We start from the raw sequence: 83244 nt of genomic DNA on the forward strand, positions 1-83244 counted from the left end.
GCCTCCAACACCACCTTAACTACCTAACTCATTGAATCTCAAGGAGTTTGTCGTTCCGATGTCGCTGGAAGTGGGGCGCATTATAAGGGGATTCGAAAGCGCGTCAACCCTTAATTTCAAGAAACTTTAAAATCGCTGAAAAACAAAGCGGGGAGGCCTGTCGGCCTCCCCGCTTCATTTCACCCCTTACAAGCTAGGGAACGCAAACTGCGACGCCTCATGGCTGGCGCGCTGCGGCCAACGCTGGGTGATTGCCTTGCGACGGGTATAGAAGCGCACACCGTCCGGGCCATAGGCATGCAGGTCACCGAACAGCGAACGCTTCCAGCCACCGAAGCTGTGGTAGGCAACCGGCACCGGCAACGGAACGTTGACACCGACCATGCCCACTTCGATCTCGTCGCAGAACAGGCGCGCCGCTTCACCGTCACGGGTGAAGATGCAGGTACCGTTGCCATATTCGTGATCGTTGATCAGTTGCATGGCCTGCTCCAGGCTGTTCACGCGCACCACGCACAGCACCGGGCCGAAGATCTCTTCTTTATAGATGCGCATCTCCGGGGTCACGTTGTCGAACAGCGTGCCGCCAACGAAGTAGCCATCTTCATTACCTGCCACACGGAAGCCACGGCCATCGACCACCAGCTTGGCGCCAACGGCAACGCCATCGTCGATGTAACCGACAACTTTGTCACGGGCTGCAGCAGTCACCAGCGGACCCATATCCAGGCCACACGACGTGCCGGCGCCAATCTTCAGTGCCTTGATCTGCGGCTGCAGCTTGGCGATCAGAGCATCGGCAACCTGGTCACCCACGCACACCGCCACCGAGATAGCCATGCAACGCTCGCCGCACGAACCGTAGGCGGCGCCCATCAGCGCGCTGACCGCGTTGTCCAGGTCGGCATCGGGCATCAGCACCGCGTGGTTCTTCGCACCGCCCAGGGCCTGCACGCGCTTGCCGCGTTTGGTGCCTTCGGCATAGATGTACTCGGCAATCGGGGTCGAACCGACGAAGCTCAGTGCTTTCACTTCCGGTGCTTCGATCAGTGCATCGACCGCTTCCTTGTCACCATGCACCACGTTGAGGATGCCCTTCGGCAGGCCTGCCTCCAGCAGCAGCTGGGCGATGAACAGGGTCGAGCTCGGATCACGCTCGGAGGGCTTGAGAATGAAGGCGTTACCGCAGGCGATGGCTAGCGGGTACATCCACAGCGGCACCATGGCCGGGAAGTTGAACGGGGTGATGCCGGCGACCACACCCAGCGGCTGGAAGTCGGACCAGGCGTCGATGTTCGGGCCGACGTTGCGGCTGTACTCGCCTTTCAGCACTTCCGGCGCCGCGCAGGCAAACTCGACGTTCTCGATGCCACGCTTCAGTTCACCGGCCGCATCTTCCAGGGTCTTGCCGTGCTCTTCGCTGATCATCTGCGAGATACGGGCTTCGTTCTGCTCCAGCAGTTGCTTGAAGCGGAACATCACCTGGGCGCGCTTGGCGGGTGGAGTATTGCGCCAGGCCGGGAAGGCAGCCTTGGCCGAATCGATGGCTTCCTGCACGGTCGCGCGGCTGGCCAGTTCGACCTTGCGTACCGCCTGGCCGGTGGAGGGGTTGAAGACATCGGCGGTGCGCTCACCTTTGGTAACCAGTTCGCCGTGGATCAGGTGCTGAACAATGCTCATGCAAGACTCCGAATAAAGAAGGTTGAGGCAGGCGCGTGATGGGTTCACGCGCCCTACGTCAAAAGCGGAAAGATCAGTCGATCTGGTTCAGGGCTTCGCCGACCGCGTCGAACAGGCGGTCCAGTTCCTGCGGCTGGGTATTGAAGGTTGGGCCGAACTGCAGGGTGTCGCCACCGAAGCGCACATAGAAGCCGGCTTGCCACAGTTTCATGGCCGCCTCGTAAGGACGGACGATGGCATCACCATCGCGGGCAGCGATCTGGATCGCGCCAGCCAGGCCGTAGTTACGGATGTCGACGATGTTCTTGGTGCCCTTCACGCCATGCAGCAGCTTCTCGAAGTGCGGCGCCAGTTCAGCAGCCGACTGCACCAGGCTTTCCTTCTGCAGCAGGTCGAGCGCGGCGAGACCGGCGGCGCAGGCTACCGGGTGAGCCGAGTAGGTGTAGCCGTGGGGGAATTCCACCGCGTATTCCGGAGTCGGCTGGTTCATGAAGGTCTGGTAGATCTCGCGGGTGGCGATGACCGCACCCATCGGAATGGCACCGTTGGTGACCTGCTTGGCGATGCACATCAGGTCAGGGGTGACGCCAAAGGCCTCGGAGCCGGTCATGGCACCCATGCGGCCGAAGCCGGTGATCACTTCGTCGAAGATCAGCAGGATGTTGTGCTGGGTGCAGATCTCACGCAGGCGCTTCAGGTAACCCTTCGGCGGCGGCAGCACACCGGCGGAACCTGCCAGAGGCTCGACGATCACCGCTGCGATGTTCGAGGCATCGTGCAGCTCGATCAGCTTGAGCATTTCATCTGCCAGGGCGATACCGCCCTCTTCCGGCATGCCCTTGGAGAAGGCGTTCGCCGGCAGCACGGTGTGAGGCAGGTGGTCGACGTCCAGCAGCTGGCCGAACATCTTGCGGTTGCCATTGACGCCACCCAGGCTGGTACCGGCAATGTTCACCCCGTGGTAACCACGGGCACGGCCAATGATCTTGGTCTTGGTGGCCTGGCCTTTCAGGCGCCAGTAGGCACGCACCATCTTCAGCGCGGTGTCGCAGCACTCGGAGCCGGAGTTGGTATAGAAGACGTGATTCAGGTCGCCCGGGGTCAGCTCGGCGATCTTCTCGGCCAGCTGGAACGACAGCGGGTGGCCGAACTGGAACGCCGGGGAGTAATCGAGGGTACCGACCTGGCGCGCGACCGCTTCGGTGATTTCCTTGCGAGTATGCCCGGCGCCACAGGTCCACAGGCCAGAGAGGGCGTCGAAGATCTTGCGCCCCTTGTCATCGACCAGGTAGTTGCCTTCGGCCGCCACGATCAGGCGCGGGTCGCGCTGGAAGTTACGGTTGGCGGTGTAGGGCATCCAGTGGGCGTCCAGCTTCAGCTGGCTGGCGATACCGGTGTTTGCGGTTTCGGGCATGTTCATCGGCGGTTCCTCGGAAGACGATTAGGCAACGATGGATGTTGTTGCAGCTAAATTCGCACGGGGATAAAGTCTGAAAAAGCCTACATTTCTAATCTTCAAGTAGCGCAAGACTAAACTTATGAGCCGACGCCCCGACCCCCTCGCGCAAGTCAGCGATTTCGACATCCGCCTGCTGAAAATCTACCGAAGCGTGGTTGAATGCGGCGGCTTCTCGGCTGCGGAGAACGTGCTGGGGATCGGCCGCTCGGCGATCAGCCAGCAGATGAACGACCTCGAACAGCGCCTGGGCTTGCGTCTGTGCCAGCGCGGCCGTGCCGGTTTCTCGCTGACCGAGGAAGGCCGCGAGGTCTATCACTCGGCACTGCAGTTGCTCAGTGCGCTGGAAACCTTCCGTACCGAGGTCAACGGGCTGCACCAGCATTTGCGCGGCGAGCTCAACATCGGCCTGACCGACAACCTGGTCACCCTGCCGCACATGCGCATCACCCATGCCCTGGCAGAGCTGAAGGACCGCGGCCCGGATGTGCGCATCCAGATCCGCATGATCGCCCCGAGCCAGGTCGAGCAAGGGGTACTGGACGGCAGCCTGCACGTCGGCGTGGTACCGCAGACCAGCCCGCTGTCCGGCCTGGAATACCAACCGCTGTACAGCGAACGGTCACAACTCTACTGCGCGGTTGGCCATCCGCTGTTCTACGCCGACAACCAGCAGATCGACGATGATCGCCTCAACAGCCAGGAAGCGATCGCGCCGACCTTCCGCCTGCCTGCGGAAATCCAGGCGCACTACCAGGCACTCAACTGCACCGCCAGTGCCTCGGACCGTGAAGGCATGGCGTTCCTGATCCTCACCGGCCGCTACATCGGCTACCTCCCCGACCACTACGCCACCTTCTGGGTCCAGCAAGGTCGCCTGCGTGCACTCAAGCCTGCACAACGCTTCTATGACCTGAGCCTGAGCTGGGTCACGCGCAAAGGGCGGCGACCGAACCTGGTGCTGGAAAGCTTCCTGGAAAGCCTGGCTGCGACACGTTGATGCCAGCTTCTGACGCTAAGGCTTGTCACGCCAGCACAGGCAGGTAATCTTGTCCGACATTCGTTGCCACAGACCTGTCCGGAATCGTCCATGACCTTAGAAGTCCCTGCGCATCGCCTCGCCGCCTCGGGCAAGCCCGCCGGCCGCATCCGCCAGAAGAACGAACAGGCCATCATCCAGGCCGCCGAAGACGAATTCGCCCGCCATGGGTTCAAAGGCACCAGCATGAATACCATCGCGCTGAAAGCCGGCTTGCCCAAGGCCAACCTGCATTACTACTTCACCAACAAGCTCGGCTTGTACATCGCCGTGCTGAGCAACATCATCGAGCTGTGGGACAGCACCTTCAACGCCCTGAGCGTCGAGGACGACCCAGGCGAAGCGCTGAGCCAGTACATCCGCACCAAGATGGAGTTCTCCCGGCGCAACCCGCAGGCTTCGCGCATCTTCGCGATGGAAGTGATCAGCGGTGGCACCTGCCTGACCGAATACTTCAGCGCCGACTACCGCGAATGGTTCCGCGGCCGGGCCGCGGTGTTCCAGGCCTGGATGGAAGCCGGCAAGATGGACCAGGTCGACCCCGTGCACCTGATCTTCCTGCTCTGGGGCAGCACCCAACACTATGCCGACTTCGCCACCCAGATCTGTCAGGTCACCGGCCGCAGCCGCCTGACCAAGCAAGACATGGAAGATGCCAGCAACAACCTTATCCACATCATTCTCAAGGGGTGCGGCATAACGCCGAGTGCCTGACGTTCATCTATGCCTTCTACCCTGCTCGACCTCTGCGAATTTCGCGAGGAAATCCGCAAGAGCCGCTTCATCACCCTCGCCGGCCCGATCAACAGTGCCGCCGAGGCGATGAGCTTCATCGAACGCCACAGCGACCTGGCCGCCACCCACAATTGCTGGGCGTGGAAGATCGGCGGGCAATACCGCAGCAATGACGATGGCGAGCCGGGCGGTACCGCCGGGCGGCCGATCCTTGCGGCCATCGAAGCTCAGGACTGCGACCAGGTGGTGGTGCTGGTGATCCGCTGGTACGGCGGTATCCAGCTGGGCACCGGCGGGCTGGCCCGCGCTTACGGCGGCGGCGCCAACAAGTGCCTGCAGCAAGCCCCCAAGCGGCTGCTGGTGCAGCGCAGCGAGTATGCCTGCAGTTGCACCTTCAGTGAGCTGGCCTTGGTAAAACTGCGCCTGGCAGACGTGGATGGCCTGGTACTGGACGAACAGTTCACCGCCAATGGCGTCGACCTGCAGATTGCCGTGGGCGAAGCTCACCTGCCCGCATTGCAGCAGCAACTGGCAGACTTGAGTCGCGGCCGGATCATCCTCGAAGCACGCTGAGGTTTGCCCACAGCAACTGTGGGCTGGCCTGTGGATAAGCTTGGGGCACTCCGTTACAACCCAAGCGCAGCAAGGCCTGCAGAGCATTGAGCATATTTTGATCACTGTTTGATGACAGCCGTAAGCAACTGAACCTTCGAGACTTATCCCCAGTGTGCCAGGCGTATTGCACAGCCCCTGGTGTTGCGCTTGCTCACATTTACTGTGGACCATGCTGTGGATAACCCGTTAGCCAACGGGCCAAGCGCCCGCTCGCCCAAGGCCCCAAGCCACTGATCATTTTTTGTTCAGATGCAGAAACAGCAGATGCAGGCGGTCTGCATTATGCTCAAAGCCTTTCACTTCAACCGAACAAGGAGCGCTCACATGGCTACCTCTAGAACCGCCCTCATCATCGGTGCCTCCCGCGGTCTCGGCCTGGGCTTGGTACAACGCCTGCACGAGGACGGCTGGAACATCACAGCAACCGTACGCAACCCACAACAACCAGGCGCCCTTGCCGATGTACCCGGCGTGCGCGTCGAACAACTGGAAATGAACGACACCGCCCAGCTCGACGGCCTCAAGCAACGCCTGCAAGGCCAGGTGTTCGACCTGGTCTTCGTCAACGCCGGGGTCATGGGGCCCCTGCCGCAAGACCTGGAAACCGTACAGCCCCAGGCCATCGGCGACCTGTTCATGACCAATGCCGTGGCCCCGATTCGCGTCGCCCGCCGCCTGGCCGGCCAAGTGCGAGAAGGCAGCGGCGTGCTTGCGTTCATGAGTTCGATCCTCGGCAGCGTGACCATCCCCGACGGTGGCGAGATCTGCCTGTACAAGGCCAGCAAGGCCGCGCTCAATTCGATGATCAACAGTTTCGTGGTTGAACTGCAGCGCCCCGACCTGTGCGTGCTGGCCATGCACCCGGGCTGGGTGAAGACCGACATGGGCGGCGAAAACGCCGAAATCGACGTGCTCACCAGCACCCGCGGCATGCTCGAACAGATCAAGGCGCAAAGCGGCCACGGCGGCCTGCGCTTCATCAACTACAAAGGCGAGCCGCTCACCTGGTGAGGTGAATACCGACCGGCCGGGCGCAATGCCCGGCCAGGCCCTGTAGAATGGCGGCAACCGTACCTGATTCGAGACATCCCCCTATGTATGACTGGCTGAATGCCCTACCCAAGGCCGAGCTGCACCTGCACCTTGAAGGTTCGCTGGAGCCCGAGCTGCTGTTCGCCCTGGCCGAGCGCAACAAGATTGCCCTGCCGTGGAACGACGTGGAAACCCTGCGCAGCGCCTATGCCTTCAACAACCTGCAGGAATTCCTCGACCTGTATTACCAGGGTGCGGACGTGCTGCGCACCGAGCAGGACTTCTACGACCTGACCTGGGCCTACCTGCAGCGCTGCAAGGCGCAAAATGTCATCCACACCGAACCGTTCTTCGACCCGCAGACCCACACCGACCGCGGTATCCCGTTCGAAGTCGTGCTCAATGGCATCAACCAGGCACTGAAGGACGGTCGCGAGCAATTGGGCATCAGCAGCGGCCTGATCCTGAGCTTCCTGCGCCACCTCAGCGAAGACGAAGCGCAAAAGACCCTCGACCAGGCCCTGCCCTTCCGCGACGCGTTCATCGCCGTCGGCCTGGACAGCTCGGAAATGGGTCACCCGCCAAGCAAGTTCCAGCGCGTATTCGACCGCGCCCGCAGCGAAGGCTTCGTGGCCGTGGCCCACGCCGGTGAGGAAGGCCCACCCGAGTACATCTGGGAAGCCCTCGATCTGCTGCAGATCAAGCGCATCGACCACGGCGTGCGCGCCATCGAAGACGAACGCCTGATGCAGCGCATCATCGACGAGCAGATCCCGCTCACCGTCTGCCCGTTGTCGAACACCAAACTTTGTGTGTTCGACCACATGAGCCAGCACAACATCCTCGACATGCTCGAACGTGGCGTGAAAGTGACCGTGAACTCGGACGACCCGGCCTACTTCGGCGGCTACGTCACCGAGAACTTCCACGCCTTGCACACCCACCTGGGCATGACCGAGGACCAGGCCCGCCGCCTCGCACAGAACAGCCTGGATGCTCGCCTGGTCTGAGTCCGTCAGCCGACCTGCAGTGTCGTCACGCGAGCGATGCGGTTGATCTGCTGCACGCCCTCGGCGGAGATCTGCAGCACCCGCGTGCCTTCGGGCTCGCGTATCCAGCCAGACTGCAGAAACAGTTTGAGCAATGCCTGGCCAAGGCTGCCGCCCAAATGCGGCCCTTGGTCGCTCCACTCGTTGCAATGGCAGATCACACAGCCACGCTGCCGCCGCGATGCCAGCGCGTCGATATAGACGCCAATGGCCGCCAGCTGCGTGCGCCCCTCTTCGCTGACCATCAGCTCTCGTTCGCTGCCCTCCAGCCAGCCCGCCACCACCAGCCGGTGATACAACTCGCCCGCCAGCTCGCCCCCCAGGTGTTCGCCACAGCGGCGCGCCCTGCGCATCGACATCGGCAATTGCAGTGCCTCTGTGCGCGGCCCTTTTTCCGACGCCAACTGGACGCTGGCCAACGCTTCGACGGCGACGCCCACTTGTGGTGTCGCTAGCCTGAAGTAGCGTTTGCGTCCGCGCGCCTCAAGCCTGAGCAGGCCGGCCGAAGACAGCAACGACAGGTGGGCACAGGCCGAAGACGAGGTCAGCCCGGCCATCATCGCCAGCTCATCGGTCGGCCGCGGTGTGCCATCGATCAGCGCCCACAACATCGCGCTACGCTTGGGGTCGGCCATCAGGCCGGCAATCTGACTGATACTGCTGACTGCATTCATGTCCCTGTATCTCCCCGCATGATCACGTCTGGTTTCCAGAGGCCAGCCTTGGCTACGCTGATCGCCCCCTAGCAAACTGCCCAGGCGCCAGTATAAGCCGCAGTCGCGCCCATACCGGCAGCCACGCGCATGCCTCGACAGGCGCATGCGGCTCTGGGTAGGGCAACCCTCAGGCGAGACAACAATCTGTTGCAAGTCATCACGATGTGACGCAGGAAGGAAAATACAGGGCATGAGGAACAATGGCCCGGGGAGGGTTGCGACTCTGCTGACAGCGCGCTTCCTCAAATAGCGCAAATCAAAGCGAAGCTTCTACAACCACCCAGGCATTACCCCCAGAATCGTCGGACTAGCCATTGGCAACCGTGCCCTGACCGCCAGTCAGGGCACTGACGCAAGTCATGGCACGGGGGGGGAGCAGCGCTACACTTCACCCGCTCTCCCACCCATTCGGAGGTATGCCGCGATGAAGATTGTCGTCAGTGCGTCGAACCGCAACCCCAACTGCCCGTGGCAGGTAAGGCTCGACCAGCATGTGGTGAGTTTCCGCAGCGAGGCAGAAGCACGTGCCTTCGTAGCCACCCTGGAAACTCGCCTGCAGGCCCCTCACCCACTCATGCTGGACGCGTGGCCTGCAAACGCCGGGTCAACAGCGCGACACTAACCACCAGCGTCCCGCACAGGCTGATCACCAAGGTCATGGGCACTGCACTGCCGTCATGCAGCACGCCGACCAGCGACGCCGCGCCAGCCGCGACGCTGAACTGCAGGCAACCCATCAATGCAGACGCGCTGCCTGCCCGCGCACCCTGGCCGCTCATGGCGCAGGCCGAAGCGTTGGGGATGATGCAACCCAGACTGGCGATGCAGACGAACAGCGGCACCAGCAATGGCCATAACTGCGCCGGGCGCAAGGCTGCCACGCCCAGCAGTACCAAGCCCGCAGCCAGGTAGAGCCAGACTGCCCGTACCAGCAGAAATGCCGGGCCTCGCTTGGCCAGCAGGCGCGCGTTGACCTGGGCTACCAGAATGAAACCGGCCGCGTTGGTACCAAACAGCCAGCCATAGTGTTCCGCAGGTACGCCATAGAGCTTGATGAATACGAAAGGCGAACCGGCGATGTAGGCAAACATCCCGGCAATGGCGATACCGCCAGTCAAGGCGTGGCCAATGAACACACGATCAGCCAGCAACCGCAGGTACTGGCGCAAAGCACCTGACAACGGCTGCCGTGGCATATGCGCCGGCAGGCTCTCCGGCAGGCCCAGGCTGACCGCCAGCAGGCTGGCAGCACTGAACAGGCTCAGCGCCAGGAAGATCGACTGCCAACCCGCCACGTTCACCAGGACTCCACCCAGCATCGGCGCCAGGATCGGTGCCAGGCCCATCACCAGCATCAACTGCGAGAACACCTTGGCCGATGCCACCGGGTCGCACTTGTCACTGACAATGGCCCGCGACAGCACCATGCCGGCGCAACCGCCCAGAGCCTGGACAAAGCGCGCCACGATCAAGGTGTCGAGATTAGGGGCGTAGGCACAAGCCAGCGAGGCCAAGGTGAACAGCGCCACACCGAACAGCAGCGGCTTGCGTCGGCCGAAGCGGTCAGCCACCGGCCCGTAGGCCAGCTGGCCGATCGACAGGCCGAGGAAATAGGCCGCCAGGGTGGCCTGTACATGTTTTTCATCGGTGGCGAACGCCTGCGCCATCGCCGGGAAGGCGGGCAGGTAGAAATCGATCGCCAAGGGCCCGAACGCACTCAGTGCGCCCAGAATCAGCACCATTCGCAGGTTCATCAGGAATCCATAGCAGGCTAAGCAAGCCGCTAAGTCTACCTGCAGTGGCCACCCTCAGCATGAAAACATTTGCAACAAAACAGGGCCGCATTGCGGCCCCTTCGGCTCAGGCCACTTCAGCCTGGTAGCCTTCCTCACGAATAGCCGCCAACACCTGCTCAGCAGCCAGCGAGCTTTGCACACGCACTTTCTGGCCAGGCAGATCGACTTCCACCGTGGCCTGCGCATCCTGCTCCTGTACCGCGCGAGTCACTGCTTTCACACAATGGCCACAGGTCATGCCTTGAACATTGAACACTTGCATGGGTACTGCCTCCTTCAGGGTTTCATGCAGTTTCAAGCTTGCCATCGGGGCAAGGTCAAGTTCTGGGTGAAACGGCCGGGCTGGAAATCTGCGCGGACCTCGGCCAAGCTGCGCCTTTGACGATTTTTGCAAGCAGGAGATTCTTCATGTTCAGGACAGCAGTGGGCGTTGTCGGGCTGTTGGCCGCACTGGCCGCAGTGCCACCGGCCAGCGCCGAGGGCAATTCGGACTACAGCGTGCTGATCATTTCCCGGGAGCGCCTGGAAGTGGCCACCAGCTGCGAAATCGGCGTGTACCTCAACGATCAGCTCTCCGGCCGCGTCTTCCAGGAACAGTCCACGTCCTTCAACCTGCCACCCGGCCCGATCGACGTACGCCTGCGCCTGCTGCCTGGGCAGATGCCTGGCTGTGCTCCCGGTATCGAAGACCAACGCAGCACGCGCCTCAACCTGCAGGCGGGCCAGATCACCAAGTACCGCATCGCCATGGGCCACAATGGCCTTGAATTGAAGCGAGCCGGCCTGGGCTATTGACCTTCCCCGCGTGGCAAGGTTGATGCTGATGCTGAAGCCCTGCCAAGGAGGAGCGTCATGCCCGCATCTACCACTTTCGACCTGCCGATTTCCGGCATGACCTGCGCCAGCTGCGCAGGCCGTGTCGAGCGCGCCCTGCTTAAAGTCAGCGGCGCTGATCAGGTCAGTGTCAACCTCGCCACCGAACAGGCCAGGGTCCAGGCCCCGGCCGACAGCCTGCCAGCCCTGGTCGAAGCCGTGCGCGGCGCCGGTTATGGCGTGCCGACTCGGACCGTGGAGCTGCAAATCGGCGGCATGACCTGCGCCAGCTGCATCGGCCGCGTCGAACGCGCCCTCGGCAAACTGCCGGGGGTTGAACAGGTCAGCGTCAACCTGGCCAGTGAGCGTGCCCACCTTGAAGTGCTGCAAGCGCTCGATGATTCGCTGCTGATTGCCGCTGTCGAAAAAGCCGGTTACAGCGCCAGCCTGCCGCAAGCGGCCAAGGATGAGCAGCAGGATGCCCAACGACGCCTGCGCAATGAACGCCTGGCTGTCGCTGCCGCGCTGTTGCTGGCCCTGCCACTGGTGCTACCCATGTTGGTGCAGCCATTCGGCCTGCACTGGATGCTGCCCGCCTGGGCGCAGTTCGCGCTGGCCACCCCGGTGCAGTTCATTCTCGGTGCACGCTTCTACAAAGCTGCCTACAAAGCCGTACGTGCCGGTGCCGGCAACATGGACCTGCTGGTTGCCCTGGGCACCAGTGCGGGTTATGGCCTGAGCCTGTACCAATGGGCCAACGCCCCAGCCGGCATGGCCCCGCACCTTTACTTCGAAGCTTCGGCGGTGGTCATTGCCCTGGTGCTGCTGGGCAAATACCTCGAAAGCCGCGCCAAGCGCCAGACTGCCAGCGCCATCCGTGCCCTCGAAGCCCTGCGCCCGGAGCGTGCCGTGCGCGTCATCGACGGCCGCGAAGAGGACGTGGCGATTGCCCAGCTGCGCCTGGGCGATCTGGTACTGGTCAAGCCCGGCGAACGCTTCCCGGTCGACGGCGCGGTGGAAGAAGGCAGCAGCCACGCCGATGAAGCCCTGATCAGCGGCGAGAGCCTGCCGGTACCGAAACAGCCCGGCGACAGCGTCACCGGCGGTGCCATCAATGGCGAAGGCCGGCTGCTGATACGGACCCAGGCGCTGGGCACGGAAACCGTGCTGGCCCGGATCATCCGCCTGGTCGAAGACGCACAAGCCGCCAAGGCGCCGATCCAGAAGCTGGTCGACCGGGTCAGCCAGGTGTTCGTGCCTGCCGTGCTGGTGCTGGCACTGCTCACCTTGATTGGCTGGTGGCTGGCCGGTGCACCGCTGGAGACCGCGCTGATCAATGCGGTCGCCGTACTGGTAATCGCCTGCCCCTGCGCCCTGGGCCTGGCCACACCGGCAGCGATCATGGCCGGCACCGGTGTCGCCGCCCGCCATGGCATCCTGATCAAGGACGCCGAAGCACTGGAGCGTGCCCATGCGGTCAATCGCGTGGTGTTCGACAAGACCGGCACCCTCACCTCCGGCAGCCCGCGCGTAGTCCACAGCCAGGCGCTGGTCGGTGACGGCGCCGACCTGCATCGCCTCGCCGGTGCCCTGCAGCGCGGTAGCGAGCACCCACTGGCCAAGGCCGTGCTGGATGCCTGCGCCGAGCAAGGCCTGGAGGTACCCGCCGTGACTGACAGCCAGTCACTCACCGGCCGCGGCATCGCTGGCCGCGTGGAAGGCCGCGAACTGGCGCTGGGCAACCGTCGCCTGCTCGACGAAAGCAACCTGCAACCCGGCGAGCTGGCCGCCAAGGCTCAAGCCTGGGAAGCCGAAGGCCGCACCCTGTCGTGGCTTATCGAGCGGGGTGCAGCACCTCGCGTGCTCGGCCTGTTCGCCTTTGGCGACAGCCTCAAGCCCGGCGCCGAGCAAGCCATCGCCGCCCTGCACGCCCGCCACATCAGCAGCCACCTGCTGACCGGCGACAACCGCGGCAGCGCCAAGGTGGTGGCCGATGCCCTCGGCATCGACGACGTGCATGCCGAAGTGCTGCCAGCCGACAAGGCCGCCACCGTGGCCACCCTCAAAAAGGACGGCGTGGTGGCGATGGTTGGCGACGGCATCAACGACGCCCCGGCCCTGGCCGCTGCCGATATCGGCATCGCCATGGGCGGTGGCACCGACGTGGCCATGCAGGCTGCCGGTATCACCCTGATGCGCGGTGACCCTCGGCTGGTGCCCGCCGCGCTGGAAATCAGCCGCAAGACCTATGCAAAAATCCGTCAGAACCTGTTCTGGGCCTTCATCTACAACCTGATCGGCATTCCCCTGGCTGCACTGGGCTATCTCAACCCGGTACTGGCCGGCGCCGCCATGGCGCTGTCCAGCGTCAGCGTGGTCAGCAATGCCCTGTGGTTGAAGACCTGGAAACCCACCAACACCTCGCAGGAGGCCCGATGAACATTGGCCAGGCCGCCCGCCGCAGCGGGCTCAGCACCAAGATGATCCGCTATTACGAATCCATCGGCCTGCTCAAGCCGGCCACCCGCAGCGACAGCGGCTACCGCTTGTACCAGGCCGAAGACTTGCACAGCCTGGCCTTCATCAAGCGCTCCCGTGACCTCGGGTTTTCCCTGGAAGAAGTAGGCAAGCTGCTGACCCTGTGGCAAGACCGCGGACGTGCCAGCGCCGACGTGAAGGCCCTGGCCATGCAGCATATCGATGAGCTGAACCGGCGTATCGAAGAACTGGTGAGCCTGCGTGACACCCTGGGTGACCTGGTTGCCCACTGCCAGGGGGATGACCGCCCGGATTGCCCGATCCTGAAAGACCTGGCCAATGGCGCAGGGTGCTGCCATTGAGGGCTTGTGGCGTGCTGTCATCAGCACGCCTCAGCACTTTGGTATGCCATATTAGCCAAAAGCCGACCGAATAGTCGCCAAATGCGACTTCACCCAATAAATACGGGCACTTTCGCTAAAAAATCCCCGGACGCTGCCGATGCAGTTGCTACCTGCCTCGCGTGCAAAAAAATAAACTCCGGGAGCGTCGATGAACATCAAACAGAAACTGACCTGGGCGTTCGCGATCATCGCGGGCTTGCCCATCGTCCTCGTGGCCACCTTGGTGGTGATCAACCTGCGCGGTGAAGCCCGCGACGGCTTCCTCGACAGCAGCAGCCGGGAAATCCGCCAGGTCAGCAACGCGATGAACATCTTCTTCCAGGGCATCGACCAGAACGTCGCCTACCTGGCTTCGCAACCGATGGTGGCGGCCACCGGTAACAACCTGAACAAGTTCATGAGCGCCACCCCGTCCTACGAGTTGGGCGATCAGGACAAGCAACTGCTGGAATTCTTCACCCGCCTGGCAGAATCCCACCCAGGCTATGCCTACGTTTCCTACGGCGTGAGTGATGGCGGCTACGTTGGCTGGCCGGCCGGGCAGAAGTTCGTCAACTATGACCCGCGCCCACGCCCGTGGTACCAGCTGGCCATGGCCAACCCTGGCAAGACCGTGCGCACCGGCGCCTATTACTGGGCCGCCGACGATGCCGTGCTGATCAGCACCGTGCGCGCCGTGGCCAACCAGCTCGGCAACCCCGGGGGCGTAGTCAACATCGACGTGTCGCTCAAGGGCCTGACCGAGATCGTCAAGCAGATCAAGCTGGGCGAAAGCGGCTACCTGATGCTGGTGGAAAACAACGGCAACGTGATGGTCGACCCACGCGACGCCAGCCACAACTTCAAGCAACTGGCCAGCTTCGGTGATGGCTATGCCGAACTGGCCAAGGCCGGCAAGGGCCTGGTCGAGGTCGAGATCAACGGCGAACGTTACATGGCCAACGTCTACCCCGACGAGAAGCTGGGCTGGACCTTCATCGGCCTGATCCAGCAAGGCGAAGTGATGCAGACCACCACCCGCCTGACCTGGCTGATCGGTGTGATCGCGCTGGTGCTGGCGGCCCTGTTTGCCGTGGTCGGTACCGCCTTCGCCAAACTCATCGTGCGCCCGATCAACAGCGTCACCAGCGGCCTGGAAGACATTGCCCAGGGCGAAGGCGACCTGACCCGCAACCTTGACGTGCGCGGGCGCGACGAAACCGCGCAACTGGCCAACTGGTTCAACCAGTTCCTGGGCGCCATCCGCAGCCTGATCCAACATATCGGTTCGGCTGCCAGCAAGATCCTCAGCACCTCCAGCAGCTCCACCCGGGTCTCCAGCGACATGGCCGAGGCTGCCGGGCGCCAGCGTGAAGCCGTGGACATGGTCTCCACCGCGTTCCACGAAATGGTCGCCACCGCCAACGAAGTCGCCCGTTCCTGCAGCCAGGCCGCGCAATCGGCGGACAGTGGCCAGCAGCAGGCCCGTGAAGGCCAGCAACAGATCGACGCGGCAGTCAGCAGCGTCGACCGCCTGAGCCAGGAGATCGAGCAGTCTGCCCAGTCGATCCAGCAGCTGGAGCGCGACAGCAACGCCATCCAGTCGATCCTCGGCACCATTCGCTCGATTGCCGAGCAGACCAACCTGCTGGCACTCAACGCAGCGATCGAAGCGGCCCGGGCCGGGGAGCAAGGCCGTGGCTTTGCCGTGGTGGCCGACGAGGTGCGGGCACTGGCCAAGCGCACGGCCGACTCCACGGCCGAAATCGATGGACTGCTGGGCAACCTGGCCAGCCGCACCGCCGAAGTGGCCGAGCAGATGCATGCCAGCCTGGAAGTGTCGCAGCAGTCGGTCAGCCGCATTGGCCTGGCCCGTGACAGTTTCGGGCAGATTCGCGAGTCGGTGGACATCATTCGCGACATGAACACACAGATCGCCACGGCGGCGGAAGAACAGCACCAGGTGGCCGAGGACATCAACCGCCATATCAGCCAGATTCACGGCGATGCACAGCTGGTGGCGGAACTGGCCCAGGCCGCGCGTCAGGACTCCGAGAGCCTGGCCGGGCTGTCCAATGAACTGGACTCGCTGGTGCGCCGCTTCCGCACCTGAGTCTTCCTGTACTGGCCTCTTCGCGGGCACGCCCGCTCCCACAGGGATATCACATAGCCTGAAGGCAGTGACACTCCTGTGGGAGCGGGCGTGCCCGCGAAGAGGCCAGTACAGGCAACATCAAAGCTTCAGTTCCCCGGGGGTCGCCCCGAACAACTGCTTGAAGGCCGCGATGTAAGCCGAAGTCGAATCATACCCACAGCCCAACGCCGCCTCGGTCACACTCTCCCCCGCCTCCAGCAACGCCAGCGACGACAGCAACCGCATCCGTTGGCGCCAGTTGCGAAAACTCAACCCGGTCTCGCGCTGGAACAGCCGCATCAGGGTCTTTTCCGAGCATCCCAGCTGCACCGCCCACTGCTGCAACGTCTGCACCTGGTCCGGCGCGGCAATCAGCCCATTGCACAACGCCAACAACCCTGGATGCCGCGGCAGCGGCAGCGAGAACCCCACCTCGGGCAAGGTACGCAGCTGATCGAGCAGAACAGCCACCAGCCGGCCTTCGACACTGTCACCCTCGGCGTATTCAGCCGGGAACAGGCAGAACTGCTTGATCAGCTCCCGCGCCAGCGCTGTCACCTCCAGTACCCGGCATTTTGCCGGCGCCCACGGGCAGGCATCACGGCGGATGTACAGGCTGCGCATTTCCGCTTGCCCCGAGGTGACCACTTCATGTTCGGCATCAGCCGGTATCCACACGCCCCACTGCGGTGGGGCGAAGTAGCTGCCATCGTCGGTATACACCCCCAATACGCCACTGATGGCGTAGGAAAACTGCACCCAGTCGTGGCTATGGCGAGTCGTCCAGGAGCCGGCGCCGAGACTTTCGGCGCGGGCATACAGGGGCCTGGGCAACTGGTCCAGGGCAGGAATGGCACGGGGATGTCCGATCGTCTGCATAGTGAATTCTTGTAGTTCTGAGCAGACAAGCCTAACAGAGATCCATACCCCTCTTCGTTCAGCGCTCGACGATCACCGTGACCCCTTGCCCACCCGCTGCGCAAATGGATATCAGGCCACGCCCTTTTCCGGCCTTGGCCAGCAATTTCGCCATATTGGCCAAGATCCGTCCGCCGGTAGCCGCGAACGGGTGGCCCGCCGCCAGCGAACTGCCCTTGACGTTGAGCTTGCTGCGGTCGATGGCCCCAAGCGGTGCATCCAGCCCCAGCCGCTCACGGCAATACTCGGCATCCTCCCAGGCCTTGAGGGTGCACAACACCTGCGCGGCAAAGGCTTCGTGGATTTCGTAGTAATCGAAGTCCTGCAAGGTCAGGCCATTGCGCGCCAACAGGCGTGGCACTGCGTACACGGGCGCCATCAGCAGCCCCTCGCGCCCGGTGACGAAATCCACCGCAGCGGTTTCGCCATCGACCAGGTAGGCCAGCACTGGCAGCCCCTGCTGCTGTGCCCATTGCTCGCTGCCGAGCAGCACCATGGAGGCGCCATCGGTGAGCGGCGTAGAGTTGCCCGGCGTCAGCGTGCCCAGGCCGCTGCGGTCGAATGACGGCTTGAGCCCGGCCAGTTGCTCCAGGGTCAGGTCCGTGCGCAGGTTGTTGTCACGGGTGAGGCCCAGGAAGGGCGTCAGCAGGTCGTTCTGCCAGCCCTCGCTGTACGAGGCCGCCAGTTGCTGATGGCTGTGCAGCGCCAGCGCGTCCTGCTCGGCGCGGCCAATCGCCCAGGTTTGCGCCATGCGCTCGCAATGCTCGCCCATCGACAGCCCGGTGCGGGGCTCGCCATTGCGCGGCAGTTCGGGTTTCAGGTGGCCTGGGCGCAACTGCAGGAACGGCTTGAGCCGCTCAGCCAAGCTCTTGCCGCGATGGGCCTGCAAGAGGATGCGTCGCAGCCCCTCGTTGACGCCGATGGGGGCATCGGACGTGGTGTCCACGCCACCGGCGATGCCACATTCGATCTGCCCGAGGGCAATCTTGTTGGCCACCAGAAGCGCCGCTTCCAGGCCCGTGCCGCAGGCTTGCTGGATGTCGTAGGCCGGCGTCTGCGGCGACAGGCGCGAGCCGAGCACGCATTCGCGGGTCAGGCTCATGTCCCGCGAGTGCTTGAGCACCGCCCCAGCCACCACTTCGCCCAGGCACAGCCCGTGCAGACGATAGCGCTCGATCAAGCCTTCCAGGGCTGCGGTCAGCATCGCCTGGTTGCTGGCGCTGGCGTAGGCACCGTTTGAGCGTGCGAAGGGAATTCGGTTGCCGCCCAGGATCGCGACCCGGCGAGTTGAACCCATGCGTTTGTTCCTCCTGAAACAATTTGATCCGTACAGCCTAGGTGTTTTTGCCGCATTCGAACGACCTTGCCACAAAGTTGGTCCACACTTGCAAGCTTGCCTTCAGGGAGACCCGCACATGAGCGATCGCTATCTCGGCTTTGCCAACTCCAACCTCGGGCGCCGCCTCGTCGATGCCGTGGGCCTGCCGCGCCCAGCGCCGCTGGAGCGCTGGCAGGCAGGCCGCCTGCGGCCGGTGGAGGGCGCGCTGGTGCTGGGTGGCGGGCCACTGGCGAACCAGGTCGAGGCCATCGCCCCGCGCCTGACCGAAGCGCTGTTCAGCTTCAATGGCGACGGCCTGCAGGCGCCCGCCTGGGTCGCCGGCCTGGGGCCGAAGCTCAAGGCCGTGGTGTTCGACGCCAGCCATCTGTCCGACAGCGACCAATTGAAGCAGCTGCGCGAGTTCTTCCAGCCCTTGCTGCGCAGCCTCGCCCCCTGTGCCCACGTGGTGATCCTGGGGCGTGCGCCGGAATCCCTCGACGACCCGCTGGCCAGCGTCGCCCAGCGCGCCCTGGAGGGTTTCAGCCGTTCGCTGGCCAAAGAGCTGCGCAACGGTGCCACCGCGCAGTTGTTGTATGTGGCAGCGGGCGCAGACGCTCAGCTCGAAGGCGCCTTGCGCTTCTTCCTGTCACCCAAGAGTGCCTTTGTTTCCGGCCAGGTCCTGCGCCTGCAGGCCTGCGCCACCCAGGTCGAAGACTGGACCCGCCCACTCGGTGGCCGTCGCGCCCTGGTCACAGGCGCCGCGCGCGGCATCGGCGCCGCCATCGCCGAAACGCTGGCGCGTGATGGCGCCGAAGTGATGCTGCTCGACGTGCCCCAGGCCCAGCAGGAGCTCGATGCCCTCGCCGCACGCCTCGGGGGCAAGGCCCTGGGCCTGGACATCTGCGCCAGCGATGCCGCCGCGAAACTGCTCGAAGCCCTGCCCGACGGCATCGACATCGTCGTGCACAACGCCGGCATCACCCGCGACAAGACCTTGGCCAACATGACCCCGGAATACTGGGATGCGGTACTGGCCGTCAACCTCAAGGCCCCGCAGGTGCTGACCCAGGCCCTGTATGAAGGCGGCGCTCTGGGCGACAACGCACGCATTACCCTGCTGGCGTCGGTCAGCGGCATTGCCGGCAACCGCGGCCAGGCCAACTATGCCGCGAGCAAGGCCGGCCTGATCGGCTTCGCCCAAGCCTGGGCGGCGAAGCTCGCCGAGCGCGGCGGCAGCATCAATGCCGTGGCGCCCGGTTTTATCGAAACGCACATGACCGCCGCCATGCCCATCGGTCTGCGCGAGGCCGGGCGGCGCCTGAGCTCGCTGGGCCAGGGCGGGCGCCCACAGGATGTCGCCGAAGCCATCGCCTGGCTCAGCCAGCCGGGCTCCGGGGCGGTCAACGGCCAGGTGCTGCGCGTCTGCGGCCAGGCCCTGATGGGGGCCTGACCATGAGCCGCCAATGGCAAGACCTGCACAGCCCGGACTCACGCGCCAGCCTGTACCTGCGCGCCGCCAGCAAACGCAAGATCAGCGGCGCCAGCCTGCCCAAAGCCGGTCTGCGCAGTTTCATCCGCGTGGAGCCCGGCAATCTCGCCGCTTACCGTCGACTCTGCCACTTCACCGACGATGGCCGCTTGCCCGGCACCTACCCACACGTAATGGCCTTCACCCTGCAGTTGCAACTGCTGACCGCCCACGACTTCCCCTTCCCGTTGCTCGGGCTGGTGCACCTGCACAACCGCATCGACGTGCTCCGCCCGCTGGGTGGCATCGACGGGCTGCGCTTTGCGGTCTACGCCGACAATCTGCAGGCGCATGCCAAGGGCGGCTCCTTCGACCTGGTCACCGAAGCCGAGGACGGCCTTGGCCTGCTCTGGCGTGAAACCAGCCGCATGCTGGTGCGAGGCCTGAAGCTGGAGGGTCCGTCGGAGGATGGCGAGGAGACCGGGCCAGGCCCCCTGCCAGAGGTCACCCGCTGGTACGCCGACGGCGATATCGGCCGGCGCTACGCCAAGGTCTGCGGCGACTACAATCCGATTCACCTGAGTGCCATCAGCGCACGTCTGTTCGGCTTCCCCAAGGCCATTGCCCATGGCATGTGGAGCAATGCCATGGCGTTGGCGGCCTTGCGTACGCACATGCCAAACAGTGGCTATCGCTTCGAGGTGGACTTCCGCAAGCCGGTGCGCTTGCCATCGGAGGTTGTCCTGAGTGCCAGCGAAGCAGGGCCGGCAGGTGAACTGCGGCTGGACGGGCATGCCGGGTTGCGGCACATGGTCGGGCGCTGGGCCGTGCTCTAGCGCCCTGATTGCTCTTGCTTTGCATCGGGCCTGCGCAGAAGCTATGCAGCATTAGGAGAGCCAGACCCCGATGAACCTGCAAGAACTCACCCAACGCCTGCACCAGATCCGCGACAACAACGATTGGCGCGGCTTCCACAGCCCGAAGAACCTGGCCATGGCCGCCAGCGTCGAAATGGCCGAGCTGGTGGAAATTTTCCAGTGGCTGAGCGAAGACCAATCGCGCCAGCTGCCCGCCGATCAGCTGGCCCACGCCGGCCAGGAAGTCGGCGACGTGGTCCTTTACCTGTTGCTGCTGTGCAGCGAGCTGGGCCTGGACATGGAACAGGTGGTACGAGCCAAGCTGGCCGACAGCGAGAGGCGTTTCGCGCCATGAACGACCGTCACTTCGATGAGCTGGCCACACGCTTTGCCGAGAAAATCTACGGCGGCGCCAAGGGCGCGATCCGCCTGGCGGTGCTCCAGGCCGACCTGGCCGATGCCCTGCCCGATCGACCGCTGCGGGTGCTCGACATCGGTGCCGGCCTGGGTCATATGGCCTTGTGGCTGGCCCAGCGCGGGCACAATGTAACGCTGGCCGAACCCGCCGCACCGATGCTCGAGGGTGCCCGGGCGCGCTTCGCAGAAGCAGGGCAATCGGCAACCTTCATCCAGGCGCCCTGGCAAGAGCTGCTTGGCCAACTCACCGAGCCCTATGACCTGGTGCTGTGCCACGCCGTGCTGGAATGGCTGGCCGAACCGCAGAGCATCCTGCCGGTTCTGCATCAGCTGGCGGCCCCGGGTGGCTGGCTGTCGCTGGCGTTCTACAACCGCGACGCGCTGGTCTACCGCAACTTGCTCAAAGGCCATTTCCGCAAGCTGCGCAGCAACCGCCTGGAAGGCGAAAAGCAGAGCCTGACCCCGCAAAAACCGCTTGATCCACGGGAACTCAAGGCGCAACTTGAAGTGATGTGGCAAGTCGAAAGCGAGAGTGGCGTGCGCGTCTTCCACGATTACATGCCCAAGGAATTCCAGGACAAGGCCGAGCTGCTCGACCTGCTGGAAATGGAACTGGCCCACCGCCGTCACCCAAGCTTCGCCGGGCTCGGCCGCTACCTGCACTGGATGTGCCGCCCCCGCTGACTGCGCCCCTCCGGGAGGGATACATGCCGTACCGTCTGTTGTGCCTGGCCCTGCTGCCGCTCACCCTGGCCGCCTGCCAGGCCAGCAACCCCTATGTGGCCAGCAGCCGCCCGCTGCCGCCAGCCCCCCCGCAAGCGGCCAGCACCTTCGACGCCAGCGCCTACCCGGCGGCGCCGCGCGACTACGGGCACTACCGCAGCTGGAGCTGGCGTGACGGCCAGCTGCCAAGCGGGAATGCCGACGCCGACCCTGCACAGATTGCCGACGCGGTCAGCGGCGCCCTCGACCAACACGGCCTGCGCCCTGCCCGGGGCAGCACCGGCGACCTGCTGGTGAGTGCCGACATGCGCCTGGAGCGGCGCCTGCGCCAGGTGCGTGACTATGACACTTACGACCCCTATTACGGCCCGTACCCCTACGGCGGTGTCGGCTTCGGCGGCTACCGCAACGGTTACGGCGCCTACGGCAGCGTGCCGATCGTACGCACCTACGAAGTGGAGGTGATGGTGGTGCGCATCGACCTGTTCGATGCCCGCAATGGCCAGCCGGTGTGGAGCGCCAGCGCTGAAAGCGGCAGCGACAAAGGCTCGCCGCGCGATCGCGAGACCGCCCTGCGTGAATCGGTTCACAAGGCGCTCAGCGGCTATCCTCCCAGTTAATGCCTAACGGAGATCCATCATGTTGCGCCGCCTCGTTCTACTGTCATTCGCGCTGCTGCTCGCCGCCTGCTCGAGCAACAACGTTCAGCAGGATTTCGACGCCAGCCGCGATTTTGCCGCCTATCGCAGCTGGGCATGGCAGGAACCGGGCCTGCAATACCGCCCGGATGATCCACGCATCAAGAGCGACCTGACCGAGCAACGCATCCGCGCGGCAGTTGCCGACCAGCTCGACCAACGCGGCCTGCGCCCCGTCCAGGGCAATGCCAGGCCTGACGTCACCGTCCGCGCCTACCTGATCGTCGAACAACGCCAGCAACAGATCACCACCAACTATGGCGGCGCCTGGGGCGGCTACTGGAACGGTTACTGGGGCGGGCCGATGTACAACGAAACCCGCAGCGTCGACTACAAGGTGGCAACCATCCAGATCGACATGTTCGATGGCCATGACGGCAAGCTGGTCTGGCGCGGCAGTGCCGAACAGATCATGAACAACTACCCGCCTAGCCCCGACGAGCGCAACAGCGCAATCCAGAAGACCGTTACCCAGGTGCTCGGCAACTACCCGCCGGGCCGGGTGAAATAGACCAATCGCAGGGGGCCGCTCTGCGGCCCATCGCCGGCAAGCGCGGCTCCCACAACGACCTTTTTGCCACCCTGCCATGCCCGTTCGTCAGATCGCGTCTACCCTGTTTAGGAAACCTGACTGACCGGGTAGCAGTGTTCAACGAATGGGAAAGGCGGCCTGCCGATGCAAAGCATTGTTCTCCTGATGTGGCTTGCCTTGTGCACTGAACAAGATATTCGCGAGCGCCAGATCGCCAACATGCTGACCCTGGGTTTCGCCGCTGGCGCCCTGGTCTGGCTGTTCGCCACTGGCCACACCTGGATCGGCGCCGATGCCAGTGACGCTGGCTGGGCCCTGGCCATCGTCATGCTGTTGACCCTGCCAGGCTACATGCTGGGCCGCTTCGGCGCCGACGACGTCAAGCTGATGGGCGCACTGGCCCTGGCGACCAGCCCGCAATACGTGCTCGGCACCTTCATCGGTGCGGGGGTCAGCGTGGTGCTGTGGCTGCTCAGCCGCAGGCGCCTGTGGACGCTGCTCAACCCCAAGGTGAAGAAGCGCCTGGCTACCCTGACAGAAGAAATGGGCGACAAACAAGCCTTCGTCCCCTACGTACTGGCGGGCTTTCTGCTCACGGCTGTATGGATCCAATGAACATCCCTGTGGTCCGATCAGTTGTACATAACTTGTACAGAATCGCGAGGAGCGTCTATTTTTAAGCTGCCAGAGCGTCTGGCCCGGGAGCAGGGCCGCTTACGAACAGGGAGTTGATCGTGAACAAGTCATTCAGTGACGTGAAGGTTCTGGTCGTAGATGACCAGCCACTGATCGTCGAACAATTGTGTGAATTCCTCGAAATCCAAGGCCACCACTGTGTGGCGGCTCACTCCACCGAAGAAGCCATCAAACGTTTCGTAGCCGACGAAGCCATCGGTCTGGTGCTGTGCGACTTGCACATGCCCGAAGGCGATGGCATCGAGCTGGTCCGGGCGCTGAAAGACATTGCCGGGCGCCAGCGCATGTTCGAAGCGATCATGCTCACCGGGCGTGCCGACAAGCAGGACGTGATCCGCGCCCTGCGCGAAGGTTTCGCCGATTATTACCAGAAGCCCATGGACCTCGACGAACTGCTCGAAGGTGTGCGCCGTCAGGAGCAGGTGTTGCTGGAGCGCAAGGCCAACCTTCAGGACCTGGGCAACCTCAATCAGCGCCTGCAAGACCTGGCCGGCTCCATCGATGAACTCTATCAGGACCTGGAGAAAGCCCGCGGCCAGGGCGTCCACCGCCGCGCCACCGATGTCGTTGAAGAAGTGGTTGAAGGTGAGCTGCCTGCGGCGTTCGAGAAACTGTCTCCGCGGCAACTGGAGGTCGCCCGGCTGGTGAGCAAGGGCAAGACCAACTACCAGATTGCCTGTGAACTGGGGATCACCGAGAACACAGTGAAACTGTATGTGTCGCAGGTATTGCGCCTGACCCACATGCACAACCGCACCCAGTTGGCGTTGGCGTTGACGCCGAGTTCTTCACCGGTGCATCAGCGGTTCACCACCCATTAAGTATCGCGCATTGGCCGCTCAGATCAGCAACGAGTAGTCACGCAGGGCGTTTGCCGTCATGGGTAAGCCCTGCCTGAGAATACATTCGACGAATTCGTCAGCAGTGAACCGTGATCGCTTGAGGCTACGTCGCATATCCGCGGCTGCCTCAAGGACGCCAGCCTGATCCTGACTCCAAAGCTCCATAATGAATTCGTCCGGATGCAGGGCTATTACTGAGTAACCCTGAAGTACCGATGCAGGGAAGTCTCTCAGGTTGAATGTGACGATGACCTGCGCACTGCACGCGATCGCGGCTGCAAGTACATGAACATCATCAGGGTCCGGCAGCACCAACGATGCTCCAAGATGTTCATAACCCGATATCAAAGCGTCCGGAATCGCGGCCTCCATCAGCCCAGAGAGTCGGTCCAGTTGATCACGCGTCAGGTCCTTGCGATTGGTGAGCAGGTTGCGTTTCCACTCCTCATCAATTTCGCGTGTCCACCGGGCACGGTAGATGCCCTTTCCTCCAAGCCTCAGCAACAAGTCGCGCAGCGGAGCCGGGTACAGCACGCAAGCATCACAGATGGCAGTGAATGCTGCTTCGCGCATCAGTAGCTCTGCCCCAACTCCTCCGAAAACGCGGAGAGTTCATCCAGCGCCTTGTGGCTGGCCGCATCACGCCGTTGCTTGTAATCCATCAAATCGGAAAACAGAACCCGGCGATGTCGCCCTGCCTTGTGAAAAGGCAGAGCCCCCTCCTCCAGTAACTTGACCAGGTGTGGTCGCGAAACATTGATGATGTCAGCTGCTTCCTGGGTCGTCAGCTCTGCATGTACCGGCACTACACGTACTGAGTTGCCCTGTGCCAGCTCACCCAGGATATCGACCAGCAGGCGCAATGCACTGGTTGGCAGTTCGACCGTATGCGCCTGGCTGGAGGCGTCATAGATCTGTATCCGCTGCATGTCTGCCTGGGTGCACAGATAAGCTGCCAGGTCTCTCTGCCCCTGCAGCGCCGCAGCGATCTCGCGGGCCTCTGGAAAGTCGGTTTTTGAAGATATGCTCATGATCACGCTCTCATGCGTCATGCGGGTCACCCTCGATGCTAATCGAAATAAACGAAAACTCAAGCATGTGCTTCACGCAAAGAGCTCTTTCACCTTTGCCAAAAAGATTAGGGTGGTAGCCGTTCCAGAGACAATCAGACGCCAACCGCTGTAGTTCGTAGGACTTTTCCCAAAACCTGCGCCGCACTCGCAAGAAGGGGTCTACAACCGAAAACTGAAGTTGATTACCAGGCGAGCTTCGCGGCTCATGCTATCCAACGCCACATCCGCCAATGGCTTGGCCACCTCCAGTGCCACATTGCCGTACTGACCATCCCCAAGCCGCACACCCAATGCCGCCGAACGCATCCTGGTATCTTCGAATGGCCCGCCGTTGTACCAGGCCTGCGCAGCATCCAGCAGCGCATACGGCTGCACCAGCCGCACCCAGCCAGCATCAGGCTGGAGGCTGTAGTTCAGCTCATAGGCTACGCCCCAGCCCTTGTCCCCCGCAGCCTGGTCCTGGGGGTAGCCATGGCCGAAGTTCTGCCCGCCAAACACGGCACGCTCGCTGTCGGGCAGCCGGTCATCGGTCCAGTACAAGGCGCCTGACACCACGCCCTGCCAGCGCTGAAACAGCGGGTCGCTCTGCAACCCCGCCACGCGAAAGCGCAGGAAGTCCATGTCGTAGTCGGCATCGCTGCGTGCGCCCAGGTAATCCAGTCCCTGATACACCCCGGCGCTGACCATGCGTAGGCGCCCGGCCTCGACCTTGCGCCAATCGCCCTCGAACGACAGCGCGCGCACATAGGTGTCGTTGCGCCCCAGGCCGCCGCTGAGAGCTTCGTCATGCTCACTGACCGAGTAGACATGCCCGGTCACCGCCAGCCATTCATCCGCCGTGACGATCACTGGCTGGCCAAGCCCGATTGCATAGCGCTCGCTTTCAATCCGCTGGGAAAACTGCAAACCATGTTCCAGCGGCACAGGTGTGCGCGGCTCGCTGCGGTAGCGAGCGGCCGAAAGCAGCAGCTGGCTACCCTGTGCATCCAGATGCTGGCTGTAATCGAGGCGCTGGTAATGGCTGTGGTCATCACCCGGTGGCAGCAGCACGCTGGCCGTCAACTGCTCGGCAAAACGGGTCTGGGCATTGCTGGTTACCTTGAACAGCCCCTGCGGGCCATCACGGCTGCCATCGCTGAAGGTCGCTGCCGCATCGAAGGGCTTGCGCAAGGCATGCACGGTAAGCTGCGCGGCGCCCTCGCTGTGCTCAGCCTGGGTCAAGGCAGCCTGCAGCGTCACTCCGGGGATGCGCTGGGCCAGGCCGATGAAGCGGTCGAGCGTCGCCTGGGTCAACGGGCGCTCCGCCCGCAAGCGCTCCAGCAGTTGGTCGAGGTAAGCGCCAGCGGGCCCGATATCCCCTTCACGCCGCACGTCGTGGACATACCCCTCGACCAACACGACATGCACGCGCCCCTCGGCAAAGTCCTGGTCAGGCAGGTAGGCCAGCGACAGCAGGTAGCCGTCGCGCTGGTAGCGCCGGGTCAGGCGTTCGGTGAACTGCTGCAGCTCGCCAACGCTGACTTCGCGACCAATCAAGGGCTGGTAATGCTCGCGCAATTCGCTCAACGGGTAGACCGTACCGCCTTCGAAGCGCACCTTGTGCAGCACGAAACGCGTCGTCACGGGCAACGTGTCGGACACCGAGCTGGGCGGCGCCAGCTGCAGGCTTGGGGCAAGTGGGCGGTAGGCCTCGATCGGCAGGTTCGCGCTGGGCAGGCGACGCTCGTATTCATGGCCATCGAGGAACACTGGCAAGGGCTCGGCGATCACCAGACTGGCCCAGGGCGAAAGCAACAGGGGCATCAGCACAAGACGCATAGGACGCTCCACAATCCCTTGGGTACCGGGGCGTCGGCCGGCCTCACCCGTCACTTGCAAGCGTAGGTGCTGCCCCGGTAAACGTCGAACGTCTACTCGTTGACCTGGAACGTTACCCGCGCTGTTTCTCCGCTTTCGTCCAGGGCACTGAGCTCGAACTGCCCGACCTGGTCAAAACGCACCAGCACGCTCTCCTGCCCTTCGCTTTCACCCAGCGGCTGGCCGTTGAGGAACCACCAGCGCCGCCCGCCGCCACCCAGGGCAGAAACGCGCAACTGCAAGGGTTCGCTACTGGTGGCCGGGCGCCGCAGGTTGTCGCCGGGGCGTACACCGACGATGGTCAGCGGCGGCGCGCTGGCCGGGACCTGTGGCGGGCAGCCTGGGTCCACCGCAGGGAGCCGCGCCGCACGCCGCTCGACGCGTGGCAACCAAGGTTCCAGCGGTGCCGGCCACAAGGCGATGTCGAGCGCCTTGGCGCCTGGGCAACTGCCGTCCACACGCAGGCCCTGGGCATTGACCCAGAGGCTCTCGCGCAGGCCCAGGCCAAGGGGCTGGTCGGCGGCCTGCAACGTGGGAGGTGTCGTGCCATCGAGGGTCCAGGCAAAACGCTGGCGCCGGCAGTTCGGGTCCTGTCGGTTCATGGGCTGGCCGAGCGGCCAGCAGATGGCCGCCACGCCAACACTTTCCGGCACACGCTCCACCGGTATCCGGATGCCCCGCTGGCTGTCGCGGTTGCTCAGCAAGTCGTGCACCTGCAGCATCAAGGGTGCCGCCGAGGCCAGGCCGAACTGCCCGGGCACCGGCGTGCCATCCGGGCGACCGATCCATACCCCGATCAGGTAGCGCGGCCCCACGCCGATCGACCAGGCATCGCGAAAGCCATAGCTGGTACCGGTCTTCCAGGCCAGTTGCGGGCGCTGTACCAGTTCGGCATGCGGGTCGCGGTCGGGCCGCGCCTGGCCACTGAGAATGCGCCGGATGATCCAGGCCGCGCCTGGCGACATCAGCCGGCGCTCCAGCAACGGATCCTGTGGTTGCAGGCGAACCTGCGCACTGTTGCCGCCCCGGGCCAGTGCCGCGTAGCCGCCGACCAGGTCCTCCAGGCGGCTACCGGCGCCGCCCAGAATCAATGCCAGGTTGGGCTCGGCCAGAGGTGGCAGCGCCAGCGGCATGCCGGCCATGCGCAACTGCGCGGCGAAGCGCTTGGGCCCATAGGCTTCGAGCAATTGCACGGCCGGAAGGTTGAGCGACAGCGCCAGTGCCGAGCTGGCCGATACCGGGCCGCTGAAGCCCATCGAGAAGTTACCGGGGCGATAGTCACCGTAGCGACGTGGTACATCCTGCAGCAGCGATTCGGAGTGGATCAGGCCATCATCCATGGCCAGACCGTAGAGAAACGGCTTGAGCGTCGAGCCCGGCGAGCGCAACGAGCGGACCATGTCGACATGGCCAAAACGGCGCTCGTCACTCAGGTCGATCGAGCCCAGGTAAGCGCGTACCGCCATGGTCTGCGCCTCGACCACCAGGATCGCCGCCGAGGTGCGCTCCGGCAGGCGTGCGCGCCAACCCAGCAGCAGGTCCTCGAGGCGCCGCTGCAGCGAGGCGTCGAGGGTGGTGCGAATCAACGTCGGGCTGTCAGGGGTATTCAGCCGCCGTGCCAGCAGGGGCGCCAGCGCGGGCTCCTGACGCGGGGCCAGCAGCAAGGGTTCCTCGGCAGCCTCCTTGATCTGTTGCGCCGGCCACACCTGATACTCGTCCAGGCGCTGCAGCACCTTGTCGCGGGCACGCTGGGCTCGGGCCGGATGGCGGTCCGGGCGCAAGCGGCTCGGTGCCTGCGGCAGCACCGCCAGCAGTGCTGCCTCGGCGGGCGTGAGATGTTGCGGTGACTTGCCCAGATAAGCCCAGCTGGCAGCAGCCACGCCCTGCAAGGTACCGCCGAACGGGGCACGGTTCAGGTAGATCTGCAGGATCTCGCGCTTGGACAGGTGCCACTCCAGCTGCGCGGTGCGCCACAGCTGCCGCAGCTTGCCGGCCAGGGTGCGATCATGCGGGTCGAGCAGGCGTGCAACCTGCATCGACAAGGTGCTGCCGCCAGACACCACCCGCCCACCCCGCAGGTTGAGCCAGGCCGCCCGTGCCAGGGCCAGCGGATTGACCCCCGGGTGGCGGTAGAACCAGCGGTCCTCGTAGGTCAGCAGGGCCTGCAGGTACAGCGGCGAAACGTCTTCCGGGCTGACCGGATAGCGCCACACACCATCGGCATCGGCAAAGCGCCACAACGGCGTGCCGTCTTCGGCCAGCACCACCCGCGCCAGGTCATTGCCCGGCATCGGCAGCGGCCAGATGCGGTCGGCCAGCCACAACAGGCCGAGCAGCATCAACAGGCTGATCACGGCAGCACGCACAAGCCTTCCCGCTCGGGTACGTGGCCGCGCTAAGCTTGGCATCGGGAACCGACCTGGCCAGGTGATGGCCAAAGGCTTGGGAACGGCAAACGGGCCGATTCGTTCATCAGGAAGCAACTATGCATGTAGAAGGTTTTTTCGAGTGGCTTGGCCAGGCACTGGGTTCGTTGATCCGCTTCATCGTCGACATCATGAGCGGCCTGTTCAACCTGCTGGCCAACGCCGGGGGCAATTTCATCGATGGCCTGGCACGCACGTTGGGCATGGACACCTCGCTGCTCAGCATCCTCGCCCTGATCATCGGCCTGATGCTGCTGTACTCGGCAATCCGCGCCTTCATGCGTGCCTCGATCATCCTCGGGATCATCTGGCTGGTGTTGGGGTTGTGGGTGATGAGCTGGGTCATTCACTGATTGTAGGAGCGGCCTTGTATCGCGAACGGGCTGCGCAGCAGCCCCTCGGTTCCAGCTGCGTCGCACCTAACGCCGGGGCCGCTTTGCGGCCCGCTCGCGACACAAGGCCGCTCCTACAGGGTCCGCGAAGCCTTAGCGCGCCTTTACCGTCATCTCTCCTTGCCCATCCCCCACCGCCTGCAGGTTCGGCCGGTACATCGATTCCACCTGCGGCGGCGGCACCCGGTAGGTGCCCGGGGTCACCGCACGCGCCAGGTACAACAGGTGCGTGGTGCCATAGCCGTCGAGCTTGAGGGCTGCAACGTAGCGGTCATCACGGTACTCCTGGTGCACCACGCTGGCGTTCTGCATCGACTCGCGCCACTGCTTCACCGCACTGCTGGCGTTGTCCAGGCTGGCAGCGCTCTGCGCCAGGTTCTGGTTCTCCAGTTCCAGGCCTGCTGGTAGCAAATCGACCACCAGGGCATCCGGCACGCGATCGCTGGCCTTGAGCGCCAGGTGCACCAGCACCAGGTCGCCGCTGCGCAGGTTATGCAGGTCCAGCGCCTGGCCATTCATGCCCAGGTACTCACGGCGGATCTCCATGCCGTTGCCACCCGCGACAGGCGCCTGGCGTGGATAGCCCGACAGGGTCAGTTGCTGATAGAGCGTTTCGCTGCCCTCGTTCTGCACGCTCAGTGGCGAGGCCAGCAATGGCCCTTCGAGCTTCATGCCCGCTTCGACGTTGTTGAACTCACGCACTTCACCGGCACTGTCCAGGCGTGCCTTCCACGGTGTTTCCGGCTTGCCCAGCAGGCCACGGCCGGCCAGGTACAAGGCGTTGCGCTCCTGGGTCGACAACCAACGGTTGGCCGCAAGTTCGTCCGACAGGGCGAACAGGCGCTGGTCGACCTGGTTGCTGGCCAGCTTGCTCTCCTGCAGCAGCGCCAGGATCAGTGCCTGGTCGCGCAGACTGCTGCCATAGTCGGCCATCCAGCCCTTGCTGCGGCTGATGCCCAGGCCCGCCTGCAGCGCCTGCTCGGCGCGCGGCTTGTCGCCCATGGCGTCCAGCGCTACCGCCAGCTGCACCAGCGGCAGGCCGGAGCGGGCATCGGCACGGCGCTCGAACAGGCTGCGCAAGGCGCCCAGCGGCGCCTGCTGGCTGCGCGACAGCACCAGCGCGGCGTAGGCTTGCACGGCAAAGCGGGTGTGCTCGGCGTTCTCGCTGTAGTCGACTTCGATCAGGTTGCGTTCCTGCAAGTAGCGCAGCAGGCGCTCGTTGGCCTTCTTCAAAGCCTCGGCCGGCACGCCGTAGCCCTGATCGCGGGCACGCAGCAGGAAGTCGGTGACATAGGCGGTCAGCCAGTATTCCTCTTCACTGTCCGAGCTCCACAGGCCGAAGCTGCCGTTGTAGCGCTGCATGCCCAGCAGGTGCTCGATGCCCATCTCGATCTTGCGTTTGCGCACCTCGGCCGGCTCACCCTTGATGCCCAGGCGCTTGAGGCTGGCGGCATCGGCGTACAGTGAGGGGTAGAGGCCGCTGGTGGTCTGCTCCAGGCAGCCGTATGGGTAGGCTTCGAGGGCGCGGATCTGCTCGGCCAGGTTCAGTGGCGGGCGGCTCGACAGCGCCAGGCTGGCTTCCAGGCCCGCTGGTTCGAAGGTGGCCAGGTCGCTTTCCGGCAGGGTCCATGGCTGGTCTTTGAGCGCCACGCGGTAATGCTTGAGCATCGCCGGGTAGGCCGGGCGCACGCCCAGGGTCCATTCGCGTTCGAAGGTGTTCGCCGGTTCGCCCGGCAGTTGCAGGCCATTGACCCGCACCTGCACCTTGCCCTGCCCCAAGCCGCCCATGGCCTGCACCGGGATCAGCAGCGTGCTGCGCTGGCCTTCGGCCAGGGCGATAGTCTGCTGGGCGCTGGCCGTCAGGCTCAGCTGGCCTTCAGTGTGGATCTCGACGCTCAACTGTTGCGCACGCCCCGACAGGTTGGCCAGGTCCAGCGCCAGGCTGGTGCGGTCACCACCGGCCAGGAAGCGTGGCGCCGACAGTTCGGCGATCAGCGGTGCAGCCACGATCGTCTTGCCTTCGGCCATGCCGAAGTGCTCCTCGGTCCAGGCCTGGGCCATCAGCCGCAACTCGCCATTGAAGTCGGGAATATCGACGGTCGCCTCGCCTTCACCCTGGTCGTTCAAGGTCACCGGCAGGCTTTGCTGGGCAACGATGGTCACCGTGGTATTGGGGCGCTTGCCGCCCTTGGCCATTGCCGCGTCACCGCCGAAGGCCAGGCTGGCCAGGCGGCCCTGGCCAGCTTCGATCAGCTGGCCGTAGATGTCCAGCTGGTCGGCGCCGTAGGCCTTGCGGCCGAACAGGCTGGCGAACGGGTCGGGGGTCTTGAAGTCAGTGATGTTGAGGATGCCCACATCGACTGCGGACAGCAGCACATGCACCTGCTTCGGCACGCTGCCGTCAGCATTGGCGGCCTTGATCTTCACCGTCAGCGGCTGCTTGGGCCGCATCTTCTCCGGCGCCTGCAGGCTGACCGCGAGCTTGCGCTCGGCACGCGCCAGCGGCAGGTGCAGCACGCCGACGGCGCGCTTGGGCGTGGCATTGGCCTTGCGCTCACCTGGGCGGATTACCAGCGCGCTGATATACAGGTCGTGGCGCGCCCACTGTTTGTCCAGTTGCACATCGAAGGTCTTGCCCTCGGCGGGCACCTCGATTTCCTGCCACCACAGCGGGCCATCGCTGGACTCGATCATCAGGTAGCCGCTGCCGGCCGCAGGCGGGGTCACGGTGACCTTGGCGGTGGCGCCATCGGCATAGGCCGGCTTGTCCAGCGCCAGCTTCACCTGGTCTGGTCGCACCGCGCCGCCTTCGGCGTTGTCCTGGGCACGGTAACCGGCCCAGAAGCGCTCGCTGGAAACCAGCCCGGTCTCGGGGTCTTCCACCTCGACGCGGTACGGGCCCCACTCCACCTGGAAGTTCAGCTTGGCGGTGGAGCCGGCCTTGACACTGATGGTCTCCTCGCTCTGGGTGAGGAATTTCTCGTTGTAGTTGTAGCTCCAGCCATCGCTCTGCGAGTAGTTCCAATAGTAGTCGCGGCGCTCGCGGATCAGCCGCACTTTCAAGTCGTTGGCGGCGAGCTTGTTGCCAGCGCGGTCGGCCACGAGGAATTCGAATTCCACCGGGCCGTCGCTGTCGGTTTCCTCACCGTCGAACAGGCCACGCAGGCCAGGCAGGCGCTCGGCAGGCCAGATTGGCTGTTCGAGGCGGCGGGTGATCGGCCGGCCGCCAGACTCCTGCAGGCTGGCCTGCACGGTCAACTGCAGCGGCGAGCGTGCTTCGGCCCAGTGGCTCTCGATATCGACCACGGCCTTGCCGGCCTGGTCGAGGGTCACTTCGTCCAGCTCCAGATCCTGGGTCAGTTCGGTTTCGGTAACCGAGCCGAACTGGTAACCCGGCAGTGCCGGCACGGCTTCGCGCAGTGGGCGCACATAGGCTTGGCCGCTCAAGCGATTGCCGGCAGCCGGCGCACCGTAGAGGTAGCGGCCAGTGACCTGGATGCGCGCATCTTCCTCGGGCGACAGCGGCGTATCGCTGCCCTTGAGCTCAAGTGCCAGGCGCTCGGGCAGGAAGTCTTCGACGAGGAACTCGTAAACCTGCTTGCGCCCGCCACCGAGGTCGAGCAGCAGTTGCCAGCGGCCGGTCGGGGCCTCCGTAGCCAGTTGCAGTTGGTACTGGTAGAGGCCATTGGCGTCGGCCTCCCAGACAAACTTGCGGCTGACCTGCTCATCCGGGCGACGCACCTCCACGCTGACCGGCTGGGCCTTGACCGGCTTGCCATCCTGGTCGCGCAGCAAGCCGTTGAGCAGCACCGTTTCACCCGGGCGATAGAGGTCTCGCGGGCCGAAGATGAAGAATTGCAGCGGGTTGGCCTGGGGGCCGGTAATGTCGAACTCGGCCAGGTCCAGGGCCGCGGTGTTCAGGCGCAGCAAGGTGGTGTGCACGCCCTGGGTAGCGATCAGGGTATCGGCCTTGGCCGTGATCGGCAGTTGCGCATGGCCGGCGCCATCGGTCTTGGCCTGGGCCAGCAGCTTGCCCTTGTCGTCATGCAGTTCGAGGTTGACGTCCTTGAGTGCCTTGCCGCCTTCCAGGGCCTGGGCGAACACGTCCAGGCGATCACGGTAGCGGTGGGCAGACACGCCAATGTCGCTGAGGGTGAACAGCGTCGCCGGCTGCGAATAATCATAGGTCCCCGAGGCGCGCATCACGGCCAGGTACACGCCTGGCTCCTGCAGCGGCTTGATCCCGGCAATCGGCAGCAGCACGGTCTCGCGGGTGTTGCGCGCAGGGTTCAGGTCGAAACGGCCGCTGTAGACCAGCTCGGCCATGTCCAGGGTTTCCTTGGACTGGTAGTAGTACAGGCTGCTGTTGCGGCCCCAGTTGGCCAGGAAGGTCGAGAGCATTTCTGGCTTGACCCGGAAGAACTCGACATCGACCTTGGGCACGTTCAGCGCGATCACCGGCAGGCCTTCGGCCAGGCGGGTGGGCAGCAACGAACCACGGCTGGCAAAGCCAACGGTAGGTTGCATGTCGCGGGTTTCCAGGCGGCTCACCGATTCGCTGTCGAGCTGCTTGCCGTTGACCGCCAGCAAGCCCTTGTCGACGGTCAGCACCAGCTTGCGCTGCGGCTCCAGATGGCGCAGGCGCAATTCCATCTGGTTGTCGGAAAGCTCCCAGGCACCGTCGACCTTGCCCTTGACCGTATCGACCAGGTGCACCTTGGCGGCGAAGTCCTGCTTGGCGTCCAGCGGTGCCGAGAAGCTGATCGACAGGGTACTGGCGCCATCGAGTTGCACTTCCGAGACATCCAGCACACTGAGCTCGCGCCCTTCGTAGCGCTTGGCGAGGACGGCGGGGTCCTCGCGCTTGGGCGCCGGGGCCTCGACGGTAGCGCTCGCGGCCGGTTTATCGGTGGCAGCGGGCTTGCCCGGCGTCGAGGAATCACAGGCACTGAGCAAGGCCAGCGCGCAGGCCAGCAACAATCCTTTGTTGAACATGGAGTGGGAACTCTTTGGCAGCGTGTACGTGAGGGCAGCAACTATAGCGCAACGGTGGGTCCAGGACTTTCACCGATGCGGCAAGTGAGACCCTGTTCGCGCGGATTGGTTGCCTGGCCGGTACACTGTGTCCAGCCGAATACGGGGGCCGCTTCGCGCCCCGCAGCCTCAGGAATCGCAATGTCGCAACTGTCCGCCGACTGGCAGCACCACCCCACCCATCGCAAGGTCTGGGCCCTGGCAGCGCCCATGATCCTCTCCAACATCTCGGTGCCGCTGGTGGCGCTGGTCGACAGCACCGTGATCGGCCACCTGCCCCACGCCCACCAGCTCGGCGCTGTGGCCGTAGGCGCGACGCTGTTCACCTTCATGGTTGGCCTGATGGGCTTCCTGCGCATGGGCTCCACCGGCTTCGCCGCCCAGGCAGCCGGACGTGCCGACGGTGCGGCCCTGCGCCAGGTGCTGGTGCAGGGCCTGCTGCTGGCCGTGGCCTTCGCCCTGCTCATTGGCCTGCTTGCCCTGCCCTTCAGCCAGTTGGCCCTGCACGCCATGCAACCGAGCGAGGCGTTGCAGCAGTCCACTGAAGACTTCTTCCATACCCGCCTGCTCGGCCTGCCAGCGGCGCTGGCCAGCTATGCGCTGGTCGGCTGGTTCCTCGGCACACAGAACGCGCGCGCGCCGTTGGCGATTCTGCTGACCACCAACCTGCTGAACATCGCCCTCAACCTGTGGTTCGTATTGGGCCTGAACTGGGGCGTGCTGGGTTCGGCAAGGGCCTCGGTGATCGCCGAATGGAGCGCCGCCCTGCTCGGCCTGGCCCTGACCCGCCCGGCCCTGCGCGCCTACCCCGGGCAGATCGTCTGGGCTGCGCTCAAGCGTTGGCAGGCCTGGCGGCCACTGCTGGCGGTAAACCGCGACATCTTCCTGCGCAGCCTGGCGCTGCAGTTGGTGTTCCTGCTGATCACCGTGCAGGGCGCACGGTTGGGTGAAGCCACGGTGGCGGCCAATGCCCTGCTGCTCAACGGGCTGCTGCTTACCGCCTACGCCCTCGATGGCCTGGCGCATGCCGTGGAGGCGTTGTGCGGGCATGCCATTGGTGCGCGGGACCGGGATACCTTGCGCCGGTCACTGGTGGTGGCCTGCGGTTGGTCGCTGATCACCAGCCTGGGGTTTGCCGGGGTGTTCCTGCTGGGCGGGCACCTGTTCATCGACCTGCAGACCAACATCGATAGCGTGCGGGCGGCGGCTTATCCGTTCCTGCCATATCTGGCGCTGCTGCCGTTGATTGCGGTGTGGAGTTACCTGCTCGACGGGTTGTTCATCGGCGCGACCCGGGCACGGGAAATGCGTAACGCGATGCTGTTGTCGGTCATGATCGCACTACCGCTCGGCTGGCTGTCGACTGAACTTGGCAACCACGGACTGTGGCTGGCATTTCTCGGTTTCATGGCTCTACGGGCACTGACGCTGGGGGCGACAGGCCTGCGTATGTACCGGCAAGGCAAATGGATCGAGTGATCCTCAGTCCCCCGTGAGCAGTCATGATGGTGAATGCCCCCATGATCAAAAGGGATTTTCCCTACAGGTTTAAACTCCGCATCTTACTTACAAAGAAGCACTGACCCATTTAGTTTCACAGCCTCTTCCATTAAGCAGGGAAAGGCCAATGCAACTCAGTGGAATCAGGCAATGGATCAGCGGAGCTGCAGCAGCTGCCATCGTGGCGATGTCATCCTGCGCATTTGCGGCGGACGACCCCATCCAGGAAGCGGCACTTCGTTTGGAGAACGCGCTGGATGCGCGGGTCGGCTATGCGATCCATGACACCGGCACAGGTCTGGGGTGGGAGCACCGGGCCGACGAGCGCTTCCCGATGGCGAGCACAGTGAAGCTGCTGGTGTGTTCGGCCTTGCTGCACCAGGGCCAGGTGAAGATGAAAAAGGCTTGGCAGGTTCAACAGGAAAGCATCCTGCCTCACTCCCCCGTGACACAGAACCTGGTCGGTAAGCAGGTAGCAGCCTCCGACCTGTGCGCTTTCACTTTGAAAACCAGTGACAATGCGGCTGTTAATGGTGTGCTGGAGGTATTGGGCGGCCCCGCAGCCGTGAACGCTTTCCTGCAGGAAATCGGTGATCAGACCACGCGATCGGACCGCAATGAGCCGAGCTTGAACGAGGGACAACCTGGCGACCTGCGTGACACGACTACACCGAAGGCGATGGCAGGCACAATGAGGTCGCTGCTACTGGGCTCTGCGCTTAAGGATGAGCCGAGAAAGCAGCTGACGGAGTGGCTGATGAGCAATGAGGTAGGCGGCCCGCTGCTGCGGGCCGGCATCCCTGGCGACTGGCGCATCGCCGACAGAACCGGAAGCGGGGGCTTTGGCACGCGAGGCGTCGTGGCGGTGATGTGGCCACCCCAACGGGCACCCATTGTCGCCGCCATTTATCTCACCGAAACCAGCGCTTCCATGGAGCAGCGCAACGCTGCTATCGCCGAAATCGGCCGGGCCATGGTCAAGGCTGTCGCACCATAGCCCGGCTACAGGTCACGAAGACAAGTACGAGGAGCGGGTCAGGCCAAGGCGCAGCGCATCGAGGAACTGAGTCCGCTCACGTGCGCTGATCTTGGCGCTGGCCACCTTGTCGCGGTAATGAGTCATCAACTCCTCCGGCGACAGGTGCACGTAACGCAGCATGTCTTCGATGGTGTCGTGGGTCTCGATACCGGCGTGGTACACGCTGCCATCGGCATTCTGGTAGATGTTCACCGAGTCGGTGTCACCGAACAGATTGTGCATGTCGCCGAGGATTTCCTGGTAGGCGCCGACCAGGAACACACCCAGCAGGTAGTCCTCGCCTTCGTTGACCGCATGCACCGGCATGCTGGTCTCGATGCTCTGCTCGTCGACGTACTGGTTGATCTTGCCGTCGGAGTCGCAGGTCAGGTCCTGCAGCACCGCACGACGCATCGGTTCTTCGTCCAGGCGGTGCAGCGGGATGATCGGCAGTACCTGGCCGATGGCCCAGGTGTCCGGCAGGCTCTGGAACACCGAGAAATTGCAGATGTACTTGTCGGCCAGCTTGTCGTTGAGCTCGTCCAGCACCTGGCGGTGCGAGCGCTGGCGGGCTTTCAGCGAGTTGTGCAGGCGGCGGCACACGGCGAAGTAGCACTGCTCGGCCAGGGCTTTCTCGGCCAGGCTGATCTTGCCATCGGCGTACTGCGCCGCCACGTCGCCCATGTAATGGGTGGCGCGCCAGTAGGTTTCGGTGACCATCTCGATGTCGGTCGGGCCCAGCAGGTCGACCAGCCATTGCACGGTTTCCGGCAGGGCTTCCTTGTTCTCGATGGTCGGCACGTCGTCATTGTGCTTCTCGACGTCGGTCACCTGGATCACCAGCATCGCGTGGTGCGCGGTCAGCGAACGGCCGCTCTCGGAGAAGATGTGCGGGTGCGGCAGGCCCTGCGCGTCGCAGAACTCCTTGAGCATGCCCACCACCACGCCAGCGTAGTCGTCCATGTCGTAGTTGATCGAGCTGGCGTTACGCGAGTGGGTACCGTCGTAGTCCACACCCAGGCCACCGCCGACGTCGATATGGTCGACCGGCAGGCCCAGCGCACGCAGCTCGCCGTAGTAGCGGATGGCTTCCTTGAAACCGTGCTGGTAGTCGGCCAGGTTGGCGATCTGCGAGCCCATGTGGAAGTGCAGCAGGCGGATGCCCTGGTCCAGGCCGGCATCGCGGAAGCGCTGCACCACCGAGATCAGCTGGGCGGCGGACAAACCGAACTTGGACTTCTCACCCCCGGTGTCGGCCCACTTGCTCGATGCCAGCGACGACAGGCGCACGCGCAGGCCGACCTGTGGCTTGACCTTGAGATCGGCGGCCTCGTCGATCACCAGGGCCACTTCCGACTCTTTCTCGATGACGATGAACACGTTGTGGCCGAGCTTCTGGCCCATCAAAGCCAGGCGGATGAACTCGCGATCCTTGTAGCCGTTGCAGACGATGGTGCCGCCTTTCGGCGCCAGCGCCAGCACGGCCAGCAGCTCGGGCTTGGAACCGGCTTCCAGGCCGATCGAGACGTTCTGCGTGGCGATGATGTTTTCCACCACCGCTTCCTGCTGGTTGACCTTGATCGGGTACAGCGCGGTGTACTGGCTCTGGTATTCCAGGCGCGCGATGTTGGCATCGAAAGCGCCGGTCAGCTGGCGTACGCGGTCCTGCAGGATGTCGGGGAAGCGCACCAGCAGCGGCAGCGACAGGCCACTCTGACGCAGCTCGTCGACCTGCTCGAACAGGTCGATCGGCGCGCTGCCGGGGCCGTTGGGGCGCACTTCGACGCGCCCGGCTTCATTGATGGCGAAATAACCAGCGCCCCAATGGCGGATGCCATAAACACTGCGGCTGTCAGCCACGGTCCACTGGCTACCATCGTCTTTGCGTGTGCGTCGTACGGACATTCAAGTCCCCTATAGATAAGTCGAAGTCACTGCCCCGCAAGGAGGCGGGCGCAGTGTAAAAGCCGAAAATGACGATTCGTCCGTGCCCTGGGATAGACCCTGGTCACGGGAACGAGTTTAGAAAGCGTTGGGCAAAAAATCGCGGGGGCGCATCAGCCGCCGGACTTTTTCGCCTTGAAGCCCTGTTTGATCAGCTCGGCGATCAGCAGTTCGACATGGTCGCCCTGGATCTCGATGACCCCATCCTTCAGCGCACCGCCGGTACCGCAACGGCGCTTGAGGGTGGTGGCCAGCTCCTTGAGCTGGTCGAGCGGCAGCGGCACGCCGGTGACGGTAGTCACGGTCTTGCCGCCACGGCCTTTGCTTTCACGACGCACACGGGCGATGCCGTCACCTTCGGGGATGACTTGCTGCTTGCAGGTGCAGGCGTCCACCGGCTGACCACAGTCGGGGCAATGCCGACCGGCATCGGTGGAGTAAACGAGACCGCCAAGGGCGGCGAAGGAAGAAGCTTTCTTGGCCACTTTTGTTCCTCTGTGCTGAGGACAAAAACTGGTCGACGGGAGCCGACCGCGAAGCCCCACTCTGGCAGGGGCGGCGCTACTGCCGCAAGATCCTGCGGCAGCCCGAAAAGGGCGCGCAGTGTAACGATAAATCAGGCGGTTGCTAAGTACTGGAATGCGCCATTTTGCGAATGATTTGCGACCTTGGGCTGCTACACCGATCAATGTGGGAGCGGCCTTGTGTCGCGAAAGGGCCGCAGAGCGGCCCCAACTCTATTACAGGCTGGCCTTGTAGCGCTGCAACGCGGCCAGCGAGTCGGGGCAATACGGCTTTTTCAGGCTTTCCTGCTCGGCCATCTCAAGGCTGATGAATTTCGCCTCGATCACCTCTTCCGGCTGCAACCGCAACGGTGCATCGGACACCGCCGAATACACCGCGCACCACAGGTGGTTGTCCGGCATATCGAAATAGAAGCGCTCATGAAAGCACAGCTCGACGCCTTCGATGCCCAGCTCCTCGGCCAGCTCGCGGGCAGCCGAGTCGTCATACGCCTCCCCTGCCGTCACCATGCCGCCGGCCGCCACGTCCCAATACCCCGGGTACAGCGCCTTGCTCAAAGCCCGCCGGTGCACGCACAGCTCGCCGGCACTGTTGAACAACAGGATGAACGTGCAGCGGCCGATCAGGCCGCGCTCGCGCAGCTCGGCCCTGGGCAATGCGCCGAGCACCTGGTCGGCGTCGTCCACCCAGGTGACCAGTTCACGGTCTGAAGCCGCCCGGTGGGCGGCCTCGTTGGCGCTGATGGCCATGCTCAACCCTGCGACAGCAACTGACGCAGGTCGATGACCGCGGCGTTGGCCCGGGAAATGTAGTTGGCCATGACCAGCGAGTGGTTGGCCCACATGCCGAAGCCGCTGCCATTGAGCACCATCGGGCTCCACAGTGGCTCCTGCGAGGCTTCCAGCTCACGAATGATCTGGCGCACGCTGACCGTGGCGTTCTTCTTCGCCAGCACGTCGGCAAAGTCGACCTCGATGGCGCGCAGCAGGTGCGACAGCGCCCAGGCCTGGCCACGGGCTTCGTAGAACACGTTGTCGATCTGCAGCCACGGGGTTTCAACCAGCTCTTCATCCACCTGCGGCGCCTGGCCGGCGATCACCGATTCGGTCTTCAGGGTAGTGTTGAGCTTGACCCGGCCCACACTGGCCGAGAGGCGCTGCGACAGCGAACCCAGGCGGGTGGCCACGTCACCCAGCCAGTTGTTCAGGTTGTCGGCGCGGGTATAGAAGGCGGCGCCCTTGTCGCCAGCGGCCAGGCGCGCCTGGTAGCGGCTCAGCGACTTGATGCCCTCTTCGAACTCCGACTCGCTCGATGGCAGGATCCAGCTCTTGTTGTCGAAGTTGAAGCGCGGCTCGGCCTTGGCCAGATCGGCATCCTCGGTGGACTGCGACTGCGAACGGGCGAAGTCCTTGCGCAGGGCCCGGGACAGGTCACGCACCTGTACCAGCACGCCGTATTCCCAGCTCGGCATGTTGTCCAGCCACAGCCCGGGCGGGAAACGGTCATTGGAAATATAGCCACCCGGCTTGTTCAGCAGGGTGCCGGCCACGGTCTTGAGGGTCTCGATGGTGGTGTAGCCCACCACCATCTGCTGGCCGTTGCGCTCGGCGGCTGCCTGGGCATTCTGCTGCACCGGGAACAGCGCCGGCTCTTCGCTCCAGTACCAGCCCAGGCCCAGGCACACCAGCAGGTACAGCCCGATCAGGGTCCCCAGGGCACGGCTCCAGAGCCCGCCAAAATAGCTGCGGGCAGCGGCGCGGCGGCCATCGACACGCTCGCGGGGCTCGGCTTTGGCCTCGCGGTTTTTCCAGTCCAGCATGGCTTTGTCCTTAATCAGTCACGACGGTTCAGGGCTTGGACCACAGGCCAGCGCCAGGGTGCCACGGCAAGCCCGCGTCGCAGCACTATAAAGCAGACACCGCCGTACGCATAAGCGACCAATGAGTCAGTAACTGAATATTCGTTCGCGAGCCTTTGTTGAGGCGGCACACATACGGGTGGAAAAAGTGGTGCTAGCATACAGCCATCATCGAACCTGCATAGCCCACTAACAAGTAGCCAGGACATGACCCAAGCCGCGGAGCCGAGCCAGGAGCGCCTCTCGCAGGAGCTCGAACAGCTGTTGCAGCGCCTGTCGCGTACGCGCCTGCGCCACGGCGACCAGCCCGACCAGCTGGAGCTGCCACCTGCGCGCAAGCCGGTCTACCTGCTGCTGCACGACCATGAGCGCGCCGAGCGCCTCGCCCAGCAGCTGGAGTTCTTCGGCCTGAGCGCGCAACCACAGCCCTGCGCCAGTGCGTTTCTGGCTTCGCTGGCCGAGCAACCTCCGGCCGCCATCGTCATGGATGTCGACTTCTCTGGCCCCGGTGCTGGCCTGCCGTTGGCGGCGCTGGCGCAACGGGGCCAGGCGCAGCCCATACCGCTGCTGTTCTTCAGCCTGCACGAAGCCGATACGCCGACACGCCTGGCCGCGGTGCGCGCCGGCGGCCAGGCGTTTCTGACCGGTACGCTGGAAGCCTCCAGCCTGCTGGAAAAGCTCGAAGCCATGACCAGCAACGCACAGCAGGAACCGCTACGCGTGCTGATCATCGACGACTCACGCGCCCAGGCCCTGCATACCGAACGCGTACTGGCCAGCGCCGGTATGCTGACCCGCAGCCTGAACGACCCGATCCGCGCCATGGCGGAGCTCGCCGACTTCCAGCCCGACCTGATCATCCTCGACCTGTACATGCCGACGTGCTCGGGCCCGGAACTGGCCAAGGTGATCCGCCACAATGACCGTTACGTCAGCGTGCCAATCATCTACCTGTCCGCCGAGGACGACCTGGACAAGCAGCTCGATGCCATGAGTGAAGGCGGCGACGACTTCCTGACCAAGCCGATCCGCTCGCGGCACCTGATCACCACCGTGCGCAACCGCGCCGCCCGCGCCCGCCACCTCAAGGCCCGCATGGTCCGTGACAGCCTGACCGGGCTGTACAACCACACCCACATCCTGCAACTGCTCGAAGACTGCAGCTACCGTGCCCGCCGCGCGCAGCAACCACTAAGCTTCGCCATGCTCGACATCGACCACTTCAAGAAGATCAACGACCGCCACGGCCACCCCATGGGCGACCGGGTGATCAAGAGCCTGGCGCTGTTTCTCAAGCAACGCCTGCGCAAGACCGACTTCATTGGCCGCTATGGTGGCGAGGAATTTGCCATCGTCATGCCCAACACCTCACTGGTAGCCGCGCACAAGGTCCTGGACGAGATTCGCCGGCGCTTTGCCGAGATTCTCTACCCGGCGCAGCCGGAGGATCTGCAATGCACCTTCAGTGCCGGGGTGGTGCAGCTGGACGATGAGCTGGATGCGCTGAGCATGGCCAGCACGGCGGACGAGGCGTTGTACCGGGCCAAGCATGCCGGGCGTAACTGCGTGGTCCGGGTCGAGCCGTAACGGCCGAGCGCAATAGCTCAACGCCACCATCGTCATCACCTGGTAACAAATTCGCCATAAATTCAGGCGCTTATCTCTCGACTCCCCCGCAGGAAGTTCGCGGCTATGCGCCTGAAGTGGCTGACCAATTTCAACACCCTGTTGCTGGTGACCGTGTGTATCGCCCTGGGAGCGACCCTGTGGTGGTCGCAACGCGCCCTGGAGCGGCCCTATCAGATGATGGAGCGCTACCTGGGCCTGTCGCAGCAGTTCCAGAACCAGACAGCGCGCAACATCCAGGCTTACCTGGGCAGTGGCGACGCCTTGCGCCACGCTGCTGCCGTCGACGCCAACAAGCAGCTCGAAGCCTCGCTCAGCGACTGGCCGCCAGAACTCGCCGGCAAACTGCGCCCGAGCCTGGACACCCTGCAGGCCTTCACCACCAACGAACTGCTCGCCGCCGGCAAGCTGGCCGGCGACCCGCAAGCCCTGCTGCTGCAGGCCGAACGTGAGCTGGGGGCCAACTTCGAGCAGCTGGCCGGCTATGCCCGCGACAGCGGCAGCAGCGAAGCCAACCGCTACCTGCTGCCATTGCTCGATGCCACCGTGCACCTGGGCCGGCTGTCGCTGGCCCGGGACAAGCTGGTCAGCAGCGGCCGCGCCGAGCTGGCCGACGAGGTCGAGCGCGAACTGCAAGTGATCCGCGCCCAGGCCCAGGTCATCGACGGCCTGCCGCTGCTGGGCGTGACCCGAGCGGCCGAATCCAACGCCGACGACTTCGCCGCCATGATGGGCCTGGAGTCCCAGGCCAGCGAGCAACAGGAAGACGTGGCGGTCGGCCTCAAGCGCGAGCTGCAAAGCCTGCTCAACCGCTACCCCGCCGAGCTGCAACGCACCCGCGAGCAGATCGAACGCCGTACTGCCCTGGCCGCCAGCACCAACCAGCGGCTGGAAGCCGTGCAACAGGCCATTGCCGGCCTGGAGCCGGAAGTGCGCGGCCAGCACGCGAAGATTGCCGGTGAAGTGCGCATCATCCAGGGGCTGATGATCGGCCTGATCCTGCTGATCGCCCTGCTCATCGACACCCTGCAACGGCGCCTGGCCCGCACCCTGACCAGCCTGGCACCGGCCCTGTCGCGCTGGGCCGAAGGTGACTTTGCCGCGCCTATCGCACTGGGCAAGACCAACCGCGAGCTGCACGACATCCAGGAGTCGCTCAACCGCCTGCGCCAGTACTTGGTGGAGCTGGTCGGCACCATCCGCCACAACGCCGAGCAGGTTGCCGGCAGCAGCCACGCCCTGGCCGGCATGAGCGCTGCCCTGCACGACGGCGCCGAGCGCCAGGCCGGCGACACCGGGCAGATTCGCGATGCGCTGGGCGAGCTGGAAGCGACCATCCAGCAAGTAGCAGGCGACGCCAGCTCTGCCGCCGATGCCAGCCGCGACGCCGGCCGCGCGGTGGAACAGGGCCAGGCGGTGATTGGCCAGAGCCTCTCGGGGCTGCGGGCACTGGTCGACGAGGTACAAGGCAACGCGCGCATGATCGAACAACTGGCCGAAGAGTCGGCCACCATCGGCGGGGTGCTGACGGTGATTCGCTCCATCGCCGAACAGACCAACCTGCTGGCATTGAATGCCGCCATCGAAGCCGCCCGCGCTGGCGAGATGGGCCGTGGCTTCGCCGTGGTGGCCGACGAGGTGCGCTCACTGGCGCAGCGCACCACCGGGGCTACCGGCGAGATCCAGGCGCTGATCGACCGCCTGCAGCAGGCGGCGCGAGAATCGGTGGCCGGGATGCGCACCCAGTTGGAACATGCCGAAGCCACCGCCAACCAGGCCCAGGCCGCCGATGGCGCGCTGGACGAGATTGTCAGCGCGATCCGCACGATTGCCGATACGGCAGTGCGCATTGCCGATGTCACCGCGCAGCAGAGTGGTGCGGTGAGTGAGATTCGCGATCACAGTGAGCGGATTCATGAGTTGGGTGAAGACAACCTGCAGCGGATCGGCGAAGGGCGCGAGCAAGGCGAACAGCTGCTGAGCCTGGGCGGGGAGCTGAGCAAGGCGGTGCGGGCCTTCAGGGTCTGAGCCCTCCTGTGCCGGCCTCTTCGCGGCTAAAGCCGCTCCCACAGGGATATCACAGGTTTTGAAAACTGTGCGACCTTGTGGGAGCGGCTTTAGCCGCGAAGGGGCCGGAACAGGCAATACATAACTGACGCCATGTGTCGCCGTCACTTTCAACCACCGCCAACTCCGCTATCATGCGGGCACGTTCCACCTCGCGAGTCCGCCATGCGCCGCCTGTTTTTCCTGCTGTTCCTGCTGCTGGCCAGCCCTGCTTTCGCCTCGGGCCTGCTCGACAACCGCCCCAGCGCCACCCTCGGCGCCGCTTCGCTGTCCAACAACGCCGACTTCCTGCCGGTGCACGAAGCCTTCAAGCTCAGCCTGGTGCAGGCCGACGCGCAGACCCTCAAGCTGCGCTTCGTCGCCACCGACGGCTACTACCTGTACCGCCACCGCTTCCACTTCCGCACGGAACCAGCGGACATCGCCCTGGGCCCGCCGAACATCCCCAAGGGCGAAGCCAAGCACGACGAGTTCTTCGGCGACGTCGAGGTGTACCACGGCGTGCTCGATATCGAGATCCCACGCACCGACGCTCGCGCCTTCACCCTGCTGGTGGGTTACCAGGGCTGCGCCGACAAGGGCCTGTGCTACCCGCCGGAAACCGAACGCCTGAGCATCGACGGCGAAGCGCCCGCCGCAGGCGCCGCCTTGCCTGCAGACAGCGAACAGGGCTGGAGCTGGAAGTCGCTGCTGCTGTTCTTCCTCGCTGGGGTCGGCCTGACCTTCACCCCTTGCGTGCTGCCGATGCTGCCGATCCTCTCTGGCGTGGTCCTGCGTGGCCAGGTCGGTGGCCTGCGTGGCCTGGCCCTGTCGCTGGCCTACGTGCTGCCGATGGCCGCCAGCTTTGCCGTGCTCGGCGCGCTGATGGGGCTGTTCGGCGCCGGCCTGAACCTGCAGGCGCGCCTGCAGTCGGCCTGGGTTCTGGTGCCTTTCGCGCTGTTCTTCGTGGTGTTCGCCCTGGCCATGTTCGGCCTGTTCGAGCTCAAGTTGCCGCAGGCCCTGAGCAACCGCCTGAACAACGTCGCCAACCACACCCGAGGCGGCTCGCTGCTCGGTGCGGCAGTGCTCGGCGTGCTCTCCAGCCTGCTGGTCTCGCCCTGCGTGTCAGCGCCGCTGGCGGGCGCCTTGCTGTACATCAGCGCCAGCGGCGATGCCGTGGGCGGCGCGCTCAAGCTGTTCGCCCTGGGCCTGGGCATGGGCGCCCCCTTGCTGCTGATGGCCACGGGTGGCGCCGCCTGGTTGCCGAAGAGCGGCCCTTGGCTGAACAGCGTGAAAAACGCCATCGGCGTATTGCTGCTGGGCCTGGCCATCGGCCTGCTCAGCCGCGTGCTGCCGGGGCCGGCGACCTTGCTGCTGGTCGGCTTCCTGGCGGCTGGCGTGGCGCTGTTCCTCGGCGCCCTGGAGTTTGTGATCAAGACGCCACGCCAGCGCCTGGCACAACTGTTGGGCCTGGCGCTGCTGGTGTATGCGCTGGCCTGCTGGTATGGCGCGCTCAACGGCCAAGGTGACCCGCTACGCCCGCTGCCGCCCCCCGCCGTGGCCACCGTCAGCGGTGCTGTGGCCAAGGCAGATGCCTGGCAAACCATCACCACCCCGGCCGCACTGGACGCCGCCCTGGCCGAGGCCAAGGCCGCCGGCCAACCGGTGCTGCTGGACTGGTACGCCGACTGGTGCATCAGCTGCAAGGTGATCGAACACGAAGTGCTCAATGCACCGCAGGTTCAAGGGCAGTTGAGCGCCTTCAAGCTGCTGCGCTTCGATATCACCCAGAGCAGCGCCGAACAGCGCACGCTGCTCGACCGCTACCAGCTGTTCGGGCCGCCGGCGCTGTTGTTCTTTGCGGCGAACGGCAGCGAAATGACCACCGATCGGGTGATTGGCGAGATAAACGCCGGGGAATTTGCGCAGATTCTGGCGCGCGTGCGCGGCAAACTCGGTCTATAACTTCCCGCGTGCCGGGAAATTTCTCCCAATGAGTGACCAGATTTAATTATTTGGTCACATACTTCGCGCGAACCTCGGGCAACGTGCTGGCTATTGCCGGGAACTGGACACTTGCCGTCGCTTTGCGGCACACTCGCCGCGCTGTGTTGAATTGCCCTACAAATCCAAGGAATCCGCAGATGGCAACCCTACTGGTGCTTCACGGCCCCAACCTGAACCTGCTCGGGACTCGCGAACCGGGCCACTACGGCGCCGTGACCCTGGCCCAGATCAACCAGGACCTGGAGCAGCGCGCCCGCGCCGCTGGCCACCATTTGCAGTACCTGCAGAGCAATGCCGAGTACGAACTCATCGATCGTATTCATGCCGCACGCAACGAGGGTGTGGACTTCATCCTGATCAATCCGGCTGCTTTCACCCACACAAGCGTCGCATTACGTGACGCATTGCTCGCGGTGAGCATCCCATTCATCGAAGTGCACCTGTCCAACGTGCACAAACGCGAACCGTTCCGTCACCACTCCTACTTTTCCGATGTTGCCGTAGGAGTGATCTGCGGCCTGGGCGCCAGCGGTTATCGCCTGGCCCTGGAGTCTGCACTGGAACAACTGGCTGCCAACGCACAGCCCTGATAACGAAAACCCTGGCCTCAGTGGGCCGGGGTTAGAGAGAAACGTTCAGATACGTTTTTAAATTTCGCCCCCTGACCGAACCTTTGGGAGTTGATGATTAATGGATATCCGTAAAGTCAAGAAACTGATCGAGCTGCTGGAAGAGTCTGGCATCGACGAGCTGGAGATCAAGGAAGGCGAAGAGTCGGTCCGTATCAGCCGCCACAGCAAGACCCCGGCTGCCCAGCAGTTCTACGCACCTGCGCCAATGGCTGCCGCGCCTGCCGCTGCTCCGGTTGCCGCTGCCGCTGCGCCAGCCGCCGAAGCCGCTGCCGCCGCTCCAGCCCTGAAAGGCACCGTGATCCGTTCGCCGATGGTCGGTACCTTCTACCGCAAGCCTTCGCCGACCTCGCCGAACTTCGCTGAAGTTGGCCAGAGCGTGAAGAAAGGCGACACCCTGTGCATCGTCGAAGCCATGAAGATGATGAACCACATCGAAGCCGATGTTGGCGGTGTCATCGACGCCATCCTGGTGGAAGACGGCCAGCCGGTTGAGTTCGACCAGCCGCTGTTCACCATCGTTTGAATCGCGGAGAGCCAACGATGTCTGGGAAGCTCGAAAAAGTCCTGATCGCCAACCGTGGGGAAATTGCCCTGCGGATCCTGCGTGCCTGCAAAGAGCTGGGCATCAAGACCGTCGCCGTGCACTCCACGGCCGACCGTGAACTGATGCACCTGGGCCTGGCAGACGAGTCGGTCTGCATCGGCCCTGCATCGTCCAAGGATTCCTACCTGCACATCCCGGCGATCATCGCTGCCGCCGAAGTCACTGGCGCCACCGCGATCCACCCGGGTTACGGCTTCCTCGCGGAAAACGCCGATTTCGCCGAGCAGGTGGAAAAGTCCGGTTTCGCCTTCATCGGCCCGAAAGCCGACACCATTCGCCTGATGGGCGACAAGGTTTCGGCCAAGGACGCGATGATCAAGTCGGGCGTACCTACCGTACCGGGCTCCGATGGCCCGCTGCCGGAAGACGAAGAGGTCGCCCTGGCGATCGCCCGTGACGTCGGCTACCCGGTGATCATCAAGGCCGCCGGTGGCGGTGGTGGTCGCGGCATGCGCGTGGTGCACAAGGAAGAGGACCTGATTTCCTCGGCCAAGCTCACCCGTACCGAAGCCGGTGCTGCCTTCGGCAACCCGATGGTCTACCTGGAGAAGTTCCTGACCAACCCACGTCACGTGGAAGTTCAGGTGCTGTCCGACGGCCAGGGCAACGCCATCCACCTGGGTGACCGCGACTGCTCGCTGCAGCGCCGTCACCAGAAGGTGCTGGAAGAAGCCCCGGCCCCGGGTATCGACGAGAAGGCGCGTCAGGAAGTCTACAAGCGTTGCGTCGATGCGTGCATCGAGATCGGCTACCGCGGTGCCGGTACCTTCGAGTTCCTGTACGAGAACGGCCGTTTCTACTTCATCGAGATGAACACCCGTGTGCAGGTTGAGCACCCGGTGTCGGAGATGGTCACCGGTATCGACATCGTCAAGGAGATGCTGAGCATCGCCGCTGGCAACAAGCTGTCGTTCCGTCAGGAAGACGTGGTCATCCGTGGCCACTCGCTGGAGTGCCGGATCAACGCCGAAGACCCGAAGAAGTTCATTCCGAGCCCAGGCAAGGTCAAGCACTTCCACGCCCCGGGCGGCAACGGCGTGCGCGTCGATTCGCACCTGTACAGCGGCTACTCGGTTCCGCCGAACTACGACTCGCTGATCGGCAAGCTGATCACCTACGGCAAGGACCGCGACGAAGCCATGGCGCGCATGCGCAATGCCCTGGACGAGATCGTCGTCGACGGCATCAAGACCAACATCCCGCTGCACCGCGACCTGGTGCGTGATGAAGGTTTCTGCAAAGGCGGCGTGAACATCCACTACCTCGAGCACAAACTGGCCAACCAGGAGTGATCGCGTTAGCGTGATGCACCGAAACCCCGGACGTGTTCCGGGGTTTTTTATTGCCTGACAGAAGGCTTGCGCGGTCGCTGTGGGAGCGGCCTTGTGTCGCGAAAGGGGCGCGCAGCGGCCCCAAGATCTTAGCTCCGCCGGCAGTATCGCCGGGGCCGCTTTGCGGCCCTTTCGCGACGCAAGGCCGCTCCCACAAAAAGCGCAGCTCCAGTCCCTACCCCTTCATCCGCGGCATCTCGATCCGGTGCTCATGCACCCGCCGATACAAGGTCGCCCGCGAAATGCCCAAGGCCCGCGCCGCCTCCGCCGGCTTCCAGCGATGACGGATCAGCGCATCGAGCAGCAACTGCCGAGCCGGGCTCGACACCCCGGAATCAGCCGTAGGCACGGCATCACCCCGCACCTCTTGGGGCAGATTCTCCAGGCACACCTGGCCACCTTCGCTGACCGCACAGGCATATCGCAGCACCTGCCGCAGCTGGCGCAAATTCCCCGGCCAGCGGTACACCAGCAGCGCCTGCAGCGCATCGTCGGCCAGCATCACCTCAACCCCGCAAGCCGCAGCCTCCTCAGCCAGCAACTGATGAATCAGGCTCAATCGGTCCTCCCGCTCCCTGAGCGGCGGCAACTCGAACCGGGCATTGGCCAGGCGGAAATACAGGTCCTCACGGAAACGCCCTTCACTCACCATCGCCGCCAGGTCGCGGTGAGTCGCGCAGATCACCTGGATGTCCACGCGCTCCCGTCGTGCAGCCCCCAGTGGCGCCACCTCGCCTTCAGCCAGCACTCGCAGCAGCCGGGTCTGCAGAGGCAGCGGCATGTCGCCAATCTCGTCGAGGAACAAGGTGCCGCCATCGGCCTGCTGCAGCAGACCCTGCATGCCTTTGCTCGACGCGCCGGTAAACGCCCCGGCGACATAGCCGAACAGTTCACTCTCGATCAGGCTCTCGGGAATGGCCGCACAGTTCAGCGTGACGAATGGCCCGTCATGGCGCTGGCTCTGCTGGTGCAGCTGGCGCGCGAAGACTTCCTTGCCGGCACCGGTCTCGCCCTGCACCAGCACGGCCAGGTTGCAATCCTTGACCCTTGTGGCCAGCCGCAGGTGTTGTTCGATGCGCGCATCCTGCGCTTGCTGCAAAGGTTGCGCCCGGCCCCTTCGCTGGGGCGCGCTGACCCGGCCATACAACCCGCCCCAACCCGGCAGGCGCTGGGCCGAGGCCTCGTTGGCGCGGCGCAGCTGGCCCATGTCGAACAGCTCGCCGATGTGTTCAGGCAAACGCCCGTGCCGCGCCAGCAAACGCTCGCGGGCCAGGCTGTTGATCGCCTGCAGGCGGCCGTCGGCATCCCAGGCCAGCAGGTAGTCGGGTTGGCTTTCCACATAACCCGGCGTGCCATGGGCGCGCATCACCCAGTGGCTCTGGGCGCTGTGCATGAAGAAGGCGTTCTCGATCTCCCGTGCGGTCTGTTCCACCAGTTGCAGGATCAGGTGCTGGCTGCGGCGGTCGTCCGGGGATTGCAGGGCCGACACATCCACCACGCCGAGCAGCTCGCCCTGCGGATCGAACACCGGCGCCGCCGTGCAGGTCAGGCCAATGAAGGCGGCGCGAAAGTGATCGCGCTTGTGCACCGTGACCGGCGCCTTGCTGGTCAGCACCGCCGCCACGCCACAGGTGCCCTCCTCGCCCTCGGACCAGCAGGTGCCCAGGTACAAGCCAGCCTTGCGGCAGTCGTTGCGGATGGCCGACTCGACCCGGTAATCGATGGTGCGCCCCAAGGCATCGGTCAGCAGCACGCAATAGTCGGCGCCGCGCACTCGCGTATGCAGGCGCGCCACCGCATCGCTGGCAATGCGCAGGAACAGTTCGGCGCGTTCGCGGCATTCGTTGAGCAGGCTTTGGGAAAGGATGCGCGGCCCCTGCTGGGACCCAGGGTCAAGACGGTACAGCTCCATGGAACGGCGCCAGGAGTCGAGGATCAGCGGCGGCACCGGCGCCTGAGGCAGGCGGTCGGCGTTCTTCAGCACCCGGCTGACGCAATCGACATGGGCTCGGGAGTTCGCGGCAAGCATGAGGCCTCCGGTTCCTGTTTGTTCTTGTCGTTGTGCGGCCATTAAGCGCCTGCCGGCATGTCCCGACAAGCGTTGCGTGATTACCGGTGGGCCTGAGACGCAGCGTCTCAGCCTCCCGGCAAGCGCCGGCCGATGCTGGCACGCAGCGTCTCAGGCAAGGACCGCAGTAGCCTGGCCCGATAGTGCTCGAACCCCTCTGCAACGGCCCTTGCAGGGCAGGTTAAGAAAGCTGGCACCCACCTTGCTCAAGCCTAGGCAAACAAGAATACGAGGTGTGCCATGCCGCAGCCCGGCCCGACCATCGGGATCATTGCCAACCCTGCCTCCGGCCGCGACCTGCGTCGCCTGACCAGCAACGCCGGGCTTTACTCCAGCACCGACAAGGCCTCGGTCATCCAGCGCCTGCTCGCCGCCTTTGGTGCCACGGGCGTGGCCGAGGTACTGCTGCCCACCGACATGACCGGTATCGCTGCCGCCGTGCTCAAGGCCAGCCTCGGCCCCGTGGCGCAGGACCAGCACTGGCCGCGCCTGGCGTTACTTGACCTGCCATTGACCCAGACCGTCAGCGATACCCGCCTGGCCACCCGGCAAATGGTTGAGCGAGGCGTGGCAATGATCGCCGTGCTGGGCGGCGACGGCACGCACAAGGCCGTGGCAACCGAGGCCGGGGATACGCCCCTGCTCACCCTGTCCACCGGCACCAACAACGCCTTCCCGGAACTGCGCGAAGCCACCAGCGCAGGCCTGGCCGGCGGTTTGCTCGCGGGCGGCCGGGTACCGGCCAGTATCGGTCTGCGCCGCAACAAGCGACTGCTGGTGAAGGTGCCGCAACAACAGCTGTGTGAGTGGGCGCTGGTCGAGGTGGCGGTGTCACCGCAACGCTTCATCGGTGCCCGCGCGCTGAGCCGCAGCGAAGACCTCAGCGAAATCTTCGCCTGCTTCGCCGAGCCCCATGCCATCGGCCTGTCCGCACTCTGCGGGCTGTGGCAACCGGTGGCCCGCCATGAACCCCACGGCGCCTGGGTGCGACTCAACCCCGGCGCCGAACAGGCCCTGCTCGCCCCACTGGCCCCCGGCCTGCTGCAAGGCTGCGGCATTACTGCCAGCGGCACACTCAGCCCGGGTGTGGCGCATCGCCTGAGCCTCACCGCCGGCACCCTGGCTCTGGATGGCGAGCGCGAGATCGAATTTGCCGAGCACGACACCCCGACCATCACCCTCGACCTGCAAGGCCCATTGACCGTCGACGTCGAGGCCGTGCTGGCACATGCCGCCCGTCATCACCTGCTGGCCGTCCCGCGCGGCCATCGGCTGCACCCTGCAACCCCGTGTTGAGACAACCCTGGAGAACAACAAGATGTCCACTCACCTCAGCTCAGAGCAATTGCTGCATGCCTATGAAGTGATGCGCACCATCCGTGCCTTCGAAGAACGCCTGCACGTGGAGTTCGCCACGGGCGAGATCCCCGGCTTCGTTCACCTGTATGCCGGTGAAGAGGCTTCCGCCGCCGGTGTCATGGCGCACCTGCGCGACAGCGACTGCATCGCTTCGACCCATCGCGGCCATGGTCACTGCATCGCCAAGGGCGTCGATGTGTACGGCATGATGGCCGAAATCTACGGCAAGAAGACCGGCGTGTGCGGCGGCAAGGGCGGCTCGATGCATATCGCCGACCTGGAAAAAGGCATGCTCGGTGCCAACGGCATCGTCGGCGCCGGTGCACCCCTGGTGGCCGGTGCCGCCCTGGCGGCCAAGATCAAGGGCAATGACAACGTGGCCGTGGCCTTCTTCGGCGACGGCGCCTCCAACGAAGGCGCGGTGTTCGAGGCGATGAACCTGGCCTCGATCATGAACCTGCCGTGCATCTTCGTCGCCGAGAACAACGGCTACGCCGAAGCCACCGCCTCGACCTGGTCGGTGGCCTGCGACCATATCGCCGACCGCGCCGCCGGCTTCGGCATGCCGGGGGTGACCATCGACGGTTTCGACTTCTTTGCCGTGCACGAGGCTGCCGGTGCCGCCATCGAACGCGCCCGCGCCGGGCAAGGTCCGTCGTTGATCGAGGTCAAGCTCAGCCGCTACTACGGCCACTTCGAAGGCGACGCACAGACCTACCGCGCCCCCGACGAGGTGAAGAACCTGCGTGAGTCCCGCGACTGCCTGCTGCAGTTCCGCAACAAGACCACCCGCGCCGGCCTGTTGCAGGCGGCGCAACTGGACGCCATCGACGCCCGTGTCGACGACCTGATCGAAGACGCCGTGCGCCGCGCCAAAGCCGACCCCAAGCCGCAGCCCGCCGACCTGCTCACCGACGTCTACGTCAGCTACCCCTGAGCCCGGACAACAAGAACAACAGGAGAACCACCATGGCTAGAAAAATCAGCTATCAGCAGGCCATCAACGAAGCCCTGGCCCAGGAAATGCGCCGCGACACCAGCGTGTTCATCATCGGCGAAGACGTTGCCGGTGGCGCCGGTGCCCCAGGTGAAGATGACGCCTGGGGTGGCGTGCTCGGCGTGACCAAGGGCCTGTACCACCAATTCCCCGGGCGCGTGCTCGATGCGCCGCTGTCGGAAATCGGCTACGTCGGTGCCGCCGTCGGTGCCGCCACCCAAGGCCTGCGCCCGGTATGCGAGCTGATGTTCGTCGACTTCGCCGGCTGCTGCCTGGACCAGATCCTCAACCAGGCCGCCAAGTTTCGCTACATGTTCGGCGGCAAGGCGGTCACCCCGCTGGTGATGCGCACCATGTACGGCGCCGGCCTGCGCGCCGCGGCCCAGCACTCACAGATGCTCACCTCGCTATGGACCCACATCCCCGGCCTGAAGGTGGTCTGCCCATCCTCGCCCTACGACGCCAAGGGCCTGCTGATCCAGGCGATCCGCGACAACGACCCGGTGATCTTCTGCGAGCACAAGCTGCTCTACAGCATGCAGGGCGAAGTACCGGAAGAGGTGTATAGCGTGCCGTTCGGCGAGGCCAACTTCCTGCGCGACGGCGACGACGTGACCCTGGTGACCTATGGGCGCATGGTCCACGTGGCCCTGGAAGCGGCCAACAACCTGGCCCGCCAGGGCATCGACTGCGAAGTGCTGGACCTGCGCACCACCAGCCCGCTGGACGAGGACAGCATTCTCGAAAGCGTGGAGAAGACCGGCCGCCTGGTGGTGATCGACGAAGCCAACCCGCGCTGCTCGATGGCCACCGACATCAGTGCACTGGTCGCACAAAAAGCCTTCGCCGCACTCAAGGGCCCGATCGAGATGGTCACCGCGCCGCACACCCCGGTGCCGTTCTCCGATGCCCTGGAAGACCTGTACATCCCTGACGCCGCGAAGGTCGAAGCGGCCGTGCGCAAGGTCATCGAAGCTGCAAGGAGTGCCGCATGAGCCAGATCCATACCCTGACCATGCCCAAGTGGGGCCTGTCGATGACCGAAGGCCGGGTCGACGCCTGGCTCAAGCAGGAGGGGGATGAAATCAGCAAGGGCGACGAAGTGCTGGACGTCGAGACCGACAAGATCAGCAGCAGCGTCGAGGCGCCGTTCAGCGGCGTGCTGCGCCGCCAGGTGGCCCGGCCCGACGAAACCCTGCCGGTCGGTGCGCTGCTGGCGGTGGTGGTGGAAGGTGAAGCCGAAGAATCGGAAATCGACGCCGTGGTGCAGCGCTTCCAGGCCGAGTTCATCGCCGAGGGCGGCGCCGACCAGGCCCAGGGACCGGCTCCACAGAAGGCCGAGGTGGCCGGGCGCCTGCTGCGCTGGTTCGAGCTGGGCGAAGGTGGCACGCCGCTGGTGCTGGTGCATGGCTTTGGCGGCGACCTCAACAACTGGCTGTTCAACCACCCGGCACTGGCGGCCGAGCGGTGGGTCATCGCCCTGGACCTGCCGGGGCATGGCGAGTCGGCCAAGGCCTTGGCAAAGGGTGATCTGGATGAATTGAGCGAGACCGTGCTGACCCTGCTCGATCATCTGGACATCGACAAGGCCCACCTGGCCGGGCACTCCATGGGCGGTGCGGTCAGCCTGAATGTGGCGCGCCTGGCACCGCAGCGGGTGGCGAGCCTGAGCCTGGTGGCCAGTGCCGGGCTGGGTGAAGCGATCAATGGCCAGTACCTGCAAGGGTTCGTCGCTGCCGCCAACCGCAATGCGCTGAAGCCGCAGATGGTGCAGCTGTTTGCCGACCCGGGGCTGGTGACCCGGCAGATGCTTGAGGACATGCTCAAGTTCAAGCGCCTGGAAGGTGTGGATCAAGCCTTGCGCCAGCTAGGGTCGGCGCTGGCCGACGGTGACCGACAGCGGCATGACCTGCGCGGGGTGCTGGGGCAGCACCCGGCGCTGGTGATCTGGGGGGCCGAAGACGCGATCATTCCGGCGGCGCATGCCGACGGGGTCGAGGCCGAGGTGCTGGTGGTACCTGGGGTCGGGCACATGGTGCAGATGGAGGCGGCGGAGCAGGTGAACCAGGGGCTGCTTGAATTCCTGCGCAAGCACTGACCATTCTCTACTGCCTGTTCCGGCCTCTTCGCGGGTGAACCCGCTCCCACAGGTACCGCACCGCTTTCGAATGCGGCGCCAATCCTGTGGGAGCGGGTTTACCCGCGAAGAAGCCAACGCGGTCTACCGGCCCTGCTCTACAAACCCCCCGCACTCGCGTAAACTGCCAGGCTTCTCGCAGCCTCGGGCTGCCCCTGTCGATTTACCAAAGGTGCCCGCCATGCCTTGGCTGCAAGTACGCCTGGCCATCAGCCCGGAACAAGCCGAAACCTACGAAGACGCCCTGCTCGAAGTCGGCGCCGTATCGGTCACGTTCATGGATGCCGAAGACCAGCCGATCTTCGAACCCGACCTCAACACCACCCCGCTGTGGTCGCACACCCACCTGCTGGCACTGTTCGAAGCCGACGCCGAGCCTGAAGCGGTATTCGCCCACCTGCAACTGCTGACCGGCGCCGAGTTGCCCGAGCACCAGGCCGAAGTGATCGAAGACCAGGACTGGGAACGCAGCTGGATGGACGGTTTCCAGCCGATGCGCTTTGGCCAGCGCCTGTGGATCGTGCCGAGCTGGCACGAGGCCCCGGAACAGGACGCGGTCAACCTGCTGCTCGACCCGGGCCTGGCGTTCGGCACCGGCACCCACCCGACCACCGCACTGTGCCTGGAATGGCTCGACGGCCAGCCACTGCAAGGCACCCAGGTGCTGGACTTCGGCTGCGGCTCGGGCATCCTCGCCATCGCTGCCCTGCTGCTGGGCGCGCGCGAGGCGGTCGGTACCGACATCGACGTGCAGGCCATCGAAGCCTCCCGTGACAACGCCCAGCGCAACGGCATCGCCGATGAAAAGCTGGCGCTGTACCTGCCCGAGCACATGCCGGCCATGCAGGCCGACGTGCTGGTCGCCAACATTCTCGCCGGCCCGCTGGTGTCGCTGGCACCGCAGCTGTCCGGCCTGGTCCGCCCAGGTGGGCTGCTGGCCCTGTCGGGCATCCTCGCCGAACAGGGCGAGGAAGTGGCTGCCGCCTACGCTGCCGACTTCGATCTGGACCCGATCGTCGTGCGCGACGGCTGGGTGCGCATCAGTGGTCGGCGCCGCTAAGCGGGCCTAGAATAGTTCTCTGCACAGCTCCCGGATTGCCGCATGACCGACAGTTTCGTCACCCAGTGCCCGCATTGCCAGACCAGCTTTCGCGTCACCCATCACCAGTTGAGCGTGGCTCGCGGCGTCGTGCGCTGCGGTCACTGCCTGCAGGTGTTCAATGCGGCCAAGCAGTTGCTGGAGCAGAACCGCGCCAAGGCCGATGTTGCCCCCGTAGCGCCACCACCTGTGGCGGTCGAACCGGTCGCCGCGCCTGAACCGGTTGCCAGCGAGCCGCCGCCGGTCGAGAAAGAGGACTGGGCCATCACCGCCCAGGCCTTGGATGAACTCGACCTGGACCAGGAACTCGCCCGCCTCGAACGCCGTGACGAACCTGCCGAGCCGGGCTCGGACGCCAAGGCCGGCGCCCTGCAAGCCCGTCGCGACGAGCCGGCTGCCGATGAGCAGGATGATGAACTGTTCGGCACCGCGACCGACGACCGCCATGAACCGCTCGCGGCCCATGACCCGGCGCCGGTGCTGCTGGACGAGCAGCCCCTGGAGCCGGAGCCGGGTGATCGCACCGAGCCGACCCTCGGTGGCAACCTGGACCTGGACCTCGACGACGAACCGCCTGCGCAACACGCTGCCGAGCCAGAGCCCACGCAACGGTTCGACGAACACGATGACGATGTCATTCACGAGAAGGGCCTGAGCGCCCGTGATGACGACGACACTGATCTCCATTTGTCAGCCCGCGATGACGATCCGCTCGAGCCGCTGCCCGGCGAACGCCTGGAACCCGGCTTCGCCGCCAAGCCTGAGCGCCTGTCACGCAAGGAGCCGCTGGTCGACGTGGTCGACGACCCGCTGCAGCTGGGTTGGGAGAAACCCCGGCCCAACTGGGGCAAGCGCCTGCTGTGGAGCTTCCTGACCCTGCTGGCCGCTGGCCTGCTGGCATTCCAGTACGTCTGGTTCCACTTCGACGAACTGGCCCGCCAGGACCAATACCGGCCGATCTTCCAGCAACTGTGCCCGATGCTCGGTTGCCAAGTGCCGAGCCGCGTCGATATCGGCCGGATCAAGAGCAGCAACCTGGTGGTGCGCAGCCATCCGGACTTCAAGGGCGCGCTGATCGTCGATGCGATCATCTACAACCGCGCACCGTTCGCCCAGCCATTCCCGCTGCTGGAGCTGCGTTTCGCCGACCTCAACGGCCAACTGATCGCCAGCCGTCGGTTCAAGCCCAGCGAGTACCTGTCGGGTGAATTGGCCGGGCGCGGCGAAATGCCCAGCCAGACGCCGATCCACATCGCCCTGGATATTCTCGACCCAGGCCCCAAGGCCGTGAACTACAGCCTCAGCTTCCGCTCCCCGGAGTGACGACCCAAGGCTGGCTGCCGGTTTATCGGCGCCAGCACGCAGTCGCAAACCCTCGGGCATAAGGCCGCAGTTGTTCAGAATTTATCCAAATCCATCTTTATCCGGTCACCGAGAGCGGGTATCATGCCAACCCTTTTTCGGACTCCCATGATTCGGCCCCACAACAGGGAACACCTATGTCGGCGGTACGCATCGGCCCATACACACTACGTAACAACCTGATCCTCGCGCCCATGGCCGGGGTCACGGACCAGCCTTTCCGTACACTTTGCAAGCGCCTGGGCGCCGGCATGGTGGTGTCGGAGATGGTCAGCAGCGACATGAGCCTGTGGAACAGCCGCAAGTCCAGCCTGCGCCGCATCCATGAAGGTGATCCCGAGCCACGCTCGGTACAGATCGCCGGTGGTGATGCGCAGATGATGGCGGCGGCGGCCCGGGCCAACGTCGAGGCAGGTGCCCAGATCATCGATATCAACATGGGCTGCCCGGCAAAAAAAGTCTGCAACAAAGCTGCAGGCTCTGCTTTATTGAGAGATGAAGCTCTGGTCACCGAAATCCTCCACGCCGTGGTCGGCGCGGTGGACGTACCGGTGACGCTGAAAATCCGCACCGGATGGGACCGGGCGAACAAGAACGGCCTGAACGTGGCGAAGATCGCCGAACAGGCCGGTATCCAGGCGCTGGCGGTGCATGGCCGTACACGCGCCGACCTGTACACCGGCGAAGCCGAATACGACACCATCGCTGCCATCAAGCAGGCGGTGTCGATCCCGGTTTTCGCCAATGGCGATATCACCTCGCCAGAAAAGGCCCGGGCGGTGCTGGATGCCACCGGGGTCGACGGCTTGCTGATTGGCCGGGCTGCCCAGGGGCGGCCATGGATCTTTCGCGAGATCGAACATTTTTTGGGGACTGGCCAGCATTTGCCGGCCCCGCAGTTGGACGAAGTGGAACGCATCCTGCTGGAACACCTGGCCGCGCTGCATGCCTTCTATGGCGATGTGATGGGCGTGCGTATCGCCCGCAAGCACGTGGGCTGGTATCTGGCAACACGACCCGGCGGCAAGGAGTTCCGCTCCCGGTTCAACGCTTTGGAAGACACACAAGCGCAGTGCGCCAACGTTCGCGCGTATTTCAGCGAACGTCGACAGAGCCTTGAGACAGAGGACGGACAAGGGGTGGCCGCATGACGATGATGACCGAGACATTAGTGAGTGGAACAACGCCCGTGAGCGACAACGCCAACCTCAAACAGCACCTCAACACGCCAAGCGAAGAGGGTCAGACCCTTCGTGACAGCGTCGAGAAGGCGCTGCACAACTACTTCGCACACCTGGAAGGCGCGACCGTCACCGACGTGTACAACCTGGTGCTCTCCGAAGTCGAGGCGCCCCTGCTCGAAAGCGTGATGAACTACGTGAAGGGCAACCAGACCAAGGCCAGCGAGATGCTCGGACTCAACCGTGGCACCCTGCGCAAGAAGCTCAAGCAGTACGACTTGCTGTAAGCCAGAATCCCAATCAGAAAAGGCGGCCTCTGCGAAGAGACGCCTTTTTTGCTGACTCCACCGCGTTATTGGAACCCGAAATGACCGACCAGACTACCCGCCTGCCAGTCCGCCGCGCCCTGATCAGCGTCTCCGACAAGACCGGTATCCTCGAATTCGCCCGTGAGCTGCAGCAGCTCGGTGTCGAGATCCTGTCCACCGGCGGCACCTACAAGCTGCTCAAGGACAACGGTGTGAACGCGGTGGAAGTGGCCGACTACACTGGCTTCGCCGAAATGATGGATGGCCGGGTCAAGACCCTGCACCCGAAGATCCACGGTGGCATCCTCGGCCGCCGCGGCACCGACGACGCCATCATGAACGAGCACGGCATCAAGCCGATCGACCTGGTTGCCGTCAACCTGTACCCGTTCGAAGCCACCATTTCCAAGCCTGGCTGTGACCTGCCGACTGCCATCGAGAACATCGATATCGGCGGCCCGACCATGGTCCGTTCGGCGGCCAAGAACCACAAGGATGTCGCCATCGTGGTCAACGCCAGCGACTACGCCGGCGTGCTGGAAGGCCTCAAGGCCGGCGGCCTGACCTACGCCCAGCGCTTCGACCTGATGCTCAAGGCGTTCGAGCACACTGCCGCCTACGACGGCATGATCGCCAACTACATGGGCACCATCGACCAGGCCAAAGAGACCCTGTCGACCTCCGCGCGCAGCGAGTTCCCGCGCACCTTCAACAGCCAGTTCGTCAAGGCCCAGGAAATGCGCTACGGCGAGAACCCGCACCAGAGCGCGGCGTTCTACGTCGAAGCCAAGAAAGGCGAAGCCAGCATCTCCACTGCCGTGCAGCTGCAGGGCAAGGAACTATCGTTCAACAACGTGGCCGACACCGACGCCGCGCTGGAGTGCGTGAAGAGCTTCGTCAAGCCGGCCTGCGTCATCGTCAAGCACGCCAACCCGTGCGGCGTGGCTGTTGTGCCTGAAGACGAAGGCGGCATCCGCAAGGCCTACGACCTTGCCTACGCCACCGACACCGAGTCGGCGTTCGGCGGCATCATCGCCTTCAACCGCGAACTGGACGGCGAAACCGCCCAGGCCATCGTCGACCGTCAGTTCGTCGAAGTGATCATCGCGCCGAAAATCTCCCAGGCTGCCCGCGACGTGGTGGCGGCCAAGCAGAACGTGCGCCTGCTGGAATGCGGCGAGTGGCCAGCCGAGCGCGCTGCCGGTTGGGACTTCAAGCGCGTCAACGGTGGCCTGCTGGTGCAGAGCCGCGATATCGGCATGATCACCGCCGATGACCTGAAGATCGTCACCAAGCGTGCACCGACCGAGCAAGAAATCCACGACCTGGTATTCGCCTGGAAAGTGGCCAAGTTCGTCAAGTCCAACGCCATCGTCTATGCCAAGCAGCGCCAGACCATCGGTGTCGGCGCCGGCCAGATGAGCCGCGTCAACTCCGCCCGCATCGCTGCCATCAAGGCCGAGCATGCCGGCCTGCAGGTGCAGGGTGCGGTCATGGCGTCGGACGCGTTCTTCCCGTTCCGTGATGGCATCGACAATGCGGCTAAAGTAGGTATCAGCGCCGTGATCCAGCCGGGTGGTTCGATGCGTGATGCCGAGGTGATTGCTGCCGCTGATGAAGCTGGCATCGCCATGGTGTTCACCGGTATGCGCCACTTCCGCCACTAATTACGCGGATCCCGAGGCGAGTCGAGATCCTGTGGGAGCGGGCTTGCCCCGCGAATACGATGGTGCATTCACCGCCGCATTCGCGGGTCAAGCCCGCTCCCACAAGGATCGGCGCCATCCCCGGGATCACCTGAATCGAGGTTTTGACATGAAAGTTTTGATCATCGGCAGCGGCGGCCGTGAGCACGCCCTGGCCTGGAAAGTCGCCCAGGACCCACGCGTCGAGAAAGTCTTCGTTGCCCCAGGCAACGCCGGCACCGCCATCGAGCCAAAATGCGAGAACGTCGCCATCGACGTGTGCGCGCTGGAGCAACTGGCCGACTTCGCCGAGCAGAACGTCAACCTGACCATCGTCGGCCCGGAAGCGCCGCTGGTGATCGGCGTGGTCGACCTGTTCCGCAGCCGTGGCCTGGACTGCTTTGGCCCGACCAAGGGCGCGGCCCAGCTGGAAGGCTCCAAGGCCTTCACCAAGGACTTCCTGGCCCGACACAAGATCCCGACCGCCGACTACCAGAACTTCACCGAGATCGAGCCGGCCCTGGCCTACCTGCAGGAAAAAGGCGCACCGATCGTGATCAAGGCCGACGGCCTGGCCGCGGGCAAGGGCGTGATCGTCGCCATGACCCTGGAAGAAGCCGAAGCTGCCGTGCGTGACATGCTGGCCGGCAACGCCTTCGGCGAGGCGGGTTCGCGTGTGGTCATCGAAGAGTTCCTCGACGGCGAGGAAGCCAGCTTCATCGTCATGGTCGACGGCCACAACGTGCTGCCGATGGCCACCAGCCAGGACCACAAGCGCGTCGGCGACCAGGACACCGGCCCGAACACCGGCGGCATGGGCGCCTACTCCCCTGCCCCGGTGGTTACCCCGGACGTGCACCAGCGCGTGATGGACCAGGTGATCTGGCCGACCGTGCGCGGCATGGCTGCGGAAGGCAACGTCTACACCGGCTTCCTGTACGCCGGCCTGATGATCGACAAGGCGGGCAACCCCAAGGTCATCGAGTTCAACTGCCGCTTCGGCGACCCTGAGACCCAGCCCGTCATGCTGCGCCTGGAGTCGAGCCTGGTGCTGCTGGTCGAAGCCGCCTTCGCCAAGGCCCTGGACAAGGTCGAAGCACAGTGGGACCCGCGCCCAAGTCTGGGCGTGGTGCTGGCGGCCGGCGGTTACCCGGGCGACTACGCCAAGGGCGACGTGATCAACGGCCTTGATGCCGCAGCCAAGATCGAAGGCAAGGTGTTCCATGCCGGTACTTCGCTGAAGGATGGCCAGGTCGTTACCAACGGCGGCCGTGTGCTCTGCGCCACCGCCATGGGTGCCAGCGTTGCCGACGCCCAGCAGCAGGCCTACCGCCTGGCCAAGGAAGTGAGCTGGAACGGCAGCTTCTACCGCACCGACATCGGCTACCGGGCCATCGCCCGCGAGCGCGGTGAACACCAGCAGTAAGTTGTACCGGGTTGCCGCAGCGCGCCACAGCAGGTTGCGCCTGCGGCATCCGGCTCGTCGACAGGGCCCCGAGGGGCCTTGCCTTCGACTTGGCGCGCCGCGCATAGTTAGTATCTGGCACATCGGCTAGGAAGGGATCTCGTAGTGCGTCGGCTTCGGATTGCCACAGCTCTGATCGTCAGCTTGCTGACCTTGTTCTGCCTGTTGCCGGCTTCGGCCGAACAGGGCGGAGGCTGGTCCGTTCTGCTCGATGAACAGGCCAACCTGCAATTGAGCGACGTGCGCTCCGATCGCTATCGCAGCCAGTTCAGCCCGATCACCCTTGGCGAGCTCGATGCCGCACCGGCCGAACAGGCCCTGTGGTTGCACTATCGCCTGGAACCGGGTGACCAGGAGCAACTGCTGCGCATCTTCGCCCCCGACCTGTCCCGCCTTGATCTGTACGCCCTCGATGGCGACAGGCTGCTGCGCCAACTGCATCATGGTCGCCAGGCCGGCAACGGCAACGGCAGCCCGACCCTGCGCGGCAGTGACCATGTATTACCCTTGCCCAACAGCCAGCACTCGCTGGACATCTACCTGCGCCTGGTCTCGGAACACCAACTGCGCCCGGCGATAAGCCTGGAGCCTGCAGCGGTAGCCGCCTCCGACCGTAGCCAGCCGCTGTTGTTCGGCATGCTGTTCGGCGGCCTGGTGATGCTCATCCTGCATAACCTGATCCGCTTCATCTATACCCGCTCCAGCACCACCCTCTATCTCGCCCTGTATCATGGGCTGATGCTGCTCAGCGGCCTGATCCTGCTCAACCTCAGCGGGCCGTGGTGGCATCTGTGGCACAGTGCACAAACCCCGGCCGCCTACCTGACCCTGGTACTGGCCGGGCTGTCGGGGCTGTATTTCACCCAGCACTTCTTCTCACCCTGCAACTCACCGCGGCTCAACCGCCTGCTGCAGGGCGAAATGCTGGTCGCTGCGGTCAGCGGGCTGATCCTGCTGTTCGTCGATACCTTGCCGCTCAACCTGATGACCTATGCCCTACTGGCCGTCGGCAGCGTGACCATGCTGCTGGCCAGCAGCTACCACTGGTACAAGGGCTATGCGCCGGCACGGCTGTTCAGCATCGCCATGCTGGTGTTCAACCTGGGCGGCCTGGTGCTGCTGCCTGCCCTGCTCGGCCTGACCCGCACCTCGACACCCTGGCTGCTGTGCATCCTCCTGGGCATGGCGGTGGCCAGCGGCCTGCTGCTCAACCTGGCCGTCAGCGAGCGCCTGCGGCGCATCAGCGAAGAACGCTTCAGCGCCAGCCGTGCACTGGCTGCCAGCGATGCCGAGATCAACGCCAAGGCCGAGTTCCTGGCCAAGATCAGCCACGAAATCCGCACCCCCATGAACGGTGTGCTGGGCATGACCGAGCTGCTGCTCGGCACGCCGCTGTCGGTCAAGCAGCGCGACTATGTGCAGACCATCCACAGCGCCGGCAACGAGCTGCTGACGCTGATCAACGAGATTCTCGACATTTCCAAGCTGGAGTCGCGGCAGATCGAACTGGATGACGTGCAGTTCGACCTGAACGCCCTGATCGAAGACTGCCTGAACATCTTCCGCGCCAAGGCCGAACAGCAGAACATCGAACTGATCAGCTTCACCCAGCCGCAGGTGCCGCGGGTCATCAGTGGTGACCCGACACGCCTGCGCCAGGCGCTGTCGAGCCTGCTGGAAAACGCCCTGAAGAACACCGCCCAGGGCGAGATCCTGCTGGTGGTGGCACTGGACCAGCGCGGCGAGATCCCGCGCCTGCGCATTGCCGTGCAGGACAGTGGCGAGCCGCTGCCTGCTGCCGAGCGCGAAGCCCTGCTGCAGGCCGAATTGCACAGCCACCACTTCCTCTCCAGCAACAAGCTCGGCGGCCACCTCGGGCTGGTCATCGCCAAGCAACTGATCGGCCTGATGCAAGGTGAGTTCGGCATCAAGAGCAGCACCAGCATGGGCAACACCCTGTGGCTGACCTTGCCGCTCGACCCGTCACGCCTGGAGCAGCCACCGGCAGACCTGGACGGGCCATTGCGCGACGCCCGGGTCCTGGTGGTGGACGACAACGACACCTGCCGCAAGGTGCTGGTGCAACAGTGCAGCGCCTGGGGCATGAATGTCAGCGCGGTGCCGTCCGGCAAGGAGGCGCTGGCCTTGCTGCGAACCAAGGCACACCTGCGCGACTACTTCGACGCCGTGTTGCTGGACCAGAACATGCCGGGCATGACCGGCATGCAGCTGGCGGCCAAGATCAAGGAAGACCCGAGCCTGAACCACGACATCCTGGTGGTGATGCTCACCGGCATCAGCAACGCGCCCAGCAAGGTCATCGCGCGCAATGCCGGGGTCAAGCGCATCCTCGCCAAGCCGGTTGCCGGCTATACGCTCAAGACCACCCTGGCCGAAGAGCTGGCCCAGCGCGGCCGCGAGCAGGCCGTGCCGGCTCCGCTGCCCGGCGCGCAAGGCACGCTTGAGCTGCCGAGCGATTTCCGTGTGCTGGTGGCCGAAGACAACAGCATCTCGACCAAGGTCATCCGCGGCATGCTCGGCAAGCTCAACCTGGAGCCCGATACCGCCAGCAACGGCGAGGAGGCCTTGCAGGCGATGAAGGCACAGCGTTACGACCTGGTGCTGATGGACTGCGAAATGCCGGTGCTGGATGGCTTCTCCGCGACCCAGCAGTTGCGCGCCTGGGAAACCACCAACCAGCGCCAGCGCACCCCGGTGGTGGCGCTGACCGCGCATATACTGGCAGAGCACAAGGAACGCGCGCGGCTGGCCGGCATGGACGGGCATATGGCCAAGCCGGTCGAGTTGTCGCAATTGCGCGAGTTGATCCAGTACTGGGCCAATCAGCGCGAAGCCAAGGCTGACCCTGCGCATACGTCCTGATCATCGAGGCCGGTGAGGACAAGCGCCATGCGGCTGATACACTTCTCCTCACCTTCCCTGCCAGGGGCTACCCCATGCTCCACGAGTTGTTCAGTGTCTACCTGAAGATGCTGGTGCTCTATAGCCCGTTCTTCGTGCTGTCGTGCTTCATCAGCCTGACCCGCGGCCACTCCAGCAAGGAGCGCAAGCAACTGGCGTGGAAGGTAGCCTTCGCCGCGCTGGTGGCCAGCGTGCTGCTGTACCTGTTCGGCCGGGTCATATTCGGCATTTTCGGCATCACCGCAGACGCCTTCCGCATCGGTGCCGGCAGCGTGCTGTTCATTTCGGCGTTAAGCATGGCCCAGGGCAAACCGGCCGTGCAGGCCGACAACGTGCAGCAGGACGTGACCATCGTGCCGCTGACCATTCCGCTCACTGTCGGCCCCGGCACCATTGGTGCGCTGCTGGTGATGGGTGTGGGCCAACCGCACTGGGACGACAAGCTGCTGGCCATCGTCAGTATCGCGCTGGCGAGCTTCACCGTAGGCCTGGTGCTGTACCTCTCGCACGGTATCGAAAAACTGCTCGGTGACCAGGGCCTGCAGATCGTCAGCCGCTTGATGGGGCTGTTCGTCTGCGCCCTGGCGGCGCAGATCATCTTCACCGGGATCAAGGGTTACCTGGTGCCCTAGAGCTCGATGTCGAGAATCTGCTGGTGCGCCAGCGAAGCAACCCGTGACTGCACCTTTTGCTTGTATTGATCGCGGAACAGTCGCAGGTTGAAGCGTATCAATTCGGCACTCTGCCCCATCAGCGTCATGGCCAGATCACCTTTGACGAACAGAAAGTTCTTGCTGGTTTCCAGTGCAAGCAGCTGCATCTGGTACAAGACCATTTCGTAGTAGTCCCCCGAGCGGCGCACACAAGGCATCAACTGAAACTGGATCGTGTTGCTTTCCCTCATTCGGGTTTCAACCCGTTTGATCAGTTCATGGTCCCGTTGCAGGCCCCGCACGAAGCGCTCGGTTTCTTTCAGGTGCTCGGGCGATCCCACTTGCCCGATCTGTTGCAATGCCATGTCGATGACCTGCCGGCGCAAGGCAACTGGCCGCTGGAACACGGGTGGCGGTGTGGCATCCCAGCCAAGAAAACTCAGTTTGCGGCGGTAATTGTTGAACCAGTGGGGGTTCAGGCCCTCGGCCTGTTCCTGAGTGGCCGCTGCGTGTGCGAAGCGGATAACCAGCAGAATGTCTTCACGGGCCTCGCCATCGACATTCCCGGCGAACGGCAGGAGGCTGGATTCGACAGCCTTGCCACAGGCCATCGCTGAGATCTGATCAGTCATGTGCAAGTTTCCTGGGAGCGCAATCTGGGTTTGGCGGCACCTGGCAGGCAGAGGCCTCCCAACCATCAGGATCAAAGGTCGATTTCGGCCAGAATCTGACGGGCTGCATGATTGAGCTTCTGGTCGATCAGATCACGCGCACCTTCGTATTGGCGCTGGCTGAAGCTCAATGCTGCGGCGCACGCATAGGTCACAGCGCCGCGGTGCTCCCATTTGCCCAGAAGGGTTTCACCTTTGCGGTTGGGCAGCTCATCGCTCTGCAGTGCGCACACGAGCATGACCACCTCACCACCGGCCGATTGCGCGCATTTGCAGACACTGATGCTCACCCGGTCATCTTCGCGGCTTCGGGTATCCAGCAACTTGATGGTCTCGGCATCTTTCAATGCCTCCACGATCGCTCCGCCAAGGTCCTTGAGGCTCTGCTTGATATCACCGGTAGACGCACCGTACGCCGCCTGCAGCCCCTGTCCCAGGAGGTTGCTCATTTCCACGTATGCGCCGGTTTCAATGACCTTGCTCACTTCATACTTGAGGGAGGTCCAGCCGGTAGCCCCCATGATTCTCAAGTATTCATCGAACCAGGATTCGGTCTGCCGGACTGGGTGATGCTTTTTGTTCGCGGCCTGGCTGGCCAGTGCATGGCAACTCCTGCCCGCCTCCCGTACGGCTTCGGGAGTCTCGTCAGTGAAAACGAACAGGTTCTGGTCGGCCAGTAGTTGAAGGGTCTGCTTTTCTGCGTTCTCGGTCATTGCCGCGTCTCCAGGAGGGTTTGCAATCGGAGCTTACGAACTCCGGCTGCAAACCTACCGGTCACGACGGGTGCTGCCTGCCGTGTAACGCTTCCTGCCGAGTCAGGGCTTGGCGCCGTACCAGCGCGGCGTGTACGCCCAGAGCCCGCCATCGGCGCGCGCGAAGGTGCAGGTCAGCGACGAGCCGACCAGCACCATGGTGCGCATGTCGACCATGTCGGGCTGCAGCTCTGCCAAGGTGACGACCTTGAGCGTCTGCCCTGGCCGACCGATGTCGCGCCCAAGGACTACCGGCGTGCTCCCTTCGCGATGCCTGCGTACCACCTCCAGCGCCACACCGAGCTGATGCGGCCTGGACTTGGAAATCGGGTTGTAGAAGGCCAGCACCAGATCCGCCTGGGCCGCCAGGTCCAGGCGCTTTTCGATGATCGACCAGGGCTTGAGGTTGTCCGACAGCGACATCACGCAGAAGTCATGCCCCAACGGCGCGCCGGCTTGCGCGGCGGTTGCCAGCGAAGCCGATACCCCCGGCAGGATCTCAAGGTCGACACGGTGCCAGGCAGGGTCGCTGGACTCATGCAGGGCTTCGAGCACCGCCGCCGCCATGGCGAATACACCTGGGTCCCCCGAAGACACCACCACCACCGAACGCCCCTGGGCCGCCAGCTCGAAGGCATGGCGAGCGCGCTGCATCTCTTCTCGGTTGTCGGTGCAGTGCTGCACCTGATCGTCACGGAACGGCCCGGCCATGCGCACGTAGGTCTCGTAGCCAAGGATGTCCTCGGCACGCGCGAGCTCGGCTTTCACCGCCGGCACCATCAGCTCGGCCGCACCCGGGCCAAGGCCGATCACCGCCAGGCGACCACGTTTGCGACCAACGCGTGCCGTGTCGACCGGCAGTGGGGCCAATGCGATCACCAGGCCCGACTGTTCGATCAGGCGAGCCTCGGGCAATGCTTCGGCTGCCATGCTGGCCAGCGTGCCGTTCATGGCTGCGAAGCGCAGCACGACACCCAGTTCTGTAGCGGCCTCGTGCAAGGAAGGCTCGGCCATCGCCTGCTCGGCGACCAGCAGGCAAGCCAGCGAGGGCTCGGCAATGCCGGCCTCACGCAAGGCGCCACGCACCTGCTCGGCCAGACCAGGCCCGCCTGCAGCGAGCGCCACCACCACCGAGCGTGGGTGGATCAGCAGCTCGTCACGGCTGGCCTCGCGCGCGTCACAACCGACATGGATGGTGCGCCGGGCCGTGTCACTGGCGGGCAATTGCGCCTGCACAAGCCAGGGTGCATCCCCCTCGACACGCACGCTTTCACCGGCCAGCAGGTCAGAGACAAAGCGCTTGCCCTGTTCGAGGTCTGCCAAGGCATAGCCCTCAGGCGGGTTGAGCAGGCAAGTGCCAAAGCGCAACTCACCACTGGTGGTGATCGCCGCCGCCACACCCAGCGCCTCGCCGAGTTCGCGGGCCATGACATTGACCCCGCTCAGGCCACCCAACAGCGGCACCACCGCGCTACCGTCCTCGGCCACGGCCAGTACCGGCGGCTCCGCACCTTTCTCATCGAGCAGGCTGGCCAGGCTGCGGATGACGATGCCGGCGGCGCACAGCGCGATGATCGGCGTGGCCTGCTGGTACAGCGCGCGCAGGGTGTCGCCAAACCCGTCGTAATACTGATCGGCGCCCTCGACCCGGCCACGCAGGCCGTGGATGGTTGCCTGTGGATAACGCTGCTGGATGCGCTGCGCCGTAGCCAGGCTGCCGCCGCCAAGAATGACGATGGCCGGCGCCTGTTGCCTGTTCAGCCCTGCCATTTTTCCCCCGGGACGATGATCAGCGAGAAGTATGGCGAGGACTGTGGGTCCACCTCATCCAGCGGCACGATCTTCTGGTTGGCCATGGTCGCCCGCTCGACATACAGCGCACGCCCGTCCAGGCCCAGTTCGCCCAGCACCTGACGCACCTTGGGGAAGTTGCGGCCAAGCTTCATGATCACCGCCGCATCGGCATCTGCCAGGCGGCGCTTGAGCTCTTCGGCGGGCAGCACGCCCGACAGTACCGACAGGCTCTGGTTGCGATACACCAGGGGCGCGCCCAGTACCGAGGCACCACCCAGCATCGAGCACACGCCCGGGACCACTTCGGCTTCATGCTGATGCGCGAGGCGGTCGTGCAGGTACATGTAGGAGCCGTAGAAGAACGGGTCACCTTCGCAGATCACGGCCACATCGCGACCGGCATCCAGGTGCTCGGCCACCTGCATGGCAGCTTCATCGTAGAAATCGCTGATCACCTGCTCGTAGGACAGCGGCGCGGGCAGTGCCTCGGTGGTCACCGGGTACACCAGCGGCAGCAGGGTCTGCTCGGCCTGCAGGTGCGCCTCGATGATGCCGAAGGCGTTGCCGCGCTTGCCCTTGGCCACGAAATACGCCACCACGGGCGCCTCGCGCAGCAGGCGCAGCGCCTTGACGGTGATCAGCTCAGGGTCGCCGGGGCCTACGCCCAGGCCCAGCAGTCGTCCGCGCGCCATCACTCCACCTCCGTGGCCAGGGCGTTGACCGCGGCAGCAGCCATCGCGCTGCCGCCCAGGCGGCCCTGCATGATCACGAACGGCACGCCACGGCTGTCGGCAGCGAGCATCGCCTTGGACTCGGCGGCGCCGACGAAGCCGACCGGGAAGCCGAGGATCAAAGCGGGCTTTGGCGCACCGGCATCGATCATCTCCAGCAGGTAGAACAGCGCAGTCGGGGCATTGCCGATCACCACCACGCTGCCTTCCAGGTGCGGGCGCCACAGCTCCAGGGCCACGGCGGAGCGGGTATTGCCGGCATCCTTGGCCAGGCCTGGCACGCTCGGGTCGCGCAGGGTGCAGATCACCGGGTTGTTGGCGGGCAGGCGCGCGCGGGTGATGCCTTCGGCAACCATGTGCGCGTCGCAGAGGATCGGCGCGCCATTGGCCAGGGCTTCGCGACCGGCGCGGCCGGCACCTTCGGAGAACTGCAGGCCGTCGATGGCGTCGACCATGCCGCAGGCATGGATCACGCGCACGGCGAGCTTTTCCAGGTCGGCGGGGATCCGCTCGAGCCGGGCTTCCTCGCGGATGATCCGGAAGGAATTGCGATAGATCTCCTGACCATCGCGGATGTAGTCAATCATCAAGGTGCTCCGTCGGCAGGGCGAGCATGGCGCCTGCTTCATTCAAGGTAAGGTCGGTGGCGCGCAGGGCACCCAGGCCCGGCAGGTGCGCGTCACGCAAATAGAGGTCATAGCGGCCCGGTGAACGGGCCAGCAAGGTGGCCGGGGCGACATGGGCCACGGCACAGGAACGGGGGCAGCCGGACAAATGCACGCTGCCGGGCACGCCACTGCCCAGCAGCGCCGCCAGCTCGACGGCATCGGCCTTGGTCTCGGCCAGGGCCTTGGCGCAGCCACTGCTGCCGGTGCAGGCGACCACACGCGCCAAGGGTTCATCGGCCTGGCAGAGCAGGCCCAGTGCCGCCAGCTCGACGCGAGCCTGTTCGAGGTCAGCAGCGGCGATATTGGTCAGCATCAGGCTTTGCCACGGGCTCAGGCGCAGGCTGCCGTCACCCCATTGGCGGGCCACCCGGGCTGCGCCACGCAACATGGCCGGTGAAAGGCGGCCCAGCGGCGGCGCGACGCCCAAGGCCATGCCCTGCTGTTGTGCCAAGGCACCCAGCCATGGGCATTGCGCGCCTTCGCGCCGCCACTCGAGCACGGCCGCATCGCGGCGCACTTGCAAGCCGAGACCGTCGATGAAGACATCGACCTGGCAACCTTGCAGCAGCTGGCGCATGCGCGACTGCTCCGGGCTGGCCAGATCGAGGAAGCGATCGAGCACCGCGCGCACCAGCGCCAGCCCCTGCTCCAGCGGCACCGCACCCAGTACCAGGCCATCGGCCGGGCAGCTGGCCAGGCCAAATGCCAGCCAGTCGCGCTGCTCCAGGCGCAGTGCCGAGAGCCACAGGTCGTGAGGGTGATCGAGCATCGCCACGCCTTCACCCCCATCGAGCTGCACGGCGAACTTGGCCGACAACTGATGGAAGCGCGGCGTACCTTGCAGCAGGTCGAGGATCTGCCCGGCCAGGGGACGTACATCCAGCAGCATCGACGGGTCATGGCCAGCCAGGGGGCTGAGCATCAGGTTGCGCACGTCATCGCTGGCGGCGTCACGCGGACCGAGGCCGGCGGCCAGCAAGCTTTCGACCAGCCCGGCATGATCGCTGCCGATACCACGGATCTGCAGATTGCCGCGGTTGGTGGCTTCGATCACCCCGCCCGCGAAACGCTCGGCTGCCGCCGCCACCGCCTCGGCCTGGTCGGCCAGCAGCAGGCCGCCGGGCAGCTTGATGCGGCAGATGCCACCGTCACGGGCGCTGACGATGCGCCACAACCCCGGGCAGGCCGAGGGACGGGGTGATGCTACGGGCGTGTTGGCTGGCGTCAAAGGGGCGTCCGGCAATCGCTGAAAATGCGCTTGAGTGTAGAAGGCGCGGTATTATGCCTGCTTTGTCCGGCGGCATGAAAAGCCGGTGGTCGAGCTTCAACAGCGATCGAGCAGAATTTCAGGACCGCGTAGCCCTTTTCGCGGGCAAGCCCGCTCCCACAGGTACTGCACAGCATTCGAGGGCTGTGCTGTACCTGTGGGAGCGGGCTTGCCCGCGAAGGGGCGCGAAGCGGCCCCAAAAAATGGCGGAACGAAACACATGACCCCCTGGCTGACAGTAGTAGGCATCGGCGAAGACGGCTTCAGCGGCCTGGGCAAACAGGCCCGGCGCGCACTGCTGGGCGCCTCGCGGATCATCGGCAGCCCGCGCCAGCTGGCCCTGCTGCCGCGTTGCATCGGCGCCGAGCGGCAAAGCTGGCCAACGCCGTTCTCCCTCGCCCCGGTACTGGCACTGCGCGGTGAGCCGACCTGCGTACTGGCCAGCGGTGACCCGATGTTCTATGGCGTCGGCGCCAGCCTGGCGCGCCAGGTGGCGGCCGAAGAAATGCAGGTGCTGTCGATGCCCTCCTCCTGTGCCCTGGCCGCCGCCCGCCTGGGCTGGCCACTGCAGGACGTGCAGGTGGTATCGGTCGTGGCACGCCCCTTGGCGGCGCTCAATGCACACCTGTACAGCGGCCAGCGCCTGCTGGTGCTGAGCAACGACGGCGATAGCCCTGCGGCCATTGCTGCACGGCTGCGCGAGCGCGGCTTCGGGCCCAGCCGCCTGCACGTGCTCGAGCACCTCGGAGGTGCGGCCGAACAGCACCTCTGCGGCACCGCCGATGACTGGCCGCACAGCGAAGTCGCCGCCCTCAACCTGGTCGCCATCGAGTGCCTGGCCAGCCCGGATGCCGTGCGCCTGTCGCGTGTACCCGGGCTGCCAGACAGCGCCTTCCGCCATGACGGCCAGCTGACCAAGCGCGACGTGCGCGCCATTACCCTGGCGCGCCTGGCGCCACAGCCCGGCGAGTTGCTGTGGGATGTCGGCGCCGGTTGCGGCTCGATCGGCATCGAATGGATGCGCGCTCACCCAGCCTGCCGCACCCTGGCCATCGAAGCCGACGAAGGTCGGCAGGGCTTGATCGAATACAACCGCGATGCCCTCGGGGTGCCGGGCCTTCAGCTGGTTCGCGGCAAGGCACCCGACGCCCTGGCCGAACTGGAACGCCCGGATGCCATTTTCATTGGTGGTGGTGTCACCCGCGAAGGCGTGCTGCCGCTGTGCTGGGAACGCTTGCGCCCCGGTGGGCGGTTGGTGGCCAATGCAGTGACCCTGCAAAGCGAACTGGCCCTGGCGTATTTCCGTGAACAGCACGGTGGCGAGCTGACCCGTATCCATATCGCCCAGGCCCAGCCGTTGGGTGCCTTCGACACTTGGCGCCAGGCGTTGCCGATCACCTTGCTCGACGTGGTGAAACCCCTCGATGCGTGAAGAAACCCGCGAGCAACCCGCGCCCCTGCGCAGCGGCCTGACCACCGGCAGCTGCGCCACCGCCACCAGCCTCGCGGCTGCCAGGCTGTTGCTGACCGGCCAGTGCGACGACGCGGTGAGCATCACTCTGCCCAAGGGCAAGGTGGTGCAGATGCGCCTGGAATTCTGCCGCCTGGTCGGCGAACGCGCCGAAGCGGGCACGCTCAAGGATGCCGGCGACGACCCTGACGTCACCCACGGCGCCCTGCTCTACAGCCAGATCCGCCTGCAGGCGCAACCTGGCATACGCTTCATCGCAGGCGCTGGCGTCGGTACCGTCACCCGCCCCGGCCTGGTGCTGGCAGTGGGTGAACCGGCGATCAATCCGGTACCACGGCGGATGATCAGCGAGCACTTGCAGCAGCTGGCCGACGACTGCGGCTACCCGGGCGGCTTCGAGGTCACGGTCAATGTGCAAGGCGGTGAGGCACTGGCGCTGAAGACCATGAACCCGCGCCTGGGCATCCTCGGCGGGCTGTCGATCCTCGGCACCAGCGGCATCGTCCGGCCCTTCTCCTGCTCGGCGTACATCGCCTCGATCCACCAGGGCATCGACGTCGCCCACACCAACGGCTACACCCATATCGCTGCCTGCACCGGCAACGCCAGCGAAGACACCATGCGCCGGGTCTACAACCTGCCCGAGATCGCCCTGATCGAAATGGGCGACTTTGTCGGCGCAGTGCTCAAGCACGTGCGCAAAGTGCCCGTGCCACGCCTGACCCTGTGCGGCGGCTTCGGCAAGATCAGCAAGCTGGCTGCCGGGCACATGGACCTGCACAGCCGCCACTCGAGCATCGACCTGCCACAGTTGGCCGGCTGGGCAGCGGACATTGGCGCCAACGCCGAGCTGCAAGCGGCCATCATTGCCGCCAACACCAGCCAGCAGGCCCTGGCCCTGGCACACGCCGCCGGCATCGCCCTGGGCGACGCGGTGTGCGCCCATGCCCTGACCTTCGCCCGCAGCGTGGTGCCGGCTCAGGTGCAGGTCGAAGTGTTTGCCATCGACCGCCAGGGCGGGATCGTCGGCAAGGCAGGTGTGCAATGAGCCAGCGTATCCTGCTGCTCGGCGGCGTCACCGAAGCCTTGGCCATCGCCCGCCAGCTCGGCCCCGAGCACGTCTACAGCCTGGCTGGTATCGGCCGCGTGCCGCAGGACCTGGCCTGCCAGGTTCGGGTCGGTGGCTATGGAGGCGCCGAAGGCTTGGCTGCTTACCTGCGTGAAGCCGGCATCACCCTGTTGATCGATGCCACCCACCCCTATGCCGCGCAGATCAGCCGTAACGCGGCCAGCGCCGCACAGGCCGCCGGCATCCCCTGCTGGGCCTTGCGCCGCCCGGCCTGGCAGGCGCAGCCTGGGGACGACTGGCGCGAAGTGGAAGACTGGGCTGGCCTGATCGAGGCCCTCAAGCCGTTCAAGCGACCACTGTTCACGCTCGGCCGTGAGCCACTGCAACATCTTGAGGAGATTCCGCCGGAGCAGTTCTGGACCTTGCGCGCGCTGGAGGCCTGCGCGGGCAATGAGCGCTGTGAGGTCATCGGCGCACGTGGGCCGTTTCAGATCGAAGACGAGCGGGCATTGTTCGAGCGGCGCCGCATCGACGTGCTGGTGAGCAAGAACAGCGGTAGCGTGGCGACCGAACCAAAGCTCGATGTGGCGCGGGAACGCGGGGTGCCGGTGCTGATACTGAAACGCCCTTTGCTACCTGTGGTGGATCGGGCGTTCACATCGTCAGCTCAATTGACTACAGCACTTTCAGACTTTTCCGTCCGCCCGTGAAGTGGCCTTGTGCCGCTCCACTGCCTTAGACTTCGGCCTCCCCTCCGGAAGGCGTTACTCATATGGAAATGCAATGGTGGATCTGGCTGGTCTTCGGTATCGGCCTGATCCTGCTCGAACTGGTCCTGCCCACGTTCTTCATCATCTGGTTCGGCATCGGTGCCGTGCTGGTCTCGCTCATCGCTCTGGCCGCCCCCGCCCTGCAACTGGATATGCAGGTGCTGCTGTGGGTGCTGTTTTCCTCAGTGACCACGTTCCTCTGGTTCAAGCTGTTCAAGCGCAAGCAGCCGGACGTGCGCTGGACCGCCGACAGCGTGATCGGTGAAGTCGGGCTGCTGACCAGCAGCGTCTCGCAATTCCAGAAAGGCCGCGTGCGCTTTCAGAAGCCGCTGCTCGGCAACGAGGAATGGACCTGCGTCGCCGATGGCGACATTCCGGCAGGCGAGCGTGTGCGCCTCGTCGCCATCGAAGGCAATACCGCCCGGGTAGTCCGGGCCTGAATCGGCATTTAAAAGGAAGTTTGCATCATGACCAGTCTCATCGTCGTCGGCGCCCTCGCCCTGTTCGTCCTGATCACCGTGTTCAAGGGGGTGCGCATCGTGCCCCAGGGCGAGGAATGGATCGTCGAGCGCCTGGGCCGCTACCACAACACCCTCAAGCCGGGCCTGAACATCGTCATCCCGTACATGGATGTGGTCGCCTATCGCCTGCCGACCAAGGACATCATCCTCGACGTGCAAGAGCAGGAAATCATCACCAAGGACAACGCGGTGATCGTGGCCAACGCCCTGTGCTTCGCCAAGGTGGTCGACCCACAGAAGGCCTCCTATGGCGTGCAGAACTTCTCGTTCGCCGTCACCAGTCTGACCATGACCTCGCTGCGCGCCATCGTCGGCGCGATGGACCTGGACGAGGCACTGTCGAGCCGCGAACAGATCAAGGCGCGCCTGCGTGAGGCGATGTCCGAGCAGACCGAAGACTGGGGCGTGACCGTGCGCTCGGTGGAGATCCAGGACATCAAGCCGTCGGAGAACATGCAGCTGGCCATGGAACGCCAGGCGGCCGCCGAACGTGAGCGTAAAGCCGACGTGACCCGCGCCGAGGGTGCCAAGCAGGCGGCGATCCTCGAAGCAGAAGCGCGCTTGCAGTCGGCCAAACTGGACGCCGAAGCGCAGATCAACCTCGCCGAGGCCTCGGCGCGGGCCATTTCGCTGGTCAAGGAAGCGGTGGGCAACGAAACCGTACCCGCCATGTACCTGCTGGGTGAGCGTTATGTGGGCGCCATGGAGAACCTGGCCAGCAGCAACAATGCCAAGGTCGTGGTGCTGCCGGCGGACCTGCAGGAAACCGTGCGCGGCCTGATGGGCCGCAACAAGGCCTGAGATTGATTTGACCCTCTTCGCGGGCAAGCCCGCGAATGGGCTGCAAAACAGCCCCAGACTGCGTCACTTCACCGCACCCCACCATTTTTACCTATACTCCGCCTTACAATACCGTCCACGATTCCTGACCGGATCTCTCCATGCCCCCACGTCGGCACATTGCCTGGATAGCCTGCCTTGCAGTGCTGTTCAACCTGCTGGCCATGCCGCTGTCTTCTGCCGCGCCCAAAGGCCCGGCTGAGCAGCTGCTGTGGGGGGCTTTCTGTTCCAGCGTGGCTGGCAAGGCCACGGTCGATGTCCAGGCCCTGGCCAAGATCGACCTCGGCAGCCAAAGCGATCAGCACTCCAACATGCAGCACTGCTGGTGCTGTTCGGGCGCTGCACCACTGCTGGCCCTGCCGGGTTATCCGCCGCAACTGCACAACCCGCCGACACTGTTGGCCGGGCGCGAGCCGCCACCCGCCAGTTACCAACCCACGCCGCGCCAGCTATGGCCCGCGCTCAATCCCCGTGCCTCTCCGCTGGCCTGAGTTCATCACGCTGTCTGCCTGAACCTGAACAGATCGGAGACTCACCATGCTCAAGCAAGCTCTTGTACTGGCTGCCCTGCTGCTGCCCGGCGCCTACGCCAATGCCCATGAATACACCGTGGGCGACCTGCACATCGCTCACCCGTGGTCGCTGCAACTACCGCCCAACGCCCCCAACGTCGCCGCCTATTTCGTCGTGCACAACAACGGCAAGGCCGATGACCGCCTGCTCAGCGTCGACAGCCCGATCAGCGATGACGCACAACTGCATGAGCACGCCATGAGCGCCAGCGGCGCGATGAAGATGCAGCAGGTGCAAAGCGTGGTGGTGCCTGCCGGCAAAGACCTGGTGTTCGCCCCCAGCGCTTACCACGTGATGCTGATGCAGCCCAAGGACCGCAGCCTGCTTACCGACGGCAAGCGCTTCCCGCTGACCCTGCACTTCGAGAAGGCCGGTGACATCACTGTCGACGTGGCCGTGCAGAAGCAGGCGCCGGCGGACCAGCCCCAGGCTCACGAACACGCGCACTGAAGCCCGCTGACAGGCGCTCGCCAACATGAGCCTGCCGCGCAACAGCCTCAGCCGTACCACCCGCCCTGAACGCAGGCGCGTCGGTGGCGGCTGGCTGAGCCTGTTCGCCATGTGGATGATCTTCATCGGCCCGCTGGTTTCCCAGTCGATGCCGATGGATCACCACGCCGGCATGAGCATGCCGATGGACATGTCGATGTCCATGCCGGCGGGCAGCGAGACCCATCAGGCCCATGGCAGTGATGCCCATCACGGCCACGGCAACGATGGCCAGCTGCATGTGATGTGGGAAAAGTGCGGCTACTGCAGCCTGCTGTTCAACTGCCCGGCCTTGCCGCAAACCCTCAGCCCACTCAGCGTCGCCAGCACAGCTCCCCCCACCCTCATCCCCGCTCCCACGCACCAGGGCCACGCCCGGCAGGCCGTGTTCCCCGGTGCGCGCAGCCGCGCACCGCCCCTTTCGATCAGCGTCTGACACCACTGTTATCGCACGGAGCCAGGAGGCTTCGCGCACACTCATGACTGATCGACTGGAATCACTATGTCCGGCTGCACCCCTGTTTTAGCTTCTTCCCTGCGAGGGACATTCGCCGCGCTGTGCGGCTCGCTGCTCGCGCCCATGGCCCTGGCTGCCGAACCTGGCCATGAAGGCCCTGAGGCCGAGCTGAGCCCGACGGTGATCACCGCGCTTGCGCCGAGTTCGCCGCTGACCGTGGTCACCAACCCCAAGGACCCGCGCCAACCCGTGCCCGCCAGCGATGGCGCCGACTACCTGAAGACCATCCCTGGCTTTTCCGCCATCCGCGCCGGCGGCACCAATGGCGACCCGGTGCTACGTGGCATGTTCGGTTCGCGCCTGAACATCCTCACCAACGGCGGCGTGATGCTCGGCGCCTGCCCCAACCGCATGGATGCCCCGACCTCCTACATCGCACCGGAAACCTACGACCGCCTGACCGTGATCAAAGGCCCGCAAAGCGTGATCTGGGGGCCAGGCGGCTCGGCGGGCACCATCCTCTTCGAGCGTGAGCCGGAAAAGTTCGGCACCCTCGGCAGCCGGGTCAACGCCAGTTTGCTGGCCGGTTCCAACGGCCGCTTCGACAAGGTGCTCGATGCGGCGGCCGGCAACAGCCAGGGCTATGCGCGCTTCGTCGGCAACCAGTCGCACTCGGACGATTACGAGGATGGCAACGGCGACACCGTGCCTTCACGCTGGGAAAAGTGGAATGGCGACGTGGCCCTGGGCTGGACCCCAGACCAGGACACACTGCTCGAACTCACCGCCGGCAAGGGTGACGGCGAGGCGCGCTACGCCGGCCGTGGCATGGACGGCTCGCAGTTCAAGCGCGAGAGCCTGGGCCTGCGCTTTGAAAAGTCCAACCTCGGCGAGGTGCTCGACAAGGTCGAGGCGCAGGTCTACTACAACTACGCCGACCACGTGATGGACAACTACAGCCTGCGCACGCCATCAGGCACTGGCATGATGGGCATGCCCATGGTCAGCAACGTCGACCGCCGCACGCTGGGCGCTCGCCTCAAGGCCACCTGGCGCTGGGCAGATGTGCAGCTGATTGGCGGCATCGACGCGCAGACCAACGAACACCGCCAGCGCGGCGGCATGGGCGTCGATGCGCACAAGGGCCAGCCCTGGACCAAGGACGCCGACTTCCACAACTATGGTGCTTTCGGCGAGCTCACCTGGTACGCCACCGGCGAAGACCGGCTGATCACCGGTGCCCGCCTGGACCGTGCCTCGGCCCGGGACTTCCGCCAGGGCAGCGCCACTCAAGGCGACACCCGCGCCGACACGCTGCCAAGCGGTTTCGTGCGATACGAGCATGACCTGGCGGCAATCCCCGCCACCACCTACATCGGCCTCGGCCACGCCCAGCGCTTCCCGGACTACTGGGAGCTGTTCTCGCCGAAGCTGGCGCCACCCGGAGCGGCCAACGCGTTCGACGGTATCAAGCCGGAGAAGACCACCCAGCTCGACTTCGGCATCCAGTACCGCGACGAGCGCCTGGAGGCTTGGGCCTCGGGCTACGTCGGGCAGATCCGTGACTACATCCTGTTCGACTACCGCACCGGGATGATGGGCATGAGCACCTCCCAGGCTCAGAACATCGATGCCCGCATCATGGGCGGCGAACTGGGCGCGGCCTACAGGCTCACCGAGCGCTGGAAGGCCGATGCCACCCTGGCCTACGCCTGGGGCAAGAACAGCAGCGACGGCAAGGCACTGCCACAGATGCCGCCGCTGGAGAGCCGCCTGGGCCTGACCTACAGCCGCGACAGCTGGAGCGCCGGTGCCCTGTGGCGCCTGGTGGCGGAGCAGAACCGCGTCGCCGAGAACCAGGGCAACGTGGTCGGCAAGGACTTCGAAAAGAGCGCCGGTTTCGGCGTGTTCTCGCTCAACGGCGCCTACAAGGTGAACCACAACCTCAAGCTCAGCGCAGGGGTCGACAACCTGTTCGACAAGGCCTACGCCGAGCACCTGAACCTGGCCGGGAATGCCGGGTTCGGCTACCCGGCCAATGATCCACAGCCGGTGAACGAGCCAGGCAGGACCTTCTGGACCAAGGTCGATTTCAGCTTCTGACAACAACAACGGGCGCGGCTTCGGTCGCGCCCATCAGCTGGTCAAACAGGAGGTTCCCATGAGAGGAACACGCATCAACTTCTACAACCTGGCCTGGCGTTGGCACTTCTATGCGGGGCTGTTCGTGGCCCCGTTCATGATCCTGCTGGCGCTCACCGGGATCATCTACCTGTTCAAGCCGCAGCTCGACCCGCTGCTGTACCGTGACCTGATCGTGGTCGAAGCCGGCCATCATCGACAGGGCGCCGACACGCTGCTGGCCGAAGTGCGCCAGGCCTACCCGAAAGGCCATGTCGGCCAGTACCTGCCGCCGATCAATGCCGAGCGCAGCGCACAGTTCGTGGTGCATGACGGTGGCCGCGAGCTGAACGTGTTTGTCGACCCGTACAGCGGCAAGATCCTTGGCGAGCAGGACGGCAAGCAGAACCTGCAGGCCATCGCCCGCGCCCTGCACGGCGAACTGATGGTCGGTACGGTCGGTGACCGCCTGGTTGAGCTGGCCGCCGGCTGGGGCATCGTGCTGGTGGTGTCTGGCCTGTATCTCTGGTGGCCACGCGGGCGTAACGGGGCCGGCGTGCTGTGGCCACGGTTCGCGGCGAAAGGTCGATTGTTCTGGCGCGACCTGCATGCGGTGACCGGATTCTGGGGTTCTGCCCTGCTGTTGCTGATGCTGGTCAGCGGCATGACCTGGACCGGCATGTGGGGCAAGCAGTACGCCGATCTGTGGAACCGCTTCCCGGCGGCCATGTGGAATGACGTGCCCAAGTCGGACCAGCAGGCCCGCGAATTGAACAGTGCGCACCGTCAGACCGTGCCGTGGGCGATGGAGAACACGCCGATGCCGCAATCCGGCGCGCACGCCGAACATGCCGGGCATCACATGATGGACAGTGCTCCGGCTGCGCCACAGGTGAGCCTGCAGCAGGTGGAAGACATCGCCACTTCGCGCCAGGTCGAACCGGGCTACAGCATCACTGCGCCGACCACTGCCGAGGGTGTGTACACCATCGCCGTGTTCGCCGACGACCCACGCAACGATGCGACCCTGCATGTCGACCAGTACACCGGCAAGGTGCTGGCGGATGTGCGCTGGCAGGATTACAGCCCGGTGGCTCGCGCAACCGAGCTGGGCGTGATGCTGCACGAAGGCAAGATGTTCGGCCCGTTGAACCAGGTCATCATCCTGCTGGTGTGCCTGATGATCCTGCTGGGTTCGGTAAGCGGCCTGGTGATGTGGTGGAAACGCCGGCCCGAGGGTGGGCTGGGGGTGCCGCCGCTGCGTCATGACCTGCCGCGCTGGAAGACGGCTGTGGGCGTAATGCTGGTGCTCGGCGTCATGTTCCCGCTGGTGGGGGTGTCGATGGTGGTGATGTGGGTGGTGGACAGCCTGGTGGTGAAGCGCCGTCGGGTGCTGGCCAACGCCTGATCACGCTTCAACCTGCACCGGCCTCTTCGCGGGCACGCCCGCTCCCACAGGGACAGCACAGGACTCGAAACCTGTGGTGTACCTGTGGGAGCGGGCGTGCCCGCGAAGAGGCCGGTGCAGGTTGAAGCGTGATCAGGC

At 64.7% G+C, this 83244-nt stretch carries 71 protein-coding genes and 1 pseudogene; 49 read left to right on the forward strand and 23 right to left on the reverse strand.

From position 1 onward, the window contains the following. Nucleotides 1-186: 186 nt before the first annotated feature. Both J7573_RS15970 and J7573_RS15975 read right to left on the reverse strand, forming a co-directional pair. On the reverse strand, nt 187-1680 hold the full coding sequence (locus J7573_RS15970) for a CoA-acylating methylmalonate-semialdehyde dehydrogenase (protein WP_294337106.1): 1494 nt from the start codon (nt 1678-1680) through the stop codon (nt 187-189). A gap of 73 nt (nt 1681-1753) precedes the next feature. Next, on the reverse strand, nt 1754-3100 hold the full coding sequence (locus tag J7573_RS15975; protein WP_294337109.1) for an aspartate aminotransferase family protein: 1347 nt from the start codon (nt 3098-3100) through the stop codon (nt 1754-1756). Nucleotides 3101-3218: 118 nt separating this feature from the next. Here J7573_RS15975 and J7573_RS15980 point away from each other — a divergent pair, with 118 nt between their 5' ends. The 5 genes from J7573_RS15980 (at nt 3219) to J7573_RS16000 (ending at nt 7567) form a co-directional block, all read left to right on the forward strand. Beyond that, nucleotides 3219-4136, forward strand: coding sequence for a LysR family transcriptional regulator (locus J7573_RS15980; RefSeq protein WP_054886800.1), 918 nt, complete (start codon nt 3219-3221; stop codon nt 4134-4136). Between the two features lie 90 nt (nt 4137-4226). Beyond that, complete coding sequence (locus J7573_RS15985) at nt 4227-4889, forward strand: TetR/AcrR family transcriptional regulator (protein ID WP_294337112.1); 663 nt, start codon at nt 4227-4229, stop codon at nt 4887-4889. 9 nt (nt 4890-4898) lie between these two features. Next, nucleotides 4899-5483, forward strand: coding sequence for a YigZ family protein (locus J7573_RS15990; RefSeq protein WP_294337113.1), 585 nt, complete (start codon nt 4899-4901; stop codon nt 5481-5483). A gap of 366 nt (nt 5484-5849) precedes the next feature. Then, nucleotides 5850-6536 (forward strand): SDR family oxidoreductase, encoded by a 687-nt coding sequence (locus J7573_RS15995; RefSeq protein ID WP_294337116.1) that lies wholly within the window; start codon nt 5850-5852, stop codon nt 6534-6536. Between the two features lie 83 nt (nt 6537-6619). Then, entirely contained in the window at nt 6620-7567 is a 948-nt protein-coding gene (locus J7573_RS16000; protein WP_294337117.1) for an adenosine deaminase, read from the forward strand. Nucleotides 7568-7572: 5 nt separating this feature from the next. Here J7573_RS16000 and J7573_RS16005 read toward each other — a convergent pair whose 3' ends face one another. Beyond that, the gene (locus J7573_RS16005; RefSeq protein WP_294337119.1) at nt 7573-8280 is read right to left on the reverse strand and encodes a helix-turn-helix transcriptional regulator; all 708 of its coding nucleotides are present in this window, start codon (nt 8278-8280) and stop codon (nt 7573-7575) included. Between the two features lie 466 nt (nt 8281-8746). On the opposite strand from J7573_RS16005, the gene J7573_RS16010 reads away from it, so the two are divergent. Further along, the gene (locus J7573_RS16010; RefSeq protein ID WP_082432304.1) at nt 8747-8944 is read left to right on the forward strand and encodes a hypothetical protein; all 198 of its coding nucleotides are present in this window, start codon (nt 8747-8749) and stop codon (nt 8942-8944) included. Here the strand turns inward: J7573_RS16010 and J7573_RS16015 are convergent. Continuing rightward, the gene (locus J7573_RS16015; RefSeq protein ID WP_294337128.1) at nt 8895-10076 is read right to left on the reverse strand and encodes a multidrug effflux MFS transporter; all 1182 of its coding nucleotides are present in this window, start codon (nt 10074-10076) and stop codon (nt 8895-8897) included. The two genes, J7573_RS16010 and J7573_RS16015, sit on opposite strands and share 50 nt — an antisense overlap. A 106-nt stretch (nt 10077-10182) precedes the next feature. Then, nucleotides 10183-10380, reverse strand: a complete 198-nt coding sequence (locus J7573_RS16020) for a cation transporter (protein ID WP_103445799.1) — start codon at nt 10378-10380, stop codon at nt 10183-10185. Nucleotides 10381-10526: 146 nt separating this feature from the next. Between J7573_RS16020 and J7573_RS16025 the strand changes: the two genes are divergently transcribed. The 4 genes from J7573_RS16025 to J7573_RS16040 all read left to right on the forward strand — a co-directional run bounded on the left by J7573_RS16025 (nt 10527) and on the right by J7573_RS16040 (nt 15905). Beyond that, on the forward strand, nt 10527-10913 hold the full coding sequence (locus tag J7573_RS16025) for a hypothetical protein (RefSeq protein WP_103445800.1): 387 nt from the start codon (nt 10527-10529) through the stop codon (nt 10911-10913). Nucleotides 10914-10970: 57 nt separating this feature from the next. Beyond that, nucleotides 10971-13370 carry a heavy metal translocating P-type ATPase gene (locus tag J7573_RS16030; protein WP_294337133.1) on the forward strand — a complete coding sequence of 800 codons (2400 nt, stop codon included), beginning with the start codon at nt 10971-10973 and terminating at the stop codon, nt 13368-13370. After that, complete coding sequence (cueR, locus tag J7573_RS16035; RefSeq protein WP_110633749.1) at nt 13367-13771, forward strand: Cu(I)-responsive transcriptional regulator; 405 nt, start codon at nt 13367-13369, stop codon at nt 13769-13771. Before J7573_RS16030 ends, cueR begins: the two co-directional genes overlap by 4 nt. Before the next feature lie 190 nt (nt 13772-13961). Then, nucleotides 13962-15905: a methyl-accepting chemotaxis protein gene (locus J7573_RS16040; RefSeq protein WP_294337138.1), complete on the forward strand. Its 1944-nt coding sequence runs from the start codon at nt 13962-13964 to the stop codon at nt 15903-15905. Between the two features lie 120 nt (nt 15906-16025). On the opposite strand, the gene J7573_RS16045 is transcribed toward J7573_RS16040, so the two are convergent. Further along, on the reverse strand, nt 16026-16805 hold the full coding sequence (locus J7573_RS16045; protein ID WP_294337141.1) for a helix-turn-helix transcriptional regulator: 780 nt from the start codon (nt 16803-16805) through the stop codon (nt 16026-16028). A 58-nt stretch (nt 16806-16863) separates the two neighbouring features. After that, on the reverse strand, nt 16864-18141 hold the full coding sequence (locus J7573_RS16050; RefSeq protein ID WP_294337143.1) for an acetyl-CoA C-acetyltransferase: 1278 nt from the start codon (nt 18139-18141) through the stop codon (nt 16864-16866). Between the two features lie 118 nt (nt 18142-18259). Here J7573_RS16050 and J7573_RS16055 point away from each other — a divergent pair, with 118 nt between their 5' ends. The 8 genes from J7573_RS16055 (at nt 18260) to J7573_RS16090 (ending at nt 24374) form a co-directional block, all read left to right on the forward strand. Then, a complete protein-coding gene (locus tag J7573_RS16055; RefSeq protein ID WP_294337146.1) occupies nt 18260-19612 on the forward strand; it encodes a 3-oxoacyl-ACP reductase in 1353 nt (450 codons plus the stop codon). 2 nt (nt 19613-19614) lie between these two features. Then, the gene (locus J7573_RS16060; RefSeq protein ID WP_294337149.1) at nt 19615-20466 is read left to right on the forward strand and encodes a MaoC/PaaZ C-terminal domain-containing protein; all 852 of its coding nucleotides are present in this window, start codon (nt 19615-19617) and stop codon (nt 20464-20466) included. Nucleotides 20467-20536: 70 nt separating this feature from the next. Then, nucleotides 20537-20842, forward strand: coding sequence for a MazG-like family protein (locus J7573_RS16065; RefSeq protein ID WP_294337150.1), 306 nt, complete (start codon nt 20537-20539; stop codon nt 20840-20842). Further along, on the forward strand, nt 20839-21588 hold the full coding sequence (locus tag J7573_RS16070) for a methyltransferase domain-containing protein (RefSeq protein WP_294337153.1): 750 nt from the start codon (nt 20839-20841) through the stop codon (nt 21586-21588). The genes J7573_RS16065 and J7573_RS16070 overlap by 4 nt, the downstream gene beginning before the upstream one ends. A 23-nt stretch (nt 21589-21611) precedes the next feature. After that, nucleotides 21612-22247, forward strand: a complete 636-nt coding sequence (locus J7573_RS16075; RefSeq protein WP_294337156.1) for a DUF4136 domain-containing protein — start codon at nt 21612-21614, stop codon at nt 22245-22247. A gap of 19 nt (nt 22248-22266) precedes the next feature. Next, nucleotides 22267-22836: a DUF4136 domain-containing protein gene (locus J7573_RS16080; protein ID WP_294337159.1), complete on the forward strand. Its 570-nt coding sequence runs from the start codon at nt 22267-22269 to the stop codon at nt 22834-22836. A 165-nt stretch (nt 22837-23001) separates the two neighbouring features. Further along, a complete protein-coding gene (locus J7573_RS16085; protein ID WP_294337162.1) occupies nt 23002-23472 on the forward strand; it encodes a prepilin peptidase in 471 nt (156 codons plus the stop codon). Nucleotides 23473-23591: 119 nt separating this feature from the next. Continuing rightward, complete coding sequence (locus J7573_RS16090) at nt 23592-24374, forward strand: response regulator transcription factor (protein ID WP_294337164.1); 783 nt, start codon at nt 23592-23594, stop codon at nt 24372-24374. A gap of 18 nt (nt 24375-24392) precedes the next feature. Here the strand turns inward: J7573_RS16090 and J7573_RS16095 are convergent, their stop codons facing one another. From J7573_RS16095 to pbpC, 4 genes are all read right to left on the reverse strand, one after another. Next, nucleotides 24393-24968, reverse strand: coding sequence for a PIN domain-containing protein (locus tag J7573_RS16095; RefSeq protein ID WP_294337166.1), 576 nt, complete (start codon nt 24966-24968; stop codon nt 24393-24395). Beyond that, a complete protein-coding gene (locus J7573_RS16100; protein ID WP_294337281.1) occupies nt 24968-25426 on the reverse strand; it encodes a helix-turn-helix domain-containing protein in 459 nt (152 codons plus the stop codon). Before J7573_RS16100 ends, J7573_RS16095 begins: the two co-directional genes overlap by 1 nt. A 201-nt stretch (nt 25427-25627) precedes the next feature. Further along, complete coding sequence (locus J7573_RS16105) at nt 25628-27286, reverse strand: POTRA domain-containing protein (RefSeq protein ID WP_294337169.1); 1659 nt, start codon at nt 27284-27286, stop codon at nt 25628-25630. Between the two features lie 92 nt (nt 27287-27378). Continuing rightward, complete coding sequence (gene pbpC, locus J7573_RS16110; RefSeq protein ID WP_294337171.1) at nt 27379-29733, reverse strand: peptidoglycan glycosyltransferase PbpC; 2355 nt, start codon at nt 29731-29733, stop codon at nt 27379-27381. Nucleotides 29734-29810: 77 nt separating this feature from the next. Here pbpC and J7573_RS16115 point away from each other — a divergent pair, with 77 nt between their 5' ends. Then, on the forward strand, nt 29811-30104 hold the full coding sequence (locus J7573_RS16115) for a hypothetical protein (RefSeq protein WP_103445815.1): 294 nt from the start codon (nt 29811-29813) through the stop codon (nt 30102-30104). Nucleotides 30105-30236: 132 nt separating this feature from the next. Here the strand turns inward: J7573_RS16115 and J7573_RS16120 are convergent, their stop codons facing one another. After that, nucleotides 30237-35138 (reverse strand): alpha-2-macroglobulin, encoded by a 4902-nt coding sequence (locus tag J7573_RS16120; protein WP_294337174.1) that lies wholly within the window; start codon nt 35136-35138, stop codon nt 30237-30239. 180 nt (nt 35139-35318) lie between these two features. Between J7573_RS16120 and J7573_RS16125 the strand changes: the two genes are divergently transcribed. Both J7573_RS16125 and bla read left to right on the forward strand, forming a co-directional pair. After that, on the forward strand, nt 35319-36656 hold the full coding sequence (locus tag J7573_RS16125; RefSeq protein ID WP_294337177.1) for an MATE family efflux transporter: 1338 nt from the start codon (nt 35319-35321) through the stop codon (nt 36654-36656). A gap of 259 nt (nt 36657-36915) precedes the next feature. After that, nucleotides 36916-37674, forward strand: a pseudogene (gene bla / locus J7573_RS16130) (class A beta-lactamase); the annotation flags it as partial. A gap of 12 nt (nt 37675-37686) precedes the next feature. Here the strand turns inward: bla and speA are convergent. From speA to J7573_RS16150, 4 genes are all read right to left on the reverse strand, one after another. After that, nucleotides 37687-39600, reverse strand: coding sequence for an arginine decarboxylase (speA, locus tag J7573_RS16135; RefSeq protein WP_103445819.1), 1914 nt, complete (start codon nt 39598-39600; stop codon nt 37687-37689). A 152-nt stretch (nt 39601-39752) separates the two neighbouring features. Beyond that, on the reverse strand, nt 39753-40124 hold the full coding sequence (locus tag J7573_RS16140) for a translation initiation factor Sui1 (RefSeq protein WP_027920822.1): 372 nt from the start codon (nt 40122-40124) through the stop codon (nt 39753-39755). A 255-nt stretch (nt 40125-40379) separates the two neighbouring features. After that, nucleotides 40380-40913, reverse strand: a complete 534-nt coding sequence (locus J7573_RS16145; protein WP_294337184.1) for an NUDIX hydrolase — start codon at nt 40911-40913, stop codon at nt 40380-40382. A gap of 2 nt (nt 40914-40915) precedes the next feature. Continuing rightward, on the reverse strand, nt 40916-41983 hold the full coding sequence (locus J7573_RS16150; RefSeq protein WP_294337186.1) for a DUF2333 family protein: 1068 nt from the start codon (nt 41981-41983) through the stop codon (nt 40916-40918). Between the two features lie 246 nt (nt 41984-42229). Between J7573_RS16150 and J7573_RS16155 the strand changes: the two genes are divergently transcribed. From J7573_RS16155 to accC, 6 genes are all read left to right on the forward strand, one after another. Then, entirely contained in the window at nt 42230-43609 is a 1380-nt protein-coding gene (locus tag J7573_RS16155; protein WP_294337187.1) for a diguanylate cyclase, read from the forward strand. 105 nt (nt 43610-43714) lie between these two features. Further along, nucleotides 43715-45676, forward strand: coding sequence for a methyl-accepting chemotaxis protein (locus J7573_RS16160; RefSeq protein ID WP_294337189.1), 1962 nt, complete (start codon nt 43715-43717; stop codon nt 45674-45676). Nucleotides 45677-45880: 204 nt separating this feature from the next. Beyond that, on the forward strand, nt 45881-47659 hold the full coding sequence (locus tag J7573_RS16165; RefSeq protein WP_294337191.1) for a protein-disulfide reductase DsbD: 1779 nt from the start codon (nt 45881-45883) through the stop codon (nt 47657-47659). A 179-nt stretch (nt 47660-47838) separates the two neighbouring features. Further along, nucleotides 47839-48291 (forward strand): type II 3-dehydroquinate dehydratase, encoded by a 453-nt coding sequence (gene aroQ, locus J7573_RS16170; RefSeq protein ID WP_008093086.1) that lies wholly within the window; start codon nt 47839-47841, stop codon nt 48289-48291. A gap of 100 nt (nt 48292-48391) precedes the next feature. Beyond that, nucleotides 48392-48856 carry an acetyl-CoA carboxylase biotin carboxyl carrier protein gene (gene accB, locus J7573_RS16175; RefSeq protein WP_110633686.1) on the forward strand — a complete coding sequence of 155 codons (465 nt, stop codon included), beginning with the start codon at nt 48392-48394 and terminating at the stop codon, nt 48854-48856. 17 nt (nt 48857-48873) lie between these two features. After that, on the forward strand, nt 48874-50229 hold the full coding sequence (accC, locus tag J7573_RS16180) for an acetyl-CoA carboxylase biotin carboxylase subunit (RefSeq protein ID WP_103445827.1): 1356 nt from the start codon (nt 48874-48876) through the stop codon (nt 50227-50229). A gap of 214 nt (nt 50230-50443) precedes the next feature. Here accC and J7573_RS16185 read toward each other — a convergent pair whose 3' ends face one another. After that, nucleotides 50444-52297, reverse strand: a complete 1854-nt coding sequence (locus J7573_RS16185) for a sigma-54-dependent Fis family transcriptional regulator (RefSeq protein WP_294337210.1) — start codon at nt 52295-52297, stop codon at nt 50444-50446. Between the two features lie 279 nt (nt 52298-52576). On the opposite strand from J7573_RS16185, the gene J7573_RS16190 reads away from it, so the two are divergent. The 12 genes from J7573_RS16190 to J7573_RS16245 all read left to right on the forward strand — a co-directional run bounded on the left by J7573_RS16190 (nt 52577) and on the right by J7573_RS16245 (nt 67483). Then, nucleotides 52577-53632 carry an NAD(+)/NADH kinase gene (locus tag J7573_RS16190; RefSeq protein ID WP_294337212.1) on the forward strand — a complete coding sequence of 352 codons (1056 nt, stop codon included), beginning with the start codon at nt 52577-52579 and terminating at the stop codon, nt 53630-53632. A 22-nt stretch (nt 53633-53654) separates the two neighbouring features. Beyond that, nucleotides 53655-54632, forward strand: coding sequence for a thiamine pyrophosphate-dependent dehydrogenase E1 component subunit alpha (locus J7573_RS16195; protein ID WP_152956928.1), 978 nt, complete (start codon nt 53655-53657; stop codon nt 54630-54632). 32 nt (nt 54633-54664) lie between these two features. Continuing rightward, entirely contained in the window at nt 54665-55687 is a 1023-nt protein-coding gene (locus J7573_RS16200) for an alpha-ketoacid dehydrogenase subunit beta (RefSeq protein ID WP_294337216.1), read from the forward strand. Continuing rightward, nucleotides 55684-56790 carry an acetoin dehydrogenase dihydrolipoyllysine-residue acetyltransferase subunit gene (locus J7573_RS16205; RefSeq protein ID WP_294337219.1) on the forward strand — a complete coding sequence of 369 codons (1107 nt, stop codon included), beginning with the start codon at nt 55684-55686 and terminating at the stop codon, nt 56788-56790. Before J7573_RS16200 ends, J7573_RS16205 begins: the two co-directional genes overlap by 4 nt. Nucleotides 56791-57010: 220 nt before the next feature. Beyond that, complete coding sequence (gene prmA, locus J7573_RS16210) at nt 57011-57889, forward strand: 50S ribosomal protein L11 methyltransferase (protein ID WP_294337220.1); 879 nt, start codon at nt 57011-57013, stop codon at nt 57887-57889. A 42-nt stretch (nt 57890-57931) separates the two neighbouring features. Then, nucleotides 57932-59251, forward strand: coding sequence for a DUF3426 domain-containing protein (locus tag J7573_RS16215; RefSeq protein ID WP_294337224.1), 1320 nt, complete (start codon nt 57932-57934; stop codon nt 59249-59251). A gap of 176 nt (nt 59252-59427) precedes the next feature. Then, nucleotides 59428-60441, forward strand: a complete 1014-nt coding sequence (gene dusB / locus J7573_RS16220; protein WP_294337227.1) for a tRNA dihydrouridine synthase DusB — start codon at nt 59428-59430, stop codon at nt 60439-60441. Beyond that, nucleotides 60438-60758, forward strand: coding sequence for a DNA-binding transcriptional regulator Fis (gene fis / locus J7573_RS16225; protein WP_008093076.1), 321 nt, complete (start codon nt 60438-60440; stop codon nt 60756-60758). The genes dusB and fis overlap by 4 nt, the downstream gene beginning before the upstream one ends. A gap of 80 nt (nt 60759-60838) precedes the next feature. Further along, on the forward strand, nt 60839-62446 hold the full coding sequence (purH, locus tag J7573_RS16230; protein ID WP_027920810.1) for a bifunctional phosphoribosylaminoimidazolecarboxamide formyltransferase/IMP cyclohydrolase: 1608 nt from the start codon (nt 60839-60841) through the stop codon (nt 62444-62446). A gap of 148 nt (nt 62447-62594) precedes the next feature. Then, a complete protein-coding gene (purD, locus tag J7573_RS16235) occupies nt 62595-63890 on the forward strand; it encodes a phosphoribosylamine--glycine ligase (RefSeq protein WP_294337245.1) in 1296 nt (431 codons plus the stop codon). Nucleotides 63891-64034: 144 nt separating this feature from the next. Then, the gene (locus J7573_RS16240; protein ID WP_294337247.1) at nt 64035-66812 is read left to right on the forward strand and encodes a hybrid sensor histidine kinase/response regulator; all 2778 of its coding nucleotides are present in this window, start codon (nt 64035-64037) and stop codon (nt 66810-66812) included. Nucleotides 66813-66886: 74 nt separating this feature from the next. Beyond that, complete coding sequence (locus tag J7573_RS16245; RefSeq protein ID WP_294337250.1) at nt 66887-67483, forward strand: MarC family protein; 597 nt, start codon at nt 66887-66889, stop codon at nt 67481-67483. Here J7573_RS16245 and J7573_RS16250 read toward each other — a convergent pair. The 6 genes from J7573_RS16250 to cobG form a co-directional block, all read right to left on the reverse strand. Further along, nucleotides 67480-68136 carry a hypothetical protein gene (locus J7573_RS16250; RefSeq protein ID WP_294337251.1) on the reverse strand — a complete coding sequence of 219 codons (657 nt, stop codon included), beginning with the start codon at nt 68134-68136 and terminating at the stop codon, nt 67480-67482. The two genes, J7573_RS16245 and J7573_RS16250, sit on opposite strands and share 4 nt — an antisense overlap. Nucleotides 68137-68207: 71 nt before the next feature. After that, nucleotides 68208-68888 carry a hypothetical protein gene (locus J7573_RS16255; RefSeq protein WP_294337252.1) on the reverse strand — a complete coding sequence of 227 codons (681 nt, stop codon included), beginning with the start codon at nt 68886-68888 and terminating at the stop codon, nt 68208-68210. 102 nt (nt 68889-68990) lie between these two features. Further along, complete coding sequence (gene cobJ, locus J7573_RS16260) at nt 68991-70697, reverse strand: precorrin-3B C(17)-methyltransferase (RefSeq protein ID WP_294337254.1); 1707 nt, start codon at nt 70695-70697, stop codon at nt 68991-68993. Further along, on the reverse strand, nt 70685-71416 hold the full coding sequence (locus J7573_RS16265; RefSeq protein ID WP_294337256.1) for a precorrin-2 C(20)-methyltransferase: 732 nt from the start codon (nt 71414-71416) through the stop codon (nt 70685-70687). The genes cobJ and J7573_RS16265 overlap by 13 nt, the downstream gene beginning before the upstream one ends. After that, the gene (locus tag J7573_RS16270) at nt 71413-72039 is read right to left on the reverse strand and encodes a precorrin-8X methylmutase (RefSeq protein WP_103445841.1); all 627 of its coding nucleotides are present in this window, start codon (nt 72037-72039) and stop codon (nt 71413-71415) included. Before J7573_RS16270 ends, J7573_RS16265 begins: the two co-directional genes overlap by 4 nt. Next, nucleotides 72032-73363, reverse strand: coding sequence for a precorrin-3B synthase (cobG, locus tag J7573_RS16275; protein WP_294337259.1), 1332 nt, complete (start codon nt 73361-73363; stop codon nt 72032-72034). Before cobG ends, J7573_RS16270 begins: the two co-directional genes overlap by 8 nt. A 244-nt stretch (nt 73364-73607) precedes the next feature. Here cobG and cbiE point away from each other — a divergent pair, with 244 nt between their 5' ends. The 10 genes from cbiE (at nt 73608) to J7573_RS16325 (ending at nt 83106) form a co-directional block, all read left to right on the forward strand. Further along, on the forward strand, nt 73608-74819 hold the full coding sequence (gene cbiE / locus J7573_RS16280) for a precorrin-6y C5,15-methyltransferase (decarboxylating) subunit CbiE (RefSeq protein ID WP_294337260.1): 1212 nt from the start codon (nt 73608-73610) through the stop codon (nt 74817-74819). After that, nucleotides 74812-75906: a cobalt-precorrin-5B (C(1))-methyltransferase gene (locus J7573_RS16285; RefSeq protein ID WP_294337263.1), complete on the forward strand. Its 1095-nt coding sequence runs from the start codon at nt 74812-74814 to the stop codon at nt 75904-75906. Before cbiE ends, J7573_RS16285 begins: the two co-directional genes overlap by 8 nt. Continuing rightward, nucleotides 75903-76637: a cobalt-precorrin-6A reductase gene (locus J7573_RS16290; RefSeq protein ID WP_294337265.1), complete on the forward strand. Its 735-nt coding sequence runs from the start codon at nt 75903-75905 to the stop codon at nt 76635-76637. Before J7573_RS16285 ends, J7573_RS16290 begins: the two co-directional genes overlap by 4 nt. Before the next feature lie 62 nt (nt 76638-76699). After that, a complete protein-coding gene (locus J7573_RS16295; protein ID WP_054887815.1) occupies nt 76700-77137 on the forward strand; it encodes an NfeD family protein in 438 nt (145 codons plus the stop codon). A gap of 27 nt (nt 77138-77164) precedes the next feature. Continuing rightward, nucleotides 77165-78019, forward strand: a complete 855-nt coding sequence (locus J7573_RS16300) for an SPFH domain-containing protein (protein ID WP_110633628.1) — start codon at nt 77165-77167, stop codon at nt 78017-78019. A gap of 140 nt (nt 78020-78159) precedes the next feature. After that, nucleotides 78160-78549 (forward strand): DUF2946 domain-containing protein, encoded by a 390-nt coding sequence (locus tag J7573_RS16305; RefSeq protein WP_294337272.1) that lies wholly within the window; start codon nt 78160-78162, stop codon nt 78547-78549. 46 nt (nt 78550-78595) lie between these two features. After that, entirely contained in the window at nt 78596-79081 is a 486-nt protein-coding gene (locus J7573_RS16310; RefSeq protein ID WP_294337274.1) for a copper chaperone PCu(A)C, read from the forward strand. 25 nt (nt 79082-79106) lie between these two features. After that, nucleotides 79107-79556, forward strand: a complete 450-nt coding sequence (locus J7573_RS16315; RefSeq protein ID WP_294337276.1) for a DUF2946 domain-containing protein — start codon at nt 79107-79109, stop codon at nt 79554-79556. Nucleotides 79557-79622: 66 nt separating this feature from the next. Beyond that, nucleotides 79623-81680 carry a TonB-dependent copper receptor gene (locus J7573_RS16320; protein WP_294337277.1) on the forward strand — a complete coding sequence of 686 codons (2058 nt, stop codon included), beginning with the start codon at nt 79623-79625 and terminating at the stop codon, nt 81678-81680. A 58-nt stretch (nt 81681-81738) separates the two neighbouring features. Further along, nucleotides 81739-83106, forward strand: a complete 1368-nt coding sequence (locus tag J7573_RS16325; RefSeq protein ID WP_294337279.1) for a PepSY domain-containing protein — start codon at nt 81739-81741, stop codon at nt 83104-83106. The last annotated feature ends 138 nt before the right edge of the window (nt 83107-83244 follow it).

The organism is Pseudomonas sp. (assembly GCF_017744435.1).
Lineage (GTDB): Bacteria > Pseudomonadota > Gammaproteobacteria > Pseudomonadales > Pseudomonadaceae > Aquipseudomonas.

Excerpts from the sequence above, each read along its gene's own strand:
- J7573_RS15970 (WP_294337106.1), bottom strand. The coding sequence starts at position 1,680 with ATGAGCATTGTTCAGCACCTGATCCACGGCGAACTGGTTACCAAAGGT.
- J7573_RS15975 (WP_294337109.1), bottom strand. The coding sequence starts at position 3,100 with ATGAACATGCCCGAAACCGCAAACACCGGTATCGCCAGCCAGCTGAAG.
- J7573_RS15980 (WP_054886800.1), top strand. The coding sequence starts at position 3,219 with ATGAGCCGACGCCCCGACCCCCTCGCGCAAGTCAGCGATTTCGACATC.
- J7573_RS15985 (WP_294337112.1), top strand. The coding sequence starts at position 4,227 with ATGACCTTAGAAGTCCCTGCGCATCGCCTCGCCGCCTCGGGCAAGCCC.
- J7573_RS15990 (WP_294337113.1), top strand. The coding sequence starts at position 4,899 with ATGCCTTCTACCCTGCTCGACCTCTGCGAATTTCGCGAGGAAATCCGC.
- J7573_RS15995 (WP_294337116.1), top strand. The coding sequence starts at position 5,850 with ATGGCTACCTCTAGAACCGCCCTCATCATCGGTGCCTCCCGCGGTCTC.
- J7573_RS16000 (WP_294337117.1), top strand. The coding sequence starts at position 6,620 with ATGTATGACTGGCTGAATGCCCTACCCAAGGCCGAGCTGCACCTGCAC.
- J7573_RS16005 (WP_294337119.1), bottom strand. The coding sequence starts at position 8,280 with ATGAATGCAGTCAGCAGTATCAGTCAGATTGCCGGCCTGATGGCCGAC.
- J7573_RS16010 (WP_082432304.1), top strand. The coding sequence starts at position 8,747 with ATGAAGATTGTCGTCAGTGCGTCGAACCGCAACCCCAACTGCCCGTGG.
- J7573_RS16015 (WP_294337128.1), bottom strand. The coding sequence starts at position 10,076 with ATGAACCTGCGAATGGTGCTGATTCTGGGCGCACTGAGTGCGTTCGGG.
- J7573_RS16020 (WP_103445799.1), bottom strand. The coding sequence starts at position 10,380 with ATGCAAGTGTTCAATGTTCAAGGCATGACCTGTGGCCATTGTGTGAAA.
- J7573_RS16025 (WP_103445800.1), top strand. The coding sequence starts at position 10,527 with ATGTTCAGGACAGCAGTGGGCGTTGTCGGGCTGTTGGCCGCACTGGCC.
- J7573_RS16030 (WP_294337133.1), top strand. The coding sequence starts at position 10,971 with ATGCCCGCATCTACCACTTTCGACCTGCCGATTTCCGGCATGACCTGC.
- cueR (WP_110633749.1), top strand. The coding sequence starts at position 13,367 with ATGAACATTGGCCAGGCCGCCCGCCGCAGCGGGCTCAGCACCAAGATG.
- J7573_RS16040 (WP_294337138.1), top strand. The coding sequence starts at position 13,962 with ATGAACATCAAACAGAAACTGACCTGGGCGTTCGCGATCATCGCGGGC.
- J7573_RS16045 (WP_294337141.1), bottom strand. The coding sequence starts at position 16,805 with ATGCAGACGATCGGACATCCCCGTGCCATTCCTGCCCTGGACCAGTTG.
- J7573_RS16050 (WP_294337143.1), bottom strand. The coding sequence starts at position 18,141 with ATGGGTTCAACTCGCCGGGTCGCGATCCTGGGCGGCAACCGAATTCCC.
- J7573_RS16055 (WP_294337146.1), top strand. The coding sequence starts at position 18,260 with ATGAGCGATCGCTATCTCGGCTTTGCCAACTCCAACCTCGGGCGCCGC.
- J7573_RS16060 (WP_294337149.1), top strand. The coding sequence starts at position 19,615 with ATGAGCCGCCAATGGCAAGACCTGCACAGCCCGGACTCACGCGCCAGC.
- J7573_RS16065 (WP_294337150.1), top strand. The coding sequence starts at position 20,537 with ATGAACCTGCAAGAACTCACCCAACGCCTGCACCAGATCCGCGACAAC.
- J7573_RS16070 (WP_294337153.1), top strand. The coding sequence starts at position 20,839 with ATGAACGACCGTCACTTCGATGAGCTGGCCACACGCTTTGCCGAGAAA.
- J7573_RS16075 (WP_294337156.1), top strand. The coding sequence starts at position 21,612 with ATGCCGTACCGTCTGTTGTGCCTGGCCCTGCTGCCGCTCACCCTGGCC.
- J7573_RS16080 (WP_294337159.1), top strand. The coding sequence starts at position 22,267 with ATGTTGCGCCGCCTCGTTCTACTGTCATTCGCGCTGCTGCTCGCCGCC.
- J7573_RS16085 (WP_294337162.1), top strand. The coding sequence starts at position 23,002 with ATGCAAAGCATTGTTCTCCTGATGTGGCTTGCCTTGTGCACTGAACAA.
- J7573_RS16095 (WP_294337166.1), bottom strand. The coding sequence starts at position 24,968 with ATGCGCGAAGCAGCATTCACTGCCATCTGTGATGCTTGCGTGCTGTAC.
- J7573_RS16100 (WP_294337281.1), bottom strand. The coding sequence starts at position 25,426 with ATGAGCATATCTTCAAAAACCGACTTTCCAGAGGCCCGCGAGATCGCT.
- J7573_RS16105 (WP_294337169.1), bottom strand. The coding sequence starts at position 27,286 with ATGCGTCTTGTGCTGATGCCCCTGTTGCTTTCGCCCTGGGCCAGTCTG.
- pbpC (WP_294337171.1), bottom strand. The coding sequence starts at position 29,733 with ATGCCAAGCTTAGCGCGGCCACGTACCCGAGCGGGAAGGCTTGTGCGT.
- J7573_RS16115 (WP_103445815.1), top strand. The coding sequence starts at position 29,811 with ATGCATGTAGAAGGTTTTTTCGAGTGGCTTGGCCAGGCACTGGGTTCG.
- J7573_RS16120 (WP_294337174.1), bottom strand. The coding sequence starts at position 35,138 with ATGTTCAACAAAGGATTGTTGCTGGCCTGCGCGCTGGCCTTGCTCAGT.
- J7573_RS16125 (WP_294337177.1), top strand. The coding sequence starts at position 35,319 with ATGTCGCAACTGTCCGCCGACTGGCAGCACCACCCCACCCATCGCAAG.
- speA (WP_103445819.1), bottom strand. The coding sequence starts at position 39,600 with ATGTCCGTACGACGCACACGCAAAGACGATGGTAGCCAGTGGACCGTG.
- J7573_RS16145 (WP_294337184.1), bottom strand. The coding sequence starts at position 40,913 with ATGGCCATCAGCGCCAACGAGGCCGCCCACCGGGCGGCTTCAGACCGT.
- J7573_RS16150 (WP_294337186.1), bottom strand. The coding sequence starts at position 41,983 with ATGCTGGACTGGAAAAACCGCGAGGCCAAAGCCGAGCCCCGCGAGCGT.
- J7573_RS16155 (WP_294337187.1), top strand. The coding sequence starts at position 42,230 with ATGACCCAAGCCGCGGAGCCGAGCCAGGAGCGCCTCTCGCAGGAGCTC.
- J7573_RS16160 (WP_294337189.1), top strand. The coding sequence starts at position 43,715 with ATGCGCCTGAAGTGGCTGACCAATTTCAACACCCTGTTGCTGGTGACC.
- J7573_RS16165 (WP_294337191.1), top strand. The coding sequence starts at position 45,881 with ATGCGCCGCCTGTTTTTCCTGCTGTTCCTGCTGCTGGCCAGCCCTGCT.
- aroQ (WP_008093086.1), top strand. The coding sequence starts at position 47,839 with ATGGCAACCCTACTGGTGCTTCACGGCCCCAACCTGAACCTGCTCGGG.
- accB (WP_110633686.1), top strand. The coding sequence starts at position 48,392 with ATGGATATCCGTAAAGTCAAGAAACTGATCGAGCTGCTGGAAGAGTCT.
- accC (WP_103445827.1), top strand. The coding sequence starts at position 48,874 with ATGTCTGGGAAGCTCGAAAAAGTCCTGATCGCCAACCGTGGGGAAATT.
- J7573_RS16185 (WP_294337210.1), bottom strand. The coding sequence starts at position 52,297 with ATGCTTGCCGCGAACTCCCGAGCCCATGTCGATTGCGTCAGCCGGGTG.
- J7573_RS16190 (WP_294337212.1), top strand. The coding sequence starts at position 52,577 with ATGCCGCAGCCCGGCCCGACCATCGGGATCATTGCCAACCCTGCCTCC.
- J7573_RS16195 (WP_152956928.1), top strand. The coding sequence starts at position 53,655 with ATGTCCACTCACCTCAGCTCAGAGCAATTGCTGCATGCCTATGAAGTG.
- J7573_RS16200 (WP_294337216.1), top strand. The coding sequence starts at position 54,665 with ATGGCTAGAAAAATCAGCTATCAGCAGGCCATCAACGAAGCCCTGGCC.
- J7573_RS16205 (WP_294337219.1), top strand. The coding sequence starts at position 55,684 with ATGAGCCAGATCCATACCCTGACCATGCCCAAGTGGGGCCTGTCGATG.
- prmA (WP_294337220.1), top strand. The coding sequence starts at position 57,011 with ATGCCTTGGCTGCAAGTACGCCTGGCCATCAGCCCGGAACAAGCCGAA.
- J7573_RS16215 (WP_294337224.1), top strand. The coding sequence starts at position 57,932 with ATGACCGACAGTTTCGTCACCCAGTGCCCGCATTGCCAGACCAGCTTT.
- dusB (WP_294337227.1), top strand. The coding sequence starts at position 59,428 with ATGTCGGCGGTACGCATCGGCCCATACACACTACGTAACAACCTGATC.
- fis (WP_008093076.1), top strand. The coding sequence starts at position 60,438 with ATGACGATGATGACCGAGACATTAGTGAGTGGAACAACGCCCGTGAGC.
- purH (WP_027920810.1), top strand. The coding sequence starts at position 60,839 with ATGACCGACCAGACTACCCGCCTGCCAGTCCGCCGCGCCCTGATCAGC.
- purD (WP_294337245.1), top strand. The coding sequence starts at position 62,595 with ATGAAAGTTTTGATCATCGGCAGCGGCGGCCGTGAGCACGCCCTGGCC.
- J7573_RS16245 (WP_294337250.1), top strand. The coding sequence starts at position 66,887 with ATGCTCCACGAGTTGTTCAGTGTCTACCTGAAGATGCTGGTGCTCTAT.
- J7573_RS16250 (WP_294337251.1), bottom strand. The coding sequence starts at position 68,136 with ATGACTGATCAGATCTCAGCGATGGCCTGTGGCAAGGCTGTCGAATCC.
- J7573_RS16255 (WP_294337252.1), bottom strand. The coding sequence starts at position 68,888 with ATGACCGAGAACGCAGAAAAGCAGACCCTTCAACTACTGGCCGACCAG.
- cobJ (WP_294337254.1), bottom strand. The coding sequence starts at position 70,697 with ATGGCAGGGCTGAACAGGCAACAGGCGCCGGCCATCGTCATTCTTGGC.
- J7573_RS16270 (WP_103445841.1), bottom strand. The coding sequence starts at position 72,039 with ATGATTGACTACATCCGCGATGGTCAGGAGATCTATCGCAATTCCTTC.
- cbiE (WP_294337260.1), top strand. The coding sequence starts at position 73,608 with ATGACCCCCTGGCTGACAGTAGTAGGCATCGGCGAAGACGGCTTCAGC.
- J7573_RS16285 (WP_294337263.1), top strand. The coding sequence starts at position 74,812 with ATGCGTGAAGAAACCCGCGAGCAACCCGCGCCCCTGCGCAGCGGCCTG.
- J7573_RS16290 (WP_294337265.1), top strand. The coding sequence starts at position 75,903 with ATGAGCCAGCGTATCCTGCTGCTCGGCGGCGTCACCGAAGCCTTGGCC.
- J7573_RS16295 (WP_054887815.1), top strand. The coding sequence starts at position 76,700 with ATGGAAATGCAATGGTGGATCTGGCTGGTCTTCGGTATCGGCCTGATC.
- J7573_RS16300 (WP_110633628.1), top strand. The coding sequence starts at position 77,165 with ATGACCAGTCTCATCGTCGTCGGCGCCCTCGCCCTGTTCGTCCTGATC.
- J7573_RS16305 (WP_294337272.1), top strand. The coding sequence starts at position 78,160 with ATGCCCCCACGTCGGCACATTGCCTGGATAGCCTGCCTTGCAGTGCTG.
- J7573_RS16310 (WP_294337274.1), top strand. The coding sequence starts at position 78,596 with ATGCTCAAGCAAGCTCTTGTACTGGCTGCCCTGCTGCTGCCCGGCGCC.
- J7573_RS16315 (WP_294337276.1), top strand. The coding sequence starts at position 79,107 with ATGAGCCTGCCGCGCAACAGCCTCAGCCGTACCACCCGCCCTGAACGC.
- J7573_RS16320 (WP_294337277.1), top strand. The coding sequence starts at position 79,623 with ATGTCCGGCTGCACCCCTGTTTTAGCTTCTTCCCTGCGAGGGACATTC.
- J7573_RS16325 (WP_294337279.1), top strand. The coding sequence starts at position 81,739 with ATGAGAGGAACACGCATCAACTTCTACAACCTGGCCTGGCGTTGGCAC.